Genomic DNA, 104,662 nt, shown 5'->3' on the forward strand with positions numbered 1-104,662 from the left:
CCCTTTTCACGAAACCAAGTACCTACACGTGAAAAAGTAGAAACGTGAGGAACGAAATATAAACCACAAGATACACGAAATGAAGGATATTGATGCAAAAAACGTGTTAATTTGCGTAAAGAGTCAATTTGAAATACAGTTTTCAAGAAAAAGCATTTCAGTAAGGCTTTTCTACAGATTGGTGGGCGACCTGTCACAGGCGGAACGCCTTCAATAGTTAAACTGTCTACGTATGCAAATAAAATCTGTAAAATGGATTGATTTTCATCAAATTTGGTTATCATACTAGTAAATCCGTCCTTTCTGGAGATAGTTTCGGTTACTATCATTTTTCCAGGAAAACGGATTTTTTTATGCATTCATTTTTGGATATTTATGAGTTTTGCAACACCCTCCTCATTATAACAATAATTTTAAAAGAAAGTATACACTAACGTCGCAATAATTTGTCAATTTCTTGAATCTTCTCATCAGCTTTCCCAATTTGCGTATTTTTAGCCTGTTCGCCACCAAGAGCTTGATGTAGTAAGAAAGTTTGGCCAGAAATAGCAGTTACAATGGATACTTTTATAATTTCTTTTATCGCGGTGACATCGAATAAAACGAGCCCAAGAAGTGCGGCTAGGCTACCAGTAAAAATATCAGTTAAAAATCCAAAATGAAAAAATGTTTTCAAACGGCGTGGAAGCAATAACTTACCTTGGTTATTGATTAGATGGGAAACGAAGCCGGTAATGCCACCAACGAGAACAGCGGTTAGCCATTGATACATTTCCATCGAATCCACTCCTTTTAGTGAATAAGATTCGATTATTTTATATTGATTCCTTTTAATATTTCATATAAGCATATTGAGAAAGTTTGTTTGGGTATATTTTGTATTCAATTTAATTATAACAGAAAATTTCGAAAGGTTTCAGTCTATTATATGAATCATTTTTACAATAATATGAATGCAGAAAGGGGTGCGTGATATGAAGATAGATTATCGAATAAGAAGTGTAGATGGTTATACAAAAAATATAGGGGAATTAGTAAGCATGCTGGAGCATACGAGAGCTGTAACATTAGGCGAAGTAAAAAATTTATCAGTTGAGCAATTAGATTTAATTATGCAGAGCAGCGGAAATTCAATTGGCGCCTTATTAAAGCATATAGCAGCTATTGAAAAAGTTCATCAGCTTATTTCATTTCAAAATCGTGACTTTACAAAAGAAGAATTAGAAATATGGGAAGATGCACTGTATTTAGGGGAAGCGGGTAGAGCGATCCGTGGTCATGAAATACAGTATTATATACAACTTCTACAAAGTGTTCGAGAAGAATCTCTGAAGTATTTAAGTGAACAAGGTAATGAGTGGCTCATGTCAGAAAGAAAGTGGCCTAACGGTGTAGTATATAACCAGCACTATCTTTGGTTTCATGTGCTAGAAGATGAAATTAGTCACCGAGGACAAATTAGAATGCTCAAAAACAAGTTGTTTGAAAATTACGTTAAATGATGTAGCTTTTTATAGGAGAATTCCATATAATGAGGGTAATTAAAATAAGAACGGGGTGATGTATTATGGCGAAAATAACTTATATGAATAATAAACCAAATACAAAGGTGGATGGAAAGGGCGAAACGATATAAGTGAGCGCACTATCCTTCCACTTAGCTTACACTAGGGAGGATATCAATTTGAATCAAAATATTTTAGAATCGTATGGCTGGGATTCTTTTTTTGAGGAACAAGCTGTAGAGAACTTTGAAGTAGGGCGTATTTTACTTGAGCATAAGCATATATATCGAATTATTTGTAATGATGGTGAATATATGGCAGAACTGTCTGGGAAGTTTCGGCATGAAGCAGTTACGAAAGGCGATTATCCAGCAGTTGGTGATTGGGTGTATATAAAGAAAATAGAAGATGAAAAGAAAGCGATTATTCATCGTATTTTCCAGCGAAGAAGCTCTTTCTCAAGACAAGAGGCTGGAACAAGAACAGAAGAACAGATTATAGCAGCAAATGTAGATTATTTATTTTTAGTGAATGCACTTAATCATGATTTTAATGTTAGAAGGATGGAACGTTATTTATTATTAGCGTATGAAAGTGGCGCTATGCCAGTTATTGTTTTAACAAAGAGTAGTATATGTAATGATATAGAACAAAAAATTGTAGAAACGGAAGCTATAGCAATTGGTGTTCCTATTTTTGTTGTTGATAGTTTAGAGCATACAGGTATTGATTCGTTGAAACAATTCGTTTCTTCAGGGAAAACAATTGCTTTAGTTGGGTCATCAGGGGTAGGAAAGTCAACTTTGTTAAATGCGCTAATAGGAATTGAGGTAGCAAAAACGGGAGATATACGTGAGGAGGATAGTAGGGGAAGGCATACGACAACGCATCGAGAGTTATTTCAATTGCCAAGTGGCGCTCTCGTAATTGATACTCCCGGTATGAGGGAATTGCAACTTTGGGAAGGAAGCGAAGCGATTCAAACAACATTCTCTGATATTGAAGAACTTGCGACAACATGCCGTTTCCGTGATTGTAAGCATGAGAATGAACCAGGGTGCGCGGTGTATAGTGCAATTGAAAACGGACTTATTACGATAGATCGTTTGAAAAGCTATAAAAAATTACAAAGAGAACTGGCGTATTTTATAAGAAAACAAGATGCAATCCTTGCCAGAGCAGAGCGTGATAAGTGGAAAAAACTTTCTAAACAACATAAAAAAATGTAAAAACCAAAGGGTGCCCCTTTGGTTTTTTCTATTTGTAAATTTTATAATAATATTATTTATATATATAGACAAAGGGAAATTAATTGTTTAAACTTTACAAAGTATTCATCATAATAGGTTATGAAAATAATAATTAGGGATTGGGAAATATTCATAATTAACTCAATTTAACTTTTAAATTTGAAAATTAGGAGGTTCATAATGGGTAAACTATTAAATTTGTTTCGTGATATGAAAGTAGCAAAAAAGCTATTAATTTCATTCTTTGTAATTTTAATTGCGGCTGTGTCTATTATCGGAGGCATGTCTTATCAAACAGCCAAAAAGAATTTTGAATCGCAAATTAAGAGTAGTGCCAACGACAATATAAAAATACTGGATAATTTAATCAATCAAATGATTGATGCAAAATTTAATGATGTGAATAATTTTGCACGGGTGATTCAGGGGAATATGTATCAAGGAGATAATCAGGATGAATTAAGAAAAATGTTATCTCAATATATAAATTTAAATAAAGATATTGAACAAGTATATGTTGCCGGAAATGATAAAAAATTTGTACAAGAACCAAATATACAAATGGCAGCAGACTATAATCCAATAGAGCGTTCTTGGTATAAAGATGCGGTTGCAAAACAAGGTGGTATTGTTGTTACTGAGCCATATAAGGCAAAAGGAAATGGACATATTGTCGTAACAATCGCAAAACAAACAGAAGATAAAAATGGAGTTGTTGCGCTAGATTTAAGTTTAGATAATTTATTAAAAACATCAAAGTTAATTAATATTGGTAAAAAAGGATATGCCTTCATTTTAGATGGAAAGCAAAAAATAATTGCTCATCCACAAGAAAAATCAGGGGAAAAAGCGGCTGATTCTTGGGCAAAGAAAATTTATGAAGATAATCACGGTGCTTTTTCATATTCTTATGGCGGTAGTGAAAAGAATATGGTATTTGCTACAAATGTAAAAACAGGTTGGAAAATTGGTGGGACGATGTACTCAAGTGAAGTAATTGAAGCTGCTCAACCTGTATTTTATAATATGTTAATTGTTATGCTTATCTCATTAGTAGTAGGCGGGGCACTTATTTATTTTGTAACACTTTCAATTACGAAGCCTTTAAAGAGATTAGTTGTTACCTCTAAAGAAATAAGCGAAGGGGATTTAACGCAAACAATTGAAATTCATTCTAATGATGAAATCGGCCAACTTGCTAAAGGCTTTAATGAGATGACGAATTCGTTACGGACGTTAATTGGAAGAATTAACGATTCAGCTGGGCATGTTGCAGCGGCATCAGAAGAGCTAACTGCAAGTGTAAGGCAAGCGAGTGAAGCGACTGAGCAAATCACAATCGCAATGGATGAAATATCAAGTGGGGCAACGACGCAAACAACAAGCGTAGAAAATGGCGCTATGTTACTGTTTGATGTAACGGAAGGAATTCAACATGTAGCAAATAGTTCATCATCTATTAATACGGCTTCTGCACATACTCGTGAAAAAGCAGAAGATGGTGGGAAACTAGTAGGAAGAACAGTAAACCAGATGCAGTCTATTGCAGAATCGGTTTCACAATCAGATGCAGTTATACAATTACTAAATAATAAATCAAAACAAATTGGTGATATTTTAGAAGTAATTCAAAATATTGCAGATCAAACAAACCTTCTAGCTCTAAATGCGGCGATTGAAGCCGCAAGAGCCGGTGAGCATGGAAGAGGTTTCGCAATTGTTGCAGATGAAGTGCGTAAATTGGCAGAGCAGTCTAGCGTATCTTCTAGTGAAATTAGTAAATTAATATGTGAAATACAAGATGATATGGGTAAGACAGTCAAATCTATGAATCATGTAAATGAGGAAGTTCAATCTGGACTTGTTATCGCAAATGAAACGAAGCAAAACTTTGCTGAAATCTTACAATCTACAAATGAAATAGCTAATCAAATTAAGACGATGGTTGAAACGGCTAATGGAATGTCAAAAGGGGCAAATGAAGTATCTATTTCGGTAGGACAAATTGCAATGACAGCACAAAATAATGCGACAAGCACACAAAATGTTGCGGCTTCAGCTGAAGAACAGCTAGCTTCGATGGAGGAAATTGGATCTGCAGCAGGCACGTTATCTCAAATGGCTGAAGAGTTGCAAGGGCTAATTGAGAGATTTAAAGTTTAATAGAGAACAGACTATCCCCTAGTAGCATTATGCCAATAGAGGGTAGTCTGTTTTATTGTGTAAAATCAAATGGAGATGTAAACTTCCTTTATGACGTTTAAAATGGTATTTTGCATAATGTTTGTCGAAAAATAGAGGTATTTGTTAGCTTTGTGTATAATTATTAACGTATAGAATACAAATAAAAGGAGAGTATTATGGGAGTGTATTGGGGGACAAAAAGACATTCTTGGCTTAGTTACGTCTCATTTTGGCTAAGTATTTCATTTTTTATTGTTTTTCTAATTGAAGTGTTTATATTAAAAACACTTTCGAATAGCTCGGTGCAAATTGTTAAATATTTTTATTTTATATTTGTACCAGTAAATATTTTTCTTAGTTTAAAGTTACTATTTAAGAAGAATGAAAAGAAAGCGTTACCTATTTTTAGTTTCATTGTCTCATTATTATTTGCAATTTTAATAATCGTATTAGTTTTAGCAGCTATAGGGAAGGTCTTTTGAGGGGAGTGGTATAAGTCACTCTCCTTTTTTATTTGTGGTAGTCTTACTATATGTAAAAGTGTGAATGCTGTGAACTAATAAAAGCAGAGAGTAGACAATATTTGCATGGATTAAAGTCTGTCGTTATTTGAACTTGTAAGAGTGTATGGAGTAATGAGGTAATATACATAATAATGGAGATAGAATTAGTTATTTTATAAGTATGTATGAAGCAAATGAATACGGTAAGAACGTTGATATATGGTACAATAGCTATGGATAGTGATAGAGATAAAGGGTATATAAAATACTCATCGTTTTTTAGTAAGAGAGGGGTTATCTTATGCTATACGAGGATTTGGAGACATTATTTCAAACAGCTCCGAAAGAAGATAGAGGCGGATGGAAATATATAATCCAAGAACAAAATAATACATTTAAAATTGTTGATGAAATACTGAAAAATCAAATGAGTGTCGAATTATATTTTAATGAATACGATGAGGTGAAAATCACTTTATATAAAGATGGAATTCCCATTACGACTATGCAAAGAATTGCGATTTCAAAAGTTGAATTAGACGAAGATGAAGAAGGTATTCACTTTGTTTTAGAGCGCATGCCTAGTCGAATGATTCGGTTGCAGTTAAAGCCATATTTAGCATTAGAAATGGGACCGTATTGGGAAGTATGTGATGATTGTGAATGAGCATAAAAAAGCATCCAATAACATGGATGCTTTTTTATGTTTTTTGAAGTTGTTTAAACGCAATGATTGGCAGTATAACAATACTTACCCATCCGATGATAGGATATAGAATGTGAAGTAAGTCACTGTAACCGATGTAGCTAAAGCAATAACTAATTAGTAAAATGAAGAAAATAATATTGTTATTTTTCCACCCAGTAATAGATTGCATCTGTTTTGTCATTCCGAACACATTACCAACTAAAGTTGTGAAAATTTCACCGAAAATAATGAGAACGAAAAAGAAGTGAAAAGTTGCATTAAATCTTCTTATGACTTCAGCCATTGGGATGTTATATTGGTAAAATTGATCGACTGATAAGATTGCTAAATGGCTGCATAATAAAATTAAAGAAAGTCCAGCACCACCTAAAATCCCACCCCAAAAAATAGCTTTTCGATCCTTTACTTCACTGGCTAATGGGACGAGAACACTTTGGGCGAGAGAAAGATTTAAGGCGACATATGTAATAGGGCTAGTAATCCATTTCATATTCCAGCTCTCTGCAGGAATAGTGTTGTTAATAGGAGTTGTACCGTGAAAAAAGGTTGTAATAGCAAGTCCGATAATAAAAATCATCATAATAGGTACGACAAGTGTATTTACTTCAAAAACACCTTGTAATCCGCGGCTACTTATAATGAGACAAGCGATAACTGTAATAAGAATACCGAGTTGTCTTGGTAAGCGAAGTTGCTCTTCAAATACTGCACCAGCCCCTGATAACATAACGCTCGTTACGCCGAATAAAACGAGTAATAATAATGTGTTTACAACATTCCCAAATACATCCCCAAATAAATATTTGTTAAATTCTTGCGCTGAAAATGCCCCGATTTGTGATGAAAGTAACATCATCTTTGTGCCAAGCCAAATAAAAAAAAATCCACTTACACATATGCCAATTGTCCCGTATAATCCATTCACTGTGAAAAATTCAACAATTTCTCGTCCAGTAGCAAATCCAGCTCCAACGACAGTTCCGATATAAGTAGCGGCTACTTTCTTTGCTACTTGCCATTGTTGATTGTCCATGTTATCCCTCTTTCTACTATGATGAGCTTGATGTACTATTATGCATATGTATGAGCTTGGACAATTAGACGTATGAAGTGTTTGAAAAAATACATGAATTTAATGATATTAGGGAAGCATTAAAGGTGTTAAAACTTTGTTACATATAAGCCAATTGTTCGAAAGGAAAGGGAATGTATGGTAAAATGTAATTAGGTTATTAAAAGATAAACATTACAAAATGATAAGAGGAGTGATTGTATGAGTACGAAAACAAATGTTGTTGAAGTATTAAACAAGCAGGTAGCAAACTGGAATGTGACAGGGCCACACTTCTTTACATTACATGAGAAATTTGAAGAGTTTTATAATGAGGCTGGAACGTATATTGATGAGTTAGCAGAACGTATTTTAGCTTTAGAAGGTAAACCATTAGCGACAATGAAAGAATATCTCGCAACATCTAGTGTCAGCGAAGGGACAAGCAAAGAATCTGCAGAAGAAATGGTGCAAACATTAGTGAATGATTATTCTGCACTTATTCAAGAATTAAAAGAAGGTATGGAAGTTGCAGGTGAAGCTGGCGATGAAACATCAGCTGACATGCTGTTAGCAATTCATACAACATTAGAACAGCATGTATGGATGCTAAGTGCATTCTTAAAATAACGATAAATATAATAGAAACCCATTGAAAAATTATTTCAATGGGTTTTTTTATGATTTTTCAGTTTTCTTTTATGCTATAATATAGTAAAAAGGAGGCGATGCGATGTTTCGCTTTTTCAGAACTGGAAAAGAAGAGCGGGAAATTACGAAAGATGAATTAGAACAAGCGATGGCTCAGTTTTTAGAAACGAATGCTAATATCGTTTATACAGTATTAGTAAATGAAGATTATACAGTAAATTATGATTTGTTAAAACCGTATTTACCTGCATTTCCAACAAATGATTTTCTCATAACGAAGGAAACGCTTGAGGTATTTGAACATACAGCAGAAAATTTAAGCCTAGTGAAAGAAATTGATGTCGTACAAAAAGCAGTAGACCAATACGTAACAGAAAAAGAAATGTTCCCAATTGTTGAAGGTAGCGAAGATCGCCTCATATGCGGAATGAAGCTAGGACCTTACTTAAATCGTAGCTTAAAAAGAGACTTATATATTTCAGAAAAACATTATTTAGTTTCAAGTAAACCAGATAGAAAAAAACAAAAGAGCGGGTAGATGTAATGAAAACAACAATACATATATTGTTGTCTTTTTTTGTTTGTTAAAATATTGATTTTTCAGTCTATTATTATTTATACTAAATGTATTGGACAGGGAAGAGTAACTATTAAGCATCATTTTGAGAATAAGGTATTGTTAGCGTGGGTTATACAAAGTGGTATAAAGATTCGCAAAAAATATTATAAAAGGTTTCGGGGGAATTGGTACATGAAAAATAGCATGACTTACATTCAATTATTAAATGAAACGTTACGTTGTTATGCAAATAAAGGAAGTTTTGAAGCGTACAATTATATAATGGAAAACGCTACAGGTGTAATAGGGAATGAGGCGCAAATATATAATTTTAAGTATGCACTCGCAAGTGCATCGGGACTTGAAAAAGAAGCATTACATTTAATGAGAGAGGCCATTATAGAAAAGGGATTCTGGTATGGAAATGAGTATTTAATTTCCGACGAAGATTTAAAATCACTACATAAATTTGAAGAATTTCATACAATGGTGCAATTATGTAAAGAAAGAGAAGAATTAGCACATAAAAAGGAAAGACCAGATGTGAAATATATATACAGCAAGAAAGAGGGAAATCTACTACTTACATTGCACGGTGACCAAGAAAATATACAAATAGTAGAACCATATTGGAAATCTGTGTTGACACAAGATTATATGTTAGCTTTACCACAGTCTTCACAAATTGAGTTTTCAGATGGATTTGTTTGGGATGATATAGAGAGAGGAAAAGAGGAATTAAAAGAGCATTACAATAAGTTTATAGAAAATCATACAGTAGAAAGTGTAATCATTGGTGGTTTTTCTGCAGGGGCGAGAGTAGCTTTATATACGATTTTACAACAAGATATAAATGTAGATGGTTTTGTTTTTATGGCACCATGGCTTCCCGAGATTGAAGAATGGGATGAGTTGTTAAGAGTGCTGCAGGATAAACATATAAAAGGATATATAGTATGCGGGGATCAAGATGAAGATTGTTTCGAATCCACGCAGCAATTTGTACAACTATTAAGAGAGAAGAATATAGAACATAAGTATAAAGTTGTGCCTGACTTAGATCATGATTATCCTATTAACTTTGAAGAGCTATTAAAAGAAGCTATTGAATATATAGGAAATGAAAACAATAAGTAGTAAGAAAAAGAGATGCATCACATGTGATGCATCTCTTTTTAGAATTATAAATTAAAAGCATTTGCTAATAAGCGATAAGACTTTAATTTATGTTCAAATTGATGAGTAATCGTGACAATCATAAATTCGTCAGTATTGTATGCTTTGCTTAAGTTTATTATTTTTTCTTTTACAGAAGACGGATCACCAACAATCATACGTTGACGATTTTCTTTTATACGGAATAAATCATAAGCGCTGTATGAATAATTTTGAGCAGTTTCAATAGAAGGTGTACCAGTAGTTCGTTTTCCTTGCTCTAATAATAAGATTGATAAATCTAAACTAGAAGCAATTTTTTCCGCTTCTTCATTTGTTTCTCCGCATATAACAAAGATGGCAACGATTGAATTAGGCTTATCTCCTAAAAATGAAGGCTGATATTGTTCTTGGTAAGCCCTCATAACTTCAGGGCCTCCGAAGCCGTTAATAAATTGTGCAAATGCGAAAGAAGCTCCGTTGTTTGCAGCAATTTTAGCGCTCTCTCCGCTAGAACCGAGCATCCACATTTCAGGAGACGTTGGGATAACTGGAGTGGCTTTTAAGTTTGCATAGTGATGGTTTTCTGGTACTTGATCATGTAAGTACATTGCAACGTCTGCAATTTGTTCTGGATATTGATCAAGTGAGACCATTTTCCCTTCTTGAAGTGCGCGAGTTGCTATTGGCATACCACCAGGAGCTCTACCAACACCGAGATCGATGCGTTTCGGATACAATGCTTCTAGAACACGGAAATTCTCAGCAACTTTATATGGGCTATAATGCGGTAACATAACACCACCTGAACCGACTCTAATACGGTCCGTTTTTGCGGCAATATGAGAAATAAGTATTTCTGGACTTGAACCAGCTAAGCTTACGGAATTATGATGTTCGGATACCCAAAAACGTGTGAATCCGAGTTTTTCAACTTCTTGTGCAAGCGTAACTGTATGTGAAAAAGCTTGGGCTGCTGTGCTACCATCTGAAATAGGTGATTGGTCTAATACACTTAACTTGATCATAGAATATACCTCTCAATCTTAATGTACATCCTATTATATATTTACTTATGAAAAATGCGTAGTGAAATGCTCAAAATGAAAAGCGGATAATCTTATTTCCGCTTTTAACGAGAAAATCCGCGTTCATAATGATTCATTTCGACTAGATTTAAAATATATTCATAGTTGTCAATTTCACGTTTTAGTTGTTCACGTTCTTTTTCAGATAGTGTCATATTGCTAAGTTTTTTACATAAGTTTTGTTTCTTTAATTCTAAATGTTTTTTTGTAGCATCATAGTCATAGGTATGTTTCATTTTTAACCACTCCTTCTTTGTAGTTGCTATATTATACGAAGTATAAAGAAAAGTGAGATCTGTCTCTTATGTACTTTTAGTGAATATTCAAATTGCAATGGTGTTATGTTTATGGGGATTTATGAATAAAATGCACTAAACCACTAACGTCCATTTGATGAAGTAAGGGGTGGAATTGTGCAGAAAGATATAATGTATAACACTGAAATGGATGAAGCGTTAAAAGTTATAGATAAAGGATTGAATAAGACGACAAGCCCAAAACAGATTATTGTAGTGGGAGCTGGTATGGCTGGGTTAGTTTCGGCCTCTTTATTAAAGGCTGCAGGACATGATGTGAAAATTTTTGAAGCAAATAACCGGGTAGGTGGCCGTATAGAAACGGTTAGAATGGAAGATACCGGATTATATTTAGATGTTGGAGCAATGAGGATTCCATATTCGCATACATTAACGATGACATATATAAGAAAATTTGGGCTACAGGTGAGACCTTTTATTAATAGGAATGAGACGGATATTATATACGTAAATGGACGGAAAACGACGTTAAAACAATATGAAAAAGATCCAAGTATCTAAGATATCCTGTGGAAATGAATGAAGTTGGAAAAACGTCAGAGGAATTATTATTGTTAGCGGTACAGCCCATTATAAATTTTATAAAAAAGAACCCAGAAAAAAATTGGGACGTTGTAGTAAAGGATTTTGGAAGATACTCTACTGGGCAATTTTTAAAGTATCATCCTTATCAGTATAATACTTACTTTTCGCCAGTAACAATTGAGATGATTGGTGTTCTATTAGATTTAGAAGGTTTTTTGGAACGATCGTTTGTAGAGACTTTACGCTTTCTATACATTATGCAAGAGGAGAGCGGATTTTGTGAAATTGTGGGCGGGAACGATAGATTGCCAAAGTCATTTTTACCGCAATTAGAAGAGAATATTATATATAATCAAAAATTAATGAAGCTACATCAACACGATAATGGTGTGACAGCTTTCTATCGGAACGAGGAAACTTTTGAATATAGTAGTATTACAGGAGATTTAGTTATTGTTACCATTCCGTTTTCGACAATGCGTTTTGTAGAAGTAGATCCGTTTGATTCTATATCTCATGAAAAATGGAAAGCAATTCGTGAATTACATTATATGCCTGCGACGAAAATAGGAATTCAATTTAAAAGCCGATTTTGGGAAGAACAAGGACAATTAGGCGGCAGAATTATAACAGATTTGCCAATTCGTTATGCCTATTATCCAAGTTATGGAATTGGGCAGAAAGGACCGGCTATGATGTTAGGTAGCTATACATGGTCTTATGACGCGTTGTTATGGGATGGTTTATCAAAAGGTGATCGTATTTATTACGCATTACACAACTTAGCAACAATATTAGGTGGTCAAGTGTATGATGAGTTCATATCTGGAATATCAAAAAGCTGGACATTGGATCCGTATGCGCTTGGAGGATTTGCACTTTTTCAAGCAGGTCAAGAATCTGAGTTGCAACCAGCGATTGTCAAACCAGAGGGGAGAATATTCTTCGCTGGAGATCATACAACGCTATATCACGGATGGATTCAAGGTGCGATTGAATCTGGAATTCGTGTAGCGGTGGAAGTGAATGAGTAAAAGGTTTTCAATTCAGAAAATTCTTTACTATATAACTTGAGATGGATATTATTATATATAAAAGAAATATAGGGAGTGTTTACAGTGAATCCGTTATTATTCGATTTTCCTTCTGAATTTTATACTGACAGGCTTTTTATTCGAATGCCGAAACCAGGAGATGGTAAAGTTGTATATGATGCAATTCAGGCTTCAATAGAAGAACTAAAACCTTGGATGGTGTTTGCACAAAAAGAGCAAACAGAGCAAGAAGTAGAAGAAAGTATTAGAAAATCACATATTCAATTTTTGCAACATGAGGATTTAAGATTACTAGTATTTTCGAAAGAAACAGGTGAATTTATTGCTTCAGCCGGATTACATCGTATTAATTGGGATATACCTCAATTTGAAATCGGATATTGGATTGATACAAGGTTTAGCGGAAAAGGCTATATGGTAGAGGCTGCGAAAGGTATAACGGATTACGCTTTTTCTGAATTGAAAGCAAACCGTGTAGAAATTCGTTGTGATTCTTTAAATAAGAAGAGTAGAGCGATACCTGAGAAATTAGGTTTTAAGTTAGAAGGTACGTTAGAAAGTGCGAGTGTTGCGGTAGATGGAAACGGATTAAGGGATATGTGTGTATTTGCCATGACTAGAAATACATATGAAAAAGAAGAGCTGTAAGAAAATAGCTCTTCTTTTTATGCATTATGGTACAGGATGTCCATTAGAGCTTTCGAAAATTGTAAACCATTGTTGACGGTCTAAGTTAACTTTTGTAGCAAGAGCGGCAGTTTTTACGCGATCTAATTTACCAGAGCCAACGATTGGCATCATATTAGCTGGATGAGCAAGTAACCAAGCATACATAACCGTATCGATATTAGAAACACCTAGCTCAGTAGCAACTTTTTGCACAGTTTCGCGTACACGTACAGCACGTTCTGATTGACCAGTAAAGATCTCACCACCAGCAAGAGGTGACCAAATCATTGGATTGATTCGTTTTTCTTGGCATAAGTCAATTGTTCCTTTTTCAAAATGCTCAAGCTGCAATGCAGAAACTTCAATTTGGTTCGTAATAAGTGGAAAATCTAAGTACGAATTTAACATATTAAATTGTGAAGGTAAGAAGTTAGATACACCGAAGTGACGAACTTTTCCTTCTTGTTTTAATTGTGAAAAGGCTTTTGCCACTTCATTTGGATCCATAAAAGGATCGGGACGATGAATAAGTAATACGTCAATATAATCTGTATGTAAATTTTTAAGTGATGCTTCTACACTTTGTATAATATGCTCTGTACTAGTATTGTAGTGAGCAACATATCGTTCTGGAAATTTCGGTGATGGGGGAGCGATTCCACACTTTGTAATAATTTGCATGTTTTCTCGTAAGGAAGGCTTTAATTGTAAAGCTTCGCCAAATAACCCTTCACACGTATATGCGCCGTAAATATCAGCGTGATCAAAAGTAGTAATTCCCATATCCATACAATCTTCAATGAAAGAAAGTAATTCTTGTTTTGTCATATTCCATTCTGCTAAACGCCAAAATCCTTGAATAATACGAGAAAATTCTAGCGTTTCAGCCATTTGAACTCGCTCCATTATAAGTACCCCCTTGATGAATAATAATGTTTTGAAAAGGCTTTCTTACTACATATTATTATATAGTTAATTAGGTGTACAGACAATAAATATGTTTTGCTATAAAAACGATTTTTTCTATCATGCCTTTCGAGAGGACTCCCATCTCTAAACGTAAATGAAGGTGGCGAGGTGAATCGAAAGAAATATTTTATTTTTGAGAAAAAACGGAAACATATGTTCTTTTTTGCTATAATATCCTTAACAAGAAGGTGAATAAAATGGCAAAAGAAAATCCATCAAACTATAAAACTCTTCAAATCTGGATAAAAAAAGGGCATCGTATGTATTCTTATTTTCAAGAATGTTGTCATAACGCTAAGAATATGTACAACACCACAAACTTTTATATACGCCAGGTGTACACTGGATTAACACAAGAAAAAGAGTTGCAGCCTTTGCAAAAAGAAGTTCTGGATAATATTCATAAAAATATTGGGAAGATGAATGACACACAACGTCTTGCCTATCGGAAGAAATTGGAGAAAGAGAAAGTAAAGCCTAAAGAAGAACAGAAAGAGATTACATGTAATTTGTTTTCAGAACCTAATTTTGAAAAACCTTATGTAGATTACAACTTTCTAGATGCACTATTTAAGGCTATGATTCAAAATGATTATCGAGCTTTGCCTACGCAATGTAGCCAGTCCATCATGAAAGGTTTGTTCCAAAATTGGAAATCTTTTTTTGCTAGTTTAAAAGACTATAAAAAGAATCCAAACAAATATGATGGAATGCCTAGGATTCCAAAGTATATTCGTTCTTCTGAAAAAGAGATTCTGTATACAAACCAAGATTGCATCATTAAAAACGGTAGATTTTTAAAGTTTCCAAAGACGAAATTGCAATTAAATATTGGGAAACTAGGTTTCACTGAAGGTAAACTGAAACAAGTTCGTGTGATTCCAAAATACAATGAATATGTAGTGGAATTGGTAATTGATGTTCCTTCTGAACAACAAATGATTGAAGAGAATGCTCGTTATATGAGTATTGATTTAGGGATTGATAACCTTGCAACCATCGTAACAAACACAGGTATGAAACCTGTCCTTGTTAAGGGCAAACATGTCAAAAGCATAAATCAATATTACAACAAAATGAAGAGTCATTTTACAAGCATTCTTAGAAATGGAAAACAAACGAATGAAGGACCTTTTACTTCTAAAAGGATAGAAAAACTTCATCAAAAACGTTACTTGAAAATAAAAGACGTCTTCCATAAAGTTAGTCACCACATCGTAAAACTAGCTCAAGAAGAAGAAGTTTGTAAAATCGTTATTGGTCAAAACAAAAGTTGGAAACAAGAAACGAATATGGGAAAAAGAAATAACCAATCGTTTTGTCATATCCCACATAATTTACTGATTCAAATGATTACATACAAAGCAAATGCTGTAGGCATTCAAGTTGTTGTAACTGAAGAATCATATACATCGAAAGCAAGTTTTCTGGATAACGACTTCATTCCAACGTATGGAGAAAATGACCAAAATACAACTTTTTCAGGAAAACGAATAAAGCGCGGTATATATCGTTCAGCAAATAAAACTTTAATTAATGCAGATGTAAATGCTGCGGCTAACATTTTACGAAAAGTAATTCCAAATGCATGGACAAATGGGATAGAGGGGTTAGGCGTGAAACAGCTCGCTAATGTGTTAACTCCCCTGACGTTAATCGTCCGTTAGGTCGAAACGTTAGAAACCCCCACTTCAAACTTTGTTAAGTGGGGGAGTGTTCATATGTTATAATGTAGAAACATATAGCTATAAGGAGATGTACGAAATGATTCCAGTAACAATATTAACTGGTTTTCTTGGATCGGGGAAAACGACATTATTAAATCGTATTTTATCAGAAAATCACGGTAAGAAATTAGCGGTGATTGTAAATGAAATAGGGAAAATTGGCATTGATAATCAGTTGATTATGAATGTGGAAGAAGAAATTATGGAAATGACAAATGGCTGTTTATGCTGTACTGTACGTGAAGACTTACTTGTTGCTTTAAAACAGTTATTGGACGTAAAAGCAGAAGGGAAAATGGATTTTGATGGTTTAGTAATTGAAACGACTGGCCTTGCAAATCCAGGCCCGATTATTCAAACATTCTTTTTAGATCCAGTCATCCAATCTGCTTACCAAATTAACGGTGTTGTAACGGTGGTAGATAGTTATCATATACATAAACATTTTGAAAAAGGATTAGAAGCAAAAGAGCAAATTGCGTTTGCTGATGTTGTTTTAGTAAATAAATTAGATTTAATTGAAGAGAATGAGAAAGAAAATCTCTTGCATGAAATTCAAGGAATTAACCCGACTGCAAAGTTAATTGAGGCGACTAACTGTGAGGTAGATATACCATCTTTATTACAAATCCAAACGTTTAAAACGAAAGATACGTTGCAAATTTACCCTCATAAAGAACATAACCACTTAGAAGGTGTGAAATCATTTGTATTACGTGAAGAACGTCCGCTGGATTTACAAAAGCTTAATGAGTGGATGTCAGCTGTCGTGCAAGAGCTAGGGGAATATTTATATCGTTACAAAGGAATTTTATCGATAGACGGAGTAGATAAACGTATCGTTTTCCAAGGTGTACATACGTTATTTGCTGCTTCGTACGATAGAGAGTGGCAAGAGGGCGAAGAGCGAGTAAGTGAAGTAGTTTTTATCGGAAGAGATATTAATAAAGAGTGGTTCCAAGAACATTTCGAGGAGTGTGTGAAATAAGTCTGCGTAAATTGTAGGCTTATTTTTTATGAGCATTCTATTAGATTGCAAAACAGAATTAAATAAGGGAAAGAAACTAAAAATTGATGACTGTATAATAAAAAGCCTGTTTTCACAGGCTTGTATTTTCGTCTATTAGTAACTCCATTACAACACCTACAACTGGACCTTCATCATCAATATCCCCATTTAAGCGGAAACCAAATGATTCATACAGTCCCATTGCAAGTTTGTTGTCTGGATGTAAACTTAAGTAAATTATTTTACATTCAAATTTTTCTTGTAAGAATTGAATAAGTAAGCGAAGGAAACGTTTTGCGTATCCTTTTCCTTGATATTGTTGGTCAATCATAAAGCGATCGAGCCATACACTTTTATGTTTTACTGAATACCATCCATACATTGCGTATCCTACAAGTGTTTCGCCATCATATAAACCTACTGACGTTCCGTTTCCTTCATATAATGATTCTGCTAAAGAAAACGCGTTACTTTCAATAAATTGTTGCTGATCTTTTGCGACGTCTAAAGCAACTACTGAACGCCAATTTTTTGCTGTTACTTCACAAATGTGAAGATTCATAATTCCAACTCACCTTCTAAATTAATATAGCTTTCAAGCTAATATGGATAATTTTACTTGTTATTTTGGTCAAGTCAAGGATAAATACATAAAAAGGCAGCTGAATAACAGATTCAGCTGCCTAGAAAATATAATGGATTAGTTTGTTGCTTCTTTCAATGTATTTACGTTTTCTTCCATTAAAGTGAAGTAATCTTTATTATTTTTTGCATCATCTTCAGAAATAGTAGCTAAGTGATTTAAGCGTAAAACTTTTGTACCAGTTTCTTTTTGAATTACGGATGCTACTTTTGGAGTAGAGAACGTTTCGAATAAAATATATTTTAGATTATGTTCTTTTACTGTTTTTGTAATGTCAGCAAGCTGCTTTTGAGATGGTTCATCAGAAGCTGAAATTCCAGCGATAGGAATTTGTTTTAGGCCGTATCGTTGTTCCCAGTAACCATAGGCAGCATGAGAAACTAAAATTTCTTTCGTTTTTGCGTTCGCTACAGCTGCCTTAAATCCATCGTCTAAATCAGTAAATTTAGTTTGAAGTGCTGCAAAGTTTTTTTCGAATTCTTTTTTATGTTCAGGTTGTAATTCTACAAGTGCATTTTTAATTTTTTCTGCTTGTTTCATTGCTAGAGTAGGATCTAACCAAACATGTGGGTCTTTATCGTGATGATGTTCATCTTCTTTATGGCCATCTCCATGATCATGATGCTCTTCTTCAGTAGAAGCACGAAGCTCAATACCTTTAGATGCATTTACAATTTTAACATTTTCTTTTTGTAATGTTTTTTCCATTTTTTCAGCAAATGGTTCTAATTCAGCGCCGTTATAAACAAATAAATCGGCTTTTGCAACTTGTACTGTTTGTTTTTGACTTGGTTCAAATGTATGTGAATCTGCACCAGGTGGGTAAATTGCTTCAACATTTACATAGTCGCCACCAATTTTCTTTGCGAAATCAGCAAGTGGGAAAATCGTTGTATAAACTGTTAGCTTTCCATCTTTCTTGGCATTACTTTCTTTTTTATTTGAGCAGCCAGCGAAAATTAAGGTAAAAATAAGTAAGAATGAAAATATAGTCAATCTTTTAGGCATGAAGTTCTCCTCTTTTCTTTTTTACGGATATATTTTCCCCAATTATAGAAGAAAAATATCATTTTAATACAAAACGGAATAATTACGTTTTAGTTTGCGAACTTAGTATAATACATCTTTAATAAAGTTGCAATAAATAATAATCATTCCGATTTGTTTTTGTTATAAAGTTGTCAAATATAGGTGTATTATTTTTGCAAATGCATGCATATGTGACAACGCTGTTTTCATATATTGAAAAGGAGGTAAAGAGGGGGATGAGCGCTTGGGTTACTTAATGGAAGCTATTTTATTAATATTAGCGGTAGTATTGCCATTATCTTTCGTATTAATTTTTTTAAGAAGATTAATAAGTAATTTAGGGGACGCTACAACAATAACGAAATTACAAGAGAGAAATGAGAAAAAAGAGTGAGTAAAGCACTATGCGTACGCATAGTGTTTTACTTGTGGTAAAATAAGAGCAGGAAACTCCTAAAGGTTGTATTTTACTGAAGGAGAGAAAAGTAAAATAAGAGGTATATGTATATATGAATAAGCGAACAGCGTTAATACTTGGTGCAAGTGGTTTAGTTGGACAAGAGATAACGCGTCTATTACTTGAATCAGATTACTACGATTCGGTTACTATTTTTGTAAGAGAGCCAATGCAATTGCAACATGAGAAGTTACAGCAGAAACAAGTTGATTTTTCGGTATTAGAGGAATATAAAGAGTTCTTTGCTGTGGATGATGTTTTTAGTTGCTTAGGAACAACAATAAAAAAAGCAAAAACAAAAGCAAATTTTAAAAAAGTAGATTATGAATATACGTTACGAGCTGCTTGTTTAGCTGAAAAACAAGGGGTACAAAATTTCCTTGTCGTGTCTTCTATGGGAGCGAATCCTAAATCATTTTTCTTTTATTCACAAGTGAAAGGGAAAATGGAAGAAGAATTGCAAAAGTTAGTGATCGGTGGTATTCACATTTTTAGACCATCATTATTAGTAGGAAATCGACAAGAATTTCGTTTCGGCGAACAAATGGCTGAAAAGTTATCTCGTATTATTCCTTTTATCTTTAAAGGGGCTTTCAAAAAGTATAAACCAATTTCAGCTAAAGATGTGGCGAAAGGGATGTATATAACCGCGCTGCGAGAAGAATCGGGTATCCATACTTATAATTCAAATGAAATTACAACGATAGAATAAATAAAACTGAGAAGAATGACTTCTCGGTTTTATTTATTCGTATGAATTTTCCCTGGCGCTCGCTTGTATTGATATGGTTCTTGCAATTCAAAGCCAAGTTCATTGGCCGCTATTCTCGGGAAGTACGGATTGCGAAGTAACTCACGTCCGATGAAAATTAAATCAGCTTCGTTATTGTTTAAAATTTGCTCTGCTTGTACTCCGGTCGTAATTAATCCAACTGCACCAGTTGCAATGTTAGCATGCTCTTTAATATGTTTAGCATATTGTACTTGATACCCAGGATAAACATCGATGTGTGCAGGGACAACAGCTCCAGAGCTACAATCGATTAAATCTACTTCTTGTTCTTTCATCCATTTTGTATACTGAACATAATCTTGAACTGTTAACCCTTCAGGATGATAATCATTTGCTGAAATACGGACAAATAACGGTCCGTTCCAAACTTCATTTATCGAGTCAATGATTTCGCGTAAGAAACGATAGCAGTTTTCAGGTGAGCCGCCGTATTCATCCGTCCGTTTATTAGTAAGTGGTGATAGGAATTCATTGATAAGGTAACCGTGAGCGCCATGTATTTCAATAACATCAAATCCAGCTTGTTTTGATCGTACTGCAGCTTGCTGAAAAGCTAATACAGTATTTTTAATTTGGTGTTTGCTCATTTCTATTGGCATTTTCATTGTTTCATTAAATGGAATGGCTGAAGGAGCTAACGCATCTGTTTCTAATTCTGCTTTTCTTCCGGCGTGAGCGAGTTGAATGGCAGCTTTTGCGCCGTTATCATGTATAAAAGTAGTCGTTTTATGTAAGCCTTCAATTAGGTTGTCATCCCAAATACCTAAGTCTTTGTTAGAAATTCGTCCTTCAGCTAACACCGCAGTTGCTTCAACCATAACTAAACCTACTTGGCCAGCAGCGCGAGTTCCATAATGAATGAGATGAAAATTCGTAACGCTGCCATCCTCATTCCCCGAGGAATACATACACATAGGCGACATAACGATACGATTTTTTAGTGTAACGTTCTTAATTGTATAAGGTGAAAAAAGCTTGGAATTCATCAAATAGCCTCCTTGATTGAATTTTCTTATATTTTACCATTCTCTTTTTTGTTTCTCTAATAAAACGCTTATACGAAAAATTTTGTATATTTGTGTTACAATGACTAATATGAACTGAATTGGAGGATGGCATATGTACCAGGCTTATTATGAAAGCGAATTAGGTTTGCTTGAAATTACAGCGAATCAAGAAGGAATTACGTCTGTTATATTTGTTGATGAACGACAAGAAGAAAATAAAAATGAAATGATAGAACAATGTATAAATGAGTTAGATGAATATTTTAAAGGGAAAAGAAAAGAGTTTACGGTCCCGCTGTCTGCGGAGGGAACAGCATTTCAAAAAAATGTATGGGATGCACTTTATACTATTCCATACGGCGTAAGTGCTTCATATTTAGATATTGCAGAGAAAGTTGGAAATATAAAAGCTGTACGGGCAATAGGAGGGGCAAATAGTCGGAATCCAATTTCAATAATTGTTCCATGTCACCGTGTAATAGGAAAGAGTGGAAAGCTTGTTGGATATGCTGGGGGTTTATGGAGGAAAGAGTGGTTATTAAAACACGAAGGTATTTTGAAATGACGTATGGATGGGAAGAGGGATTGTTTTGAAATGTATAAATTGTGGGCAACCTTGCGAGGAGGAACAGTTAAATTGTGCAAGTTGTCAGCGAAACTTGGATAATGAACAAGAGGAAGGTAGCTCGTTAATAGATAAAGAACTGGAAGTATATGTAGGGAGACAATATCCGTATTACAAAAGGAAATGGGATCTTGAGAATAAGCGGATTGCTAGGTGGAGCTGGAATGGTTGGGCTGCTATTTTCAATATAGGCTGGCTAGGATATCGTAAGTATTATGTACCAGCTGCTTTATTTATGTTGTTATTAGTAGCGTGTGATGCATTTTCGTATTATATGGGATTTAATGTAGCGTTGCCAATCATTAATATGGTGCCTCTTACGTTTTTATTACTCATTTTTATTCTGTTTGGAATGGGGATTTTTGCAAATGGATTATACTATCAATTTGCGGAAAGACGTATATACCGAATAAAAGCAAGAGAAATAAAAGATAAATCAGTTGAAAACTATCTAATCAATGATAGCGGCGGAACGAGCAAAATGGGAGCGACAATTGTTACTATTTTAGCAGTTGCTAGCATATTTTTTAGTCATTTCTTTTTTCCGACTGATCGAGACGTTATTCAAAAGGTTCGTACAAGCTCGCTTTATGAATATCCTTTCTTTTCAATAGGTGAATCTTTCGAAAATTATTTTCAAAATTCAGGTTGGATATATTATCGTGGAACGGAAGGGTTAGAATTAGTAGAATTCCAAGGATATAACACCGGAACGCCAAGACAAAAGGTGAAGATTCAATTTGTTGTCGATTATAAATTAGGTGAAGTGGAACCATACTCACTTATGGTTAATGGTGAATCTAAAACTGAAGAAGAGTTTTTGAAGCTGATGGAAGAAATATTTAAAGTTCAAAATCCATTTGATATAGAGGATGGATTACAAGTAAATGCTATTCAAGAAAGCGGCTGGAAAGAAATTTCCGATCGCTTTTTTCTATGTTTGTTAAAATAAATATTTAAAATAATCAGAATCTTTTGTATAATGAAATATATTATATAGGATTTAACTTATACATATAGATTGGGGGAAGGAAGAATGAAGAGAAAGACAACAACAATTGCTGCACTTGCGTTAACGACAAGTGTATTGGTTGCAGGATGTGGGAATGGTGAGAAGGCTTCGACAACGAAGAAAGAATCGAATAAGGGAATGGCCGATAAACAAGTTTTAAATTTGCTAGAAACAGCTGAAATTCCTTCAATGGATACATCTAAATCAACGGATTCTGTATCTTTCCGTGTATTTGTAAATGCAATGGAAGGTTTATATCGTCTAGATAAAGATAATAAACCAACACCAGGTATGGCAAAAGATGTGAAGATTAGTGAAGATAAAAAGACATATACATTTGAATTACGTGATGCGAAATGGTCAAATGGTGATCCAGTTCGAGCACAAGATTTTGTATATGCATGGCAACGTACATTAGATAAAGCATTAGCGGCAGAATATGCATTCATTTTATTTGATGTGAAAAATGCACAGAAAGTAAATAAAGGTGAATTACCAGCAGATCAATTGGGTGTTAAAGCGAAGGATGATAAAACGTTGGTAGTAGAATTAGAGCAACCAGCACCTTATTTTCTTGAGCTTACGTCGTTCCCTACATTTTTCCCATTAAATGAAAAATATGTGAAAGAGCAAGGAGATAAATACGGATTAGAAGCAGATAAATTAGTATATAATGGACCATTTACAATGAGTCAATGGAAACATGAACAAAATTATCAGTTGAAGAAAAATCCTAATTATTGGGATAAAGATACTGTAAAATTAGACGAAATTAATGTAAGTATTGTGAAGGAAACAAGCACGGGAGTAAATTTATATGATAGTGATCAAGCAGATCGAGTTATTTTAACTTCTGAATTTGTTGATAAATATAAAAAGAATAAGCCAGATGAATTTAAAACGAAGTTAGATCCACGCATATATTTCTTACGTTTTAACCAAAAAAATGCAACATTTAAAAACCAAAAAGTACGTGAAGCGATTGATTTAGCATACGATAAAAAAGGAATTGCTGATGTCATTTTAAATGACGGTTCATTGCCAGCATATTTCTTAGTACCTGAAAAATTCACGACAGGTCCGGATGGAAAAGATTTCCGCTCTGTAAATAAAAACTTCCGTGATAGTAAAGATAATGCAGAGAAAGCAAAAAAATTATGGGAAGAAGCGAAGAAAGAGCTTGGTCAAGATACAATTACGGTTGAATTACTAAACGATGATAACGGTAGCCGGAAAAAAGTAGGCGACTTTATTAAGGAAGAACTAGAGAAAAACTTGCCTGGTATTAAAGTAAATTTGAAACAGCAACCATACAAGCAGAAGCTAGATTTAGAAAAGAAATTCCAATACGAATTCTCATTATCTGCATGGAGCCCTGATTATCCGGATCCAATGACTTATATTGATATGTTTGTTACTGGAAGCTCATTTAATGAAATGGATTATTCTAATCCGAAGTATGATGATTTAGTAGCGAAATCAAAAGGAGAGCTATTAAAAGATGATAAAGCACGCTGGAATGCACTTGCGGAAGCTGAAAAAATCTTAATTGGTCAAGACGCAGCAATTTCTCCTACGTACCAACAAAGTACAGCTTATTTAGAGAAGCCGTTTGTAAAAGGCATTGCTAACCATACGTTTGGCGGGGACTTCAGTTATAAATGGGCATATATTACAAAAAAATAGTATAATGAAAGGTGAGTGAATTTTCGCTCATCTTTTATTTGTATAAGGAGGAATTATAGTTGTTAAGGGGAATCAATCATATTTGTTTTTCGGTATCTAATTTAGAAAACTCTATTATGTTTTATGAAAAAGTATTAGAAGGAGAATTATTAGTTAAAGGAAGAAAATTGGCTTATTTTAACATATGTGGAGTATGGATAGCGCTTAATGAAGAGACGCATATTTCGAGAAATGAGATTCATCAATCTTATACGCACATTGCATTTTCTGTTGAACAAGAAGACTTTAAATGTCTAATACAGCGATTAGAAGAAAATGATGTTCATATTTTACAAGGAAGAGAACGTGATGTAAGAGATTGCGAATCTATATACTTTGTTGATCCTGACGGTCATAAATTTGAGTTTCACTCAGGGACACTGCAAGACCGTTTAAATTATTATAGAGATGAGAAACCTCATATGACATTTTATTAGGGAGGGATAGCATTTGCATGCACTTGTAATTGGTGGAACAGGAATGCTAAAGAAAGTTTCTATGTGGTTTTGTGAGAAAGGATTTTATGTTTCTATTATCGGGCGAGATGAAGTGAAATTAGAAAATGTTAAGCGAATGAGTTCTGCACCAGAAAATATTACATGCCTTTCGTTAGATTATCATAATGATGAAGATGTAAAGCTAGCTATTAAAAGTACAATTGAGAAAAATGGCCCAATCACATTAGTTGTTGCATGGGTACACACAAGTGCAAAGCATGTACTATCAAATATTTGTAAAGAACTAGATTTGTCGTCTAAAACATATAGTTTATTTCATATTTTAGGTAGTAAAGCATCACGTATGCCTGCACAAAAAATAGGGAGTACGCGATGTATTTATCATAGAATTATTTTAGGTTTTATTTTAGAAGATACATATGGAAGATGGCTTACTCATGAAGAGATAGCTGATGGAGTTATAAAAGGGATTGAAAGTAAACGAGCGGAGTGGATTGTAGGGAGAGTTGAACCGTGGGAATTACGACCAACATGGTGAGGGGGAGTAAGAAATGAAAACAACTATATATGTAACAAGGCATGGTGAAACAGAGTGGAATGTAGCGAAGCGAATGCAGGGACGGAAAAATTTTGCTTTAACTGAAAATGGTATAGTTCAGGCGAAACAATTAGGGAATCGAATGAAAGATTTACCAATCCATGCGATCTATAGTAGTCCGAGCGAAAGAACACTTCATACGGCAGAGTTAATAAAGGGGGAACGTGATATACTCATTATAGCGGATGAGCATTTCTATGAAATCAACATGGGTATATGGGAAGGACAAACAATCGCGGATATAGAAAACCAATTTCCAGAAGAAGTGCATCTGTTTTGGAATGAGCCACATCTTTTTCAGTCAACATCAGGCGAAAATTTTGAGGCCGTTTATGAAAGAGTAATTGAAGGGATGCAGCTTCTTTTAGAGAAGCATAAAGGACAAAACATATTGATTGTTTCTCATGCGGCAGCAGCAAAATTACTTGTAGGGCATTTCGCGGGAATTGAAATAGAAAATGTGTGGGATGATCCATTTATGCATAGTGCCAGTTTGAGCATAATAGAATTTGAAGAGGGTATTGGTAAAGTGAAACAATTTGCAGATATAAGTCACTTTCAATAAATGTAAAAAAGGCCGCAAAACGGCCTTTTTTGGGTGGTATAAAAACTAGCAGTTACGTTTTTTATACCAGAAGTGATCGAATTTCTTATTTTTGCAAGATGGGAATTTATGTCCGCCTTTGCAATCATTCCATTTGTGTCCGCTATCGTGACAGTCTTTACCATGATCACATGAATCATCGCAAGAGTGACCGTGTCTGTTAGGGAAGAATTCGCATTTTTTACAGAAACTTCGTTTTGTCCAGAAAAATTTCTTTTCAAAGCGTATGCATTTTGTAATGAATGTACAATGTTTTCTGCGAGTACGTTTTGTAACTAATACGCATTCTTTTCTACGCGTTACTTTCGTAACGAACGTCCATTTTTGAACACGTACACGTGTACATTTCGTAACAAATGTCCATTTTTTTACGTGCGTACATTTTGTAACGAACGTACAATGTTTCACGCGAGTACATCTTGTTCTTGGACATTTACCCCCAGTTGTACATTTACATCCAGTTGTACAATGATGATGAGTGAATTTATCATCATCGCATTCAAAAGTACTTGGATCTTGGTGTAAGAAATCCTCCATCCCAGCACTTTTGATTTCTTCAACAGCTTTTCTAATATCACGTTTCATAGAAATCCTCCTTATCATGTATTAAAGTGAAAAGGTATTCTTTTTCCTTAACATGATATGTATGTAGGCATCTTTCTGAACAGGACAAGAGTGTAATTTTATATAAATAGATGATTGCGGATGTATGGACAAGACAAGGCGCATACATTGAATGAAGAGAACTGAGAAGGGATGAGAAAACATGCTGCCTTCATATGATTTTTTTGTTCATCCAATGTACTTAGTGGAATTGAAAAAGGACATTTGGTCAGATAGTCCAGTGCCAGCAAAATTAACTTATGGAAAAAAGAAGTATGATATTGATATCGTATACCGAGGAGCTCATATTCGCGAATTTGAGAAAAAGTCTTATCATGTTATGTTTTATAAGCCTAAAAAATTTCAAGGTGCGAAAGAGTTTCATTTGAATTCGGAGTTTATGGATCCGTCTCTCATACGAAATAAATTATCTTTAGATTTTTTTCATGATATTGGTGTACTTTCGCCAAAATCACAACATGTATTTATAAAAATTAATGGTCAAATTCAAGGTGTGTATTTACAGTTAGAATCGGTTGATGAAAATTTTTTGAAAAATAGAGGATTACCGAGTGGTTCTATTTATTATGCGATAGATGATGATGCGAATTTTTCATTAATGAGTGAACGAGATAAAGATGTTAAGACAGAGCTCTTTGCGGGTTATGAATTTAAATATTCGAATAAAAATAGTGAAGAACAACTGAGTGAATTTGTATTTCAAGCGAATACTTTGACGAGGGAAGCCTATGAAAAAGAAATTGGGAAGTTTCTACATGTAGATAAATATTTACGATGGTTAGCAGGAGTTATTTTTACGCAAAACTTTGATGGTTTCGTTCATAACTATGCACTATATCATAACGATGAAACAAATTTATTTGAAGTTATACCGTGGGATTATGATGCGACTTGGGGGCGAGATGTACAAGGGAGACCACTTAATCATGAATATATTCGCATTCAAGGGTATAATACGTTAAGTGCAAGATTGCTAGACATACCTGTATTTAGAAAGCAGTATCGAAGTATTTTGGAAGAAATATTAGAAAATCAATTCACAGTTTCGTTTATGAGGCCGAAAGTAGAAGGGTTGTGTGAATTGATTCGCCCATATTTACTACAAGATCCATACATGAAAGAAAAATTAGAAACATTTGATCAAGAGGCTGATATGATTTATGAATATATAAATAAAAGAAGAAAGTATATACAAGACCACTTACATGAATTAGATTAATTTTGAAAGAGATTGAAACGTTATCAATCTCTTTTTTTTGTATAATAAAGATGTATCAATAAAAATGAAGTAATATATTTGATAGAGAATGGGGATGCGGATATATGACGATTAAATGGATTGATTGGGTAAAACAAATACAATCTATAGCTCAAGCGGGTTTAACGTATTCTAAGGATGTGTATGATATTGAGCGTTTCCAGCAATTACGAGATATTTCTATTTCAATGATGTCACATTACACGAAAACAGATTGGGAAGTCGTAGAGAAATTATTTGCACGTGAGACAGGCTATCAAACACCTAAAGTTGATATAAGAGCGGTTGTTTTTCAAAATGAAAAGTTATTATTTGTGAAAGAAAAAAGCGATGGGAAATGGGCATTGCCAGGTGGATGGGCTGATGTCGGTTATACGCCAACCGAAGTTGCAGCAAAAGAGGTTTTCGAAGAGACTGGTTATGAGGTAGATCATTTTAAGTTACTAGCTATATTTGATAAAGAAAAACATCAACCCTCTCCATCGGCGACGCATGTATATAAGATTTTCATTGGATGCGAGATTATTGGTGGAGAAAAGAAAACTAGTATTGAAACAGAAGAGGTGGAGTTTTTTGGTGAAAATGAATTGCCTAATTTATCAATTGCTAGAAATACAGAAGACCAAATTAAAGAGATGTTTGCCTACATGAAGGACCCGCAGAAAGAGAAATTAATAGATTAATCCTGCTTGAATTGTACATATTGTTAAAATGAAGATATTGGCAGATTGCAGCCTTTATGTAATAATGGGATGGTATGTGAAGAAAAAAGGAGATAAAAAAGAACATGTTAGCAAACATAATAGATCAGTTATTGCAATTTTTTGCAAGCTTAGGTTACTTTGGAGTAGCTCTTGCTTTAATGATTGAAGTAATCCCGAGTGAAATTGTACTTTCGTATGCTGGCTTTTTAGTAGCGAATGGTAAAATTAGTTTTGTGGGTGCAGTTATCGCCGGAACGATTGGTGGTACTTTAGCGCAAATCTTTTTATACTGGCTTGGATACTACGGAGGGCGTCCGGTTGTAGAGAAATATGGGAAATATCTACTTATTAATAAACATCATTTAGACATAGCGGAAGGTTGGTTTAAGCGTTATGGAGCAGGCGTAATATTTTCTGCGCGCTTTATCCCAGTAGTACGTCATGCGATCTCTATTCCAGCAGGGCTAGCTAAGATGCCATTAAAACTATTTACACTTTATACGGTTGTAGCGATCATTCCATGGTCAATTCTATTTATATACTTAGGTGAAAAACTTGGTGGGAATTGGCGACAAATTAAAGAGTATGCATCTGATTACACACATTACATAATTATAGGAGCTGTTCTTTTTATTGCTCTATACTTTGGTTTAAAGTATTTCAAAAAGAAAAAAGCAGCGCGTTAAAGTCAATGATTTTTCATTGGCTTTTTTTGTTTGTTTCGGTTCTAAAGAAAAGGAGTTGTCCATAATGTGTAATAATAAAGCGTAGCGGAGGAATGTGATGAAAGGGTCACCGTTTATACGTGGAACGATATTTTTAACGATGGCAACGATGATATCAAAAATGTTAGGGTTTATATATGTTATACCATTTACAGCGATGGTCGGTACGAGTGGTTACGTTCTATACACATATGCATATCGTCCTTATACCATCATGCTCAGTATAGCAACAATGGGATTACCGCTAGCTGTTTCAAAGATGGTATCAAAATATGATCAACTGAATGATTATCATACGGTTAAGAGAGTGTTGAAAAGTGGAATCGTGTTTATGTTTATAATGGGAGTCATTTCGTGTTTTACGTTATATATGCTAGCTCCGCATTTAGCTAAACTTGTCATCGATGGGAATGATCAAACGGGGAATAGTGTAGGAGCGGTTACTACTAATATTCGAATTGTAAGTTTTGCGTTAATACTTGTGCCAGTAATGAGTTTATTAAGGGGCTTCTTTCAAGGATTCCAATCGATGGGGCCTTCTGCATTAAGTGTAGTTGTAGAGCAATTTTTTCGGGTTTTAACCATTTTAATAGGAAGCTTTGTCGTTTTATATGTTTTAAAAGCTTCTGTTTCGCTAGCAGTTGGTATTTCAACGTTCGGTGCATTTATGGGAGCTGTAGGTGGATTAACTGTTTTAAGTGCGTATTATATAAGAAGGAGAAGGCACTTAAAGAAAAAAGAGATGGAAAGTATACCACAAACAACGAAATCTTTTTTCTCATTGTATAAGGAGCTCTTTACATATTCTATTCCTTTTGTTGTGGTGGGCTTAGCAATTCCGTTGTATCAGACGATTGATACATTTACAATTAATAAACTACTTATACAAATAGGGTATATGCAAGGAGAAGCGGAAAAAATTAATGCGATAATTGGTCTTGTTCAAATGGTTGTGCTTATCCCGGTATCCGTTGCGACAGCTTTTAGTATGTCTCTCGTACCAGAGATGACGAAAGCTTACACAGCAGGAAATACGAAGCTATTGTACAAACATTTTACGAGAACAAATGTATTAGTAGTAGCAATTACGGTACCGGCGGCAATTGGAATGATGGTGTTAGCCAAACCTGTATATACTCTTTTATTCGGTGCTGGAAATGATCCAGAGATGGGGAGAATCATTTTACAGTATTATGCTCCTGCTTGCATACTATTTTCTCTTTTTACAGTAACGGCTGCTATGCTACAAGGAATCAATCAACAGCAGAAGACGGTGCTAGGACTAGTGATTGGAATTATTGTGAAGATAGTTTTAAATATTGTATTGCTTCCGTATTTCGATTATGTAAGTTTTATCATTTCAACATACGCGGGCTATACGATTTCAGTCGGGTTTAACTTGTGGATGCTTTCTAAATATGTTATAAAGGCAACATAAGCTTTTAAGGCAGAGAGCACTCTGTCTTTTTCTATGTTTATCCCGCTTTAACGGGCAGTGAGACCCTCACCTCAAAATTCAGCGAAAAAAAGAAGTTTGGTTGGGGGCGGATAACCCGTAAAAGCCCGATTTGTAAGGGCTAATAATTGGTGAGGATGAAGCCCCCCACTGATTAAAGTTTCACTTTATAATATTTTTCTTATAAAAACGTTTTCAAAATAATTTTTCTATTGAAATTTAAACGTATGTTTCATATGCTGAGAATGGCGGTTTAAAAACTGTGATTTAAGAGAGGTAGATTCCTACATGTAAAAAGAATCGGGGTGATAGTATGTTAAATATATATTTAACAGACCGAAACGGAAAACTACAAGAGATTGAGGAAATGCAAAAGGGGTGCTGGATTAATGTACTTCATCCAACAGAAGAAGAAATTCAATATCTAGTACAAACTTTAAATGTAGACTTAGATTTCATTAAAGACCCTTTGGATGATGAAGAACGCTCTCGTATTGAAAAGGAAGACAATAATACTTTAATTATCGTGGATATTCCGACAGTTAGACATGATGAAGAAGGAAATTCGATTTATGACACGATTCCAATAGGTATGATTGTGATGCCGGATTGTTTTGTTACAATCTGCTTAGAAGAGAATCCAATTTTTGAACGTTTTATTAATCAACGTATTAAAGAATTTTATACGTTTAAGAAGACGCGCTTTGCACTTCAGCTCTTATATACGATTTCTACTTATTATTTAAGATACTTAAAGCAAATAAATCGAAAAACAATTGATTTAGAGCATCAATTAAATCAGTCAATGAAAAATAAAGAAATTTTCACATTGTTAGGCCTTGAGAAAAGTTTAGTATACTTTACAACGTCATTAAAGGCTAATAAAATTGTAATTCAAAAGTTAATGCGTAATAGTACATTTTTAAAAATGTATGAAGACGATCAAGATTTATTAGAAGATGTATTAATTGAAAATAAACAGGCTATTGAAATGGCGGAAATATATAGTCACATTTTAAGTGGAATGATGAATACTTTTAGCTCCGTTATATCAAATAATTTAAATAGTGTTATGAAACTGTTAACGTCAATTACGATCATTTTATCTTTACCGACGATGGTTTCTAGTTTCTTTGGAATGAACGTAAAGGTTCCGTTTGAAGGGGAAGCCCACGGTTTTGTAATTGTACTCATCATATGTGTAACACTATCTTTCACGTTAGCTTTTGTTTTTTGGAAGAAACGTTACTTTTAACGATAAGAAAGCTGCTCTAGCATAGTTATATAACTACGCTAGAGCAGCTTTTTTGCTATGAAATCTCAAATTTTGAATAGAATATAACTTGTACAATGTAATGTATATAAAGGGTATGTATGCCATATAAACCTTGTTCAATTAATGAAATGGGGTTAAAATTACATATTGTTAATGAAAAGTTGGAGGAAATACATCATGGAATTGTTTCAATTACCGAAAGCATTCCTGCAAATGAATACAATTTTTATCTCCATATTGATCGAAGCACTTCCTTTCGTGCTCATTGGTGTATTTATTTCAGGATTCATTCAAATGTTCGTGACAGAAGATATGGTGGCAAAATGGATGCCGAAGAACCGATTTCTGTCTGTTTTATTAGCTACTTTTTTAGGTATGTTGTTTCCAGGTTGTGAATGTGGAATTGTTCCGATTGTAAGACGATTAATTGGAAAAGGCGTTCCACCATACGCAGGGATTGCATTTATGTTAACTGGACCTATTATTAATCCAGTTGTATTATTTGCTACTTATGTTGCCTTTGGGAGTAGTATGCACATGGTATGGTATCGTTCTATTGTAGCGATTATCGTAGCCATTATCGTTGGAATTATATTATCCTTTATGTTTAAAGAACATCAATTAAGAGATGATCACTTCCCAGAAGTGAATAATAAGCGTCCACTGCGTAAAAAAATGTGGGATGTATGTACACACGCTGTTGAGGAATTCTTCTCAATGGGAAAATATTTAGTACTAGGTGCGTTAATTGCAGCAGCGGTACAAACGTTTGTACAAACTTCAACACTTCTTGCTATTGGACAAGGTCCGTTTTCTTCATCAGCTGTTATGATGGGACTTGCTTATATATTATCACTTTGTTCAGAGGCAGATGCATTTATCGCTTCTTCGTTCCAAAGTACGTTTTCAACAGCTTCACTTGTCGCGTTCCTCGTTTACGGACCGATGGTGGATATTAAAAATATGTTTATGATGCTTGCGACATTTAAAACTAAATTTGTAATTGTTGTTATAGTTACAGTTACTCTTGTTGTTTATGCAAGCTCACTACTCATTTATGCGATGGGGTGGTAGGTTATGTTTCGAGCATATATATTATTAGGTTTTACAATATTAATTGCGCAGCTTCATATTTCCGGTAACATTACGAAGTATATCAATATGAAGTATGCCTATTTATCAACAACAGCAGCAATTATTTTAGGTTTCTTAACGATTATACAAATTATCGTCGTTTTCCAAAAAGAGCACCAAAAGGAAAAAGAGAAAAATGATTGCAGTTGTGACCATAGCCATTGCGGGCATGATCATTCAAAAGATGAGAATACATGGTGGAAAAAAGCATTTTCGTACTCCTTGTTTTGTTTTCCAATTATCTCAGGGTTATTTTTCCCAATTGCGACGTTAGATTCGGATATTGTTAAAGCGAAAGGATTTCACTTTCCTGTTGCACAAGCAGAAAGTAAGGATCCATTTATGACAAGACAATTTCTAAGACCTGATACGAGCATTTATTACGGGAAAGAAGGATACCGTGGTGTAATGGAAAAAGGGAAGAAAGAGTTTGTTACGAAAGACAATATTAATTTGAAAGATGAAGACTTCCTAAAGGGTATGGAAACAATTTATAATTATCCTGGCGAGTTTACTGGGAAAAAATTATCTTTTAAAGGGTTTGTTTTTAGGGATGATTCTTCTAAAAAAGAACAATACTTCTTATTCCGTTTCGGTATTATACATTGCGTAGCAGATTCTGGTGTGTATGGTATGTTAGTGAAAAAGCCAGAAGGCGTAGAGTGGAATAATGATGACTGGATTCAAGTAGAAGGAGAGATAACTACTGAGTTTTATCAGCCGTTTCATGCGAATATTCCTGTATTAGAAGTAACAAAATGGAATAAAGTTGAACAGCCGAAAGAACAATATGTATTTAGAGGAGCCGATTGATAAAATCGGTTCTTTTTTGTGGACTAAAAGTTCTGAATGTTGTTAATATTAAACGTGTAGTTCATTTAGTATAGTGATTATTGAAATATTAGGGATAAATCATTAAAGGGGTGATAACAATGACAGAAGTAAAGGGGAAAACAGCCAATGAGTCAAGGGTGTTCAAAACGAGCCGAGTATTCCCAACAGATTTAAATGATCATAACACGCTATTTGGTGGGAAGATATTAGCGGAGATGGATATGGTTGCTTCTATTTCAGCATCCAGACATTCGAGAAAGGAATGTGTCACAGCATCTATGGACTGGGTCGATTTCTTACATCCTGTTCGTTCTTCAGATTGTGTTAGTTATGAATCTTTCGTAATTTGGACGGGAAGAACTTCGATGGAAGTGTTTGTGAAGGTAGTAGCTGAAGATTTAATTTCAGGTGAGAAGCGTATAGCGGCAACGTCATTCGTTACTTTTGTGGCACTTAGTAAGGAAAATAATCCAGTTCCAGTACCGCGTGTTATCCCTGAAACAGAAGAAGAGAAAGAATTACATCGTATTGCTGTGTTACGTGCAGAACAGCGTCATATACGTAAGGCAGAGAGTAAGAAAGTAGCCACATTGTTAACCTTTTGAGATGAATATTTAGCCATTTAAGTTACTATAGCAGTCGGAAATGGTTTTAAAATGAAAAGCGGACACCTAAAAATAGGTGTCCGCTTTTATAGTTTTTTCATCCACATATCATATGACAGTAGCTACTTAGCAGAAGCAAGCAGCACCGACGATGATTAAGAGGATAAATAATACGACTAATAGCGCAAATCCATTACCATGTGCGAAGCCCATTGTTATTTCCTCCTTTTATTTTAAGATACAACATACAATATGCAAATGAGCTATTGTTTGATATGGACATATATCATGCAATGACATATTTTCTTGAATGATAATGTAATAAAAAAGGGAAGATATAGAAATAACAGTAAGTGGAGAAAGGAATTTATCCATGAAGCACTTTTTCGCTATAATCCTTTGTTTAATAGGTGTATTCATTTGGATGAACATCGATGTGGAAATGGGGAAGGAAATGGCTAGTGAATATGAATTAGGACAAGTTCGATTAGGTGAATTTCAATTATATACGAACGGTGAAGAGTTATATAGAAAATTATTTGAGGATATAAACGATGCAGAAAAGTATATATATATCCATTTTTATATTGTAGGAAAAGATGAAATAAGCCAAGAGTTTTTACAGTTATTAGAGAAAAAAGCATCTAGCGGAGTAGAAGTGAAATTGTCAGTCGATCGGATAGGTGGATATAAGCTGAAGAAAAAGGTAATTAGCCGATTAAAGGAAAACGGTGTGAAGTTTACATTTAGTAAAAAACCGAAACTGAAAAATGTGTTCTATTCTTTGCATCAACGGAATCATAGACGTATTGTTACGATAGATGGAAAGGTATCATACGTCGGTGGTTTTAATATCGGAAAGGAGTACCTTGGACAAAATCCAAAGTTTGGGCCATGGCGTGATTATCACGTGCGCATCCATGGTGAGGGTGCAGCGGATATGGAAAGAAAGTTCGCCGAAGATTGGAAAGAAGATACAGGAGAAAAAATGCCTATACATGAAAGTATACCTACATTAGGGAATGTGAAATATCAATATTTATTTTCAAATGGAAAAGGCTTATGGGAAAAATATGGGGCACTTTTAAAAAAGGCTAAAAAGTCTTTAATTATCGCTACACCATATTTTGTACCAAGTAAAGAAATGGTGAAAGAGTTAAAAGCTGCATTAAATCGTGGTGTTAATGTGAAAATTCTCGTGCCATTTAAAAGTGATGCCATATTGTTAAAACAAGCTGCCTATCCATATTTGAAAGATATGTTACATGCTGGAGCGGAGATTTATCAATATCGAAATGGATTTTTTCATGGGAAAGTAACAATTATTGATGGAGAAATTGTTGATATTGGGACAGCGAATTTTGATAATAGAAGTTTTTATTTAAATTGTGAGTCTAACTGTATCATATATGATAAAACAGTTGTTGATGAAGTATGGAGTCGATTACAGGTAGACTTTCATAAATCAAAACGATTTTCTGAAGAAGATTTTGAGAAAATTAGTAGATGGGATTGGTTTTTAGCGAGAATAGCGAATGTTTTAGCATCATATTTATAGTATATGGACAAAAGAGAAGGGAGGCGCTTTAATGGACTGTATGAAAGAATTAATGAAATATAGTTATATACTAATATACAAGGTTGGAGAGTATGCTGGAAAGGTCAGAGACGAAGAATTAAAAAATCTATTACAGCACCATTTACCATATATGTTACAAGCATATAATGAACAAGTAAATTTTCAAGAAGGAGAGAATGTGCAGCATATAACCTGTGAAACAATGGAGTTTGATTTGCATGAAATGGGAAAGGAAACAGTTAGTAAATATACAGGGGATATTCATATTGCAACCAGTTATATTGCGCATTTGAAACGATTAGCTTTAAAGTTTGCTCAAGTTGCAGTGGAAGTTGCTAACCCAGAGTTTCGCTCATTTTTGGAAAATTGTTTCCTGAAAATGAACCGTTACGCTTATAGTGTGTGGCAATATGTTATGAAGAAGGAATATAAGATTACACATCTATATGAAAATGAAAATGAAAAGTTTGCATGAGAAACTAAGGCGAAATGGTATGCGCCTTAGTTTTTTTTACGTCTATTGAGAGAAAAAACTAGTTTTATTGTGTATCGATTGGAAATGAAATATATAAATTAAAATTAGGTTTTGTTATCGGAAAATTTACAAAAATTTACCGTATATTTACTGTTTTTCAATCTCTCCTTTAAAAATAGAGAGTAATATGAGGTTGTACATATTCTATCACAAGGAGGAAACGCAAATGAACAAATGGGTTAAATCATTAACTGCTATGGCACTTGCAAGTTCTTTATTAATGGTAGGTTGTAGTAAAGGTGAGGACAAGAAGAAAGAAGACGACACAACAACACAACAAGAGGACAAAAAGGATAAAGAAACAAGCGGAACCGAGAAGTCTACTGATTCTAAAGAAAAGAAATAAAGTAATAATAAAGCTTCCTCTTATATATGAGGAAGTTTTTTTGTTGTAAATTGACTGAGATTATTGAAAAATAGAAAGAGAATGAAAGAGGGGGAAAACAAATGAAAGTATGTATATTGGGAGCAACAGGACGAGTAGGTTCAAACATAATTAATTTAGCATTAAAGGATTCAGCTGAAGTGACTGCATTAGCGCGTGATTTAAATAGAATAGAAATACAACATGAAAGGTTAAGAGTGATAGAAGGGAATGTATTGAACGAAAATGATATAAAGAAAGCGATAGAAGGAAGTGATATAGTAATTAGTGCACTTGGAACGGATCAAAATGGAACATTAGCGAAGAGTATGCCACAAATTATAAAGAAAATGGAAGAAGATGGGGTTCGTAGGATCATAACAATAGGAACAGCTGGTATTTTACAAGCAAGAACAGATCTAAATTTATATCGTTTTCAATCAACGGAATCAAAAAGGAAAACGACAACGGCAGCGGAAGATCATTTGGCTGCATATAAGGTACTAAGTAATAGTAATAATTTATGTTGGACAGTTGTTTGTCCGACACATTTAATAGATGGTGAGGCGACAGAGGTATATCGAACTGAAAAAGATATATTGCCAGAGGGTGGATCAAAAATTACAGTGGGTGATACAGCACACTTTGCATGGGATCTATGTAAGAAAAATATATATGAAAATAGTCGAGTAGGTATTGCATATTAAAAAACCATCCCGAAGTCGGGATGGTTAAAAGATGATATAACACAAGAAGATGATAATCATAATGATTTGGAGAATTGCTTTCGCTACTGTACTGCTTAAAAAACCAACTACAGTAGCGACTCCAACTAGAAAAGCATCTTTTGGCGATTTTTTATGTACTAGTTCTGTTATAAATACTGATAAGAACGGTATGATAATAAGTCCGAATGGTGGGAAGAAGAACGAGCCGACAATGATAGAAATCATTCCGACACGTTCACCCCATTTAGAACTACCGTATTTTTTTAAGAAATATCCATTTGCAATAAAATCAGCAACGAAAATGAAAAGAGTGAAAATGACTTGAATAATCCAAAAAGAAGTTGTTAATTCGCCTCCATTTATACCAAAATGGTAAATCAAATATCCAGCCCAGACAGCTAGTATGCCAGGGATAATTGGATAAATAAAGGCGAGAAATGAAACAACGAAACAGGCAATGATACAAATTGTTAATAAAACAGTCACTTTATAGCTCCTTTTTAATATCTAGTTTATGTACAGCAACTTTTTTGACTTGATGTCCATCAAGTTCTAATACTTTAAATTGAAAACCAGCGTATTCAATGGAATAGCCAGCTTCAATATTTAAGTCAACTGCTTGAGAGAGAAGCCATCCTCCGATTGTATCTAAATCACTATCATCAATATGTAGGCCAAACATATCATTTACTTCAGAAATAAGCACCTTTCCATCTAAAACAGTAAGCTTAGGTGTACGCTTTTCAATCATAGGTGATTCATCAGCATCGAATTCATCTTGAATTTCTCCAATGATTTCTTCAAGAATATCTTCCATCGTTAAAAGTCCGGCAGTACCACCATATTCATCCATAACGATTGCCATCTGAACGCGATTTTTTTGAAGGTGGACTAACGTTTTACGAATTGGAACTGTTTCAAATACAGTTAGAACAGGATGTATATAAGATTCAAGTGGTTTATAAATACCTTTCGTTTGATCATGGAATACTTCTTTCGTATTGATCATCCCAATGATATCATCTTTATCTTTTTCAATGATTGGATAGCGTGTATATTTTTCAGTAGCGACGATATCCATATTTTCTTCTAACGTATTTTCAGTAGACAAGCAAATCATTTCGGTACGAGGAACCATAATTTCTTTCGCAACTCGATCATCAAATTCAAAAATGTTATTTACATATTTATATTCGGTTTGGTTTATTTCACCGCTTTTAAAACTTTCACCTAAAATGAGTCGCAATTCCTCTTCAGAATGAGCAAGTTCACTTTCCTTCGCAGGTTCTAATCCGAGTAGTTTTGTGAAAAATATAGCTGTACTATTGAGTAGCCAAATGAATGGATACATAATTTTATCAAATAAAATAAGCGGTCTTGCAAATTTGAGTGTGATTGCTTCTGCTTTTTGAATTGCGAAAGACTTTGGAACTAATTCACCTAATACAACATGGAAAAATGTAATAACACTAAAAGCAATAACAAAAGATAAAGTGTTAGCCATTGTTCCAGTAATATTAATTTTTTCAAAGAGCGGTCGTAGTATATGTTCCACAGTCGGTTCACCAAGCCAACCAAGCCCTAAAGAAGTGATTGTAATTCCGAGCTGACAAGCTGATAAATAAACATCTAAATTAGATAGGACGCTTCTTGCAGCTAAAGCTTGTTTATTACCTTCATTTGCAAGTTGGTCAATTCGACTTTTTCGTACTTTTACAACAGCGAATTCTGATGCAACGAAAAAGCCAGAAATAAGAATAAGTACAAAGATGAGAAAAATATTTAATATGTCCAAGCGTGTTCTCCATTCCAAGGTCTGGAATAAAGATGTCACCTCCTGCAATTATGTTATACTTTTATAATAAATCCAAATGAAAAGAATAGTCAAAGGAAAAGGGTAAATATTGGTATGTTTCTGTAATAGTTTTTGAATTTGCTGTTATTTTGTCCGCTATACAAAAGGAATAACCCCCTACTTTTAGATTATAGAGGGTTATTTTAAATTAAGGTTTTGGAACACTTCTCGTTAAAGTGTATGACTGTTGCTTGGAGTAGTTTGTGGTCCATAGTGTTTGAAGGAAAGAAAGTATGCTATATGGGATATAGAGTAGTAATAAGCCGATTGTAACAATTATAGGTGAATTTCCGCCAAATTGAACGATAAATTGTAACAGTCCATTTGCATGAAAAACGCATTCCATAAAAACGAATGAAAGAATAATGGAACCTAAAATTGATTTATGATTTGAAGTAAGCGCTAAAAACAATGTGTCTACAAGAAAAGAATCATGTTTTATTTCATATTCATTTGTGTTTTTTAAGAAAGGAATCCATTTTTTTACTGCTTGCATAACGATAATCATGGAAGTACTACATACGATGATAAATGATGAGTAGTAAGGAAGGTTTATAAATTGTGCGATGTATAGAAGTAGTAATAAGACTGAACATTGTAATACTACAGTGCAAAAAGAGTAAGGTATCCATTTCAATACAGTAGTAAACTTTTTAAACGAGTTAGGTACTTTGAAAAATAAATGGCCGATACCCAAACTTATGAAAAATCCGATCGCAAGGGTAAAAGTAAAACGAACAATCGATATAAAATATATTTCCCATATGTAAGGGAATAATGGTGTTGAATGATTAGAAGTATGTATCATTTGGTTTGCTGAGAAAAAGATAGATTCATGCATCCAATCAACCTTTGGAATTGATATAGAAGAAAGCTGTGCGAAGTTTTGAAAAATGCTAATAAATCCATTTTGATAAGAGTAATTGTGTGTAATAAAAAGAGCTGGAATAGGACTTATGGCAAAAATAAAAATAACACCAATTATAAATTTACATATATGTGAGCGTAATAAGGACATATAACCACCTACTCTTAGAATATTCAGAAAATTCTTATTCTTATTTTAGCTTTTTTTGAAAGAAGTTACAATATATTTTTCATTTAGTAATTCAGAGAGAAGATTTGATAGCAAAAATATACAAGTGAAGGATTCATGAATAAATTATGACAAGAAAATGAATAATTTTCAGAAAAATAAAATAAATTATTTATTTTTTTCTGAAAATATAATATAGTTATGGCACAGAAAGTATTTTAACATAAGGAGGCTTTTTATGAGGATTAAAGGGAATTACGTGCCGAAAAGGGAAGTTTTACTGTGCTCAAGTTCGATTACGATTGGGGAAGCGTTAGAGCATTTAAATAAAACGGGGTATCGTTGTGTACCAGTTTTAGATGAAAAAAAAGAGAAATTTTTAGGGAATATATATAAAGTAGATATTTTAGAATATAAAGGATCACTTGATGAGAGTGTAATACAATTATTAAACGATAAAGAAGGATTTGTGAGAGAAGATTCATCTTTCTTTAAAGTATTTTTTACAATAAAAAAATTGCCTTATTTATCAGTAGTTGATGAAAAAGGGGTTTTCCTTGGAATTTTAACGCATAAAAAAGTTTTTGAGTTATTAGAGGATGCATGGGGCGTTCACTCTAGTAAATACTCTGTCATGATTGGAACGCAAGACTATAATGGAGCAATCCAAAAATTATCGACAGTTTTAAAGAAATACACTGGTATTCAAAGTTTGATGACTTTTGATAATGATGCCTTATTAGTTCGTAGAATTATGTTTACATTAGGAGAAGAGTTTAACGACGGTGAATTAGAGACATTATTGAAAGATTTAGAAGATCACGGATTTAGAGTTGTGTATGTGGAAGAGATGAAAAATCCACGTGAAGTTGAAACGATAGAGTAACATACAAAAGCCATCTAATTATATTATTAGATGGCTTTTGTATGTTACGTGTATAAAGTTATTTGAAAATAACAATTGAATAATAGGTGAGATTGTAACAATATTTGTGTAAGAGAATAAAAAATGTAGATAATTTCGATTTTCAAAAAAATCAATTTGAAAATATGTTTTTATTTTGCAACTAAATATGTTACTATATGTGTGATAAAAACAAAGAGGTCTGACATCTACACTCCACGTAATAACACTCTAATGATTTGAAAATTCAAAAAAATCAAAATTCAAAATAATAATTGTATTAATGATTAGAGTAAAAATAAGGGGAATGGAGAAATTATGGAGAAAGACACTGCTTTGTAAGGGGCATATTTTATCATCTTGAGCAGAGAGGAGGATGCATAGCATATTGTAAAATATAGAGATAAACAATGAAAAAGTGCTATGCAAATGAAGAGCATGAAGGGACGTTTAAGGCCAGGTGATACGGTAGCAATTGGTTTAATGCTATTTGCATTATTTTTAGGAGCAGGAAATTTAATTTTTCCGCCAGTTTTAGGTCAACAAGCAGGAGAGAATGTTTGGATTGCTACAATAGGATTCCTTGTAACGGGAGTCGGATTACCCCTACTAGCTGTAACAGCTGTCGCGTTTGTAGAGGGGGACTTGAAAGCGCTATCTTCTAGAGTCCACCCTATATTTGCGTTTATTTTCCCATTGATTAGTTATTTAGCAATTGGACCATTTTTCGCGATTCCTCGTACTGGAGCTGTTTCGTTTGAAATGGGTATGAAGCCGTTTTTATCAGAGGCAATGGTTTCAGAGTGGTACATGCTATTTCTTTTCACGATAGTTTTCTTCGGAATAACGTGGTATTTATCATTAAATCCATCTAAATTAGTGGATTGGTTCGGAAAGTTTCTTACACCATTATTAGTATTAATTGTCGCTGTTATTGTCGGAAAGGCAATTATTGATCCAATTGGAGAGCCAGCTGCGCCGTTAGCTGCTTACAAAGAAAATGCTTTCTTTGGTGGATTTATTCAAGGATATTTAACGATGGATGCAATTAGCGCGCTTGTATTCGGAATTGTCGTTGTACAAGTTATCCGCTCTAAAGGGATAAAAGAGAGTAGTCAAATTGCAAAAATAACAGTAGTATCAGGTATTATTGCTGTACTTGGTTTAACGTTAATTTATTTATCACTTGCTTATCTTGGTTCAACAAGTACATCACTTGGTATCTCAGAAAACGGTGGCCTTATTTTAACGAATGTTGTAAATGAGCTATATGGGACGAGTGGTAAAATTTTATTAGGGCTTGTTATTATACTCGCTTGTTTAACAACTTCTGTTGGGTTAACATCTGCGTGTGCAGGTTTCTTTACAAACTTATTCCCAAAACTTTCGCATAAAACGATTGTAACAATGGTATGTGTATTTAGTTTAATTGTATCTAACCTAGGTTTAACACAATTAATCGCAGTAACATTACCTGTGTTAATGATCATTTATCCAGTTGCAATTGTATTAATCGTACTTTCGTATTTCCATAAGTGGATTGGGAAGCGTAATACAATTTATATTGGAGCTATTTTAGGTGCATTGTTAATTAGTTTCTTTAACGGTTTAGAAAGTGCGAAAATTAAAATTGACGCGATTTCTAATGTACTACAAATGTTACCGTTATATAACGAAGGAATCGGATGGTTAATTCCATCATGTATTGGCGGGATTCTCGGTTTCTTCTTCTATAAATCAAATGAATCAAGTGAATTACAAAAGAAAGGTGCTTAGGCACCTTTCTTTTTTTGAAGGGGATTTTTGTATTTTGTCTAAGTAATAATTGGGGGGAATGATAAATGGCTAATTTTGAAGATTTTTTAAATTTGGATTTGAGAATTGGAACTGTAATACATGCAGAGGAATTTAAAGAAGCGAGAGTACCAGCGATTAAACTAGCAATAGATTTTGGAGAAATCGGGATAAAGCAGTCAAGTGCTCAAATTACGAAAAGGTATATTCCAGAAGATTTAATCGGTCAACAAATCGTTGCTGTTGTAAACTTTCCACCAAAGCGTGTAGCTGGATTCAAATCAGAAGTGCTTGTGCTTGGTGGTGTTCCTGCAGCTGATGATGTTGTGTTACTTCAGCCTAATATGGAATTGCCAAATGGAACAAAAATTAGCTAGGGTGAAGGTAGGGGCTAATATGGATATCGGACGAGAATATTTGCAATGTGCGATTTCGAACTTTAAAGCAACAAAGAAACAAGGGGAACGGGCACTTTCTCAATTATCATATGAACAAATACAATGGTCTTCTCATGAAGAAACAAATAGTATAGCGATTATTATTAAGCATCTGCACGGTAATATGCGTTCTAGATGGACGGATTTTTTAACGTCTGATGGTGAAAAAACAGATCGTAATCGAGATGGTGAATTTGAAGGATGCTATCATTCAAAAGAAGAAACCCTTATAGCTTGGCAAGAAGGATGGAAATATGTTTTTAATACGATGAATACTTTAACGCCAGAACACTTATTGAAGACGGTATACATTCGCGGTGAAGCACATACTGTCATGCAAGCAATTGAAAGGCAAATTTCTCATTATGCATTGCATATTGGTCAGATTATTTACATTGGGAAGATGTTAAAAGAAAATGAGTGGGAATGTTTAAGTATTCCGAGAGGTCAGTCTGCGCGTTATGTAGAGAAAAAACGTTCAACATAATAATAAGAAAGCAACCGATAAAAAATAGGAAAAAAGAAAGTCAGCCAAATAATAGATGGTTCTGTAATCATAAGAATACTGCCAAAAATAAGTCCATATATAATAAGAAAGAAATTGAAAAGTGTATTCACAGGGAGAAATCGTGAGATGAACACTTGCTGTCGTTTAAAACAATCACTGTGAAATAAATAAAAGCGGAAGTACCATGTGGCTGTAATAAGGTCTTTCTTTCTCACAATTTTTTTTTTGCATGTATGACAGATAAATGGTGGTTGCATTTCATTACGCTCCATTTTTTATTTTCATAATAATGTGAGACAAAAGTAGGTACAAAGTGTATGTTCCTATATACGCTCCTGCAATAAGGAAAAATGGATTCAGTAAAATTCCATGAATGCTCGTCATGAAAACTAAATCTTGTATTAAAACATCGTATATATTAATGGAAATAATTGTACCAAGTACATATAGTGCCAAGTACGCAGAAATATGTAGCACAATAGAGATTTTTGGTTGCTTAGCGGACAAATAAAAAATGAATGATAGAGCGATTGGTAATATTCCTATTAATAGCTTCAATTCATTTCACCTCATTAACAATATAGCCGAAATTTTAACGGTCTATTCTCTAGGGCTTGTACATAACTTGAAATAGAGAGGTGATAGTATGAATCGGGGCTTTTTTTTTATGAAGTTTACAAATATGCGTAAGTTAGTTTTATTTGTTATTACTACAGTGCTAGCGACTTTTTTTCTTATTAGTCTGATGGTAACCTCTATGAAAGAGACAAAGTCAACGTATTTATATAATTGGTTAAATGAGTTATCGATGAATGGTTACATGTATGTACTTGGAAAAGAGAATCATTATTTTACACAGGAGTATCGAAATTTGAATCAAGATTTTTCAATTTCTTCTTTTCTCTTTTCTATGGCTACAAATATTCGCTTTAATGATGTACGCAGTTTTGTCGGGAAAGAGCTCCCGGGATTTGGTAAGTACGATACAGAAATTGTTATTGCGGGTGAGGGTACAAATTATTCTAACTTACCGATAGAGTCGAGTGTTCCTCTTGAAGAAGTAGTGAAGGAACGGACTAGTGGAACTGGACAAGCACCTAAACAAGATACGAATAAAGAGAAAAAACAGCCGTCCCAAACGACTGGGAAGAGACAAGTTGCGTTTATTTATCATACACATAGCTGGGAATCTTATTTACCTTTACTTAACTTAACGAATGACCCGAATCCGAATAAAGCAACGAGTTCTGTGTCGAATATTTCTATATTAGGAGATCGTTTCCGTGAACAACTAGAAGGTGAAGGGATTGGGGCTACTAACGATAAGAGTGATGTTGGTCAAAAGTTAATAAGTAAAGGTTTAAACAGTAATAGTTCGTATAAAATGTCACGAGAAATTGTGCAGCAAGCTATGGCTGGAAATAAAGATCTTCAATACTTTTTTGATTTGCATCGTGATAGTGCCCGAAAGAATGTAACGACAAAAACAATTGGAGATAAATCATATGCAAAGCTTGCATTTGTAGTAGGGAAAGGAAATAAAAACTATGAAAAAAACTTACAATTAGCGACAGCTTTACATGAGGCGATTAATAAGAAATATCCAGGAGTGAGCCGTGGGGTCATTCAAAAAGGGTTCCAGACAGGAAATGGAATCTATAATCAAGACCTATCAGGACAAGCGATATTAATAGAAGTTGGCGGTGTAGATAATACAGAGGAAGAATTGAATCGATCAATTGATGCACTTGCTAAAGCATTTGGTGAATATTTTTGGCAGGCAGAAAAAGTGAATGGATAAAGTGAAATTTAAATTGGTGAGAGACCTCACCTGATGAGGAGGAATTCACAGTATTTTTGAAAAAACGTAAGTGTAATGCTTGCGTTTTTTCTTTGTAATGATGAGACGTCACAGAATAGACATAATTTGTCGTTGTTATAGTAATATCGAAATTTGTCAATTTATAGCAGGAGATTTACAAAGGGATTTTCAGGAAAGTAGAGAAAATCTTTTTATAAGGAAAACTTTTTATGATGAAACTGGTAGGGTGATTGAAGTGATTAGGGAGATCGAAATAGAAGATGCATCATCATTTTTGCAATTAAGTAAGCAATTAGATGAAGAAACGAAGTTTATGTTATATGAACCAGGAGAAAGAAAAACTACAGCTGAGCAACAAGAAAAAATGATCCATCGCTTTATAGAAAATGAATATGCAACAATATTTGTAGCAGTTGAAGATGAGAGGATAGTAGGTTTTATATTAGTGAATGGAAATAACATTCAAAGAAAGAGGCATGTGGCAACCATTGTAATTGGTATTTTACAAGAGTATAACGGGCGAGGTATTGGGACGAGATTGTTTAAAGAGGTTGAGAAGTGGGCAAAATTACATGATGTATGGCGTTTAGAATTAACAGTAATGGCCCACAATACAAGAGCTCAGGCACTATATAAAAAAGCTGGATTTGAGAAAGAAGGTGTCAAAAAAGCTGCTCTTATTATCGATGGAAAGGGCATCGATGAGTATGAAATGGCCAAATTATTAAAATAAGAGGTCGTTATATGAAAAAAAGATGGGCACTACTTGGTATTGTAGCTGCAATAATTATTATTGGAGTAGCAGGAATCAATTATAAAATGTATAAGGATAAGCAGGCGCGGGAAGTAAGTGTAAATAGCATATTTCCGAAAGCGAAAGAAACGATTGCTAATATGGATGGGGATATTGCGGTAATTAATAATCCGAATTCAATGCTTGTACTTGTAAATAAAAGTAGGCGTTTACCAGATGGGTATAGACCGCCAGATTTAGTTATTCCGAAAGTACGCTACTCTAGTGAAGGTGATCAAGAAAAGAAAAAGATGAGAAAAGAGGCAGCGAGGGCGCTTGAGGATATGTTTCAGCAGGCTGACAACGAGCGTATTTTTCTTTTTGCAGTTTCTGGATTTAGATCTTTTGATCGACAAAAAGCATTAAATACGATGTATAAAAAACAAGACGGGGAAGCAAAAACAGCAATGTCTAGCGCGGTTCCTGGCACAAGTGAGCATCAAACTGGACTAGCTATGGATATTACGTCTCAATCTGCTAAATTTCAGTTAGAGACAGTTTTTGGGGAAACGAAAGAAGGTCAGTGGCTTTCTGAAAATGCCCATAAATTTGGTTTTGTGGTTCGATACACAAAAGCGAAAGAAACGATTACGGGCTATCGGTATGAACCATGGCACGTAAGGTATGTGGGAAATCCACAAGCTACATATTTGTATGATAATCAACTGACACTTGAAGAAGTAACAGAGTGAACAATTGAGGGGAGAGACGTACAATGACGATGTTATATAAGAAAAAAGTACATGCATATATTACAAGAGAACAAGAGGGGGTTATGCAATTACTTGTTTTTAAACATCGTGATATACATGAAGCTGGTATTCAAGTGCCAGGGGGAACGGTTGATGAAGGTGAAACGTTAGAAGCTGCTATATTGCGTGAAGTACAGGAAGAATCCGGATTGCGTCATTTATGCATAGAGCGTTTTTTAGCAGATTACATTATACATATGAAAGAAAAACAGGAGTATGAAAAACGCCACTTTTTCCATGTAACTTTACTAACAGATGTAAAGGATACTTGGGAACATATTGTAAGTGCTGGTGAGGAAGATAAAGGATTAGTATTTTGCTACGAATGGGTTGATATTGCAAAATGCCCTGAATTAGCTGGAAAACAAGGTGAGTTTTTACATTTATTAGATGAAGTATACGCACAGTAATGTAAGAGTCTGAAGCGAAGGTTAATCCGTTTCAGACTTTTTTTATTTTTCGGGAAATTAAAGGTGTTTAAATAAGGATATTGAATTTCTTTAAAGGGATATTAATTTAGGATGTGTTGAGATGAAAAATTGAAAAAGTAAGGGGTATATGCTAAAAAAGTTCATATAAGGGAGAATATAAATGGAAATTCAGTTTAATCCAATCTTAAAAAAGGAATTAACAATTCAAGATATTCAAAATGAAATGGAATCTGGAAAGCTAACTTCAAAAGAGCTAGTGATGTATTATCTCTATAGAATCGCAAAGTATGATCAAGACGGGCCGAAAATTAATTCAATTTTAGAAATCAATCCAGATGCTATTTTTATTGCAGAAGCGTTAGATTATGAAAGAAAGACAAACGGCGTAAGGGGACCATTGCATGGAATACCTGTTTTGCTTAAGGATAATATTGAAACGAATGACTTCATGCATACAAGTGCAGGTACAATAGCTCTAGAACAAAATATAAGCAGTGAAGATGCATTTCTCGTTACTAAACTGCGAGAAGCAGGGGCAGTGATAATAGGAAAAACGAATATGACAGAATTAGCAAATGCAATGTCTTTTGAAATGTGGGCTGGATATAGTGCAAGAGGTGGTCAAACAATCAATCCATATGGAACGGGCAAGGATCATATGTTTGTTGGCGGATCTAGTACAGGATCTGCAATAGCAGTTGCTGCTAACTTTACAGTAGTATCTGTTGGGACAGAAACCGATGCTTCTATTTTGAGCCCCGCTGTTCAAAATTCTGTAGTAGGTATTAAACCGACTGTCGGTTTAATTAGTCGTAGAGGAATTATTCCATTTACTTATTCGCAAGATACAGCTGGACCATTTGCTAGAACGGTAACCGATGCTGCTATTTTGCTAGGAAGTTTAACTGGAGTGGATGAGAAAGATGTAGTTACTCACAAAAGTGACGGTAGGGCATATCGGGATTATACATCTTACCTTGATGCAAATGGTTTAAATGGAGCGAAGATTGGTGTGTTTAACGATGCACCAAAAGATTATTACGAAAATGGTGAGTATGATGAAATCTTGTTTAAGGAAACGATCCAAGTATTACGTAATGAAGGAGCGACAGTAGTAGAAAATATTGATATTCCTTCTTTTCATAGAGAATGGAGCTGGGGAGTTCCGCTTTATGAGCTGAAGCATAGTTTAGATAACTATCTTTCTAAATTACCTTCTACTATCCCGGTACATTCTATTTCGGAGTTAATGGAGTTTAATAAAAACATAGCAGAAAGAGCTTTAAAATATGGACAAACTAAGTTAGAGGGAAGAAAAGATTTTCCTAATACGTTACGAAATCCAGAATATTTAAATGCGAGATTAGAAGATATATATTTTTCTCAAGAACAAGGCATTGATTTTGCATTGGAAAAATATAATCTTGATGCGATACTGTTTCCTTCCTATATAGGTTCTACTATATGTGCGAAAGCGGGTTATCCGTCTATAGCAATACCGGCAGGGTATATGGAAAGCGGGAGGCCTTTTGGAATTACCATTGCAAGCACTGCCTTTAGTGAAGGGATATTAATTAAATTAGCTTATGCTTTTGAACAAGCGACAAAGCATAGAAAAATCCCCAACTTATCATGAATAGAATAAACGAAGAGGACAGGAATCCCTGTCCTCTTTGTTTTAGTGATTAAATTGAAATATCGTTCTGCTCTGTCTTATGATATTTTAATAAACTAAAAGATAAACAAGCGGAACATAAAATAAGAATAGAAGCGATGATATAAATTGTACGAACACCGAACATATCAGTAATAATGCCAATGATAAGCATAGATAGTCCAGAGGCTGTTGAAAGAAGTGCGCCATGTGCTGTATACATTTTTGATAATAAAGAAGGGGCGACACTTGATTGTAAAACAGTCGTTTGGGAAATATCTCTAATTTGATAACAGGGTCCCATTAGAACACATAGAAAAAGCGCAATAAATCCGCTGCTTGTCATACCATATAAAAATGTAAGAATGCTAAATATAAGAGAGCCAATCGACATAGATCGTATTAAATTGTTTTGAATATAGGAACTCATTTTCCAGGCTAATAGACCACCGATTAACGTGCCAACATAATAACTTGTATTAATATACCCCCACCATTCTTCGCCCTTATGAAGGATAGTCGTAACGTATGCCATCGTAATAGCGCCAATCCATATTGTCCCTGCGAAAGTTTCGATTAAGTCCATATATGTAACGGTACGGAGAGAAGGATTTTGAAATAGGAGTTTCCAACCTTCCAATAAAACAGTACTTTTGGAAGAGGGAGAATCTGCTATTCTTTCAGTATGTATGGAACGTAATGAAAAATGTAATGCAATGCATCCGAAAATCATTAAAATGTTATTAATCATGAGTGTAGAAGTAGCGCCAATGAGAAGAACGACAATACTCGTAAATGAATAAGCAACGGCTTGCACAATTTGTGTTGAAAAGGAAAAGATACTATTTACTTTTACTAATTTTTCTTTCGGTGTAAGGCGCGGAAGAATACCGTATAATAATGGAGCACTCCACCCACTACATAATGAAATGACAAAAATAAAAGTTAATAGAGCTATAATGTTTGTGGATAAGACCGGGAACAAAATCATTAATAATAGTAAAAAGACTGTTTTCAGCCATTGGAGCGTATATAACAACGTATAAGATGGAAAACGATTTATTATAAGTGGTGCAGAGATGTTAGCAATTAGATTTGTGATAACTTGTAATAATGGAAAAAGAGCAGTAATAGTAGCTGATTTAGTTGCTATATAAATATGAGTTGTAATAATCATTACATATACGATGTCAGCGAGAGTAATGCATATTTTGGAACCTAAATAGTAGATTAGTGACAGGTTTCTCAATAAGAATATCACCTCTATAAAAAATAGTATTTAGTAATTTGAATAATTATAATTTAAAAATTAAAATTTTAAAAGAATTTAATTTTTTGTCACTTTTTGAAAGGGATTTTCATGTATAATGAAGAATATATTGATATAGTATTATATTAATGATCATTGTAACAGTGAATATGTACAATAGCTTGTAGCAAACGCCCAAGTGTAAGAAAGGGCGGATAAACCATTCTTTTCTTCATATACATATAGAAAATGAGAAAGAAAGTGAGGGTTGCATATGGCTGCTTGGGTAATTTGGTTTATAATAGCTGGTATTTTATTTATCGCGGAAATGTTGTCGATTACATTTTACATGCTTTGGCTTGGAATTGGAGCTGTTGTCGGAGGTCTTATTGCTTTGTTTGCTCCTGATGCACTACTGTTACAAGTTACTGTTGGTGCAATTGTAAGTTTAACTTTGACATTCTTTACGAAAAGAATTTCAAAAAACTTTCGAGAAGCAAAAGGTTTTACTGATACAGTAGATATGCTTGTTGGTAAAAGAGGGCTTGTTATGCAAGCGATTACAAATGAAGCGAATGGTATTGTGAAGGTGGATGGAGATACTTGGACAGCTATTGCAGATTCTTCAATTGATGCTGGAGAAAAAGTCGTTGTTATAAAGAGGCATAGTACTATATTACAAGTGAAAAAGGAGAGTGAATAAATATGGTAGCATTAACGTTAACGATTATATTCGCACTAATTGTAGTTACATTTATCGCATTAACAATTAAAATTATTCCTCAGCAAAAAGTTGGGGTTGTTGAAAGATTTGGTAAGTTTCAACGTATAATGCACCCAGGGTTAAATATTTTAATACCAATTGTAGATCGTGTTCGTGTATATCATGACTTACGCATTCAACAAACGAATGTACCACCGCAAAAGGTAATTACGAAAGATAATGTTCAAGTAGAAATTGATACAATTATTTTCTATCAAATTGTTGAACCAGAACTTGCGACATATGGTATTTCAAACTATGAATATGGTGTTCGTAATATTACTTCAGCAACGATGCGTCAAATCATCGGTAAAATGGAACTGGATGAAACGTTATCTGGTCGTGAAAAAATTTCAACAAAAATCCGCTTAGCGCTTGATGAAGCAACAGAAAAATGGGGCGTACGTATTGAACGTGTCGAAGTTGTTGATATTAACCCGCCAAAAGATGTGCAAGCATCAATGGATTATGCGGATAGCTTTTTGGGAATTAAGAAAATTGATAGATTAATTGCCTGGATTTGTTGATATATGAAGGATTTTGTAATTTCCTAAAGAATAATAGAATTAGTGATATAACAAGTAACCCTATGGAAGAGGAGTTGCTTTTTTTCGTTTTATGGGGGAGGAAGAAAAATGAGATATAAGGTTCAAGAAGATAATATACCTTCTATTAATGGAGAAGGGGGATATAAAAGAGTCATTACTATAATGATAGAAAGTAAAGAAACAGGAAGAAAATACCCTAGTCCTGTAACAGATTTTATTAAAACCATGTATGAGTATAGAGGGAAGTCATTTAACTATCAAAAGGATGTAGCAACTACTATATGTATATTTTTAAATTTTATAGGAGATAAAGTAAAAGAGGAGGATAAAACATTTCTTTCTTTAAGAGATAAGGGATTATATGGATTGAAATATATCCATGGAAGTAGATTTATAACCAGTCTTTCTGTAGAGAGAAAAAATAGAAGAGAGACAGTGGAAAAGAGAGAACTTATTTTAACTGCTTTTTATGAATATCTGATAAAGCAAGGCATAATTGAACCTGAATTTGAATTAGAGAGAAAACTCATAAAAGGTTCAAATAAGCAAACATTAGAGTCACCTTTCCGCCATCCTGCATTTAGTACTGTTTATCCGCCAAAAAATAAAAAACCAAGTAATACTTTAACACATTTAAATGATAGATTGATAAATGAGTTCCTGCAATTAGCTAAAATAATGTATCCATCTATGGTATTAGGCATCTATATGCAAATGTTTGGCGGTTTGAGAAGGGGAGAAGTAGTTAATCTAACGATTGATGCTGTACATCGAGAAAGTAAATCGGTGACACTGGATGTGTTTGATAGACAAGACTTATTATTTGGGAATGTAAATACTGCACATTCACAGGTAAAGAAAGAACGTAAACAACCACTATTTTATAATCCTTTATTTGAATTACTATTTGAAGATCATATGAAACAATTGTTAAAAGTAAAGAATAGACATAAAAAGGCACTCTTTATTAATAAAGAAGGAGCTCCAATGACAGGTGAAGTGTATTCAAAATGGTTTAATGACATTAAAAAACATTTTATAGCATTACTTAAACAAAATCCTAGCCGATATGGTGATTATCTATTACTTAAAGACTCCAGTTGGTCTACACATATAGGTAGAGGAGTATTTACTAATTTATTATTTACAAAAACAAAATTGTCTCCAGCTCAAGTAGCTGCGGCCCGTGGTGATAGCACATTAGATGCAGTAATGTCATATGTAGATCAATTAACAATCAAAGAGGAACTATCAGACGCAATCAATAATTTGTCTCTAGTTGAAATCTATGTAGAGGATTGAAAAGGAGTGGAATAATGGAGAGAGACTACATCAAAATAAAAGAATTGCTAACGAATCCAAAATATAAGCATATTCAAAATAAAAAGTCTAGAGATCAACTTCGAAGTTTAGTTGTAAAAGGTTTAGTGAAATATAAAGGTAGAAAAATAGAATTAAATAGTTTAGAAGCATTTATAGAGGAAGAAAACGACATTATTCAAAATCATTATAATCTTAAAGAAGCAACCCAATTGCTAGGGATAAAAAGTGCGAAAGGAGATAAAATAGATGCAATTTTTAGTAATTTAGGATTACCCATAAAGACCATTAATTATACAATTGCTTCTATTAGAAATCACAGAAGATTTATAAGAAAAGAAATCCTTCATCAATTTTTAGAACATCACAAAACAAGATTAGAGCTAATGAAAAAATTTCCTAAAATAAGTACGAGTGCGTTACTTTATATTGAAGCAAGGTGCAATATTACTCCTATTCAGATTAATGGAAGGGTTTTTTTCTATCGGAATGAAGATTTTAATCAAATAAAGGAAGAAATAATAAGAAAACAGGAAGAAGAGAAATTATCTGGATCAAGAGTTACTTTAACAAAAGAGAAAACATTACAGTTGTTGAATATGACAGAACCGCAATTTAGAAGAATGTTAAAAGAATACCGTATTAATTCAATAAACCCCACTAATCGAGCTGTTTTTTATTTAAAAAAAGACGTACAGTATTATGTTCAAAAACAAGAGGAATTTTGGAATAGACACTATACTAATGCAGAAACTTTAGAAATTCTTGGTTCAAGGAGTGCTTTAGAATCCCCCTGTTCGTTGGAGCGACATAAAATTCCAAGATATGCTCGTTATAAGGGGTTATCAACCATTGAACATGCCTTTTTAAAACAAGATGTTGAGAAACGAAGAGAACAACGTCAAGTAGAACAGCAATTAGAAAATACTTCGCTAGAAAGCCACTATGAAAATTTTAAGTATAGGCTGAAACTGTTAAAAATATCATTTGGGGAGCAAACAAAATATACAAAAGAAAAATGGTTTACACATGTTTTTGAAATACTACATTCCTCTCATGCCGCAGAAAAAACAATGAATAGCAAAATTAAAAATTTCGTAAAAGTAACGCAACTTATTATTAAACTCCTAAAGGAGAATGAAGTGACAGAAATTTATGCTCTTACTTCGAATGATATTAATTTATTTATGAATCATAGTATGAGTGATTCGACCCCAAGAAGAGCTATCTTGTGTAAGTTTTTAGAAAAGGTGAATTATGATGTAGTTGAAGATGGGTATGCGAAAAAATCATTCAATATAAATAAAATCAACATACCAAAACAAAAGAAAAAAAAAAAGACCCCTTGAGTGAAGGGGAACAAGAAATATACAAATACGATATATATAAGGATTTAAAAGAGTATGTAAATGAATTTGATATTCATTTGGAAAAAAGTGTTCGTATGTTGATTGAAGAAAATGATAGTACATATGCTTCAACATGGTTGTATGTAATCATTCATTTAAATAACGCATGGAGGCATGGAGACGTCACATCATTTAAACGAATAGATTTGACGAATATATATATTCCTAGCGTCCAGGACATGATTAATTATAGAGTTGATTTCCAAACGGCACGTTTAATTGTAAATCGAGTGCGACAACAAGAATTACTTATTTCTAAGACACAAGTAAAAGGATATTTTATTTGTTCTGACGATTTAGCAGAAGCATTTGCTACAGTTGTTTTATTGTTGGAATCTTATTATCAACAACAAGGTTCTAATCATCCTTTTCTAATAAACTTTAATACGAAATATAATATGTTTACTGATCGACATCATAAAGTGTTTTTTTCTAATTTTAAACATAAAGATAATTTTTCTTTTTCATCAAGAAAAATGAATGAAACACTAATGACAATTATTTATATTCTCCTTGCACAACAAGAGAAAGGTGAAAAATCGGCAACATTGGTGAAATTAATGAGAAGACATAAGGATGTAGAAACAATTAAACATTATGTTCATATTCCGAAAGAAGAATTTCATTTTTTAACTAAACAACTGTTTCAAAGAGGAGAATTCGGATTTATTCCTGATCTTTTTCTTGAGAAAGTATTGGGGAAATCATCAAATAGAGAAAAAAGAACAAATGAAATTATAGAATTAACTCAAAAATTTGGTGACATATTTAAAATTGAATCAACCGCAGGATTTATGAATGAGTTTGATGAGAAGCAAAAATCAGTAGTCGATTATATTAGAGGGAAAACATTAGAAGAAGCAACGAGAGAATTACATTTATTGTATACAGAACAATTACCAAGTCGAAATGAGAATGTGCACTGTTTGTTTGGAAAATCTGGTTGTAAAAATACTCATCTAGAAAACTGCTTTCATTGTCCTTATGCTATTCCAACCTTTTATGCATTAAGTTCACTTGGGGAAAGTATTGTTGCAAGAACCAAGGATTATGTGAATGAAACAAGAACAGGGATGAAATTAAAAAAATCGAATCTTATTCATTTGGAATTGAAGCTATTATCAGAAGCGATAAAAGAATTCGGAAAAGAAATAGTTTATGATTTTATAAAACCAAACGCAGAAGAATTTCGTGCACTTGTCAATCAAGTACCATATCCAAAAGAAATAGATTCTCGTTTTATGACCTTATCAAGTAAAAGGAAGTGAGACATATGCAAGATATAGAATTTGATTTTTTTGAGTATGAAATAGACTTTGATAGTTTCTCAGATGAACGTTTTGATTTGAAGAAAAGTATAGAAGAAGCAATAATTATTTATGAAAGTTTAGTTGAAGAAGGTATTGTTTTACAGGGGGATTTTGAAAGCGAGAAATGGATTTGGTTGATGGAAGAAAGAGCTGCAAGAGCTCACTTTAATTTTGAAAGATTACAGAATATGATTAAATTTCAAAGTCATATTTCAGAGGATTTTGTACTTATCGTTAAGTGTTGGATTCTTAATTTGAGTAGACAATTTTCAATTAAACACATTCGTGGTATATATGCTAATATTTTGGTTTTTTTACAAATTACAAATTATTTTAAAGACTCACCTGATGTGGTGGAAGAAAGAATTCGTGATTTAGCTGAAGTTTCTAAAACTAAGAGAAGTAAGGTGACAAGTTGGTTGTTTTTTCTTGACTTCTGTGAAATAGAGCAGTTACAGAAATATAAGAACCTATTTATTTCTTTAAAAAACAGTCTTTCCGCCGAAACGAGAGTCAGGGAACTTCCTAGAGCAATAGACGTTTTTAAATTGAGGGTGTTGCAAAACTAAAATAAACATGCAATGTTATGAATCAGAAAAACTAGCTGAACATGCAATAGATAGCGATTTTGACCATACCAACGTGGCTGTTCCAACCCTTTATCTTTGAGTTTACTAAACTGTTGTTCAATTTTCCTACGTTCTTTCATCAATTGTTTACCAAAGATAGTTTGTATAAAATGAGATAATACACGACGATGTGTACTCTTATTTTGTTCACCATTCCTAGGATTGATTGGATTCATGGCAAAGATGTTACATGTTCGTGCAATTTCATAAATACGTTGACTATCNAATGAAGGATATTGATGCAAAAAACGTGTTAATTTGCGTAAAGAGTCAATTTGAAATACAGTTTTCAAGAAAAAGCATTTCAGTAAGGCTTTTCTACAGATTGGTGGGCGACCTGTCACAGGCGGAACGCCTTCAATAGTTAAACTGTCTACGTATGCAAATAAAATCTGTAAAATGGATTGATTTTCATCAAATTTGGTTATCATACTAGTAAATCCGTCCTTTCTGGAGATAGTTTCGGTTACTATCATTTTTCCAGGAAAACGGATTTTTTTATGCATTCATTTTTGGATATTTATGAGTTTTGCAACACCCTCAAATTGGCTAATTGTATAGAAAAATATTTTAAAGAGGATTTATCAAAAGAAGAGCTTTTGTTTTTCCTTCCAGTGAAGTTGTGGTGGAAAATAACAAATATTATACCTATGCGGCCTATAGAGTTTTGTAATATAAAAAGAGATTGTATCAATCGTGATGGGAATCGCTTCTTTTTACGACTACCTCGTAGAAAAAGAAATCCTAATTTTGAAAAAAAGACGTTAGGTGTAACTGATACGTTAGAAATAGATAAGGAAATGTACGAACTAATTAATAATTATATCAATTTAACAGTAGGCTATGGAAAAACCAAAACACTTATTTCTTACCCTTCTATTGTATTCGCTGCTAAAAAATTTAAACTAACAGGCAGAGAAAATAAAATATACCATGAAATTTTTAATTGGCAAGCTTTATCTACGTTAGTAGGAAGATTTTATGAAGATATAGTGTTCAAAAAATATAAATTAACAGTAGAAAAGAAAGTAAATTTAAATGATACTCGGCACATTACGTTTACTTCATTACTTTTGCAAGGTATATCACCAATAGAAATTGCGAGACTGGGTGGACATACAACATTAAAAGCACAATATCATTATCAACAAAATATCGGGTTCTATGTGGATACAGAAATTTATAAACTATCGAAAGATGGTATAAAAGGATTAGATTTTGAAGATATCGTAATAAGAGAAAAGATAAACAATATGCCAGTTTCTCCTCCAGTTCCCTTAAATGAATGTGTTGAAATGGATTTAGGTCACTGTACAGATTTATCAATGCCTTGTGAACATTCTAGACACTGTGTGTTTTGCTCCAAATGGTGGGTGGAACCAAAGCGGGAAAATATTGAAAAACAAAAAGAGATAATACGTCAAGAAACCATTAAACCTTCTGTAGAAAAAATTAAAGAAAAGGCAGCTTTTATTTATCAAATGCATCAAGAACTTAAATTAGAGAGCTTTGGTAAAGAAGTTGATATAAGACCACATACAGAAAGAAAAATAAATGAACAAGCAAACGAATTAAATGCTTTAATACAGCAGTTATTTGTAGCATTAAAGTCAAATGAAGACGTATTAGAAGTAAGTAATTTAATTGAGAAAGAGGAAGAAAAATGGCTGGAAAACCAATAGTATTCGATGAACAAGAGTTACATGAAATTATTCAATTACGATTAAAGGAGTTAAATGGTAACCATTTAAAGCTAACATATAACAGTGTGTTTCAATTAAATAAACAATTGGTAAAAGATAAGAAAATAAGGGCAAATGGTGTCCCTTTTAAAGGATATTCACAGGATTTTTGGTCAAAGGAATATCGAGGTTCTCCATATCGAGGAAAAGAACTAATCGACGAAATGAAAAATAAGACATTAATTGAAGTGGTTGATGGTAGTTTTGGAAAGGATTTTGTTGATATCGCAAAATTAGTAGATGATCATCATACTAACCCACAACAATTAGCAAAAAAAATTATGCGTTTAATGGAGAAAGATAGAAAATCAATCAAAGAATTAAACAAAGAAAATATAGAACTTTTAAAAGAAAAACGTAAACTTCAAGAGGAAATCGAACAACTGCAAAAGGGGATAATAACACTTTTTCATCATAGCAAATCGCATAAAAACTCTCTTGTCAATGTTATGAACATGGGAAAAACGGCTGACCCTGTTGTGAAGGATGTATTAATGTCTATGTTTGCTGGTGATATGACTCTTCTTTATAATTTTAATGATAATGAAACAAAAAAAGAGGAAATGAAAGTAGTTCCATTAAAAGAAAGCAATTCAGGTTCTATTGCAGACGATTATGGTTTTTAAAGAAGAAACTGCTAACAGAATAAAAAACAAAAGAGCTTAGAACTTCTAAGCTCTTTTATTTTTGTAATGTTGAAAAGTATAATTAACAAATTAATCATACATTCAGTCCTTCATTCCATCATCAATCCATTTATTAAAATGTGTTTTGACTGGTTTGCCATGATAATACGTTCCATAAGAACTATCGTATACTCTTGTCCACCAGTTCTCCACACCGTCATTGGGTTGTAATTTTTTTTGGACTTCTATGTAGTTTGAATAAAACGTACTAGACATTACAATTGCACCAATTCCATTTTTATTACCTAAATCAGACAATTTAGCGGCTATCGTTACAGATTCACCAATCCAAACTAAGTTATTAATTGCAGAGGATTTTCTACCTGCTTTAACAGCTAAAGTTTTATTTGTTGCTAAACCAATCCCTGCTTTTATCGTAGGAAGGCTTCTTTCCTCTAGTAGTTTATTCAATATTTTCATATAAGTATTTATATGAAAAGCTCGATTTGCAATATCATAAAGATCTTTTTGAAGCGGTGTTGAATATACCGCATATACACAGTCTCCGCGTATTCCAATTTCTTTTAAATCATTATCCGTATCTTTTCTTAAAATTTCTATAATTTCAGAAGTAAATCCTCGTATTACTTTCGCTATATCTACATCATTTTCTCCTGAAAACAGAGTCGTTGAATCTCTTAAATCTACAAAAATAGCACCAGCCCAAGCTTTATAACCATTAGTATAGGTGAAATCTTCATCTCGCGGGAATTTATCTACTTCATTAACTTTATCTGTATTATCAAGAATTTCTTCTACTTTTTTCTTACGTTCCTTATAGTCATAATCTTTGAAATCCATTACTTAAATCCCCCTAGCATCACTAAAATCATTCCCATTACATATAAAATTAGTACGCCTCCAATTCCAAGAGCAGCACATTTAATACCTTTACTGTAATAAGAATACTTAATTGTACAAATTTTGGCGTTTACATAGATTTGTGACAAAATATCCGTTATTTCGTCATCGTCTTGAGAGTTATTCATTTTATCTTTAAATTCTCTAAAGTTATTTTTAGCTATACTTTCGAAAAAATAAAGTGAATCATTATAAATGCCTTCATATGCTAGTGTATCTTTACTTAATCGAGGAACCAGCACTCTAACTAAGCAATAAACTCCATATATAAAAATAACCCACGAAATAACAAATAATAATAGATATAAAAGATTTGCAAAATTAATGTGTTGAAGGGGTTGTGAAAGAATCTGTTTTAACATTTTAATAGAATTCTCTGATGTAAATATTGTAAGAAATACACCAAGTACTGCAATTACAATAGATGCTTTAGTATCACAACTTTTAATCCAGTCGAGATGTCGATCTAAACGATCGGTCAGATTGCTTTTATCTAAAGAATTATTTCCTGCCATAAATATTCACCTCCTAAAAGCTTATTATTTATATTATATAATATCTTTAAGAAGATTTAACAACATTTAACAGCATTTGCATTGCTTTTATTTAATTTTTATTGGTTCAATAAAAACTTAATTGCTAAAAAACGAATGAAATTATATTGTAGTAAAAAAAGATAGATAAAGAAAATAACGCTTTATCTATCTTAATTATTTATTTATATAATGTTTTAATTTTATATAAATTCTCTTTTTAGTACCACATAAAATTATAATGATTTTCTATGCGAAAACTTGTCTCTTAATTTTAAAGCTACGTTAACCAGTGCAATTAATACAGGAACTTCTACTAATGGGCCGATAACTGCTGCGAAGGCTGCACCTGAGTGAATGCCAAATACTCCGACTGCAACTGCAATAGCTAATTCAAAATTATTACTTGCTGCTGTGAATGATAAAGAAGTTGCAACAGGATAACTTGTGCCCATTTTCTTAGATAAGAAGAACGAAACAAAGAACATTAAGATAAAGTAAATAAGTAATGGGATTGCAATTCGTACAACATCCATTGGTAACTGAACAATCATTTCACCTTTAATAGAGAACATCACAACAATCGTGAATAGTAAGGCGATTAAAGTTAATGGACTAATACGAGGGACGACCGTTGATTCATACCATTCGCGTCCTTTTGTTTTTACAAAAATAAATCGTGTTAACATACCTGCAACAAATGGAATCCCTAAATAAATACCAACACTTTTTGCGATTTCTCCCATTGAGATATCTACAACAAAGCTATCCATACCTAACCATTTCGGTATTACTGTGACGAATACATATGTGTATACAGAGTACAGTAAGATTTGGAAAATGGAATTAAAGGCAACAAGACCAGCAGTGTATTCACGGTCGCCTTGTGCAAGGTCATTCCAAACAATAACCATAGCAATACAACGTGCTAAACCAATCATGATTAAACCAACCATATATTCTGGATAGTCTTGTAGAAAGACGATTGCTAATACAAACATTAAAATCGGTCCAATGACCCAGTTTTGAAATAAAGACAATAATAGCACTTTCCAATCTTTAAATACGCGCCACATTTCCTCGTATCGAACTTTTGCGAGTGGTGGATACATCATAATAATAAGTCCAATTGCAATCGGAATAGATGTTGTTCCTACTTGTAAAGAATTTAGGTGATCAACAAAACTTGGTGATATATAGCCAATGAATACACCTAATGCCATAGCTAGGAAAATCCACAACGTTAAATAGCGGTCTAGAAAAGATAAGTTCTTACTAACTTTCCCCACTTTATTCTCCTCCTTGAATTATATAATTAATTACTTATATAAGTATACGCTTATATTAGCGTTTGATTATATGTTTTTCAAGTATTTTGCATGAGTGAGTACTTTTTGGTTGAACATATAAGCGAATGCTTATATACTTATGGTGTAGAAAAGGAGGTTGAGATATGCAAAAAACAACATTAGAAATTGAAAAGGTATCAAGTATCCTGAAATTATTAGGAGATAAAACGCGATTAGCAATAATGCGAATGGTATATGAACAAGAATATTGTGTTTGTAACTTTGTAGATATATTTAAAATGAGCCAACCTTCTATTAGTCAGCATGTACGCAAGCTAAAAGATGCGGGGCTTGTAAAAGAAGAAAGACGTGGACAATGGATTTATTACTCCATAAATATAGAAAGTGAATACTATGAATTGGTTCAAGATATGATTCGTCATGTAGACCTACCTCATGGTGCAACTACTTGTGATGATAACTGCTGTAACTAACAGAAATATTAGGAGATGAACAAACATGACAAAGAAAACAATCTATTTCTTATGTACAGGTAACTCTTGCCGTAGTCAAATTGCTGAAGGATTTGGAAAAACATACTTAGGAGATACATGGAATGTATACTCTGCAGGAATTGAAGCACATGGTGTGAATCCAAATGCAATTAAAGCAATGAATGAATTAAATATTGATATTACAGGTCAAACATCAGATATAATCGACCTTGACATTTTAAATAAAGCAGACCTTGTTGTGACATTGTGTGGACATGCGAGAGACGTATGTCCAACAATTCCTCCACATGTGAAACATGAACATTGGGGATTTGATGATCCAGCGGGACAAGATTGGTCAGTGTTTCAGCGTGTGCGTGACGAGATTGGTGCACGCATTAAGAAATTTGCAGAAACAGGTGAGTAATCAAAAACATAGCCGAGAATTCGTTCTCGGCTTCTTATATAGGAGGGGAAAGAAACATGAAAAAAATTGAAATTTATGATCCAGCAATGTGTTGTTCAACAGGTGTTTGTGGGCCAAGTGTAGACCCTGAGTTAATTCGAGTTTCTGTGGCTGTTAACAATTTGAAAAATAAAGGTTTTGATATTACACGTTATAACCTAGCAAGTGAACCAGATGCATTTGCTTCAAATGAAATGATTAGTAAATTGTTAATGGAAAAAGGTCCTGAAGTACTTCCTGTTACTCTTGTTGATGGTGAAGTAGTGAAAGAACAAACACACTTATCGAATGATGAGTTTGTTGCATTAACAGGATTAACAGAAGAAGAATTAAGTCAAAAACCTCGTGTACGTTTAGGGCTAAACGTGAAAAAGTAAAGAGAAAGAAGGAATGGGCATGACTCGTTTATATGATCCACAGACAATGGAGTTTACACCATTTTTATTTTTTACTGGAAAAGGTGGTGTGGGGAAAACATCAACTGCATGTGCAACGGCAGTCACATTAGCTGATAAAGGAAAACGTGTGTTACTTGTAAGTACAGACCCAGCTTCAAACTTACAAGATGTGTTTAATATGGAACTAACGAATCATCCAGTAGAAATTCCTAGTGTAAATAATTTATTCGTAGCAAATTTAGACCCTGAAACAGCGGCAAATGAGTATAAAGAGCGTGTTGTAGGTCCGTATCGCGGAAAACTTCCAGAAGCGGTTATTAATCAAATGGAAGAACAACTATCAGGAGCATGTACGGTAGAAATTGCTGCATTTGACGAGTTTTCATCGTTATTAACAAATAAAGAACTCACAGAACAGTACGATCATATTATTTTTGATACAGCACCAACAGGTCATACATTACGTCTTCTTCAACTTCCAACGGCATGGAGTGGGTTTTTAGAAGAAAGTACACATGGTGCTTCTTGTCTTGGGCCACTTGCTGGATTAGGTGAGAAGAAAAAGCTTTATGAGGCAACAGTTAACGCTCTATCTAACGGGAAACAAACAACGTTGGTGTTAGTAACCCGTCCAGATATATCTCCATTACAAGAAGCGGCAAGGGCTTCAAAAGAACTTGGAGACATTGGTGTACAAAATCAAATGTTACTCATTAATGGTATGATGCAAAATCAAGTGAAAGAGGATGAAGTATCAAAAACCTTTTATGAGAGACAAACAAAAGCATTAGAACAAACACCAAATAAATTAAAACAAATTCCAACTTATGCTGTTCCTTTAGCGCCATTTAACATTACTGGTATTGAAAATCTTCGCAAGTTATTCATAGATAATGCTATACCTGATGTAGAGACGTTAGAAGTGGAAGATATAAAAACAAAGCCTTTAAAAGACTTGATTGAGAATATAAACCAAACAGGTCAACGTGTTATTTTCACGATGGGAAAAGGCGGTGTGGGAAAAACAACGGTTGCATCTACGATTGCGGTTGGTTTAGTAGAAAAGGGACACAAGGTTCATTTAACGACTACTGATCCAGCAGCTCACTTAGATCATGTTATGCACCACGAATCCCTACACGGAAACTTATCCGTAAGTCGTATTGATCCAAAAGTCGAAGTAGAAAATTACCGAGAAGAAATTCTAAATCAATCAAGCGAGTTGCTAGATGAAGAAGGATTAGCATATTTGGAAGAAGATTTACGTTCACCTTGTACGGAAGAAATTGCAATCTTCCGTGCGTTTGCCAATATCGTAGAAAAGGCAAATAACGAAATTGTTGTTATCGACACAGCACCAACAGGACATACGTTATTACTTTTAGATGCGGCACATTCTTATCATAAAGAAATTGAACGTTCTACTGGTGAAGTGCCCGTTTCAGTACAACAATTACTACCACGTCTTCGTAATCCGAAAGAAACAGGTGTTGTAATTGTTACGTCAGCAGAAGCTACACCTGTGTTCGAAGCAAGTCGTTTACAAGAAGATTTAAAACGTGCGAGTATTACACCAACTTGGTGGGTGATTAATCAAAGTTTATATGCAACAAACACAAAAGACCCTATTTTACATGGTAGAGCGATATCCGAAATAGAATGGATGCGTGAGGTTGAAGAAAGAGCAAATGGACAATATGTGGTGATTCCTTGGAAAGCACAAGATATTGTTGGCTATGAAAATTTGAAACACTTAACAGTGTAAAAATAAAAAAGAAGAGGAGAGAATACTATGATTATTACAGATGGAGCAAAGGCATATATTGAAGAGGTTATGAAAGAACACGGTGTATCCACATTACGTTTTTCATTTGAAGGTGCAGGATGTTGCGGGCCGAGCTGGGGAATGTCGTTAGCTACAGCACAAGAAGACGATATTGTACAAACAATTAATGGGGTAGAGATTGCAATAAATCAAAAGATTGTAGATACAGTAGATAAACTGACTGTTGATTTCGAAGGAAAAGGTGAAGAGTCAGGATTAGTCTTCCGCGGTGGAGAAAGCTGCTGTTAAATATTAAATAGTTCTTTTGTTATGAAGCAAAAGTAATCATATATAAATAAAGACCAAATCATTATGCGATTTGGTCTTTATTTTTTGCTGATAAATTAATAAAAGTAATTGTCTGTAATCCAGTTCGTATCTTTTTAATAAGGTAATGTTATTAAAACGTTATTTAAAACGGTTAAAGGGAAATGTAATTATATTTTAGAATTAAAACATTGAAGGATGCATGTTGGAATATATTATATCAAAAGGTTAAGGGGATGAATCTAAATAATCAGTTTGGAGGAGAAAATGAAAAAATTGTTCTTCGCTGTGATTCTATTTTTGATTGTTATTACTACCTTCGGTTGTTCAAATAATAAAGGCTATAGTTCCAAGGAAGCGATAAAAAGAGGTGACATTGTGTATCAACAAAGCAAAGTTGCCAATTTAGCAAAATTTGAACAGTTCTTAATGAATATCTCTAACAAAAAAGAAGATAAGATACGAGTGACAAGCTATACACATGAAGGAGACCCCATATTTCAAGATTTGAAATTTGATGGGAAAGTCTTGAAATATACTCACGACAATTCAAACGATGCGTATGCTGGAAACGATAAAGGTATAGAAAAAGATGTTTGCACAGAAATAATTAAGAAGGAAAATGAACAAGGTCAAGTGGATTTCTTTGTAAGTGGTTGTGCAAAACAGCAGGATTCCTTTCTTTTTCGTGTGGAAAAAAGTAAATTAAAACATGATTGAGTAATGATATAAGAAATGATATTACGCAATAGAAAAACATCTGACGCATAGGCAGATGTTTTTCTTACTATATATTTATTATTTTATTTACAGCACTCTGATTTATTATCAGTGTTGTTAGAAGTTGAATCATTCTTTTCTTTTTTTTCTTCCTCAATTTTAATACTGCAACAATCTTTTTCTTTGCTCTGAAATAGTTTTTTAAAGATACTCATGGTAATTCCTCCTCTGTTTTATATGAAATAAAATAAAAATCCTGAAAGTGTTGCCATACTCATTACTGAAAGAATAAATGCTACGACTAATTTCTTTTTGAAAATACTGTTTAGCAATGTTATCTCTGGTAAACTTGCACCCGCAGAACTAATCATTAATGCCATAACTGGGCCTAATGCCATTCCTTTTGCAATCATGATTTGCGAGATTGGAATCATCGTAGAAAGACGAATATATAATGGGATACCAATAATAGCAGCAATCGGAACAAGCCACCAATTATCACCTCCTAAATAGTTTGTAATCCATTCAGTAGGTACAGCTCCGTGAATAACAGCTCCAATTAGTGCACCAAAGATTAGGTAAGGATATACTGTCTTCATTAATTGAAACACTTCAACAAAAGCGTTTTTTAAGCTAAATGATTGTGTTTTTTCTTCATATCCACTCATAATTACCTGTTTGACTTCTTTTTCGAATCCTAATTTTTCAAGTGTGTAGCCAATGATAATGGATAATAGGGATGTAATGACCGTATATGTAAGCGTCACTTTTACACCTAGCGTTGCAGTCATAAGTGTTAATATCGTTGGATCAAGGACTGGTGAAGAAAACAGAAATACCATAACTGTTCCAAATCGAATTTTTTTGTTTAATAAGTTCACAACAATTGGAATCGTTGAACAAGAACAAAATGGTGTAATAAAAGCAAATACGATAGCAATGAAAGAACTGTATAGAAAGTTTGATTTAGAGAGCAATACGTCTAGCTTGTCGTATGGCAAAAAGCTTTGAATGACTTGAATAAAGAATGAAATACCAACAAATAAGAGCGTTAGTTCAAGTGCGATAGAAAAGAAATCGCGAAGAATGGTTTCCCACATGTTAATTTCCCCTTTTAAAATAGTTGCATTTTGCAAGTATTAGTTTAAAATAAAGAGCAAAATACTTTGCTCAAGCAAGTGGCTTACAGCAAACATCAGTATCTTGCATTGCGTTGTTTAACAACTGAATAGAATTTAATATCATATCTTTTTCAAATGGACTCATTTTTGAGAACACTTCATTTAAATATTGATTCATTTGTTCATTGATTGTAGCAACAGCAAATGTTCCTTCTGTGGTTAGGGATAAAGTATGAATTCTTCGGTCTTGTGGAGAAGGCGTTTTTGTAACAAATTTCTCTTTCACAAGTGTTTGGATTTGTCTGCTAAATGTTGTAATATCCATGCCTAGAGTTTCTGATACGGTTTGCATAGAGGGTTGATCACGTTTGCTAATTTCATATAAGATGTGGCTTTGAACAAGTGAAATCTCTACCCCGCCAATACTACAACAGTTTTTATTTAAAAAACCAAAACGTCTTGCGAATACTTGAAATAGTTCTCTTGCATCGTTCATTACGAATTCCTCCTTTGCTATATTTATACTATACAATAATATTTGCAAAATGCAACTATTTTCCTTTATAATTTTCTTATAAATTTGAAAAAGGGGTATGAACATGGAGATAAGAAAGTGTCAAAGTGCTGATATTAAAGCAATCACACGCATTTATAATCAAGGAATAAAAGATCGAATTGCTACATTAGAAGAAAATGAAAAGACCATTCATGATATGGAAGAGTGGTTTGTAAATCGTGGAGAACGATATGCGGTATTAGTGGCGGAAATGGAAGGACAAATCGTAGGGTGGGTGTCTTTAAATCCCTATTCTCATCGTTGTGCGTATAACGGTGTTGCTGATTTATCTATTTATATTGACCGAGAGCAACGAGGAAAAGGGATAGGGAAACGGCTATTACAAAAGATTGAAGAAGTTGCTATACAAAATGATTTTTATAAGATTGTATTGTTTACGTTTCCTTTTAATGTATTAGGGCAAGGTTTATATCGTTCTATGGGGTATCGTGAAGTAGGTGTTTTTGAAAAACAAGGAAAATTAGACGGTGTATTTGTAGATGTTATGGCAATGGAGAAAAACATTGGCTTATAGAATATGGTTATATTAGAACAAAGGGTAAAGTTAACTTTATCCTTTGTTTTTTGTTTCATAGGACGTTTTAAGAATAGGAATAAAACACTACATACAGTTTTGTATTTGTTGTTTTATTTCTATATACAGTTTACAATATTTTTAGGTATTTAATGGAAAGATTATAAGTTTAATAGAGAGAATTTATCGTAAAGGGGAAAACGGTTTGGAGAACATTGAATGGTTAATAAAGTATGAACGTGAAAGCACAAGACTAGATTTTAAAAGAGAACAATATAAAAAAGAAAAAAACAAAGATTTAATTAAGGATATTATGTCGATGGCTAATGCACCGATTGATGGTAAAAAATACATTGTTGTTGGTGTTAAAGATAAAACAGATGGAGAGAAAGAATATCATGCAATTCAGAAAGAGGAATTTATAGACCAAGCAACTTATGAACAGGTTATTCGAGAAAACATCGAACCTTCTATTGAATTTTCATATTCTCCACTTGAAGTAGGGGGAGCTTATTAGGTATATTTGAAATTGGTCCTTGTAATAATCCTCCTTATATGATGAAAAAAGATTTCCAAAGTTTAAAAAAAGGAGATTGTTACATCAGAAGAGGTAGCCAACAAGATCGATTAACAAGAAGAGATTTAGATGAATTATTAACGCTTCGATCAAATCAGTATTTTAATGGAAAAATTTCAGTTGGTTTCAATGAAGCATTTGAGGATAAAATAATAATAGAAGGAACAAAAGAAGTTAAATTTCCGTCTGAATTAGCTAAACAAAGAATTGAGGGTGAATTAAATCGGAGAGAAAAAGAAGCTGAAATGGGAATACAACATTTTGATAGTATGATATTTTCGCCTTTTCAACCAACACCTTATGAGGAAAGAAGTACGGAAAAGTTAAGAGAAAATTTAAAAGAGGTAAAACAAGATTATTATCAGCACGACTGTTATTATGTAGGTGAAGAAATTTCAAAAAAGATAAATATTATTCTTAGGAATAATGGTGAGCGATATTTAGAAGACGTATCTATTCGAGTGACAATTCCAAGAGAAGAGGGAATAATTGTAATGGACGAGATTCCTTCCGAACCGCCTAAGGGTAGGGATATATTTCATGCGGCTATTAATAATGTAGCAATTAATACTGTTTTGCATTATCCGAATGTGCAAAAGGAAGAAAAGTATTTTGTTGTTGAAGCAGATGTTGGAGCTCTTAAACATCAACAGAATACAGAAGTTTTTGCAGAAGAATTAAGAGTTGCTTTTGGGCCAAGAGCCTGCGGGAAAAATTTAAATTGGGAGTATACAATATATGCTAAAAATCTTCCTAAGCCAATTACTGGTGAACTGAGAATAGAAGTTGTATAAAGGTTTTGTGTAGAATATGTTAAAACCGTTAAGAAGCGTAATTTAGAATAGTTGAATTAATAATAATATTGAGAGGGATTTAATATTATTGACCGATTTTTACTGGGAAATCGGTCATCTTTTTTGTATGGATTTTAATATTATTTAGAACTTATTCGTGTTTAATGAAAAATGAGAGAGTGTAAATAGAGGTGTGAATGCTAAATGAGAAATGCGAGCTTCAAGGATATTAGTACTAAAGGTCTTAAAGTAATAAAAAGTTTTGGTATAGAAACAATTATATTAAGCATTTTAGTTACCATATCATTAATAACTTTGCACTATTTTGCAAAAATTCAAAGTCCATCTGTATTAGTGTGGAATCGAGTAACTGATTTTGATTGGAGTGGAATTTGGGCGTTTATTTTGTATTTATCAGGAGTGCTTATTATATTATTGGGAATAAAATATAAAGGTTTTTTCTATGGGATAAAAGATAAAATTCATTATTTTACATATGTAACCATTATTGATAAAGCTTTAGCTAGCTTGTTCATAGGATTAATAATTTATAAAGCTATTACAGTTTTTGGAGTGGAGAAATTAAGCTTTATAGTCGAATATTATGTGTTATTAGTTCTTATATTTGTTTTTATAGTTAGTAGAATTAATAAAATAATAAGTAATGTTGCTAGAGAGAAGATTCCTCAACACTTTGCGGTAGACAACCCAGCTACAGAAGATTTACTGAATAGAAAAAACACTGTTACTAGTTTATCTAATGCGATAAAGGGTGTTAATGTTAAAGGATCATTTGTTATTGGGATGTATGGTGAATGGGGAGAGGGGAAAACTACTATACTAGATATGATCGAAAAGGATTTAGGTGACGGGAAAGACTACATTCATGTAATCCGCTTCGAACCTTGGTATTTTAAATCTATAGATTCGATTATAAAAAATTATTTTGATTTAATCTGTGAAAGTTTAGGGAAAAAGATGATGACATTGGATTTGATGATGTTAATTTCTGATTATCGAGATTTGCTGCTTGATTCAATGGAAGGATTTAAAATTAAGAAAGTTATTTCAATGGTTATTCCTGACTTCACTTCTAGACAAAATGTAAATACGGTGAAAAATAAAATTGAAGATAAACTAAAAAAACTAGATCAAAAAGTTGTTATTTTTATAGATGATTTGGACAGAATGGAAAGAGAAGAGATATTATTGATTTTCAAAATGGTTAAACTGTTTTCAGATTTTGATAACTTTATTTACATTTTATCCTTTGACAAAAAACGAATAGAGAGAATACTTTGGCGTGAAATGAAATCGGATAAAGATTATTTAGATAAAATTATACAAGTAGGTTTTACATTACCTAAAGTTCCTCATGGAACGTATGAAACCATTTTGATAGACCATCTTAATAATTTCATAAAAGAAAGAGAATTGACTATAGATAGAGAATCGAAAGAGAAAATTCAAAGCAGTCTCCAAAGTATCTCTGCTCTATTCGATGATGTAAGGAAAATTAAACGTTTTTATAATTTACTGAATATAAAATCTGCCATGGTGGGGAAAAATATTAGTTTTTATGACTTTTTAATCATTACTTTAATTGAATTTTCATTTCCAGTTCAGCATAGAGAGATTGTAAGGAATAAAAATAAATTTGTTTATTATTTCTCGAATTTAGCTTCTCAGATTTCAAATACAGATATCAATGAAAGTAGAAAAGAATATTATAATGGGTTCTTTTCTAAAGTGGCAAATGAAGACAAACGGGAAATATTGAAAATAATTATGAGTTCTATATTTACCTCAGTGAGAAATTACAAAAATGGTTACTATAATTTAGTGAGTACTGGTGCAAATTATGATTCTATTCCTAGAAAATCAATTGAAGATGATCAGTTCTTCGATTTTTATTTTACCTTTGAGAAAACTGAATACATGATTTTAAATGATAAAATTGAAGAGTTGTTATTGGGTTTAAGCAATGAGAGTGATAAAACTAATTTAAAATTCGTTGATTTATTCAATGGAATGAAGTTAGCGGAACAAGTTCTATTCTTCAAAAATATTAATGGGTATTTAAAAGATATGGATTCATATTCCCATTCGAGGTTGGCACAAATACTTTACAGTAACTCAACAATGTATAATGATACTGATTCTAATTTTATGGATTTAACTGCATACAGCCATGCTACAGCAACAATAGCAGAAATAATTAAGCAGGCTAAGACCAATGAATTAAAAAAGGCTTTATTAGAAGATATTATTATAAAATGTGTTGATTTGGAATTTGTAAGAGGAATCCTGTATTTTGCTGAGAGACAAGCAGAAAATATGGGATACGAGAATATTGTGAAGGATTGCAAAAATCTATTCAAAACAAAGTTGCAAAAGAAATATATTGATTTTGGAGCTAACATTTTTGTAGATAATCAAAAGAAACATGGAATGTGGGTTTTAATGGAGTATATAGATAATACAGAAGATGTTGTGAAATACTACTATAAATTACTGAAAATGGACGAAAGAAATGTCATAAAGTTTCTTAGTATTTTCCAAGTAGGAGTTAATTTATATCAAGGGGGCAAGGGGTGGAAAGAAATACGATTCAATGATAAAGAATTTAATAAGCATTTTGATAAAGAAAAAATTAAAAAATATGTTGAGGTATATGAAGCGAGCAATAATACAATGACAGAAGAAGAAATCCAAATATTGAATTTGTTTAATGAATTTTATAATAACAATCGAGAAGTATATGTAACTAGTTAAATGGACGGTACAGCAATCGTAAGGAAGGTATCAGAATATGATACCTTTTTTATAATGTGTCAGTAAATATTTATGTTTGAATAAAAGCTCTAAAAAACAGAAATATAAGAGTTCCTAACTGACGTTAGAGGGAGTAATAAAAAATGCCTTCGAATATTGTGATTCGGAGGCATTTTTTATTACTCTTTGTAACCTAGTTCTCTTTTTAATCTAGCTGTTTTTTCTTTGAGGACTTTTAGTTTGTCTTCAAATGCTTGTTGTTCTTGTTTTCGTTGTTCGCGTCTCAATTTTACATACTCTGAAATGGGGATTGTTTTTAATTCAATTCCTTCATCGTCGTCTTCGTCTTCTTCTAGAAAATTGTCCTCTTCATTAAGAGACATAAAAAGTCCCTCCTAGTTATACAGGACGACCAACCCAGTAACAGTATATGCGTTACCAGTAAAGAGTTTCCTAACAAAATGCAGGATGCACCCATAATAGTATATGCGGAGCATCTCAACGAAATGCAGGATGCCGAGTCCAATATATGATATGTGTATTTGTATTTAAAAGTGAGTTGAAAATAAGTGTTTTAAGAGGGGGTAACCAAGAGGGTTTGCTTAGTAGTCTACAAGTGTAAATATAAATATTTCAGAGGTGTTTGTATGAAGAAACATCTTTATTAATTGTGAACAATTGTTAGAATTTAATACAGGTTAAATTTAAAATTCAAGAATAGACAAATTAGGGTGACCATTGAAAGATGTTTGCCGAGAATTTGATGTTATATTTCCCTAATAATGTTAGGGAAATATAACATCATTGTTGATATAACAATATTTATATCATTTCACTAACTATTTACGTTCGCATAAAATCGAAAAACAAATGAAGGCTGAGCGTAATAAACGTGCGATTATTTTAGAAGCTGAAGCAGCAAAACAAGATAAAGTCCTTCGCGCTGAAGGAGAAAAGCAAAGTAAAATCTTGATGGCTGAAGGGGATAAAGAAGCACGTATTCGCGAAGCTGAAGGTATAAAAGAAGCAAAAGAATTAGAAGCACAAGGGGAAGCACGAGCAATTGAAGAAATTGCAAAAGCAGAACAAAATCGTATTGAATTGCTTCGTGAAGCGAATTTGGATGAGCGTATACTTGCTTACAAATCATTTGAATCATTAGCTGAAGTTGCAAAAGGACCAGCAAATAAAGTCTTTATTCCGTCTAATGCAATTGAAACACTTGGTACTCTTGGGGCAATTGGAGAAATATTTAAAGAAAAACAAGCGAAGAAACTACTTTCAAATGATACAGGAAAAGAACAATAAAAGTGAGGAAGAGAAATGGTATACCATTTCTCTTTTTTTGTGTGTATATTCTGAAAAGCTTGTACATATCCATGTATAAAGAAGGTGATGCAGTGAAAAAGTATGCAATTCGAATACATGGGAAGAAGCTGATTTCGTTACTCCTTTTATATGCGCTAATAGTAATTATAATAGCGTCGATTTTGACGTCATTTTTACATACAATGAAATCGAATTATGCAAATCAATGGTTTGGAAAAGTATCGATGCAAGGTTTTGTTCAAATGATAGAAAGTGAGAATCGCTATTACGGATTTGATTATTTTAAGAAGAATAAAAGAGAGTCAGTTGGGAATTTAATGTTCTCTATCGCGACAGATTTGAAAATTAAAGATTTAAGAACATTCGTCGGTAAAGAAGTACCTGGTATGTCAAAGTATTATTCTAATATTATCGTAGCTGGGGAAGGGACAAACTTGACGAATATCCCAAATGAATCTAGTGTACCGATTGAAGAAGTAACGAAAGAACGGGAAATAGCAAAAGATAAAGTTACAGAAGCGGAAAAGAATAATCCGGTTCAGAAAAAGAACGGAGCGAAAAAAGGTGAAAGTGCAGTATATATTTATCATACACATAGCTGGGAATCCTTCTTTCCATTATTACCAGGGGCAACTGATCCATCTAGCCCAGATGTAAATGTGTCTTTACTAGGGAAACGTATGAAAGAGCAACTTGAAGGACAAGGAATTCCGGTAGTTCATAATAAAACGAATATGGGTGATTTATTAGCGAGTAAAAAGTGGGTATGGTATCAGTCATATAAAGCGTCTCATGAATATGTAAAAGAAGCATTAGCACAAAATAATAAAATTGCGTTTCCGATTGATATACACCGTGACGATCAGCGTAAGAAAGTAACAACAAAAGTAATTAACGGAAAATCGTATGCAAGATTATATTTTATAATTGGGATGGAAAATGAAGGCCGTGCTGAAAATGAAAAAATTGCAAGAGCGATCAATAGTTATTTAGATGAAAACTATTACGGATTAAGTAGAGGGATTTTTCCAAAGTATAAAAAAGATGGAAATGGCGTTTATAACCAAGATTTATCGAAAAATGCGATGTTAATTGAAGTTGGTGGTGTTGATAATACGTTAGATGAATTATATAACACAATTGATGTGTTAACAGAAGCGTTTAGTAAATATTATTGGAATGATGCGGAAAAAGTGAATGGATGAGGGACGGGAGACCGTTCCTTTTTTATTTTGGAATCTTAAAATGTGATATAATGGAATTTTATGAATATTAAATAAAGGGAGAGAGAAACATGCAAATACTACTAATACGCCACGGAGAATCAGAAGCTGATATTTTACATGTGCATGAAGGTCGAGCTGATTTTGAGTTAACTGACAAAGGGAGACAACAAGTACAAAGACTTGTACAGAAAGTGAAAAAAGATTTTTCACCAGATTTCATTTGGGCAAGCACATTAAAACGCGCTCGTGAAACGGGTGAAACATTAGCAGAAGCAATTGGTTGTCCAATTCAATTAGAAGAGGAATTAATGGAGTTTAATAATGGAGTGCAAGCAGGCTTATCATTTGAAGAAGCAAAGAAATATCCAGAGCCAAAGTTTCTTCATGATCGTTTTGAAAACGGGGAATCGTTTATTGAGTTTCGAATGAGAATAGAAGGAATCTTTTCTAAAATCTTGACAGAGAATACATATGACCGAATTGCAATTGTTGCCCATGGAGGCGTAATTAATAGTCTATTACGTGCATTTTTCAAAATGCCAATTTCAATGGACTACTATTTCAAAATGGGAGATACGGGAATAAGTTTAATTGAAATTGAGGGTGAACAAAAAACGGTGCATTTCATTAATGATACGAATCATTTGGACGGGATGTAAAGACTTATGTACAAAGTTGTATTTTTCGATGTTGACGGTACGTTATTAAGTGAGATTGATAGAAGCATGCACGAAAGTACAAAAGAAGCGGTACAAAGATTAATAGATAAAGGAATTCACGTAGTTGTTACAACTGGAAGACCATATAGTTTATGCTCACAATTTAAGGAACTAGGTATAAATACGTTTATTTCAGCAAATGGTGCACATATAAAATGTGGGAAAGAAGTTATACATAAATCAGTACTTTCAAGCGAAATCGTTCATGATATTTCAAATTTTGCTGAATTACATGGTCACAGTGTTTCTTACTTTACAGAAGAATTTGCAATGAATAATATTGCTTCCAAAGATGAACGTGTCATGCGAGCGTTAAATGAAACTTTAAATTTAGAGCAGTATCCTGACAAAGTTAGAAACTTATCAGATGAAATGTATTGCATATGTCTGTATGCTGATGACACAGAAGCTCAAAAATTCATTGAAAGATATCCAGCACTTACGTTTGAGCGTTTTCATGGTTACGTTATAAATGTATTGGAAGATAGTAAAGTATCGAAGCTAACTGCAATTCAAAAAGTATTGGAACATTTAAATATTAGTAAATCAGAAGCCATTGCCTTTGGCGATGGTGGAAATGATATTGAAATGTTGCAGTATGTAGGATTAGGAGTTGCGATGGGAAATGGTGGAGAGAAGTTGAAGAGAAGGGCTGATTTCCTTACAACGAAGGCGAGTGAAGGCGGAATTTCTTATGCGTTAAAGAAGTTGCGCATTATTTAAAACTAATAGTTAGTCAGTGTGAAAAATCCTGTTTTAATAATGGCTTTTGTTAATATGTATACTGTTTTAGGGAATTATTTGAGCTCTCCTACTTACAATTTAACTGCAGAACAAATCCTTTATTTTCGCTTAGCAGGGCTGTTTGGTATGTTGCTGTCACCACTTGCAAGTCGTTTAACAAAGAGGTTTGAAGTAAGGAAAGTTCTTCAAGGAGGATTGTTGATTGCTATTTTTAGTCTAAGAACCTGTCTAGAATCTTTTCAATAAAATTGCCACACCTGCCAATAAGCAACTTTGTCTACTGTTTTCAAGTGTTCGTTCACAGTTTTTCCACAGTCTGCGGTAATTTTCCAACCAAGCAAAAGTTCGCTCTACGATCCAGCGTTTGGGTAACACAACAAACTTGTGAAGTTCCGAGCGTTTGATAATTTCAACTGAACAATGAATCGTTTCTTTTATCGATTGTGCAAATGATGGGCCCGTATATCCACCATCACAAAGTATATTTGTCACTTTGTCCAATGATTTTTTATGCTTTTCACACATTTGGATAGCACCTTCTCGATCTGTTATATTCGCAGTTGTTACTTCAATCGCATGAATGAGACCATTGGTGTCTACAGCGATATGTCGTTTGATTCCTGATACTTTCTTTCCCGCATCGTAGCCTTTTTCACTCGCTATCCATGTGTTTTTTACACTTTGTGCATCTACGATGCAGAAGCTTGTCTGTTTTTTTCGCCCCTCTTGTTCACGATAGGTTTCGATCAATTTTTTTATGCACTTTTTCAAGAAGACTTATGCCATTCTCGTCTACTTTCCGCCAAATCTGGTAGTAGGAATAGACGGTTTTCCAGTTTGGAAAGTCCCTTGGCAGATTACGCCATTGACAACCTGTCGTAAGCAAATATAGTACACCGCAGAATACCTCGTACAAATCAACTGTGCGTGGGCGCGTCGTTTTCCGTGCATTTTCTAAATCTTCACGAATCAGTTCAAACTGTTTACGAGTAATATTACTGGTATAATCATGTATCATTAGGAAACATCCTTTTTTGTATAGATTATATCATAGATTTCAGACAGGTTCTAAGTTCAATGGGCTTTGTTTCGTATCTATCTCTACTTGTAATGATGAGTGTCTGTTTTGTAATAGGTATTGCTATATCCGTTCCGTCTTTAGTTTCTCTTGTAGGTCAATTAGGAGGGAAAGCAAGGGGAATAGCAATATCTATTTATACTTTTATTTTATTTTTAGGTACTAGTATAGGACCTATCATTTCTATTTATCTTATGAAAATAGGCGGTTATGCTCAAACATTTATTTTATTAGGAATGATACTTTTTATTGGTTTTGTAGCTTCTCTATTTATAATTAATGAATGAGTGGAAAATCACTCAAATAAAGGAATGCGAGGATCTTTCATATGCTCGCATAATAAAATATGAATTTGTCCACGATGATGATAAAAGTGTGCAACGATTTCAAGTAACCATTCAAAGCGCGAATAAGAAATACCCCAATAGGCAGTCATAACTTCTGCTAATTCTATTTGGGAGTAGGAAAGAAATGTTTTAGAGAGAAGGTTGTATCCTTCAATCATCGTTTGTTGCATGTGAGCAACTGTTACGGGCGTATGTTCTATATAAAAGGTATGTAATTCTTTTTCTGAAATACCATTTAAAATGAGTAAATCAGCATGACAAATAAGAGAAAGATGTGCACACATTTCAAATAATGATCGTTTTGAGTGAATCGGTTGTATTTTTAAATCGTTTTCACTATATTGGTTAAGCATATAAATAGAAGTATCAATAGCAACTTTTAGTTGATGCAATGCAGATTGAACAAACATTGTAATTCTCCTCGTCTCCGTATATAATAGTTTCTTGAGGATATTATATCATACTCAAAATTCCGAAAATTCTAGTAGTTTGACTAGCATAATGAAAAGTATTATATTGTAAAAGGTCATATGAAACGTGAAATAGAATGGAATGCAATTATTGAGTTAGGAGTTAGACCAATGAGTTTGAAATATGGAAGAGATACAATTGTAGAAATTGACTTAAATGCTGTAAAACATAATGTAAAAGAATTTAAAAAACATGTAAATGATGAAGAAATTAAGATGATGGCTGCTGTAAAAGCGAATGGGTATGGCCATGGGGCAGTTGAAGTTGCCAAAGCTGCAATTGAAGCTGGGATACATCAACTTGCAGTTGCATTTGTAGATGAAGCAATAGAATTAAGAGAAGCAGGAATTACTGTGCCGATTTTAATTTTAGGATACACACCAGTAGCGGCTGTAGAAGATGTAATTCAATATGACGTTATGATGACTGTTTATAGAGTAGAAGATTTACATGGTATAAATGAAATTGCAAACTGTCTTCAAAAGAAAGTACAAATTCAAGTGAAAATTGATACAGGAATGAGTCGTATCGGTTTACAAGAAGAAGAAGTTAAACCATTTTTAGAAGAATTAAACCGTATGGAGTATGTAGAGGTAGTAGGGATATTTACGCATTACTCTACGGCAGATGAAATCGATAAATCATATACGAATATGCAAACAAGTTTATTTGAAAAGGCTGTTAATACAGCGAAAGAATTAGGAATTCAAATACCATATATTCATAGTTCAAATAGTGCGGGATCAATGGAATTAAGTAACACATTTCAAAATATGGTACGCGTTGGAATAGGCGTGTACGGTATGTATCCGTCAAAAGAAGTGGATCATTCAGTCGTTTCTTTACAGCCTGCGTTGTCTTTAAAATCAAAAGTAGCTCATATTAAACATGCGAAGAAGAATCGTGGTGTAAGTTATGGGAATACGTATGTAACAACTGGTGAAGAATGGATTGCGACTGTACCAATTGGTTATGCTGATGGTTATAATCGTCAATTATCTAATAAAGGCTATGCGTTAATTAACGGGGTTCGAGTACCTGTTATTGGCCGTGTTTGTATGGATCAGTTAATGTTGGATGTTTCAAAAGCGATGCCAGTACAAGTAGGAGACGAAGTAGTATTCTACGGTAAACAAGGTGAAGAAAATATCGCAGTAGAAGAAATAGCGGATATGTTAGGTACAATAAACTATGAAGTTACATGTATGCTAGATAGAAGAATTCCGCGTGTCTATAAAGAAAATGACGAAACAACTGCAGTTGTAAATATATTAAGAAAAAACTGAATCATTTCGATTCAGTTTTTTTATTCATATCAAATGCGAATATACCCTCGTTATGTAATACGGAGTAAACTTTGTGAAACACACTTTTTAGTTCATCTAAATTAAACTATCACCGGCAGAGATGACCAGTCCCGCAACAAAGATCTAATATACGAGAGTAGGGAAGAGCATCTTGTAAAACGAGGCTGGGTAGGAGTGTTAAACAAAATGTCTCCAATGTTTATTATAGATGTTTGCTAAAATATCATAATTAGAATAAATTGTTTTTCTAACATATGTATTCACCTAAAAATTCATTAAATTATAATAGTCATGCCTCGTTTTAATTTCAAAACCACATTGCGTATATAGTTTTAAAGCGTGGATATTTTTCGTTTCGACGTCTAACTCAATTGTTGAAACTCCTTCTGTAATAAGGGTATGTACTATATTACAAAGAATATCTTTTCCGTATCCTTTACCTTGATAAGAAGGATGAACGGCGAATCCTGATAGTGTAGTAGATTGCTCTTGTTTAGAAACTGTAATTGTTCCTATCGCTTTTTCAGCAATAAGGGCACTGTAAACTTGATGGGAAGATGAATTCATCATTTTTTGTAACCATGTAGCCGTATTTTCTACTGAATCACCAAAAGCTTTACTAGAAATTTTAATAAGGTCAAGAAGTGATTCTGAAGGTGCAAGAGTAAGCTGTATATTATTATCTGTTGTTTTTTGAATTTCGTTTGTTTTGAACGCCATACTATATTCACTATATAAATATGGTAACTTCATATGTTTTACAAATGCATTCCCAGAAATAGAATCCCCATTAATAATAAGAAGAGCTTCATCTGTCTCTCTATTTTGTATTTCTTTCATTGCAGTTTGTAAAAGGATAGTTCCGAAATGTTGTTTTCTAAAATGAGGATGTACAAAGCCTATTAGTTCAAGCTTTGTTGGTCTTTCGAAATCATACATATTTAAAGCGCCAATTAATTGAGTACCGTTATAAAGAAGAAAAACGTTTATATAATCTTCATTTCGATTTTTTAAAAAGTTGATATGTAAATCTGAAGAGTAATCAAGATTATCTTGTTGTCCGCAAATATAAGCTAAATCCTTCATTTGCTGTATTTCACTTTCTGTTACAGAACGCTTTTTCTGAATATCCATTGTATACTCCCTCTCATTTGTATTTAAAAATAGGATGGGTGACTTAACCATTTCTTTAATTCCACATTACCTTGCACAGATAACAGTCGGTATAAATAACGATAAGGCTGTCTATATTCTTCTAAGTGAGGAATAGACATAATTGTTTCGTAACCACTTTTAAAGGCATGTGCTTCTTTTTCGGTAAGTACATATTCTAGTCCGATAAAATCAAACTCTCGCGGAGCAACAGCGTAAGCTTCAGTATCTACTAAACCCGTAATAGTTGTACCGTCAGATAAAAATTGAGTAGGATCCATATCAATTAAGACGAGTGTAGATTCCTTTGGTACGGACAGGGAAGAAAGTTGTGATTCAAAGGTAGGGAATGCATTTTTTATGCTTTCATCATCGGAATAAAACATATTCACAAGCTCTTTACTCACGTTTAAAATATGTGATTGGAATTCATCTAGTGGAACTTGGAACGTGCCAGACGGATTTCCTATGAAATCGGCTTTAAATTTATGTATTTCTGCAAGTCCTTTTCCTAGGCTGAATAAAATAGAATCTGGTTGCTCGATAAAAGATTGAACTGTGTTACCTACTAACTTTTCGACCACCACAAATTCACGGCTATTTAAAACATGTTTTTCTAATATTGTTGGGATAGGAAGATTCGTATGTTCTTGCAGCAATGTATGTACAGTTTCTAAATGATGGACGTTCCTTGGATCAATTCCAAATAGATTTTTACATCCCCACCAAAAATCATTATTTGGTTCTTCATTCATTTTAGAAGCACGAACGATAACTTCTGTATCTTCTGTTTGAACGAGAAAAACATCACTTGCATGATCTTCATAACCTGGGTGCAAGGCTTGAACGGATAGAATAGGTGAATTGAATAGTTGTTGTAACATGAAAAGACTCCTTTTTCTGTAAATTCCATAAATTCATTATATAACAGATGATGAGTTATGAGGATAAAGATAAAAAGATTGAAAGCATACTTACATTTATAGTGAAAACTCATTAAAAATATTATATTTCTCTATTTTTGTATGAATTGTCTAAAAATAATGGTGGTAATACTTGAATGTAAGACTCGTATCTTTAAATCTATGAAGAGTAAAAGTAAAATTAAGCATTCATTTATAAGATTGTGAATCACAATAATGTAGACTATAGAAAATATTTCTCAATAATAAAATGAAGAGAAAAGCATGAAGAAGTAGAATGCATTCATTTATAATAGACTTAAATTAATTAATATAATTAATTGTTAATTTTATTATATTAATTGGATAGGAGAGAATGTTATGGCAAATGTACTCGTAATAAATTTTCCTGGGGAAGGTCATATTAATCCGACTTTAGCTATTGTAAGTGAGTTAATTCAGCGAGGGGAAACAGTTGTTTCTTATTGTATTGAAGATTATAGAAAGAAGGTTGAAGCAACAGGTGCGGAATTCCGAGTGTTTGAGAATTTTCTCTCTCAAATTAATATTATGGAACGAGTAAATGAAGGTGGGAGCCCTTTGACGATGCTATCTCATATGATTGAAGCATCAGAGCGTATTGTTACTCAAATTGTAGAAGAAACAAAAGAGGAAAAATACGATTATTTAATATATGATAATCATTTTCCAGTAGGACGTATTATAGCGAATATTTTACAATTACCAAGTGTTTCATCCTGTACAACGTTTGCTGTTAATCAGTACATTAATTTTCATGATGAGCAAGAATCGAGACAAGTAGATGAAATGGATCCATTATATCAATCTTGTTTAGCGGGAATGGAAAGATGGAATAAGCAGTATGGAATGAAATGTAATAGTATGTATGATATTATGAACCATCCTGGTGATATTACGATTGTATATACTTCAAAAGAATATCAGCCACGTTCAGAGGTATTTGATGAATCGTATAAATTTGTAGGTCCATCAATTGCTACTCGAAAAGAAGTGGGGAGTTTTCCTACCGAAGATTTAAAAAATGAAAAAGTGATTTTCATTTCTATGGGAACAGTTTTTAATGAACAACCTGCTTTGTATGAAAAATGTTTTGAAGCTTTTAAAGATGTTGATGCGACAGTCGTATTAGTCGTTGGTAAGAAGATAAATATAAGTCAATTTGAAAATATCCCGAAAAACTTTAAGTTGTATAATTATGTCCCGCAATTAGAAGTTTTACAGCATGCTGATGTATTCGTGACACATGGTGGTATGAATAGTTCGAGTGAAGCGTTATATTACGGTGTTCCATTAGTTGTAATTCCGGTAACAGGAGATCAGCCATTCGTTGCAAAACGATTGACTGAAGTAGGGGCAGGAATAAGACTTAATCGCAACGAGTTAACTTCTGAATTGTTACGTGAGGCTGTAAAGAAAGTAATGGATGATGTGACGTTTAAGGAGAATAGTCGTAAAGTGGGAGAGTCGCTTAGAAATGCCGGTGGATATCAAAGGGCAGTTGAGGAAATATTCAAATTAAAAATGAAGCCGTACGTAAAGATTAAATAGATGTTAAAAACACACTTACTTTTAATTTGTAAGTGTGTTTTTAGTATTACGCGTTACATGTGTTACATAAAAATAGCGATAAAGGAGAAACTTTTCTGTATATAAATCGATACCTTTGAATTAGTAGTAAAATTACGTTAAAATAATACTAAGAAAATATATAAGTTTTGGGGGTAATGAATGAAGAAAGTATTTGAATACGTATTATTAACAATTGGCTCAATTATAGTAGCAGGTTCATTAGAGCTTATTTTAGCACCTAATGGATTAGTAGATGGCGGGGTAACGGCTATTGCTATTATGGCAAATAAAGTCGCAGGATTGCCGCTTTATGGTGTGTTCTTAGGAATTAATATCCCAATTTTATTATTTACTGCAAAAGTAATGGGAAAGAAATTTTTTATCCGTACATCTTATGCGAATGTAGTTACAACACTCGGATTAATTTATTTAAAACCATTTCCAGCAATTACGACTTCTGAGTTATTAATTGTACTTTATGGTGGAGTACTGTTTGGAATTGGTGTTGGGATTGTTGTTAAAATGGGTGGAGCAATTGACGGTTCGGAAATGTTGGCAGTTTGGATGAATAAACACTTTAATGTACCGATTAGTACATTTTTACTTGCAGTAAATGCAGTTATTTTCATTTTTGTTGCCATTTTATTTTCAATCGAACAAGCGATGTTCTCGTTAGCAATTTTCTATATTGTTACGAAGATGATTGATTTTATACTAGATGGTATTAATCAAGGTAAGAGCGTTATGATTATTTCTGGTAAGAATAAAGAAATAGGCGATTTACTTATGAAAGAATTGCAACTATCTGTTACGTATCTACATGGAGAAGGTGGTTTTTTAGGGGAGCATAAGAGAATCATTTATTGCATTACAAACCGATTCATTTATCCGAAAATGAAAGATCTCGTTCTCTCTGTAGATCCAACGGCTATAATTGAAGCTTCCTATTCAACAGAAACGACTGGTGTGAAACGTCCGGGAAGGAAAGCTAGGTCAGGTGAATAACTAGAAGAAGGCTGTCCAAAAAGTTATTTTGGAACAGCCTTCTTTTTTATTTTGTTGAATTGTTAACATGTTACAAGTTAAACCCACTGTTAACAAGTTTCCTTGCAACTAGGAAACCAAGCATCTTTCAATAATATAGCCAACGTTTCAATTTTATTTTCCGGAATACTACCAAAGCCGAGTAATACGTATGATTCCTTACGTAAATCATTCACGAAATCATATGGAGAAAGTGGGTATAATTTAACGCTTTGTTTTTTAGCGGATTCAATCAGTTCATTTTCATTCATACTGTTATTTACACATAAAACAATATGAAGTCCGGACTGTTCGCCAAGAATTTGAACATTAGCCCCCATTTCTTTCGTAATGGATTTTACTAACGTATGATGTTTTCTTTTATATAGTGTACGACTCCGATTAAGGTGACGTTCCCAATTCCCGTTTTGTATAAAGTTAGCAAAAGCAAGTTGTTGTATTGTAGAGACTGTTTGTTTGAAAATTCCATGCAGTTCTTGATATGTTTTTAAAAGATGTGGTGGTAAAACAACATATCCCATTCGTAAAGAAGGTAAAAAAGATTTTGAGAAAGTTCCCATATAAATAACGCGTTCATTTGAATCAAGACTTTGTAAAGAAGGAATCGGCTTACCAGCGTAGCGAAACTCTCCGTCATAGTCATCTTCAATAATGTATCCATTGCAATCATTAGCCCACTTTAACAATTCTAATCTTCTAGATAAAGGCATAATAATCCCGAGTGGAAATTGGTGTGATGGTGTAACGTATGCGACATTAGAATTTGTATTGTATAAACTAGAAATATCAATCCCTTTTTCATCCAATAGTATGGGATGAATTTGTCTATCACAGCTTTTAATAATTGCGTGTATACGGTGAAATCCAGGGTTTTCAATGCCGTATTCTTTTGTAGGGCCAAGCAGTTGAAGTAGTAGCCAGAGAAGTGGCTGTGTTCCGGCGCCGATCACAATTTGATCAGGTGAAGAATGTACACCGCGAGAATGATATAAATATGTTGATATATGCTCTCGAAGAGCGAATTCACCTTGAGGATCTTCTTTGGCAAATAGTGCATTTTCGTATGTAAGTATGGATTCTTGTAATGCTCGTTTCCAATTTGTAATTGGAAATGCATTTTGATCAATAAGCCCTTGGCTACAATCATATTCAAATTTTTCTTCTATCAAATTGTTCGTCTTCTTTGCTGCATTTCGTTTTTTATTTGGGATAACGTCAATATCGAAATTTGCTACAAAAATACCACGTTTCGGTTTACTTTCTGCATAACCTTCAGCTAATAACTGTTGATAAGCTGATTCAACAGTAATGCGGCTAATATTAAGTTGTGATGCTAAATTTCTGTGTGAGGGGAGACGTGTGCCAACAGAAATAGTCCCTTGTATAATTTCAGCTTTTATATATTCGTAAATTTGCAAGTAAATAGGTGTGTTACTTTGTAATTGCAATGGGATAGTAAAATCCATATAAAACTCTCCTTTAAAACTGGCCTTATAAAAAACACTTAAACTGCCACTTAAGTAAAGGGCAGTTTCTTTCTATAATAATGATATAACATTTAGAAAATTATTTAAATAGTTAAGGGAGAGTTAAAAATGAATGTTAAAGAAGTAGTAACAAAAGAGCAATTACATGAAGTATTACCTGTTTTACAGCAATTAAGAACGAAACTTTCAAAAGAGGAAACAAGCTCTTTATTTCGAAATATGAAAGAAGAAAATTATAAACTATTTTCGCTGCGTAATGAGGATGGTGAAGTTGTTAGCCTTGCAGGTGTAGCAATTTGTACGAACTTTTATAATAAGAAACACGTTTTCGTATATGACCTTGTAACAGCAGAAGCACATCGTTCAAAAAGACATGGGAAAGTATTACTTTCGTATATAGAGAACTGGGGAAAGGAAAACGAATGTGAGTCTATCGTCCTCACGTCAGCATTTTCAAGAATTGATGCTCATCGTTTTTATGAAAGAGAAGGGTATGATAAGGTGAGTTATTCTTTTCATAAAGAATTATAAAAAATAAGAAGAAGTTGTCCCGCAAAAGTTGGGAACAGCTTCTTCTTATTTTTTAAGTTATTATTAAACCGTAAATAGGTTGTAAGTTATGGTATATGTATTTGAAAAGGTTATATAGTGTATTTTGTCGAATTGTTTTAATTTAATAAAGAGAATGATTGGAGCGCTTATACTTGAAAAAAATAAAGGAACTATCAATCCCTAATGATGCTAGAGTTATCGTCATATCTGATATTCATGGAGAATTAAATCTTTTAAAAGAAGCACTACATAAAGTTAACTTTAAAGATGAAGATTATTTAATTATTAATGGAGATCTTTGCGAGAAAGGACGAGATAGCGTAGGCGTAGTAAACTACGTTATGAATCTTGTAAAGAACAATTCAAAGGTTCACGTTGTTGAAGGGAATTGTGAAGTTATAGTTGATGCTCTTCTAAATGAAAATCCTGATCTTATTAATTATTTATGTATGAGAAAGCACTCGATTTTTAATGAATGGCTAGAGCAATTGGGTTTTTCAGTTCATGAGGGCACTTCAATTCGTGAAGTGAAAGAAGCATTGTTAAGTGAATTTTCACAAGAACTATATTGGCTAACAGAGTTGCCAACAGCGATTGAAACAGAAGATTATATTTTTGTGCATGCCGGTCTAGAAGATAGAGTAGATTGGAAACAAACTGAGCGCAAAAATGCGATAGCAATGCCACAGTTTTTTAATAAATCACATAAAGCAAATAAGTATGTAATAGTTGGTCATTGGCCTGTCGTGAACTATTCTGAAGAAGCACCGTCTAACAATCCAGTTATTGATAAGGAGAAAAAAATTATTGCAATTGATGGAGGAAATGCAATTAAAGAAGCAGGGCAATTAAACGTATTTATTATTCAGAGGAAACAAACGGGCGATACGTTTTCTTATACATATGTAGACTATTTTCCGGAGTATGAAGTAATAGCGGATTTTAATGCGAATTCAGAAATGCAGGGCGGAGTGACATATCCGTATTATTACATAGAGCCTATCGAGAAGATGCAAGATTACACCGTATGTAAACAAAAGGAAACGAATAATTTACTCACTGTAAAAAATGAATATATGAAACAACTTGAGTCAGGTGAATATACAGTGAAAACCGATATTTCTTGTGCGCAAATAAGCGTTAGGAAGGGAGATATCGTTTCTCTCATTGATGATAGCTGTTCAGGATATGATTTAATTAAAAAAGATGGCGTAGAGGGTTGGATAGGGAAAGGGATTTTAGTTGAGATAGAAAAAGTGAAAAATAAAACATTAAGCTGAAATAGGAGGGATATAACCTCCTATTTTTTTAAAGGAGTAGATTGCTTGCTGTCTTTAATAAGTAAATAAATCGTACTCGGCAGAATGATAAGCGTCATTCCTAAAAGAATTGCTAGTATAGCATAACCTCTATAGGGAGCAGAAACGATAAAAGGAAGTATCGCTAAAAAAATACCTGCTATCATCATTGAAATACTACTAATATTTGAAGCTCTTTTTTCAAGGTGCTTATCATTCCATTCTAATGAAACGGTTGATTTAGTCGTATCAATTTTGGAACTGAAATAACCTATTAATATAAATAAAAGCCCTAATGCTAAAAATATGAAATGATCAAGAGGAAGTGAAAAGCCAAGAGCGATGAGGGCGATGACAATATCGACAAAAAATAAGAATAGTAACATTGTGTTGCCGATCCAATGGAGAAATTTCTGGTTACTCGCTGCTTTAGATAAAGCTAAAAATACAAAGAATAAGAAGGAACATATAATTATATTTACGATTACAAAAGTGCTTTTATCCATTGTTGATGTAGGCGTTCCATTGAAGTCCCATTTCGTAACAATATTTGATGGTAAGAAGAAATATAGAATAATATTTGTCGTAATAATAGTGAGAAATATAGCAATACTAAATCGATTATTCACTAAATCACCAGCTTTCTAAATCAATAATTGGTATCTAATAACAAAATTATACAATATAATAAATGATATTAGTTTTGATTTTTCTGAAAAAATATTATAATTATATATGAAATAAAGAGGAATGCAGGAGGGAATTATGCAAAACGTTGTATTAAAGGGGAAGAAAGTTACAATTCGTACAATAGAAGAATCGGATATAAAAACATTATGGAATATCATATTTAAAGAAGAAAGCCCAGAATGGAAGAAATGGGATGCGCCATATTTCCCGTTCTCAATGCAAGAATACTCTTCCTATAAAGAGAAGATGCAAACTCGTTTGCAAGAAGAACCACTGTCAAATTTAATTATAGAAAATAACGGTCAAATTATAGGGACGGTCGGATTTTATTGGGAGCATAAACCGACGCGTTGGTTGGAGATGGGAATTGTTATTTATAATCCAACTTACTGGAATGGTGGCTACGGTACAGAAGCGTTAACGTTATATCGAGATTTATTATTTGAAAAGATGGAAATTGGTAGAGTAGGGCTCACGACTTGGTCTGGTAATGAACGAATGATGAAAGTAGCGGAGAAAATAGGAATGAGCTTAGAAGGTAGAATGCGAAAGTGTCGTTATTATAACGGAACATACTATGATTCTATTCGAATGGGCATGATTCGTGAAGAATGGGAAGCGCTATGTGTAACGAAGGGGTGAGAAAGATTGTACGCTATTATTGCTACATTTGATGGTGTGTTTACTAATAAAATTACAGAACTGCAAAATGAATTAACAAATGTAATTGGAACAAATCAATTAGCTGGAGTAGAACCTCATATAACGATTGCGGATTATAATGAGTTAGATGTTCATTTGTATACGGAGAAACTAGGGGAGTTTGTAGCTATTCAAGAAAATATAGACGCAGTAACTTTTCCTTCTGTTGGAATTTTTCCTACTAATGGAACGGTCTTTCTAGCGCCGACCGTTACCGATGAATTGTTAAAACTTCATTATTCTTATCATGATTATTTTAAAACTTTTCATGACAACCCAAATTCATATTACGTACCGGGAAAATGGGTTCCGCATTGTACAATTGCAAATAGATTACATACAAAGCAGTTTTTAAGTGTAATGGAATATATTTATGGAAAGTTTAATTTTGCAACAGCTTCAATTGAGAAATTAAAATTAATTAAGGTGAATTATGAAAATGGTTTTGCCGTTTCTTCTAGTATATTAGCAGAATATAATTTAAAGAGAATGGAGACATCGAGATGACATATATAATTAGAGAAATGAAGCAAGAAGACATTCACGCTGTACAATCAGTAGCAAAAATAGCTTGGCATGATACATATGAAGGCATTATTCCGAGAGAAATTCAAGATAGTTTTTTAGACGAGGCATATTCTGATGAAAAAATGAAATATCGTCTTAAAAATACACATTTATTCGTTGCGGAAGAAGAGGGTGAAGTAATAGGGTTTGCGAACTTTTCACCTGTTAGACTACAAAACGAAGCGGAATTAGGTGCGATTTATTTGTTACCAGATCAGCAAGGAAAAGGGATCGGAAGTGCTTTATTACAAAAAGGAATTAAAGCATTAAATGGGATACGGAAATTGTACATACATGTAGAAGCAGCAAATGAAAAAGGAAAACGCTTTTATGAAGCGAAAGGTTTTGCTGAATTAGAGCAATTTGAAGAAGACTTTGAAGGACATATGATGCAGACAGTAAGGATGGTTTTATACGTATAAGGAGAACTAGTAATGAAAATTTTTGATTTTAGTGAAAAAGTAGGAAAGCACCTATCAGTATTTCAATCTAATTTCATCATGTCGAAAATATTAAACCATCGAGGAAATATACATATCGGTGCTATGCATTTACACGAGAATGGAATCATCGGTAATCATGAAGCAGTTGTATCTCAACTGCTTCTTATTGTGGACGGGACAGGATATGTATGTGGAGTAAATAAAGAAAAGATAAAGATAGAGGCGGGACAAGCTGTGTTTTGGGAAAAGGGAGAGCTCCATGAAACAAGTACAGAACACGGATTAACGGCAATTGTTATGGAAGCGGAGAATCTTGAACAAGCGATAGTAATGCCTATTATTCAAGGGGAGTTGTGAAAAATGATAATTAAGGCGAATCAAGAAGATACCAATGAAATATTAAAATATGCGGCTCAATCGCTTTTTGAAGGGACGAGAGGCAATTGTCAATTAAGTACCAAGAAAGCAATTGAGATTACAAAGCCGATTGTAGAAAAAGGAGCATACTATTTAATTATTAAAGAAGAAAATAAAGTAATGGGATGGATATTAATAGGGGAAAATACAGACTATTTTTCTCGTGAAAAACTTGGATTTATATATGAATTGTACGTTTTCCCAAAATATCGCGGGAGAGGATTATCGCGAGAACTGATGGAAGCTGGTATTAAGGAATTAAAGGAGAAGTATTCAGAAATTCGGTTGAATGTATTTGCTGGGAATTTTGCAAAAGAGATGTACGAAGAGTTTGGGTTTGTTGAAAGGCAGGTAATTATGATTTTGAAGTGAGTATTATAGTCTGAATGGGAGAAGAGAAAACAATGATTTAGTGGCTACTTTATCGCTGGAATTTAAAGCGAATAAGTATAAAATAGATGGTTTGCCTTTATTTTATAGTAGATTTATAGAGTGTGCTTAAAAAATAAATAAATTAGTATTATACAATATATCGTTATTATAGTAAAAGAGAAATTTTGGAAAAATATCATTTTTTTGTTTAGAAATTTTTAAATTATTGGTTAATTTTACTATTTTTTAATTTTAAGGGGGATTTAATAATGGCAGGACAAATTCGTATGTCACCAGAGGAGCTTAAATCGAAAGCGACTCGATATGGACAAGGTGCAAATCAAATTGAGGACATTTTACGTCAACTACAAAACTTACAAAATGAATTAAGAGGAGAATGGGAAGGTCGTGCTTTCGAAGGTTTTGACCAACAGTTCAATCAATTAAAGCCAAAAGTACAAAACTTCGCACAGCTATTACAAGAAATTAATATGCAGCTTAATAAAACTGCGGAAGCTGTTGCTAGACATGACGAAGATCTTTCTCGTAATTTCGGTCTACAATAAGACAGATAAAAAGAAATATATAATTTAGCCATGCAACCATACGTTGTATGGCTAAATTACTTTAAAACTAGAGTAAGATACGAAGTCTTTCATTAGATAGACTCGCAGTCGCAGGAGTGATAAGTAGTGAAAAAGTTCAAATGGAGCATCTTGTTGTTTATTATTTTAGCTCTTGTACTATCAACAGGGGTCTCCTATTTAGCATTAAATCAAAATGTTAAGAAAGCTAATGAGAATACTACACCAAAAATGACAGTTGCGTTGGTAAATGAAGATCAGGGTACTGTATTTGAGGGTAATAAAATAGCGTTTGGAGATCAATTTGTTAAAAATGTAAATAAAAATACGAAACAAGAATGGTACGTAGTTAGTCGCGGGGTAGCAGAAAATGGATTGAAAAATAATAATTACAATATGATGATTGTTATTCCAAATGATTTTTCTAGGAAAGCAGTTGCGATTGATTCAGAGATTCCGGAGAAATTAACGTTAAACTACAAAGTAAATGCAACTGGGAATAAGGATTTGAAAGCTGAGGCAGAAAATACAGCTTCTGTTATTTTAGAAGATTTCAATAAGCAAATAATCGACGTTTATTTTGCGAGTATTATCGGTAAGCTACAAGGTGCACAAGATAATATAGGTAAAATAATTGAAAAAGGAAACGTTCAAACAACTATGTATAAAAAAGATATACATAGTCCGTTAGCAAATTACACAAATCAATTTAAAACAGTACAAGATTATACAGGTGTTTCTGTTAATAGTTTCAAAGGATTTCAGGATGTTTTAAAAGGTTTCGGTCAAGCGTTAGATGAAGGGAATAAATCTAACAGTACGTACTTAGATGGTTTTAATAACTTTCAAAAAATGCAAACTGATAACAATTTGTTAGCGAATAATTTCACAAATCAATTCAATCAATATATGAATGATATGAATACAGGCGATGCTTTAAAGCAATTAAGTGCATTGGAATCCGCTAATAAAATTATTTCAAATCAATTTACGTTTTCAGAGAAAGAACCGAAAATTTTAACTGATGCTTCAGCAATTCAAAAATATTTAGCAGATGTAAAAAAACAAGTGTCTGAATATGATACAGAACTTGCAGGGAAGTTAGAAAGTGATATTCAAGAGACGGTAATTAAGAAATTAAAGCAATCTATGTCGAATGATGGAAAGCAAGAAATCTTCATAAATACATTAATGAAACAACCAGATGCTCGAATAAAGAAACAAATCGAGAATTTAATTGCGAAATTACCTAGTTTAAACATGGAAGAAATCGGTCAAAGTGATTTGCCAAATACAACGAAATTACAACTGCAAAATGTAATTCAATTTACAAAAAAATATAATAAAGAAAATAATTTTTATTATGATCCTGTAAATAAAATATCTTTAGGAAACGCAATTAAAGAAGTAAAGGATAGACTTTATACAGAGGGAATTACATTTAGTGATACTGCTAAAGTAATTAAAATGGAATCTCCGCAAATTTTGAAGATAAAGATTCCAGAAGAATTTAAACTAGATGGAAGTACAGAAGCTTTATATATTGATGATGTGGATCGTACAAGTGACTTTCTTCAAAGCGAAGCAGGAGAAATTACAATAGCTCCTCGTAATGAAGGGGATATAAAGATTAGGTTACATGTGAAGCTAAAAGATCCAAACATCAATATAGATGTTTTCTCTCCTGTAACATGGCAGTGGGAATTGAGCGGGACTCATAAAAAAGAAACTAGTCCTGAAAAAGAAGAACCTAACAAAGAAGATAAAGGAACACAAACGGAAAATAGCAAGGTGGAAAATGTGGTTCATAAATCACAGTATGGCATAATGCCGTTAGTACACAATGCTAAAACGCCTATTATTCAAAAAACAGAACAGAGTAATAATGGTGACAGTGTCAAGCCTGATGCAGGAGGAAAACCTGATACGGGAGGAAATCCAGACACAGGAGGAAAACCTGATACGGGAGGAAAACCTGATACAGGAGGAAAACCTGATACGGGAGGAAAACCTGATACAGGAGGAAAACCTGATACAGGAGGAAAACCTGATACAGGAGGAAATCCAGACACAGGGGGGGAAACCTGATACAGGAGGAAATCCAGACACAGGAGGGAAACCTGATACAGGAGGGAAACCTGATACAGGAGGAAATCCAGATACAGGAGGGAAACCTGATACAGGAGGAAATCCAGACACAGGAGGGAAACCTGATACAGGAGGAAATCCAGACACGGGAGGAAACCCTGATACAGGAGAGAAACCTGATACAGGAGAAAAACCTGATACAGGAGAGAAGCCAGACACTGGGACAGATAACGGCAGCAATTCAAAAATTATTGAAAGTACAACGAATCAAGTTATACATCAAAAAACAGAAAAAATACCAGATATTACTTCTAGTGTATTAATAAAAGAAGCAGTAGATACAGTCGAAAGTTATCAAGGTTTAATGAGCCTTTACGAAATGTATTATGGGATTGATTTAAGAACGAAAGATGTAGGTCCTAAGTTAGAAGAGGGAAGTTTAGATGCAATTGCGACGGATCAATCTTTGTACTACGTATTAAATAAACAAAGCTTAATTGATTTAATTTCAAATCTTGTTTCATCAAGTATTACTACAGAAATAAAGCAAGATATGTCAGGTTTAAAACAAAAAATAAACTCTTATCAACAATCTATTACTAGTGCGGATCAAAATTCTATGCTACTAGCGGAGAAATTAAATGGAACGACGCAACAAGCAACTAGTATGAATGAAAATTTAGGAGAGTATGTAAAAGGTTTAGCGAAATGGCGTGAGAATAGCTTAAAGCTAGTTGAAGAGCAGCAAGTATTAACAACAAATCATGCTGGTGAGCAAACAGCTATTTTATCGTTAGATTCTGGTATTAAATCATTAATGATGCAAAGTCAGTCATTGGTCGAAAGTTCGAAGCATAGTTTAGCAACTTCAGACGATGTATATAAAACATTTGATCAAATCAATGGACAAGCAAAAGAAATTCAAGACAGCGGAACGACAATTGTTTCAAAAGCTGATTTATTACTAAACGACTTTACGAAGAAAATGGAAGATGATAAATCATTCTCCAAAAACTTTACGAAAATTTTAGCGAATAGTCGTATTGGAGATCGTCAAAATGAAATGCTATATGACTTTTTAGCTAGTCCAGTTCAAAAGCAAAATGATGGAGTAATTGTAGCAGGTAATGCTTTTACACCGTACTTAATTGTATTAACTTGTTTCATTGTTGCATTATTTACAGCATACGCAATTGCGAATCAAGAAAAGAAACGAATGCAATCAGATCATTTTGAAGAGAAATTCTCATTAATTGATATGAATGTACCAACTACAGTAGTAGCTTTCGGTATATCAATTGTGGAAGGGATTAGTATAGGTATCATTTCTGGGCGTCTTTTAAAGTTCGGTCAGGATCAAAGTTTACTATGGATTGCGTTCATCACATTTATTATGATGGCGTTTGTATTGGTCTCAACCTACTTATTACGACAAATAAAAATGGTAGGTATGTTTATACTATTAGTATTTTTAAGCATGTACCTATTTTTAACTGAGGCAGTTGGAAGTAAAGTAGATCAAATGTCCTCTGTCGGAAAGATACGTCAATTCTCACCGCTTCAGTATATAGAAAGTTTTCTAAATGATTTTATTAGTGGTAAAGATACTGGGAAAGTTATTTTTGTCGTATTGTTTGTAATTGCCATTATTGGATTGGTTAGTAATCTATTTGTATGGCATAAGAAATGGGAGGAAAAAGAAGTAAATGATCAAACAATGGAGCATAGTGGCTAAGTTATCATTTCTCTCTATCCTTTTACTGTTTGTCGCGCTACCGATAAGGAGCGCGGCTGACAGTTATCTTGGTGATGATGGGAAGATTAAGTTTAAAGTGGATCGACTTGAAGAAAGCGACCAAGAAAAAAATAAAAAGGAACATAAGGAAACAGAATTAGATAAAGCATCGATTGAATTATTTAACAAAGATATAGAAGAAGAAATTGAGAAAAAGAAAAAGAAAGAACAAAAAGATATGGAAGCTTTGCGAGATTCTCTTTTTATAAAACAAAAAGAGAATAATAGTGTTAAAGATACGAAAAATAGTTTGTTTAGCAGTGAATACATTGTCAGAAAAAGTGCAGATGAAGTAGCAAGTAATGAAACAATGAATGAAGAGCCAATTAGTATAACAATAATATTATTATTTGGCGGTGGCATTCTACTTATTTGCATCGGTATTTATACGGTTCTTCGTAAAAGTTGGAGGTAAAGCGATGGCAATACAAACACATATCAATGTGACAGTAGATTTTAGTAAATGGAATGGAAATACATATGATTTGCGTATTCCGAATCATCAATCTATTAAATATTTATTGAAAAACTTATTAGATACGCTAAAGATTGATAATCATGAAGGTTCGCATTTTGTGATTAAAGTGAAAAATAAGTCAATTGTTTTAACAGATAATGATCGTTTAATTGATCACCAAATAACAGATGGAGATATTTTGCAAGTTTTATAAAGAATATTTTTTACTTTTAGTTATTTGAAAATAAGTTATTACGGGTTATAAAGAAAAGGAGAAGAGGATAAACATGACGGAAAAAATAATTCAAATTGATGCAATGAACTATCAATTTCAAATAGAAAAAGAAAATTGGAAATTGGAGATGACCAAATCTCAAACACGTATAAAAGACTTCCGTCAATTCGATATAATTACGGGCGTATCATCTGAATTTGTACCATTAACAATAGAAGAAACGGATGATATGTTTACGTTTCTATATCAAGTAGATAAAAAATTATATAAGTGGGACGATCTTAGCCGTTTTAGAAGAAATGAGAAATTAAGACTACTTCGGAATGTTGCGCAGTTTCGTAAATATTTAAATAAACGAATCACGTTCTTTTTACATCCAGACAATATAGTTTTTAATGCTAATTTAATACCAAGTATTATACATAGAGGAATTCGAGATATTGTTCCGCCAACCCCGTTATTAGAAGAGCAGTTTTTAACACAATATAAGTGTCTAATTATTGCTTTATTCTCCCAAAAACATAACTTTGATGATTTGTATGCTGGGTTACTAAAAGATGCAAAAGAAACAACATTTGAACAGACCGTTGCTCAAATGGAAAGCTTAGATGCATTACTGCAGTTTCTTGATGACAGCTTTGAGAAGGAACAAACAAAAACAGAAAAAAATATGCAGTTAGTACCTAAAAAAAGCTATAAATCATTTAAATACTTAGCTTTTTCCTTCATAGCGGCGACAGTTATTTTAGCTGCTCCTTTAATATATTTCACTTTTATAAAATTTCCTTATCAAAATAAATTGTTAGAAGCAAATGCAAGTTTCATAGCAACTGATTATGACAAAGTCATTACGCAATTGAATGAGGAGGAGTTTGAATCATTACCGATTGCATCTAAATATGAGTTAGCATTTGCATACATTACAGCTGAAAAACTAGGTGAAGCTCAAAAGAAATCGATTATGAAAAACATTAGTTTGAAAAGTGATGAAAAGTATTTGCTGTATTGGATGTATAACGGAAAAGGTAATTTTGATAAATCATTAGATTTAGCTAAGACACTTGATGATCCTCAGCTTATTATGTACGGCCTTGTTAAACAAATTGAATCACTGAAAAATAATCCAGATTTATCAGGGGAAGAACGTGATCAAAAGTTAAAAACATATGAGCAACAATTAGATGAATATAAAAAGAAATATGGCAATTCATCAAGCGATAAAAATTTGTCGGACACAGAGAAAAAAGAGTAAGCACTTGATGAGACAGTTGAAAAGGAGCAGTGAACACGGATGGAGCAACTATTAGTATTGACTTATGGAGACAAAATATATAAGTGCACATTACATCCAAATGAGCAATCAATAGTGTCGATTGGAAAAGAGTGGACAAATGATATTACGAATCCAAGTTTAGAACAAGAAGTAGAGTTAAAGTGGAATAATGAAGTAAATGCTTGGATGGTACAGGATCAATTAATAGAATTTAATAAGGAGATTGAGATTGGGAAAACAAGAGATGTGAGCTTGAAAATCTTTATATCTATTGTTGGCACAACTAGAGTGTTTGATATCGGAACGAAACATTCTCTTACAGTGAGTCAAAACGATTACGATGATATTTCTATTACCGGGACTAGTGTAGATTTAATGCTATCTCGCGAAACGTTGTACGATTCTTTTAAAGTGAACGTGTATGGCGGGGATGTATTTCATAATTATACGAAGTTAAAAGATAGCGTTATGTTGGAATCAGGAGACGTATTATATTTTGATGGTATTTTATTGGAGATTGGTAGTGAAGACATTCAAGTACTTTCTTCAGAAGATAAAGTGAAATCTGAGTTACCTATTTTAGTAGAATCAGAAACGAATTATCAAAGTGGTTATCCAGACTATCATCGTTCACCACGTATTATTTACCGTGAACCAGAAGAGAAAATGACAATTGCAAAGCCTTCAAGTATGCCATCAAAACCAACGGAGCATTTAGCAAGAATCATTGCACCTTCACTTGTCATGATTGTCGTAACTGTATTACTTGCTATTTTCATGAAATATGGAATGTTTATTATCGCATCGATTGCGATGACATTAGTAACAATCATTGTTTCTGTCACATCGTATATTAAAAATTTGAAGCAATATAAAGTCGACATTGTTGAACGAGATAAAAGCTATAGAGAGTATATAAAACAAAAAACGAAAGATTTACATGCAGAAAGTGAAAAACAGCGTCACGCATTACATTATCACAATCCAAATGTAGAAGTAATACGTAATATGGCAGTTCAAGTAAATCCTCGAATTTATGAAAAAACAATGTTACATCATGATTTCTTAACATTTAGCGTTGGAACAGGACAAGCTAATACGAGTTTTGAAATTCAATTTAATGAAGAAGAATTTAGTCAAACGAAAGATGAATTAATTGATATAGCACGTGAACTAAGACAGCGTTATCTATCGTTGGAAGATGTACCAGTTGTAACAGATTTAATGAATGGACCAGTCGGTTATATTGGTCAACGCTCTTTAGTGTTAGAGCAATTACAATTATTAGTTGCACAAACGGCTTTATTCCATAGTTATTATGACTTGCAGTTTATTACTATTTTTCCGGAAGAAGAAAAAGAAAAATGGGATTGGATGCGCTGGTTACCTCATGGAAGTGTTCGCGATATAAATGTACGTGGATTTGTATACCATGATCGTAGCCGTGATCAAGTGTTAAATAGTTTGTATCAAATATTGAAAGAACGAAAATTAAAACTAGATGAAAAAAGTTCTACTAATGAAAAAATGTACTTTGCACCGCACTATGTCGTTCTCATTACAGATGAAAAACTAATATTAGACCATGTTGTTATGGAATTCTTTAATGATGATCCGAGTCAATTAGGTGTATCACTTGTATTTGTACAAGATGTTATGCAAAGTTTACCGGAGCATGTGAAAACGGTAATAGATATAAGAGATGCAAAACAAGGGAACATCATCTTAGAGCAAGGAGAACTTGTTAACCGTCAATTTAAACTAAATCATGTGCCAAAAGGATTCAATTTAGAAGATATTTCACGGGCATTAGCACCATTAAATCATTTGCAAAACTTAAAAAATAGTATTCCAGAAAGCGTAACATTTTTAGAAATGTATGGCGTTGAAAAAGTAAAAGAACTGAATATTACAAGTCGTTGGGAGAAAAATGCAGCGCATAAATCTTTAGCTGTACCACTTGGATTACGTGGTAAAGAAGATATCGTAAACTTAAACTTACACGAAAAAGCACACGGACCACACGGATTAATAGCAGGTACAACGGGTTCAGGTAAATCGGAAATTATACAATCGTATATATTATCTCTAGCAGTAAATTTCCACCCGTACGAAGTAGCCTTTTTACTAATTGACTATAAAGGCGGCGGTATGGCGAATTTATTCAAAAACTTACCGCATTTATTAGGAACAATTACGAACTTAGATGGAGCACAAAGTATGAGAGCGCTCGCATCAATTAAAGCTGAATTACAGAAAAGACAACGATTATTTGGTGAAAATGATGTAAACCATATTAATCAGTATCAAAAACTGTATAAAGAAGGCTTAGTAAGTGAGCCGATGCCGCATCTATTTTTAATTAGTGATGAATTCGCGGAATTGAAGTCAGAACAACCAGAATTTATGAAAGAGTTAGTTTCAACAGCGCGTATCGGTCGTTCACTCGGAATCCATTTAATATTAGCTACGCAAAAACCGAGTGGTGTTGTAGATGATCAAATTTGGAGTAACTCGAAATTCAAACTAGCACTAAAAGTTCAAAATACGTCAGATAGTAATGAAATTTTAAAAACGCCAGATGCTGCTGAAATTACATTACCAGGACGTGCTTATTTACAAGTTGGGAATAATGAAATTTATGAACTATTCCAATCAGCTTGGAGCGGAGCAGACTATGTAGAAAATAAAGAGGATAAAGAACATTTAGACGCAACAATCTATGCAATAAATGATCTAGGACAATATGAAATATTAAGTGAAGACTTAAGTGGACTTGGTAGCAGTAAAGAAGTAATAAGCGTACCATCTGAACTGGATGCTGTTATTGACTACATTCACGATTACGCAGAAATAAATGAAATTGAAGCGTTAGCTAGACCGTGGTTACCACCACTTCCAGAAAGCGTATATTTACAAGACTTACACGCTATTCAGTTCAAAGAAGCATGGACGAAAGAAAAGAAACCATTACAAGCAACAATTGGTCTACTAGATCAGCCTGAATTACAATCACAAACACCATTAACACTAGATATTAGTAAAGACGGACACGTAGCGGTCTTCTCAAGTCCAGGCTACGGAAAATCAACATTCTTACAATCAGTCATTATGGATGTAGCTCGTCAGCATAGTCCGGAGCATTTGCATGTGTATTTATTAGACTTCGGAACAAATGGCTTAATGCCATTAAAATCTTTACCGCATGTGGCAGACATCATTACATTAGACCAAGTTGAAAAATGCGAGAAATTTCTTCGTCGCATAGAAGACCTATTAAAAGATAGAAAGCAATTGCTAAGTAAATATGGTGTTGCGAGTCTTGAAATGTATGAGAGAGCTAGTAAAGAAGTATTACCAACAATATTAATTACGTTAGATAACTATGATGCTGTTAGAGAAGCTGGATTTGTCGAAGACTTTGAACGCATTATTGCACAAATTGTACGTGAAGGGGCAGCAGTAGGAATTCATTTAATGCTTACGGCTACACGTCAAAATGCATTGAGAGTACAAGTAAATACAAATATTAAACTACAAATTGCTCTATATATGATAGATGAGGCAGAATCTAGAGCTATTGTAGGAAGAACAGACTTAAAAATTGAAGAATTAGCAGGCCGTGGTTTAGTTAAAATTGACGAACCAACAATCTTCCAAACAGCTTTACCGACAAATGGAGAAGATGTCCTTACTCGAATTGAAAATATACAAGCTGAAGGAAAAGAGATGGATTCCTTCTGGGATGGAGAAAGACCGAAAGCAATTCCTATGGTACCTGAAGTTCTGGAATACAAGGAATTCATTGCATGGCCAGAAACAAGAAAAATTATTGAAGCAGGCAAACTAACATTTGGTGTAGAGACAGAAAACGTTACGCCTCTCGAATTAGATTTAACGGAAGCGTCTAATATTGTTGTAGGGGGAATTAAGAAAGATGAAGTTGAAAATGTAGTTCATCAATTCCTTCAACAGTTAGCAGACAGTGGACACTTTGACCTAGGTTTAATTGATACAAGAACACGAAATTTCTCAAACTATAGAGAGAGCGCTGCTTTATATGTAGCTGAAAAAACAGGAATTGAGAAAACGATTAAACAAGTTACAAACGCTTATAAATCGAGAGAAGCGGCGTTTAAAGAGGAGCAGGAAGCATCAAGTGAAACAGTGAATCCGGCAGAATTTATTAAGAAATTTAAGCCGATTGTAATCGTAATTGCAGATGTAAATGATATTTTAAGTAATTTAGAAGATAGCGATATATATAGTTTAGCGGAATTAATAACAAATGGTGCATTTATGGGCATCCACTTCGTAATTGGCTGTGATGTTGATTCAATTGACAGTCGATATGACTTAGTTTCAAAAACAATAAAAACGCAATCTCATGTTATTTTACTTAGAAAATCATCAGGCCAAATGGTCTTCGATGTATCTAATAAAGATTTAAGTAGTACAAAATTAAATCCATTTGAAGGGTATTTTGTTGAAAATCGTTTTGCTACTAGAATTAAAGTGCCAACTATTTAAGGGGGGATTTGCATGGGGATAGAGGAATTAAATAGTCAAAAATCTGGTTTATTAAGTAGTATAAGTCATCAACAAGGGCAATTGGCTGAATTACAAATGAAACTACGAAGGCTAATAACTGCTAAGGGGAAATTTGTAAATAATCTTGAAGCAATTAAACAAAATCAAGAGCAGTTTAAGTCTTTAGAAATAAACGAGAGTAGTTGGAAAGGGCAAAGAGCAACTACTTTTAAAGAAACATATGAACAACAAGTCATTTCGAATTTAGGGAAGTTTATTGGAGAACTAGGGAGAGTGCAAGAAGACATCGATCAAGCTATACGGCGGCTTGAAAGAGAAATCGCTACATGTGAGTCTAGTATTCTTTCTCTAAGTAGAAGTGTTTCAATGGTTGACGCTAATATTCAAGTAGAAGTACAGAAGGCGGGGAAATGATAAATGGGGGAAATTAAATTAAATAAAGGGGTATTTGATGCGAAAGTAAGTGATTTGAAAAGTGGTGCTAGTGATTTAGGGAAGACTAAATTTAATGGTATGCAGTTGAGTCGTACGAATTTGACTAGATTAACTCAATTTTGTGAAGCAATCGAAATGTTATCTCAAAAGGTGCAGCAATATGAACAGTTATTAGAAAATGATTTAAATAACATACAACAAGCCGGGGAGAAAATAGTCGAACAAGATGAACAACTTGAAAAAAGTTTAAGCAGCATTCCGGGCCATTAATTTTGAAATAGGGGGGATGTAAGGTGGACAAAAATATTGAATTACAGGAAGTGAAAGAACTTCAAACGCGCTTTAATTCAAATGTTGAAGAGTTAAATCAACATTTCGAATCAGTATTACAAAAAATAATGGGTGTTACACAAATTAGCTCTTTTCAAGGGAAAACAGCTGATGGAATTAAAGTCTAGTGGTAATAAGTCAAGAGTAAAACAAGACTGATTTTTTCTAGGTGCGATTTTTTCAGCATACGGAAATAGACCCGACCAAAAATGAAATTTTTTCGGGCCGTTTCCAAGATTGCGTCAATAACAAAGTGTTATTTTTCTATCACGCTCCTTGGTGGCGTGTAGAGTTGATGGTTACGTAGTAGCGTATCCACCAGACGCACAAATTTTCTTGCGGTTAAGACGATGGCTCTTTTGTGTTGATGTTTGGGTGTTTCTTTGTATTTCTTTTGATAAAATGCTTGATATTCAGGCAAATATCTTCTTACTGAATTGGCAGCCTCAACTAAGTAATAGCGAAGATAACGATTGCCTTGTTTGGTTAAGGGCGTATTTTCAGACTGATAATTTCCAGATTGCTTGATTTTCCAGCTTAATCCGGCATATTTAGCTAGTTTCGTTTGGTCTTCAAATCGTTGGATTTGTCCGATCTCAGCTAGTAATCCAGCAGCATACACTTTTCCAACACCAGGAATACTCGTCAAGCATTGGTATTCTGGTAGGACCATTACGAGCTGTTCAATTGCCTTATCAAGGTCTTTGATACTGGCTTCGAGTGCACGAATTTCGCGAGCAAGAATACTCAGGATAATATTGATGGATTCTTGAGCGACTTCTCCTAAACGATAAGACATAGTAATGGCTCGTTGAATCGTTTTCGCTAATCCTTCTGGATTTTTAAACCGGCCGTTACCTTTTTCTTGAAGCAAAGAGGCGAAATCTGTTAAAGGCATTTGAGCTAATTCTTCTAACCCATAATCTTCTGTCATTAAAGCGATTAAGGTAGCTCCAAATACAGAAGAAGGAGTTTCGCTATTCTTTAACTCACGCGTGAGCGTGTTGCATTTGTAAGTTAAATTTTCGAGAAAATGTTGTTTCGTTTCTACAAGTTGTCCAATTAATTGGTAACGTGTGCGAGTTAAACGTTGAAGAGCCATATATTTCTCTTCTTTAATGGGAGACGTAGTGAATCTTTGGATTCTTAAAAAGTCAGCGATTCGCATCGCATCATTTTTATCTGTTTTATCTTCATCAAATATTCGACTGAATTGCTTGATGCGAAAAGGATTTTCGATGGTAACGACGGTATTTATACGCTTTAATTCTCGATCCTCATTAAAAAATGTAGCAGGATGAAAGCTGTACATAGAAGTTGACTCCATGCCTATGACGATTTGAGAAAACGAGTACACATTTTGAAATTCTAAAATTTTTTGTTTAATTTGATGAGCGCCTTTCACGTCATTTCCGAGACTCGCTTCAAGAAGAATTGTCAATTGGTTATCGTCTGATAAAAAGCACACATCTAGTTTCTCAGAGCTGACATCTAATCCGACAAATAAGTTCATTTGGAAGGACCTCCTTTCATTGGTTATTTGGAATATGCTTCGATACTATGGGATTTCCCAGAAGCTCATTGCGTAACCACAACCTCGCCTACGAGAATACAATGACAACTTTTGGGGGCTACCTTTTGAACTACTATCCAAAAGCCCAATCAGTTATCGAAACAGCTAGTGTGTTGGTAGTGATAGCAATGGCTCGGGTAACAGACTTTTTATCGTAGACAGAGCTACAGGGGAAATGAGCAAATTCCCGATGGATCCTTTCCATACATCCATTGTATCTGGGAAATTCAATAATATCGAAACAAATTCCGTAAGGAATCTTGTTATCTATTTTTTTTAAAATCAGGGTAATTAGAAAGCAGAAATACTGATCTAAACTATATTCTACGAG

Annotated in this window: 110 protein-coding genes and 8 pseudogenes; 85 read left to right on the forward strand and 33 right to left on the reverse strand. The window is 33.5% G+C overall.

From position 1 onward, the window contains the following. Together V6946_RS10150 and V6946_RS10155 are read right to left on the reverse strand one after the other, a co-directional pair. The coding region (locus V6946_RS10150) for a transposase (RefSeq protein WP_406622057.1) at positions 1-284 on the reverse strand (284 nt) is incomplete at its 3' end. Positions 285-430: 146 nt separating this feature from the next. Then, positions 431-778 carry a DUF4257 domain-containing protein gene (locus V6946_RS10155; RefSeq protein ID WP_000426317.1) on the reverse strand — a complete coding sequence of 116 codons (348 nt, stop codon included), beginning with the start codon at positions 776-778 and terminating at the stop codon, positions 431-433. A 196-nt stretch (positions 779-974) separates the two neighbouring features. Here V6946_RS10155 and V6946_RS10160 point away from each other — a divergent pair, with 196 nt between their 5' ends. The 6 genes and pseudogenes from V6946_RS10160 to V6946_RS10185 all read left to right on the forward strand — a co-directional run bounded on the left by V6946_RS10160 (position 975) and on the right by V6946_RS10185 (position 6,109). After that, positions 975-1,502 carry a DinB family protein gene (locus V6946_RS10160; protein ID WP_006928050.1) on the forward strand — a complete coding sequence of 176 codons (528 nt, stop codon included), beginning with the start codon at positions 975-977 and terminating at the stop codon, positions 1,500-1,502. A gap of 182 nt (positions 1,503-1,684) precedes the next feature. Further along, positions 1,685-2,734 (forward strand): ribosome small subunit-dependent GTPase A, encoded by a 1,050-nt coding sequence (rsgA, locus tag V6946_RS10165; RefSeq protein ID WP_001073088.1) that lies wholly within the window; start codon positions 1,685-1,687, stop codon positions 2,732-2,734. A gap of 303 nt (positions 2,735-3,037) precedes the next feature. Further along, positions 3,038-3,976, forward strand: a pseudogene (locus V6946_RS10170) (cache domain-containing protein); the annotation flags it as partial. Positions 3,977-4,099: 123 nt separating this feature from the next. Next, a complete protein-coding gene (locus V6946_RS10175) occupies positions 4,100-4,918 on the forward strand; it encodes a methyl-accepting chemotaxis protein (protein ID WP_406622349.1) in 819 nt (272 codons plus the stop codon). Positions 4,919-5,115: 197 nt separating this feature from the next. Continuing rightward, a complete protein-coding gene (locus V6946_RS10180; RefSeq protein WP_000539569.1) occupies positions 5,116-5,421 on the forward strand; it encodes a hypothetical protein in 306 nt (101 codons plus the stop codon). Between the two features lie 322 nt (positions 5,422-5,743). After that, positions 5,744-6,109 carry a DUF3979 family protein gene (locus V6946_RS10185; RefSeq protein ID WP_000965067.1) on the forward strand — a complete coding sequence of 122 codons (366 nt, stop codon included), beginning with the start codon at positions 5,744-5,746 and terminating at the stop codon, positions 6,107-6,109. 34 nt (positions 6,110-6,143) lie between these two features. On the opposite strand, the gene V6946_RS10190 is transcribed toward V6946_RS10185, so the two are convergent. Next, entirely contained in the window at positions 6,144-7,184 is a 1,041-nt protein-coding gene (locus V6946_RS10190) for a GerAB/ArcD/ProY family transporter (protein WP_006924691.1), read from the reverse strand. A 240-nt stretch (positions 7,185-7,424) separates the two neighbouring features. On the opposite strand from V6946_RS10190, the gene V6946_RS10195 reads away from it, so the two are divergent. The 3 genes from V6946_RS10195 to V6946_RS10205 all read left to right on the forward strand — a co-directional run bounded on the left by V6946_RS10195 (position 7,425) and on the right by V6946_RS10205 (position 9,549). After that, positions 7,425-7,832 carry a Dps family protein gene (locus tag V6946_RS10195; RefSeq protein ID WP_366981764.1) on the forward strand — a complete coding sequence of 136 codons (408 nt, stop codon included), beginning with the start codon at positions 7,425-7,427 and terminating at the stop codon, positions 7,830-7,832. 103 nt (positions 7,833-7,935) lie between these two features. Beyond that, the gene (locus V6946_RS10200) at positions 7,936-8,391 is read left to right on the forward strand and encodes a DUF3939 domain-containing protein (protein ID WP_000488210.1); all 456 of its coding nucleotides are present in this window, start codon (positions 7,936-7,938) and stop codon (positions 8,389-8,391) included. A 213-nt stretch (positions 8,392-8,604) separates the two neighbouring features. Beyond that, positions 8,605-9,549 carry an alpha/beta hydrolase gene (locus V6946_RS10205; RefSeq protein WP_000798313.1) on the forward strand — a complete coding sequence of 315 codons (945 nt, stop codon included), beginning with the start codon at positions 8,605-8,607 and terminating at the stop codon, positions 9,547-9,549. A 44-nt stretch (positions 9,550-9,593) separates the two neighbouring features. On the opposite strand, the gene V6946_RS10210 is transcribed toward V6946_RS10205, so the two are convergent. Next, positions 9,594-10,595, reverse strand: coding sequence for an LLM class flavin-dependent oxidoreductase (locus V6946_RS10210; RefSeq protein ID WP_366981762.1), 1,002 nt, complete (start codon positions 10,593-10,595; stop codon positions 9,594-9,596). A gap of 104 nt (positions 10,596-10,699) precedes the next feature. Continuing rightward, positions 10,700-10,891 carry a DUF3896 family protein gene (locus tag V6946_RS10215; RefSeq protein WP_000683359.1) on the reverse strand — a complete coding sequence of 64 codons (192 nt, stop codon included), beginning with the start codon at positions 10,889-10,891 and terminating at the stop codon, positions 10,700-10,702. A gap of 177 nt (positions 10,892-11,068) precedes the next feature. Between V6946_RS10215 and V6946_RS10220 the strand changes: the two are divergent. After that, a pseudogene (locus V6946_RS10220) lies at positions 11,069-12,531 on the forward strand (flavin monoamine oxidase family protein). 84 nt (positions 12,532-12,615) lie between these two features. Then, entirely contained in the window at positions 12,616-13,200 is a 585-nt protein-coding gene (locus V6946_RS10225) for a GNAT family N-acetyltransferase (RefSeq protein ID WP_366981761.1), read from the forward strand. Positions 13,201-13,224: 24 nt separating this feature from the next. On the opposite strand, the gene V6946_RS10230 is transcribed toward V6946_RS10225, so the two are convergent. Beyond that, positions 13,225-14,127 (reverse strand): aldo/keto reductase family oxidoreductase, encoded by a 903-nt coding sequence (locus tag V6946_RS10230; protein WP_049107628.1) that lies wholly within the window; start codon positions 14,125-14,127, stop codon positions 13,225-13,227. Positions 14,128-14,387: 260 nt separating this feature from the next. On the opposite strand from V6946_RS10230, the gene V6946_RS10235 reads away from it, so the two are divergent. Next, on the forward strand, positions 14,388-15,857 hold the full coding sequence (locus V6946_RS10235) for an RNA-guided endonuclease TnpB family protein (protein WP_049107629.1): 1,470 nt from the start codon (positions 14,388-14,390) through the stop codon (positions 15,855-15,857). A gap of 97 nt (positions 15,858-15,954) precedes the next feature. Further along, positions 15,955-16,905, forward strand: a complete 951-nt coding sequence (locus V6946_RS10240; protein WP_000613418.1) for a GTP-binding protein — start codon at positions 15,955-15,957, stop codon at positions 16,903-16,905. Positions 16,906-17,017: 112 nt separating this feature from the next. On the opposite strand, the gene V6946_RS10245 is transcribed toward V6946_RS10240, so the two are convergent. Continuing rightward, a complete protein-coding gene (locus V6946_RS10245) occupies positions 17,018-17,488 on the reverse strand; it encodes a GNAT family N-acetyltransferase (protein WP_001048677.1) in 471 nt (156 codons plus the stop codon). A 138-nt stretch (positions 17,489-17,626) separates the two neighbouring features. After that, positions 17,627-18,577: a metal ABC transporter substrate-binding protein gene (locus V6946_RS10250; RefSeq protein WP_001126148.1), complete on the reverse strand. Its 951-nt coding sequence runs from the start codon at positions 18,575-18,577 to the stop codon at positions 17,627-17,629. A gap of 265 nt (positions 18,578-18,842) precedes the next feature. On the opposite strand from V6946_RS10250, the gene V6946_RS10255 reads away from it, so the two are divergent. Both V6946_RS10255 and V6946_RS10260 read left to right on the forward strand, forming a co-directional pair. Further along, positions 18,843-18,992 carry a hypothetical protein gene (locus V6946_RS10255; protein WP_000540933.1) on the forward strand — a complete coding sequence of 50 codons (150 nt, stop codon included), beginning with the start codon at positions 18,843-18,845 and terminating at the stop codon, positions 18,990-18,992. A gap of 115 nt (positions 18,993-19,107) precedes the next feature. Then, complete coding sequence (locus V6946_RS10260; RefSeq protein ID WP_001042735.1) at positions 19,108-19,767, forward strand: oxidoreductase; 660 nt, start codon at positions 19,108-19,110, stop codon at positions 19,765-19,767. A gap of 29 nt (positions 19,768-19,796) precedes the next feature. Here the strand turns inward: V6946_RS10260 and namA are convergent, their stop codons facing one another. After that, positions 19,797-20,834, reverse strand: a complete 1,038-nt coding sequence (namA, locus tag V6946_RS10265; protein ID WP_006922387.1) for an NADPH dehydrogenase NamA — start codon at positions 20,832-20,834, stop codon at positions 19,797-19,799. A gap of 133 nt (positions 20,835-20,967) precedes the next feature. Between namA and V6946_RS10270 the strand changes: the two genes are divergently transcribed. From V6946_RS10270 to V6946_RS10295, 6 genes are all read left to right on the forward strand, one after another. Beyond that, a complete protein-coding gene (locus V6946_RS10270; protein WP_000283907.1) occupies positions 20,968-21,420 on the forward strand; it encodes a methylated-DNA--[protein]-cysteine S-methyltransferase in 453 nt (150 codons plus the stop codon). 7 nt (positions 21,421-21,427) lie between these two features. Next, positions 21,428-22,432 carry a DUF2628 domain-containing protein gene (locus V6946_RS10275; protein WP_002023926.1) on the forward strand — a complete coding sequence of 335 codons (1,005 nt, stop codon included), beginning with the start codon at positions 21,428-21,430 and terminating at the stop codon, positions 22,430-22,432. A gap of 84 nt (positions 22,433-22,516) precedes the next feature. Continuing rightward, positions 22,517-24,178 carry a peptide ABC transporter substrate-binding protein gene (locus tag V6946_RS10280; RefSeq protein ID WP_000824278.1) on the forward strand — a complete coding sequence of 554 codons (1,662 nt, stop codon included), beginning with the start codon at positions 22,517-22,519 and terminating at the stop codon, positions 24,176-24,178. A gap of 59 nt (positions 24,179-24,237) precedes the next feature. Continuing rightward, positions 24,238-24,654: a FosBx1 family fosfomycin resistance bacillithiol transferase gene (fosB, locus tag V6946_RS10285; RefSeq protein WP_000943774.1), complete on the forward strand. Its 417-nt coding sequence runs from the start codon at positions 24,238-24,240 to the stop codon at positions 24,652-24,654. 13 nt (positions 24,655-24,667) lie between these two features. Next, the gene (locus tag V6946_RS10290; RefSeq protein WP_000543106.1) at positions 24,668-25,213 is read left to right on the forward strand and encodes a short-chain dehydrogenase; all 546 of its coding nucleotides are present in this window, start codon (positions 24,668-24,670) and stop codon (positions 25,211-25,213) included. Positions 25,214-25,226: 13 nt separating this feature from the next. After that, complete coding sequence (locus V6946_RS10295; protein ID WP_366981756.1) at positions 25,227-25,838, forward strand: phosphoserine phosphatase 1; 612 nt, start codon at positions 25,227-25,229, stop codon at positions 25,836-25,838. Positions 25,839-25,883: 45 nt separating this feature from the next. Here V6946_RS10295 and exsB read toward each other — a convergent pair whose 3' ends face one another. Beyond that, a complete protein-coding gene (gene exsB, locus V6946_RS10300) occupies positions 25,884-26,462 on the reverse strand; it encodes an exosporium protein ExsB (RefSeq protein ID WP_000817498.1) in 579 nt (192 codons plus the stop codon). Positions 26,463-26,643: 181 nt separating this feature from the next. Between exsB and cotH the strand changes: the two genes are divergently transcribed. From cotH to V6946_RS10340, 8 genes are all read left to right on the forward strand, one after another. Next, positions 26,644-27,720, forward strand: coding sequence for a spore coat protein CotH (gene cotH / locus V6946_RS10305; RefSeq protein ID WP_000938001.1), 1,077 nt, complete (start codon positions 26,644-26,646; stop codon positions 27,718-27,720). A gap of 104 nt (positions 27,721-27,824) precedes the next feature. After that, on the forward strand, positions 27,825-28,442 hold the full coding sequence (locus V6946_RS10310) for an NUDIX hydrolase (RefSeq protein WP_000153583.1): 618 nt from the start codon (positions 27,825-27,827) through the stop codon (positions 28,440-28,442). Positions 28,443-28,546: 104 nt separating this feature from the next. Beyond that, positions 28,547-29,149: a DedA family protein gene (locus V6946_RS10315; RefSeq protein WP_000880691.1), complete on the forward strand. Its 603-nt coding sequence runs from the start codon at positions 28,547-28,549 to the stop codon at positions 29,147-29,149. A gap of 97 nt (positions 29,150-29,246) precedes the next feature. Then, positions 29,247-30,626 carry a polysaccharide biosynthesis protein gene (locus V6946_RS10320; RefSeq protein WP_000678845.1) on the forward strand — a complete coding sequence of 460 codons (1,380 nt, stop codon included), beginning with the start codon at positions 29,247-29,249 and terminating at the stop codon, positions 30,624-30,626. Between the two features lie 331 nt (positions 30,627-30,957). Further along, entirely contained in the window at positions 30,958-31,899 is a 942-nt protein-coding gene (locus tag V6946_RS10325) for a magnesium transporter CorA family protein (protein WP_000932389.1), read from the forward strand. A gap of 198 nt (positions 31,900-32,097) precedes the next feature. After that, positions 32,098-32,994, forward strand: coding sequence for a permease (locus V6946_RS10330; RefSeq protein ID WP_000418716.1), 897 nt, complete (start codon positions 32,098-32,100; stop codon positions 32,992-32,994). A gap of 3 nt (positions 32,995-32,997) precedes the next feature. Further along, positions 32,998-33,867, forward strand: coding sequence for a TIGR03943 family putative permease subunit (locus V6946_RS10335; protein WP_000488043.1), 870 nt, complete (start codon positions 32,998-33,000; stop codon positions 33,865-33,867). 119 nt (positions 33,868-33,986) lie between these two features. Next, a complete protein-coding gene (locus V6946_RS10340) occupies positions 33,987-34,493 on the forward strand; it encodes an acyl-CoA thioesterase (protein ID WP_000141164.1) in 507 nt (168 codons plus the stop codon). 126 nt (positions 34,494-34,619) lie between these two features. On the opposite strand, the gene V6946_RS10345 is transcribed toward V6946_RS10340, so the two are convergent. Continuing rightward, complete coding sequence (locus V6946_RS10345) at positions 34,620-34,706, reverse strand: YjcZ family sporulation protein (protein WP_000505094.1); 87 nt, start codon at positions 34,704-34,706, stop codon at positions 34,620-34,622. Positions 34,707-34,866: 160 nt separating this feature from the next. Between V6946_RS10345 and cls the strand changes: the two genes are divergently transcribed. The 4 genes from cls (at position 34,867) to V6946_RS10365 (ending at position 37,678) form a co-directional block, all read left to right on the forward strand. Next, complete coding sequence (cls, locus tag V6946_RS10350; protein ID WP_002023919.1) at positions 34,867-36,051, forward strand: cardiolipin synthase; 1,185 nt, start codon at positions 34,867-34,869, stop codon at positions 36,049-36,051. A 31-nt stretch (positions 36,052-36,082) separates the two neighbouring features. Next, positions 36,083-36,547, forward strand: coding sequence for a spore coat protein (locus tag V6946_RS10355; protein WP_406622296.1), 465 nt, complete (start codon positions 36,083-36,085; stop codon positions 36,545-36,547). 226 nt (positions 36,548-36,773) lie between these two features. Then, positions 36,774-36,953, forward strand: coding sequence for a hypothetical protein (locus tag V6946_RS10360; RefSeq protein ID WP_001045960.1), 180 nt, complete (start codon positions 36,774-36,776; stop codon positions 36,951-36,953). A gap of 101 nt (positions 36,954-37,054) precedes the next feature. Continuing rightward, the gene (locus V6946_RS10365; RefSeq protein WP_000861645.1) at positions 37,055-37,678 is read left to right on the forward strand and encodes an NAD(P)-dependent oxidoreductase; all 624 of its coding nucleotides are present in this window, start codon (positions 37,055-37,057) and stop codon (positions 37,676-37,678) included. 24 nt (positions 37,679-37,702) lie between these two features. Here V6946_RS10365 and V6946_RS10370 read toward each other — a convergent pair whose 3' ends face one another. The 3 genes from V6946_RS10370 to V6946_RS10380 form a co-directional block, all read right to left on the reverse strand. Continuing rightward, the gene (locus tag V6946_RS10370) at positions 37,703-38,185 is read right to left on the reverse strand and encodes a DUF456 domain-containing protein (RefSeq protein WP_000217339.1); all 483 of its coding nucleotides are present in this window, start codon (positions 38,183-38,185) and stop codon (positions 37,703-37,705) included. A gap of 1 nt (position 38,186) precedes the next feature. Then, positions 38,187-39,494: a hemolysin family protein gene (locus V6946_RS10375; protein ID WP_000353738.1), complete on the reverse strand. Its 1,308-nt coding sequence runs from the start codon at positions 39,492-39,494 to the stop codon at positions 38,187-38,189. Between the two features lie 208 nt (positions 39,495-39,702). Beyond that, positions 39,703-40,572 carry a hypothetical protein gene (locus V6946_RS10380; protein ID WP_000055265.1) on the reverse strand — a complete coding sequence of 290 codons (870 nt, stop codon included), beginning with the start codon at positions 40,570-40,572 and terminating at the stop codon, positions 39,703-39,705. A gap of 256 nt (positions 40,573-40,828) precedes the next feature. Between V6946_RS10380 and cbpA the strand changes: the two genes are divergently transcribed. From cbpA to V6946_RS10400, 4 genes are all read left to right on the forward strand, one after another. Beyond that, entirely contained in the window at positions 40,829-41,476 is a 648-nt protein-coding gene (gene cbpA / locus V6946_RS10385) for a cyclic di-AMP binding protein CbpA (RefSeq protein WP_001220526.1), read from the forward strand. A gap of 456 nt (positions 41,477-41,932) precedes the next feature. Continuing rightward, the gene (brnQ4, locus tag V6946_RS10390; RefSeq protein WP_011110049.1) at positions 41,933-43,270 is read left to right on the forward strand and encodes a branched-chain amino acid transport system II carrier protein BrnQ4; all 1,338 of its coding nucleotides are present in this window, start codon (positions 41,933-41,935) and stop codon (positions 43,268-43,270) included. A 65-nt stretch (positions 43,271-43,335) separates the two neighbouring features. After that, positions 43,336-43,665: a chaperone CsaA gene (gene csaA, locus V6946_RS10395; protein ID WP_006924810.1), complete on the forward strand. Its 330-nt coding sequence runs from the start codon at positions 43,336-43,338 to the stop codon at positions 43,663-43,665. Then, positions 43,646-44,212, forward strand: coding sequence for a DUF1572 domain-containing protein (locus tag V6946_RS10400; RefSeq protein ID WP_000435830.1), 567 nt, complete (start codon positions 43,646-43,648; stop codon positions 44,210-44,212). The genes csaA and V6946_RS10400 overlap by 20 nt, the downstream gene beginning before the upstream one ends. Here the strand turns inward: V6946_RS10400 and V6946_RS10405 are convergent. Then, positions 44,185-44,490, reverse strand: a complete 306-nt coding sequence (locus V6946_RS10405) for a hypothetical protein (protein ID WP_033686733.1) — start codon at positions 44,488-44,490, stop codon at positions 44,185-44,187. The genes V6946_RS10400 and V6946_RS10405 overlap by 28 nt on opposite strands. A 4-nt stretch (positions 44,491-44,494) precedes the next feature. Then, the gene (locus tag V6946_RS10410) at positions 44,495-44,791 is read right to left on the reverse strand and encodes a hypothetical protein (protein ID WP_000770738.1); all 297 of its coding nucleotides are present in this window, start codon (positions 44,789-44,791) and stop codon (positions 44,495-44,497) included. An 88-nt stretch (positions 44,792-44,879) separates the two neighbouring features. On the opposite strand from V6946_RS10410, the gene spoIIP (V6946_RS10415) reads away from it, so the two are divergent. From spoIIP (V6946_RS10415) to V6946_RS10435, 5 genes are all read left to right on the forward strand, one after another. Next, positions 44,880-46,034 (forward strand): stage II sporulation protein P, encoded by a 1,155-nt coding sequence (gene spoIIP / locus V6946_RS10415; RefSeq protein ID WP_001079278.1) that lies wholly within the window; start codon positions 44,880-44,882, stop codon positions 46,032-46,034. A 256-nt stretch (positions 46,035-46,290) separates the two neighbouring features. Next, on the forward strand, positions 46,291-46,788 hold the full coding sequence (locus tag V6946_RS10420; protein WP_000617576.1) for a GNAT family N-acetyltransferase: 498 nt from the start codon (positions 46,291-46,293) through the stop codon (positions 46,786-46,788). A gap of 11 nt (positions 46,789-46,799) precedes the next feature. After that, the gene (locus V6946_RS10425) at positions 46,800-47,540 is read left to right on the forward strand and encodes a D-alanyl-D-alanine carboxypeptidase family protein (protein ID WP_000747647.1); all 741 of its coding nucleotides are present in this window, start codon (positions 46,800-46,802) and stop codon (positions 47,538-47,540) included. A gap of 23 nt (positions 47,541-47,563) precedes the next feature. Next, positions 47,564-48,010 (forward strand): NUDIX domain-containing protein, encoded by a 447-nt coding sequence (locus tag V6946_RS10430; protein WP_000178293.1) that lies wholly within the window; start codon positions 47,564-47,566, stop codon positions 48,008-48,010. A gap of 181 nt (positions 48,011-48,191) precedes the next feature. Next, the gene (locus V6946_RS10435; RefSeq protein WP_000405400.1) at positions 48,192-49,667 is read left to right on the forward strand and encodes an amidase family protein; all 1,476 of its coding nucleotides are present in this window, start codon (positions 48,192-48,194) and stop codon (positions 49,665-49,667) included. A 49-nt stretch (positions 49,668-49,716) separates the two neighbouring features. Here the strand turns inward: V6946_RS10435 and V6946_RS10440 are convergent, their stop codons facing one another. Next, positions 49,717-50,934, reverse strand: a complete 1,218-nt coding sequence (locus V6946_RS10440) for an MFS transporter (RefSeq protein ID WP_001245229.1) — start codon at positions 50,932-50,934, stop codon at positions 49,717-49,719. Between the two features lie 274 nt (positions 50,935-51,208). Between V6946_RS10440 and V6946_RS10445 the strand changes: the two genes are divergently transcribed. The 6 genes and pseudogenes from V6946_RS10445 (at position 51,209) to V6946_RS10470 (ending at position 56,853) form a co-directional block, all read left to right on the forward strand. Continuing rightward, positions 51,209-51,637, forward strand: a complete 429-nt coding sequence (locus V6946_RS10445; RefSeq protein ID WP_000741977.1) for an NfeD family protein — start codon at positions 51,209-51,211, stop codon at positions 51,635-51,637. A gap of 2 nt (positions 51,638-51,639) precedes the next feature. After that, positions 51,640-52,164 (forward strand): annotated as a pseudogene (locus V6946_RS10450) (SPFH domain-containing protein); the annotation flags it as partial. A gap of 168 nt (positions 52,165-52,332) precedes the next feature. Beyond that, entirely contained in the window at positions 52,333-53,547 is a 1,215-nt protein-coding gene (locus V6946_RS10455; RefSeq protein WP_366981754.1) for a hypothetical protein, read from the forward strand. A 14-nt stretch (positions 53,548-53,561) separates the two neighbouring features. Further along, positions 53,562-54,914 carry a hypothetical protein gene (locus V6946_RS10460; protein WP_366981753.1) on the forward strand — a complete coding sequence of 451 codons (1,353 nt, stop codon included), beginning with the start codon at positions 53,562-53,564 and terminating at the stop codon, positions 54,912-54,914. Next, positions 54,911-56,242 carry a hypothetical protein gene (locus V6946_RS10465; protein ID WP_366981752.1) on the forward strand — a complete coding sequence of 444 codons (1,332 nt, stop codon included), beginning with the start codon at positions 54,911-54,913 and terminating at the stop codon, positions 56,240-56,242. Before V6946_RS10460 ends, V6946_RS10465 begins: the two co-directional genes overlap by 4 nt. Before the next feature lie 5 nt (positions 56,243-56,247). Next, on the forward strand, positions 56,248-56,853 hold the full coding sequence (locus V6946_RS10470; RefSeq protein ID WP_366981751.1) for a hypothetical protein: 606 nt from the start codon (positions 56,248-56,250) through the stop codon (positions 56,851-56,853). Here the strand turns inward: V6946_RS10470 and V6946_RS10475 are convergent. Beyond that, a complete protein-coding gene (locus tag V6946_RS10475; RefSeq protein WP_406622298.1) occupies positions 56,850-57,344 on the reverse strand; it encodes a transposase in 495 nt (164 codons plus the stop codon). The genes V6946_RS10470 and V6946_RS10475 overlap by 4 nt on opposite strands. Before the next feature lie 69 nt (positions 57,345-57,413). On the opposite strand from V6946_RS10475, the gene V6946_RS10480 reads away from it, so the two are divergent. Further along, positions 57,414-58,595 (forward strand): site-specific integrase, encoded by a 1,182-nt coding sequence (locus tag V6946_RS10480; RefSeq protein WP_406622299.1) that lies wholly within the window; start codon positions 57,414-57,416, stop codon positions 58,593-58,595. Next, on the forward strand, positions 58,577-59,281 hold the full coding sequence (locus V6946_RS10485) for a hypothetical protein (RefSeq protein WP_048540266.1): 705 nt from the start codon (positions 58,577-58,579) through the stop codon (positions 59,279-59,281). Before V6946_RS10480 ends, V6946_RS10485 begins: the two co-directional genes overlap by 19 nt. A 102-nt stretch (positions 59,282-59,383) precedes the next feature. On the opposite strand, the gene V6946_RS10490 is transcribed toward V6946_RS10485, so the two are convergent. The 3 genes from V6946_RS10490 to arsB form a co-directional block, all read right to left on the reverse strand. Beyond that, complete coding sequence (locus tag V6946_RS10490) at positions 59,384-60,142, reverse strand: adenylate/guanylate cyclase domain-containing protein (protein ID WP_406622300.1); 759 nt, start codon at positions 60,140-60,142, stop codon at positions 59,384-59,386. Then, positions 60,142-60,717 carry a Pycsar system effector family protein gene (locus V6946_RS10495; RefSeq protein ID WP_048540270.1) on the reverse strand — a complete coding sequence of 192 codons (576 nt, stop codon included), beginning with the start codon at positions 60,715-60,717 and terminating at the stop codon, positions 60,142-60,144. The genes V6946_RS10490 and V6946_RS10495 overlap by 1 nt, the downstream gene beginning before the upstream one ends. Positions 60,718-60,971: 254 nt before the next feature. Beyond that, on the reverse strand, positions 60,972-62,024 hold the full coding sequence (gene arsB, locus V6946_RS10500) for an ACR3 family arsenite efflux transporter (RefSeq protein ID WP_076874197.1): 1,053 nt from the start codon (positions 62,022-62,024) through the stop codon (positions 60,972-60,974). A gap of 164 nt (positions 62,025-62,188) precedes the next feature. On the opposite strand from arsB, the gene V6946_RS10505 reads away from it, so the two are divergent. The 6 genes from V6946_RS10505 to V6946_RS10530 all read left to right on the forward strand — a co-directional run bounded on the left by V6946_RS10505 (position 62,189) and on the right by V6946_RS10530 (position 66,194). Continuing rightward, positions 62,189-62,518 (forward strand): metalloregulator ArsR/SmtB family transcription factor, encoded by a 330-nt coding sequence (locus tag V6946_RS10505; RefSeq protein WP_061157637.1) that lies wholly within the window; start codon positions 62,189-62,191, stop codon positions 62,516-62,518. A 25-nt stretch (positions 62,519-62,543) separates the two neighbouring features. Next, positions 62,544-62,945, forward strand: coding sequence for an arsenate reductase (thioredoxin) (arsC, locus tag V6946_RS10510; protein ID WP_073531175.1), 402 nt, complete (start codon positions 62,544-62,546; stop codon positions 62,943-62,945). 56 nt (positions 62,946-63,001) lie between these two features. After that, entirely contained in the window at positions 63,002-63,361 is a 360-nt protein-coding gene (gene arsD / locus V6946_RS10515; protein WP_073531174.1) for an arsenite efflux transporter metallochaperone ArsD, read from the forward strand. Between the two features lie 19 nt (positions 63,362-63,380). Then, the gene (gene arsA / locus V6946_RS10520; protein WP_366981877.1) at positions 63,381-65,147 is read left to right on the forward strand and encodes an arsenical pump-driving ATPase; all 1,767 of its coding nucleotides are present in this window, start codon (positions 63,381-63,383) and stop codon (positions 65,145-65,147) included. 27 nt (positions 65,148-65,174) lie between these two features. After that, positions 65,175-65,456, forward strand: coding sequence for an iron-sulfur cluster biosynthesis family protein (locus tag V6946_RS10525; RefSeq protein WP_366981878.1), 282 nt, complete (start codon positions 65,175-65,177; stop codon positions 65,454-65,456). 285 nt (positions 65,457-65,741) lie between these two features. Beyond that, positions 65,742-66,194: a DUF4362 domain-containing protein gene (locus V6946_RS10530; RefSeq protein ID WP_061157601.1), complete on the forward strand. Its 453-nt coding sequence runs from the start codon at positions 65,742-65,744 to the stop codon at positions 66,192-66,194. 83 nt (positions 66,195-66,277) lie between these two features. Here the strand turns inward: V6946_RS10530 and V6946_RS10535 are convergent, their stop codons facing one another. From V6946_RS10535 to V6946_RS10545, 3 genes are all read right to left on the reverse strand, one after another. Next, positions 66,278-66,409, reverse strand: a complete 132-nt coding sequence (locus tag V6946_RS10535) for a hypothetical protein (protein ID WP_366981879.1) — start codon at positions 66,407-66,409, stop codon at positions 66,278-66,280. A gap of 18 nt (positions 66,410-66,427) precedes the next feature. After that, positions 66,428-67,294 (reverse strand): permease, encoded by an 867-nt coding sequence (locus V6946_RS10540; protein ID WP_086719991.1) that lies wholly within the window; start codon positions 67,292-67,294, stop codon positions 66,428-66,430. A 70-nt stretch (positions 67,295-67,364) separates the two neighbouring features. Next, entirely contained in the window at positions 67,365-67,811 is a 447-nt protein-coding gene (locus V6946_RS10545) for a MarR family winged helix-turn-helix transcriptional regulator (protein ID WP_061157602.1), read from the reverse strand. A 103-nt stretch (positions 67,812-67,914) separates the two neighbouring features. On the opposite strand from V6946_RS10545, the gene V6946_RS10550 reads away from it, so the two are divergent. The 4 genes from V6946_RS10550 to V6946_RS10565 all read left to right on the forward strand — a co-directional run bounded on the left by V6946_RS10550 (position 67,915) and on the right by V6946_RS10565 (position 72,552). Further along, positions 67,915-68,406 (forward strand): arsinothricin resistance N-acetyltransferase ArsN1 family A, encoded by a 492-nt coding sequence (locus V6946_RS10550; protein WP_061157591.1) that lies wholly within the window; start codon positions 67,915-67,917, stop codon positions 68,404-68,406. 205 nt (positions 68,407-68,611) lie between these two features. Next, positions 68,612-68,923, forward strand: coding sequence for an ATP-binding protein (locus V6946_RS10555; protein WP_366981880.1), 312 nt, complete (start codon positions 68,612-68,614; stop codon positions 68,921-68,923). Between the two features lie 38 nt (positions 68,924-68,961). Continuing rightward, the gene (locus V6946_RS10560; protein ID WP_366981881.1) at positions 68,962-69,777 is read left to right on the forward strand and encodes a hypothetical protein; all 816 of its coding nucleotides are present in this window, start codon (positions 68,962-68,964) and stop codon (positions 69,775-69,777) included. Positions 69,778-69,981: 204 nt separating this feature from the next. Next, positions 69,982-72,552: a P-loop NTPase fold protein gene (locus V6946_RS10565; RefSeq protein WP_366981882.1), complete on the forward strand. Its 2,571-nt coding sequence runs from the start codon at positions 69,982-69,984 to the stop codon at positions 72,550-72,552. Between the two features lie 179 nt (positions 72,553-72,731). On the opposite strand, the gene V6946_RS10570 is transcribed toward V6946_RS10565, so the two are convergent. Further along, complete coding sequence (locus tag V6946_RS10570) at positions 72,732-72,935, reverse strand: hypothetical protein (protein WP_073531170.1); 204 nt, start codon at positions 72,933-72,935, stop codon at positions 72,732-72,734. 475 nt (positions 72,936-73,410) lie between these two features. Here V6946_RS10570 and V6946_RS10575 point away from each other — a divergent pair. The 5 genes and pseudogenes from V6946_RS10575 to V6946_RS10595 all read left to right on the forward strand — a co-directional run. Continuing rightward, positions 73,411-73,860, forward strand: a pseudogene (locus V6946_RS10575) (SPFH domain-containing protein); the annotation flags it as partial. 20 nt (positions 73,861-73,880) lie between these two features. Further along, positions 73,881-75,086, forward strand: coding sequence for a stage II sporulation protein P (gene spoIIP, locus V6946_RS10580; RefSeq protein ID WP_325826452.1), 1,206 nt, complete (start codon positions 73,881-73,883; stop codon positions 75,084-75,086). Positions 75,087-75,175: 89 nt separating this feature from the next. Then, positions 75,176-75,766: a histidine phosphatase family protein gene (locus V6946_RS10585; protein ID WP_001166439.1), complete on the forward strand. Its 591-nt coding sequence runs from the start codon at positions 75,176-75,178 to the stop codon at positions 75,764-75,766. A 6-nt stretch (positions 75,767-75,772) separates the two neighbouring features. Beyond that, on the forward strand, positions 75,773-76,549 hold the full coding sequence (locus V6946_RS10590) for a Cof-type HAD-IIB family hydrolase (protein ID WP_006923777.1): 777 nt from the start codon (positions 75,773-75,775) through the stop codon (positions 76,547-76,549). Positions 76,550-76,579: 30 nt separating this feature from the next. Beyond that, positions 76,580-76,789, forward strand: a pseudogene (locus tag V6946_RS10595) (MFS transporter); the annotation flags it as partial. A 9-nt stretch (positions 76,790-76,798) separates the two neighbouring features. Here the strand turns inward: V6946_RS10595 and V6946_RS10600 are convergent. After that, positions 76,799-77,588 (reverse strand): IS5 family transposase gene (locus V6946_RS10600; RefSeq protein ID WP_372584424.1). Its coding sequence is split into 2 segments (ribosomal slippage): positions 76,799-77,329 and positions 77,331-77,588, totalling 789 coding nucleotides; the frame shifts between segments, so codons are not numbered across the junction. 50 nt (positions 77,589-77,638) lie between these two features. Here V6946_RS10600 and V6946_RS10605 point away from each other — a divergent pair. Further along, positions 77,639-77,935, forward strand: a pseudogene (locus V6946_RS10605) (MFS transporter); the annotation flags it as partial. Positions 77,936-77,943: 8 nt separating this feature from the next. On the opposite strand, the gene V6946_RS10610 reads toward V6946_RS10605, so the two are convergent. Next, on the reverse strand, positions 77,944-78,405 hold the full coding sequence (locus V6946_RS10610) for a DinB family protein (protein WP_000498002.1): 462 nt from the start codon (positions 78,403-78,405) through the stop codon (positions 77,944-77,946). Positions 78,406-78,576: 171 nt separating this feature from the next. Between V6946_RS10610 and alr the strand changes: the two genes are divergently transcribed. Then, positions 78,577-79,752 (forward strand): alanine racemase, encoded by a 1,176-nt coding sequence (alr, locus tag V6946_RS10615; protein ID WP_016122364.1) that lies wholly within the window; start codon positions 78,577-78,579, stop codon positions 79,750-79,752. Between the two features lie 22 nt (positions 79,753-79,774). Here alr and V6946_RS10620 read toward each other — a convergent pair. From V6946_RS10620 to V6946_RS10630, 3 genes and pseudogenes are all read right to left on the reverse strand, one after another. Further along, a pseudogene (locus V6946_RS10620) lies at positions 79,775-80,037 on the reverse strand (class I SAM-dependent methyltransferase); the annotation flags it as partial. Then, positions 80,038-80,907, reverse strand: a complete 870-nt coding sequence (locus tag V6946_RS10625; RefSeq protein ID WP_366981883.1) for a GNAT family N-acetyltransferase — start codon at positions 80,905-80,907, stop codon at positions 80,038-80,040. Between the two features lie 23 nt (positions 80,908-80,930). Beyond that, positions 80,931-81,809: a hypothetical protein gene (locus tag V6946_RS10630; protein ID WP_006923785.1), complete on the reverse strand. Its 879-nt coding sequence runs from the start codon at positions 81,807-81,809 to the stop codon at positions 80,931-80,933. Between the two features lie 399 nt (positions 81,810-82,208). Between V6946_RS10630 and V6946_RS10635 the strand changes: the two genes are divergently transcribed. Next, on the forward strand, positions 82,209-83,417 hold the full coding sequence (locus V6946_RS10635) for a macrolide family glycosyltransferase (RefSeq protein ID WP_006923787.1): 1,209 nt from the start codon (positions 82,209-82,211) through the stop codon (positions 83,415-83,417). A 180-nt stretch (positions 83,418-83,597) separates the two neighbouring features. Then, on the forward strand, positions 83,598-84,443 hold the full coding sequence (locus V6946_RS10640; RefSeq protein ID WP_000755126.1) for a YitT family protein: 846 nt from the start codon (positions 83,598-83,600) through the stop codon (positions 84,441-84,443). Positions 84,444-84,532: 89 nt separating this feature from the next. On the opposite strand, the gene V6946_RS10645 is transcribed toward V6946_RS10640, so the two are convergent. Beyond that, positions 84,533-85,948, reverse strand: coding sequence for a PLP-dependent aminotransferase family protein (locus tag V6946_RS10645; RefSeq protein ID WP_006923789.1), 1,416 nt, complete (start codon positions 85,946-85,948; stop codon positions 84,533-84,535). 129 nt (positions 85,949-86,077) lie between these two features. Here V6946_RS10645 and V6946_RS10650 point away from each other — a divergent pair, with 129 nt between their 5' ends. After that, the gene (locus V6946_RS10650) at positions 86,078-86,500 is read left to right on the forward strand and encodes a GNAT family N-acetyltransferase (protein ID WP_366981885.1); all 423 of its coding nucleotides are present in this window, start codon (positions 86,078-86,080) and stop codon (positions 86,498-86,500) included. A 173-nt stretch (positions 86,501-86,673) separates the two neighbouring features. Continuing rightward, complete coding sequence (locus V6946_RS10655; RefSeq protein WP_016122366.1) at positions 86,674-87,801, forward strand: metallophosphoesterase; 1,128 nt, start codon at positions 86,674-86,676, stop codon at positions 87,799-87,801. A 20-nt stretch (positions 87,802-87,821) separates the two neighbouring features. Here V6946_RS10655 and V6946_RS10660 read toward each other — a convergent pair whose 3' ends face one another. Further along, positions 87,822-88,448: a DUF1648 domain-containing protein gene (locus V6946_RS10660; RefSeq protein ID WP_006923794.1), complete on the reverse strand. Its 627-nt coding sequence runs from the start codon at positions 88,446-88,448 to the stop codon at positions 87,822-87,824. A gap of 136 nt (positions 88,449-88,584) precedes the next feature. On the opposite strand from V6946_RS10660, the gene V6946_RS10665 reads away from it, so the two are divergent. The 14 genes and pseudogenes from V6946_RS10665 (at position 88,585) to V6946_RS10730 (ending at position 102,886) form a co-directional block, all read left to right on the forward strand. After that, on the forward strand, positions 88,585-89,151 hold the full coding sequence (locus tag V6946_RS10665; protein ID WP_001181857.1) for a GNAT family N-acetyltransferase: 567 nt from the start codon (positions 88,585-88,587) through the stop codon (positions 89,149-89,151). A gap of 6 nt (positions 89,152-89,157) precedes the next feature. After that, positions 89,158-89,718 (forward strand): 2'-5' RNA ligase family protein, encoded by a 561-nt coding sequence (locus V6946_RS10670; protein ID WP_006923797.1) that lies wholly within the window; start codon positions 89,158-89,160, stop codon positions 89,716-89,718. Continuing rightward, positions 89,715-90,200 (forward strand): GNAT family N-acetyltransferase, encoded by a 486-nt coding sequence (locus V6946_RS10675; protein WP_000221048.1) that lies wholly within the window; start codon positions 89,715-89,717, stop codon positions 90,198-90,200. The genes V6946_RS10670 and V6946_RS10675 overlap by 4 nt, the downstream gene beginning before the upstream one ends. Before the next feature lie 12 nt (positions 90,201-90,212). Then, positions 90,213-90,578, forward strand: a complete 366-nt coding sequence (locus tag V6946_RS10680; protein ID WP_000688074.1) for a cupin — start codon at positions 90,213-90,215, stop codon at positions 90,576-90,578. A gap of 3 nt (positions 90,579-90,581) precedes the next feature. Then, positions 90,582-91,010: a GNAT family N-acetyltransferase gene (locus tag V6946_RS10685; protein ID WP_006923801.1), complete on the forward strand. Its 429-nt coding sequence runs from the start codon at positions 90,582-90,584 to the stop codon at positions 91,008-91,010. Positions 91,011-91,279: 269 nt separating this feature from the next. Beyond that, complete coding sequence (locus tag V6946_RS10690) at positions 91,280-91,576, forward strand: WXG100 family type VII secretion target (protein ID WP_000918601.1); 297 nt, start codon at positions 91,280-91,282, stop codon at positions 91,574-91,576. A 153-nt stretch (positions 91,577-91,729) separates the two neighbouring features. Further along, positions 91,730-95,417 (forward strand): annotated as a pseudogene (esaA, locus tag V6946_RS10695) (type VII secretion protein EsaA). After that, positions 95,389-95,892: a type VII secretion protein EssA gene (gene essA / locus V6946_RS10700; RefSeq protein WP_000595653.1), complete on the forward strand. Its 504-nt coding sequence runs from the start codon at positions 95,389-95,391 to the stop codon at positions 95,890-95,892. Before esaA ends, essA begins: the two are co-directional and overlap by 29 nt. Positions 95,893-95,896: 4 nt before the next feature. Further along, entirely contained in the window at positions 95,897-96,148 is a 252-nt protein-coding gene (locus tag V6946_RS10705; RefSeq protein WP_001007571.1) for an EsaB/YukD family protein, read from the forward strand. 73 nt (positions 96,149-96,221) lie between these two features. Further along, positions 96,222-97,421 (forward strand): type VII secretion protein EssB, encoded by a 1,200-nt coding sequence (essB, locus tag V6946_RS10710; protein WP_001990259.1) that lies wholly within the window; start codon positions 96,222-96,224, stop codon positions 97,419-97,421. 39 nt (positions 97,422-97,460) lie between these two features. Further along, entirely contained in the window at positions 97,461-101,972 is a 4,512-nt protein-coding gene (essC, locus tag V6946_RS10715) for a type VII secretion protein EssC (protein WP_006923814.1), read from the forward strand. Between the two features lie 12 nt (positions 101,973-101,984). Then, the gene (locus V6946_RS10720) at positions 101,985-102,407 is read left to right on the forward strand and encodes a DUF5082 family protein (protein ID WP_006923816.1); all 423 of its coding nucleotides are present in this window, start codon (positions 101,985-101,987) and stop codon (positions 102,405-102,407) included. Positions 102,408-102,410: 3 nt separating this feature from the next. Further along, a complete protein-coding gene (locus tag V6946_RS10725; RefSeq protein WP_006923818.1) occupies positions 102,411-102,698 on the forward strand; it encodes a TIGR04197 family type VII secretion effector in 288 nt (95 codons plus the stop codon). Between the two features lie 23 nt (positions 102,699-102,721). Further along, the gene (locus tag V6946_RS10730) at positions 102,722-102,886 is read left to right on the forward strand and encodes a hypothetical protein (RefSeq protein WP_406622359.1); all 165 of its coding nucleotides are present in this window, start codon (positions 102,722-102,724) and stop codon (positions 102,884-102,886) included. 128 nt (positions 102,887-103,014) lie between these two features. Here V6946_RS10730 and V6946_RS10735 read toward each other — a convergent pair whose 3' ends face one another. Continuing rightward, positions 103,015-104,271 carry an IS110 family transposase gene (locus V6946_RS10735; protein ID WP_256426878.1) on the reverse strand — a complete coding sequence of 419 codons (1,257 nt, stop codon included), beginning with the start codon at positions 104,269-104,271 and terminating at the stop codon, positions 103,015-103,017. Positions 104,272-104,662 lie beyond the last annotated feature (391 nt).

Source organism: Bacillus sp. PPSBB_2 (assembly GCF_045291115.1).
GTDB classification, from domain to species: Bacteria; Bacillota; Bacilli; order Bacillales; family Bacillaceae_G; genus Bacillus_A; species Bacillus_A cereus.

What these genes read in the sequence shown, in the direction of transcription:
- V6946_RS10155 (WP_000426317.1), bottom strand. Translation starts at nt 778, where the DNA reads ATGGAAATGTATCAATGGCTAACCGCTGTTCTCGTTGGTGGCATTACC.
- V6946_RS10160 (WP_006928050.1), top strand. Translation starts at nt 975, where the DNA reads ATGAAGATAGATTATCGAATAAGAAGTGTAGATGGTTATACAAAAAAT.
- V6946_RS10175 (WP_406622349.1), top strand. Translation starts at nt 4,100, where the DNA reads ATGGATGAAATATCAAGTGGGGCAACGACGCAAACAACAAGCGTAGAA.
- V6946_RS10180 (WP_000539569.1), top strand. Translation starts at nt 5,116, where the DNA reads ATGGGAGTGTATTGGGGGACAAAAAGACATTCTTGGCTTAGTTACGTC.
- V6946_RS10185 (WP_000965067.1), top strand. Translation starts at nt 5,744, where the DNA reads ATGCTATACGAGGATTTGGAGACATTATTTCAAACAGCTCCGAAAGAA.
- V6946_RS10190 (WP_006924691.1), bottom strand. Translation starts at nt 7,184, where the DNA reads ATGGACAATCAACAATGGCAAGTAGCAAAGAAAGTAGCCGCTACTTAT.
- V6946_RS10195 (WP_366981764.1), top strand. Translation starts at nt 7,425, where the DNA reads ATGAGTACGAAAACAAATGTTGTTGAAGTATTAAACAAGCAGGTAGCA.
- V6946_RS10200 (WP_000488210.1), top strand. Translation starts at nt 7,936, where the DNA reads ATGTTTCGCTTTTTCAGAACTGGAAAAGAAGAGCGGGAAATTACGAAA.
- V6946_RS10205 (WP_000798313.1), top strand. Translation starts at nt 8,605, where the DNA reads ATGAAAAATAGCATGACTTACATTCAATTATTAAATGAAACGTTACGT.
- V6946_RS10210 (WP_366981762.1), bottom strand. Translation starts at nt 10,595, where the DNA reads ATGATCAAGTTAAGTGTATTAGACCAATCACCTATTTCAGATGGTAGC.
- V6946_RS10215 (WP_000683359.1), bottom strand. Translation starts at nt 10,891, where the DNA reads ATGAAACATACCTATGACTATGATGCTACAAAAAAACATTTAGAATTA.
- V6946_RS10230 (WP_049107628.1), bottom strand. Translation starts at nt 14,127, where the DNA reads ATGGAGCGAGTTCAAATGGCTGAAACGCTAGAATTTTCTCGTATTATT.
- V6946_RS10235 (WP_049107629.1), top strand. Translation starts at nt 14,388, where the DNA reads ATGGCAAAAGAAAATCCATCAAACTATAAAACTCTTCAAATCTGGATA.
- V6946_RS10240 (WP_000613418.1), top strand. Translation starts at nt 15,955, where the DNA reads ATGATTCCAGTAACAATATTAACTGGTTTTCTTGGATCGGGGAAAACG.
- V6946_RS10245 (WP_001048677.1), bottom strand. Translation starts at nt 17,488, where the DNA reads ATGAATCTTCACATTTGTGAAGTAACAGCAAAAAATTGGCGTTCAGTA.
- V6946_RS10250 (WP_001126148.1), bottom strand. Translation starts at nt 18,577, where the DNA reads ATGCCTAAAAGATTGACTATATTTTCATTCTTACTTATTTTTACCTTA.
- V6946_RS10260 (WP_001042735.1), top strand. Translation starts at nt 19,108, where the DNA reads ATGAATAAGCGAACAGCGTTAATACTTGGTGCAAGTGGTTTAGTTGGA.
- namA (WP_006922387.1), bottom strand. Translation starts at nt 20,834, where the DNA reads ATGAATTCCAAGCTTTTTTCACCTTATACAATTAAGAACGTTACACTA.
- V6946_RS10270 (WP_000283907.1), top strand. Translation starts at nt 20,968, where the DNA reads ATGTACCAGGCTTATTATGAAAGCGAATTAGGTTTGCTTGAAATTACA.
- V6946_RS10275 (WP_002023926.1), top strand. Translation starts at nt 21,428, where the DNA reads ATGGGAAGAGGGATTGTTTTGAAATGTATAAATTGTGGGCAACCTTGC.
- V6946_RS10280 (WP_000824278.1), top strand. Translation starts at nt 22,517, where the DNA reads ATGAAGAGAAAGACAACAACAATTGCTGCACTTGCGTTAACGACAAGT.
- V6946_RS10295 (WP_366981756.1), top strand. Translation starts at nt 25,227, where the DNA reads ATGAAAACAACTATATATGTAACAAGGCATGGTGAAACAGAGTGGAAT.
- exsB (WP_000817498.1), bottom strand. Translation starts at nt 26,462, where the DNA reads ATGAAACGTGATATTAGAAAAGCTGTTGAAGAAATCAAAAGTGCTGGG.
- cotH (WP_000938001.1), top strand. Translation starts at nt 26,644, where the DNA reads ATGCTGCCTTCATATGATTTTTTTGTTCATCCAATGTACTTAGTGGAA.
- V6946_RS10310 (WP_000153583.1), top strand. Translation starts at nt 27,825, where the DNA reads ATGACGATTAAATGGATTGATTGGGTAAAACAAATACAATCTATAGCT.
- V6946_RS10315 (WP_000880691.1), top strand. Translation starts at nt 28,547, where the DNA reads ATGTTAGCAAACATAATAGATCAGTTATTGCAATTTTTTGCAAGCTTA.
- V6946_RS10320 (WP_000678845.1), top strand. Translation starts at nt 29,247, where the DNA reads ATGAAAGGGTCACCGTTTATACGTGGAACGATATTTTTAACGATGGCA.
- V6946_RS10325 (WP_000932389.1), top strand. Translation starts at nt 30,958, where the DNA reads ATGTTAAATATATATTTAACAGACCGAAACGGAAAACTACAAGAGATT.
- V6946_RS10330 (WP_000418716.1), top strand. Translation starts at nt 32,098, where the DNA reads ATGGAATTGTTTCAATTACCGAAAGCATTCCTGCAAATGAATACAATT.
- V6946_RS10335 (WP_000488043.1), top strand. Translation starts at nt 32,998, where the DNA reads ATGTTTCGAGCATATATATTATTAGGTTTTACAATATTAATTGCGCAG.
- V6946_RS10340 (WP_000141164.1), top strand. Translation starts at nt 33,987, where the DNA reads ATGACAGAAGTAAAGGGGAAAACAGCCAATGAGTCAAGGGTGTTCAAA.
- V6946_RS10345 (WP_000505094.1), bottom strand. Translation starts at nt 34,706, where the DNA reads ATGGGCTTCGCACATGGTAATGGATTTGCGCTATTAGTCGTATTATTT.
- cls (WP_002023919.1), top strand. Translation starts at nt 34,867, where the DNA reads ATGAAGCACTTTTTCGCTATAATCCTTTGTTTAATAGGTGTATTCATT.
- V6946_RS10355 (WP_406622296.1), top strand. Translation starts at nt 36,083, where the DNA reads ATGGACTGTATGAAAGAATTAATGAAATATAGTTATATACTAATATAC.
- V6946_RS10360 (WP_001045960.1), top strand. Translation starts at nt 36,774, where the DNA reads ATGAACAAATGGGTTAAATCATTAACTGCTATGGCACTTGCAAGTTCT.
- V6946_RS10365 (WP_000861645.1), top strand. Translation starts at nt 37,055, where the DNA reads ATGAAAGTATGTATATTGGGAGCAACAGGACGAGTAGGTTCAAACATA.
- V6946_RS10380 (WP_000055265.1), bottom strand. Translation starts at nt 40,572, where the DNA reads ATGTCCTTATTACGCTCACATATATGTAAATTTATAATTGGTGTTATT.
- cbpA (WP_001220526.1), top strand. Translation starts at nt 40,829, where the DNA reads ATGAGGATTAAAGGGAATTACGTGCCGAAAAGGGAAGTTTTACTGTGC.
- brnQ4 (WP_011110049.1), top strand. Translation starts at nt 41,933, where the DNA reads ATGAAGGGACGTTTAAGGCCAGGTGATACGGTAGCAATTGGTTTAATG.
- csaA (WP_006924810.1), top strand. Translation starts at nt 43,336, where the DNA reads ATGGCTAATTTTGAAGATTTTTTAAATTTGGATTTGAGAATTGGAACT.
- V6946_RS10400 (WP_000435830.1), top strand. Translation starts at nt 43,646, where the DNA reads ATGGAACAAAAATTAGCTAGGGTGAAGGTAGGGGCTAATATGGATATC.
- V6946_RS10405 (WP_033686733.1), bottom strand. Translation starts at nt 44,490, where the DNA reads ATGCAACCACCATTTATCTGTCATACATGCAAAAAAAAAATTGTGAGA.
- spoIIP (WP_001079278.1), top strand. Translation starts at nt 44,880, where the DNA reads ATGAATCGGGGCTTTTTTTTTATGAAGTTTACAAATATGCGTAAGTTA.
- V6946_RS10425 (WP_000747647.1), top strand. Translation starts at nt 46,800, where the DNA reads ATGAAAAAAAGATGGGCACTACTTGGTATTGTAGCTGCAATAATTATT.
- V6946_RS10430 (WP_000178293.1), top strand. Translation starts at nt 47,564, where the DNA reads ATGACGATGTTATATAAGAAAAAAGTACATGCATATATTACAAGAGAA.
- V6946_RS10435 (WP_000405400.1), top strand. Translation starts at nt 48,192, where the DNA reads ATGGAAATTCAGTTTAATCCAATCTTAAAAAAGGAATTAACAATTCAA.
- V6946_RS10445 (WP_000741977.1), top strand. Translation starts at nt 51,209, where the DNA reads ATGGCTGCTTGGGTAATTTGGTTTATAATAGCTGGTATTTTATTTATC.
- V6946_RS10455 (WP_366981754.1), top strand. Translation starts at nt 52,333, where the DNA reads ATGAGATATAAGGTTCAAGAAGATAATATACCTTCTATTAATGGAGAA.
- V6946_RS10460 (WP_366981753.1), top strand. Translation starts at nt 53,562, where the DNA reads ATGGAGAGAGACTACATCAAAATAAAAGAATTGCTAACGAATCCAAAA.
- V6946_RS10470 (WP_366981751.1), top strand. Translation starts at nt 56,248, where the DNA reads ATGCAAGATATAGAATTTGATTTTTTTGAGTATGAAATAGACTTTGAT.
- V6946_RS10480 (WP_406622299.1), top strand. Translation starts at nt 57,414, where the DNA reads ATGCATTCATTTTTGGATATTTATGAGTTTTGCAACACCCTCAAATTG.
- V6946_RS10485 (WP_048540266.1), top strand. Translation starts at nt 58,577, where the DNA reads ATGGCTGGAAAACCAATAGTATTCGATGAACAAGAGTTACATGAAATT.
- V6946_RS10490 (WP_406622300.1), bottom strand. Translation starts at nt 60,142, where the DNA reads ATGGATTTCAAAGATTATGACTATAAGGAACGTAAGAAAAAAGTAGAA.
- V6946_RS10495 (WP_048540270.1), bottom strand. Translation starts at nt 60,717, where the DNA reads ATGGCAGGAAATAATTCTTTAGATAAAAGCAATCTGACCGATCGTTTA.
- V6946_RS10505 (WP_061157637.1), top strand. Translation starts at nt 62,189, where the DNA reads ATGCAAAAAACAACATTAGAAATTGAAAAGGTATCAAGTATCCTGAAA.
- arsC (WP_073531175.1), top strand. Translation starts at nt 62,544, where the DNA reads ATGACAAAGAAAACAATCTATTTCTTATGTACAGGTAACTCTTGCCGT.
- arsD (WP_073531174.1), top strand. Translation starts at nt 63,002, where the DNA reads ATGAAAAAAATTGAAATTTATGATCCAGCAATGTGTTGTTCAACAGGT.
- arsA (WP_366981877.1), top strand. Translation starts at nt 63,381, where the DNA reads ATGACTCGTTTATATGATCCACAGACAATGGAGTTTACACCATTTTTA.
- V6946_RS10525 (WP_366981878.1), top strand. Translation starts at nt 65,175, where the DNA reads ATGATTATTACAGATGGAGCAAAGGCATATATTGAAGAGGTTATGAAA.
- V6946_RS10530 (WP_061157601.1), top strand. Translation starts at nt 65,742, where the DNA reads ATGAAAAAATTGTTCTTCGCTGTGATTCTATTTTTGATTGTTATTACT.
- V6946_RS10535 (WP_366981879.1), bottom strand. Translation starts at nt 66,409, where the DNA reads ATGAGTATCTTTAAAAAACTATTTCAGAGCAAAGAAAAAGATTGTTGC.
- V6946_RS10540 (WP_086719991.1), bottom strand. Translation starts at nt 67,294, where the DNA reads ATGTGGGAAACCATTCTTCGCGATTTCTTTTCTATCGCACTTGAACTA.
- V6946_RS10545 (WP_061157602.1), bottom strand. Translation starts at nt 67,811, where the DNA reads ATGAACGATGCAAGAGAACTATTTCAAGTATTCGCAAGACGTTTTGGT.
- V6946_RS10550 (WP_061157591.1), top strand. Translation starts at nt 67,915, where the DNA reads ATGGAGATAAGAAAGTGTCAAAGTGCTGATATTAAAGCAATCACACGC.
- V6946_RS10560 (WP_366981881.1), top strand. Translation starts at nt 68,962, where the DNA reads ATGATGAAAAAAGATTTCCAAAGTTTAAAAAAAGGAGATTGTTACATC.
- V6946_RS10565 (WP_366981882.1), top strand. Translation starts at nt 69,982, where the DNA reads ATGAGAAATGCGAGCTTCAAGGATATTAGTACTAAAGGTCTTAAAGTA.
- V6946_RS10570 (WP_073531170.1), bottom strand. Translation starts at nt 72,935, where the DNA reads ATGTCTCTTAATGAAGAGGACAATTTTCTAGAAGAAGACGAAGACGAC.
- V6946_RS10585 (WP_001166439.1), top strand. Translation starts at nt 75,176, where the DNA reads ATGCAAATACTACTAATACGCCACGGAGAATCAGAAGCTGATATTTTA.
- V6946_RS10590 (WP_006923777.1), top strand. Translation starts at nt 75,773, where the DNA reads ATGTACAAAGTTGTATTTTTCGATGTTGACGGTACGTTATTAAGTGAG.
- V6946_RS10610 (WP_000498002.1), bottom strand. Translation starts at nt 78,405, where the DNA reads ATGTTTGTTCAATCTGCATTGCATCAACTAAAAGTTGCTATTGATACT.
- alr (WP_016122364.1), top strand. Translation starts at nt 78,577, where the DNA reads ATGAGTTTGAAATATGGAAGAGATACAATTGTAGAAATTGACTTAAAT.
- V6946_RS10625 (WP_366981883.1), bottom strand. Translation starts at nt 80,907, where the DNA reads ATGGATATTCAGAAAAAGCGTTCTGTAACAGAAAGTGAAATACAGCAA.
- V6946_RS10630 (WP_006923785.1), bottom strand. Translation starts at nt 81,809, where the DNA reads ATGTTACAACAACTATTCAATTCACCTATTCTATCCGTTCAAGCCTTG.
- V6946_RS10635 (WP_006923787.1), top strand. Translation starts at nt 82,209, where the DNA reads ATGGCAAATGTACTCGTAATAAATTTTCCTGGGGAAGGTCATATTAAT.
- V6946_RS10640 (WP_000755126.1), top strand. Translation starts at nt 83,598, where the DNA reads ATGAAGAAAGTATTTGAATACGTATTATTAACAATTGGCTCAATTATA.
- V6946_RS10645 (WP_006923789.1), bottom strand. Translation starts at nt 85,948, where the DNA reads ATGGATTTTACTATCCCATTGCAATTACAAAGTAACACACCTATTTAC.
- V6946_RS10650 (WP_366981885.1), top strand. Translation starts at nt 86,078, where the DNA reads ATGAATGTTAAAGAAGTAGTAACAAAAGAGCAATTACATGAAGTATTA.
- V6946_RS10665 (WP_001181857.1), top strand. Translation starts at nt 88,585, where the DNA reads ATGCAAAACGTTGTATTAAAGGGGAAGAAAGTTACAATTCGTACAATA.
- V6946_RS10675 (WP_000221048.1), top strand. Translation starts at nt 89,715, where the DNA reads ATGACATATATAATTAGAGAAATGAAGCAAGAAGACATTCACGCTGTA.
- V6946_RS10680 (WP_000688074.1), top strand. Translation starts at nt 90,213, where the DNA reads ATGAAAATTTTTGATTTTAGTGAAAAAGTAGGAAAGCACCTATCAGTA.
- V6946_RS10685 (WP_006923801.1), top strand. Translation starts at nt 90,582, where the DNA reads ATGATAATTAAGGCGAATCAAGAAGATACCAATGAAATATTAAAATAT.
- V6946_RS10690 (WP_000918601.1), top strand. Translation starts at nt 91,280, where the DNA reads ATGGCAGGACAAATTCGTATGTCACCAGAGGAGCTTAAATCGAAAGCG.
- essA (WP_000595653.1), top strand. Translation starts at nt 95,389, where the DNA reads ATGATCAAACAATGGAGCATAGTGGCTAAGTTATCATTTCTCTCTATC.
- V6946_RS10705 (WP_001007571.1), top strand. Translation starts at nt 95,897, where the DNA reads ATGGCAATACAAACACATATCAATGTGACAGTAGATTTTAGTAAATGG.
- essB (WP_001990259.1), top strand. Translation starts at nt 96,222, where the DNA reads ATGACGGAAAAAATAATTCAAATTGATGCAATGAACTATCAATTTCAA.
- essC (WP_006923814.1), top strand. Translation starts at nt 97,461, where the DNA reads ATGGAGCAACTATTAGTATTGACTTATGGAGACAAAATATATAAGTGC.
- V6946_RS10720 (WP_006923816.1), top strand. Translation starts at nt 101,985, where the DNA reads ATGGGGATAGAGGAATTAAATAGTCAAAAATCTGGTTTATTAAGTAGT.
- V6946_RS10725 (WP_006923818.1), top strand. Translation starts at nt 102,411, where the DNA reads ATGGGGGAAATTAAATTAAATAAAGGGGTATTTGATGCGAAAGTAAGT.
- V6946_RS10735 (WP_256426878.1), bottom strand. Translation starts at nt 104,271, where the DNA reads ATGAACTTATTTGTCGGATTAGATGTCAGCTCTGAGAAACTAGATGTG.